109 protein-coding genes, 4 tRNA genes and 1 pseudogene are annotated in these 114,274 nt (G+C 44.5%); 44 read left to right on the top strand and 70 right to left on the bottom strand.

Annotation, left to right across the window (positions count from 1 at the left end):
• Positions 1-236 precede the first annotated feature (236 nt).
• Entirely contained in the window at positions 237-1,148 is a 912-nt protein-coding gene (locus ACQY3H_RS05640) for a hypothetical protein (protein ID WP_428075601.1), read from the bottom strand.
• Between the two features lie 208 nt (positions 1,149-1,356).
• Between ACQY3H_RS05640 and asnS the strand changes: the two genes are divergently transcribed.
• Entirely contained in the window at positions 1,357-2,655 is a 1,299-nt protein-coding gene (gene asnS, locus ACQY3H_RS05635) for an asparagine--tRNA ligase (RefSeq protein ID WP_428075600.1), read from the top strand.
• A 76-nt stretch (positions 2,656-2,731) separates the two neighbouring features.
• Here the strand turns inward: asnS and ACQY3H_RS05630 are convergent, their stop codons facing one another.
• The 9 genes from ACQY3H_RS05630 to ACQY3H_RS05590 form a co-directional block, all read right to left on the bottom strand.
• Positions 2,732-4,117 (bottom strand): hypothetical protein, encoded by a 1,386-nt coding sequence (locus ACQY3H_RS05630; protein ID WP_428075599.1) that lies wholly within the window; start codon positions 4,115-4,117, stop codon positions 2,732-2,734.
• Between the two features lie 111 nt (positions 4,118-4,228).
• Positions 4,229-5,959 carry an ankyrin repeat domain-containing protein gene (locus ACQY3H_RS05625; RefSeq protein ID WP_428075598.1) on the bottom strand — a complete coding sequence of 577 codons (1,731 nt, stop codon included), beginning with the start codon at positions 5,957-5,959 and terminating at the stop codon, positions 4,229-4,231.
• A gap of 1 nt (position 5,960) precedes the next feature.
• Positions 5,961-6,626: a ribonuclease III gene (gene rnc, locus ACQY3H_RS05620; protein WP_428075597.1), complete on the bottom strand. Its 666-nt coding sequence runs from the start codon at positions 6,624-6,626 to the stop codon at positions 5,961-5,963.
• 2 nt (positions 6,627-6,628) lie between these two features.
• Positions 6,629-6,874: an acyl carrier protein gene (acpP, locus tag ACQY3H_RS05615; protein WP_428075596.1), complete on the bottom strand. Its 246-nt coding sequence runs from the start codon at positions 6,872-6,874 to the stop codon at positions 6,629-6,631.
• Positions 6,875-6,917: 43 nt separating this feature from the next.
• The gene (gene fabG, locus ACQY3H_RS05610) at positions 6,918-7,661 is read right to left on the bottom strand and encodes a 3-oxoacyl-[acyl-carrier-protein] reductase (protein ID WP_428075595.1); all 744 of its coding nucleotides are present in this window, start codon (positions 7,659-7,661) and stop codon (positions 6,918-6,920) included.
• Between the two features lie 2 nt (positions 7,662-7,663).
• Positions 7,664-8,707, bottom strand: a complete 1,044-nt coding sequence (gene plsX / locus ACQY3H_RS05605) for a phosphate acyltransferase PlsX (RefSeq protein ID WP_428075594.1) — start codon at positions 8,705-8,707, stop codon at positions 7,664-7,666.
• A gap of 8 nt (positions 8,708-8,715) precedes the next feature.
• On the bottom strand, positions 8,716-8,925 hold the full coding sequence (gene rpmF, locus ACQY3H_RS05600; RefSeq protein ID WP_428075593.1) for a 50S ribosomal protein L32: 210 nt from the start codon (positions 8,923-8,925) through the stop codon (positions 8,716-8,718).
• 42 nt (positions 8,926-8,967) lie between these two features.
• Entirely contained in the window at positions 8,968-9,462 is a 495-nt protein-coding gene (locus ACQY3H_RS05595) for a YceD family protein (protein WP_428075592.1), read from the bottom strand.
• Between the two features lie 36 nt (positions 9,463-9,498).
• Entirely contained in the window at positions 9,499-10,494 is a 996-nt protein-coding gene (locus tag ACQY3H_RS05590; protein WP_428075591.1) for a S8 family peptidase, read from the bottom strand.
• Between the two features lie 116 nt (positions 10,495-10,610).
• Here ACQY3H_RS05590 and ACQY3H_RS05585 point away from each other — a divergent pair, with 116 nt between their 5' ends.
• Positions 10,611-11,177 carry an LA_2272 family surface repeat-containing protein gene (locus tag ACQY3H_RS05585; protein ID WP_428075590.1) on the top strand — a complete coding sequence of 189 codons (567 nt, stop codon included), beginning with the start codon at positions 10,611-10,613 and terminating at the stop codon, positions 11,175-11,177.
• Positions 11,178-11,262: 85 nt separating this feature from the next.
• Here ACQY3H_RS05585 and pbpC read toward each other — a convergent pair whose 3' ends face one another.
• Both pbpC and ACQY3H_RS05575 read right to left on the bottom strand, forming a co-directional pair.
• The gene (gene pbpC, locus ACQY3H_RS05580; protein ID WP_428075589.1) at positions 11,263-13,296 is read right to left on the bottom strand and encodes a penicillin-binding protein 1C; all 2,034 of its coding nucleotides are present in this window, start codon (positions 13,294-13,296) and stop codon (positions 11,263-11,265) included.
• Between the two features lie 68 nt (positions 13,297-13,364).
• A complete protein-coding gene (locus tag ACQY3H_RS05575; RefSeq protein ID WP_428075588.1) occupies positions 13,365-19,001 on the bottom strand; it encodes an MG2 domain-containing protein in 5,637 nt (1,878 codons plus the stop codon).
• A 93-nt stretch (positions 19,002-19,094) separates the two neighbouring features.
• Here ACQY3H_RS05575 and ACQY3H_RS05570 point away from each other — a divergent pair, with 93 nt between their 5' ends.
• Entirely contained in the window at positions 19,095-20,459 is a 1,365-nt protein-coding gene (locus tag ACQY3H_RS05570; RefSeq protein ID WP_428075587.1) for an MATE family efflux transporter, read from the top strand.
• A gap of 54 nt (positions 20,460-20,513) precedes the next feature.
• On the opposite strand, the gene ACQY3H_RS05565 is transcribed toward ACQY3H_RS05570, so the two are convergent.
• The 4 genes from ACQY3H_RS05565 to ACQY3H_RS05550 are packed head-to-tail and all read right to left on the bottom strand — an operon-like array spanning position 20,514 to position 23,500.
• On the bottom strand, positions 20,514-21,575 hold the full coding sequence (locus ACQY3H_RS05565) for a tetratricopeptide repeat protein (RefSeq protein ID WP_428075586.1): 1,062 nt from the start codon (positions 21,573-21,575) through the stop codon (positions 20,514-20,516).
• Positions 21,576-21,584: 9 nt separating this feature from the next.
• On the bottom strand, positions 21,585-21,947 hold the full coding sequence (locus ACQY3H_RS05560; protein ID WP_428075585.1) for a response regulator transcription factor: 363 nt from the start codon (positions 21,945-21,947) through the stop codon (positions 21,585-21,587).
• 1 nt (position 21,948) lies between these two features.
• Positions 21,949-22,464, bottom strand: coding sequence for a gamma carbonic anhydrase family protein (locus tag ACQY3H_RS05555; protein WP_428075584.1), 516 nt, complete (start codon positions 22,462-22,464; stop codon positions 21,949-21,951).
• A complete protein-coding gene (locus ACQY3H_RS05550) occupies positions 22,448-23,500 on the bottom strand; it encodes a lysylphosphatidylglycerol synthase transmembrane domain-containing protein (RefSeq protein WP_428075583.1) in 1,053 nt (350 codons plus the stop codon). The genes ACQY3H_RS05555 and ACQY3H_RS05550 overlap by 17 nt, the downstream gene beginning before the upstream one ends.
• Before the next feature lie 108 nt (positions 23,501-23,608).
• Between ACQY3H_RS05550 and uvrA the strand changes: the two genes are divergently transcribed.
• Entirely contained in the window at positions 23,609-26,512 is a 2,904-nt protein-coding gene (gene uvrA, locus ACQY3H_RS05545) for an excinuclease ABC subunit UvrA (protein ID WP_428075582.1), read from the top strand.
• 7 nt (positions 26,513-26,519) lie between these two features.
• Here the strand turns inward: uvrA and ACQY3H_RS05540 are convergent, their stop codons facing one another.
• The 3 genes from ACQY3H_RS05540 to ACQY3H_RS05530 form a co-directional block, all read right to left on the bottom strand.
• Positions 26,520-27,038 (bottom strand): type IV pilin protein, encoded by a 519-nt coding sequence (locus tag ACQY3H_RS05540; protein ID WP_428075581.1) that lies wholly within the window; start codon positions 27,036-27,038, stop codon positions 26,520-26,522.
• A gap of 16 nt (positions 27,039-27,054) precedes the next feature.
• Complete coding sequence (locus ACQY3H_RS05535) at positions 27,055-28,599, bottom strand: L-aspartate oxidase (protein WP_428075580.1); 1,545 nt, start codon at positions 28,597-28,599, stop codon at positions 27,055-27,057.
• A 61-nt stretch (positions 28,600-28,660) separates the two neighbouring features.
• Positions 28,661-29,197, bottom strand: a complete 537-nt coding sequence (locus tag ACQY3H_RS05530; RefSeq protein WP_428075579.1) for a type IV pilin protein — start codon at positions 29,195-29,197, stop codon at positions 28,661-28,663.
• 123 nt (positions 29,198-29,320) lie between these two features.
• Here ACQY3H_RS05530 and ACQY3H_RS05525 point away from each other — a divergent pair, with 123 nt between their 5' ends.
• Entirely contained in the window at positions 29,321-29,830 is a 510-nt protein-coding gene (locus ACQY3H_RS05525) for a type IV pilin protein (RefSeq protein ID WP_428075578.1), read from the top strand.
• A 46-nt stretch (positions 29,831-29,876) separates the two neighbouring features.
• On the opposite strand, the gene ACQY3H_RS05520 is transcribed toward ACQY3H_RS05525, so the two are convergent.
• Positions 29,877-31,355 (bottom strand): DEAD/DEAH box helicase, encoded by a 1,479-nt coding sequence (locus ACQY3H_RS05520; RefSeq protein ID WP_428075577.1) that lies wholly within the window; start codon positions 31,353-31,355, stop codon positions 29,877-29,879.
• Positions 31,352-33,196 (bottom strand): ATP-binding cassette domain-containing protein, encoded by a 1,845-nt coding sequence (locus ACQY3H_RS05515; RefSeq protein ID WP_428075576.1) that lies wholly within the window; start codon positions 33,194-33,196, stop codon positions 31,352-31,354. Before ACQY3H_RS05515 ends, ACQY3H_RS05520 begins: the two co-directional genes overlap by 4 nt.
• Positions 33,197-33,359: 163 nt before the next feature.
• Between ACQY3H_RS05515 and ACQY3H_RS05510 the strand changes: the two genes are divergently transcribed.
• The gene (locus tag ACQY3H_RS05510; protein ID WP_428075575.1) at positions 33,360-34,511 is read left to right on the top strand and encodes a hypothetical protein; all 1,152 of its coding nucleotides are present in this window, start codon (positions 33,360-33,362) and stop codon (positions 34,509-34,511) included.
• Between the two features lie 6 nt (positions 34,512-34,517).
• Here ACQY3H_RS05510 and ACQY3H_RS05505 read toward each other — a convergent pair whose 3' ends face one another.
• The 7 genes from ACQY3H_RS05505 to ACQY3H_RS05475 form a co-directional block, all read right to left on the bottom strand.
• Positions 34,518-35,063, bottom strand: coding sequence for a type IV pilin protein (locus tag ACQY3H_RS05505; protein WP_428075574.1), 546 nt, complete (start codon positions 35,061-35,063; stop codon positions 34,518-34,520).
• A gap of 135 nt (positions 35,064-35,198) precedes the next feature.
• Positions 35,199-36,896, bottom strand: a complete 1,698-nt coding sequence (locus ACQY3H_RS05500) for an acyl-CoA dehydrogenase family protein (RefSeq protein WP_428075573.1) — start codon at positions 36,894-36,896, stop codon at positions 35,199-35,201.
• Positions 36,896-38,125, bottom strand: a complete 1,230-nt coding sequence (locus tag ACQY3H_RS05495; RefSeq protein ID WP_428075572.1) for a glycosyltransferase family 4 protein — start codon at positions 38,123-38,125, stop codon at positions 36,896-36,898. Before ACQY3H_RS05495 ends, ACQY3H_RS05500 begins: the two co-directional genes overlap by 1 nt.
• Entirely contained in the window at positions 38,126-40,261 is a 2,136-nt protein-coding gene (locus tag ACQY3H_RS05490) for a SpoIID/LytB domain-containing protein (RefSeq protein WP_428075571.1), read from the bottom strand. It lies immediately after the preceding gene.
• 154 nt (positions 40,262-40,415) lie between these two features.
• The gene (gene tig / locus ACQY3H_RS05485; RefSeq protein WP_428075570.1) at positions 40,416-41,702 is read right to left on the bottom strand and encodes a trigger factor; all 1,287 of its coding nucleotides are present in this window, start codon (positions 41,700-41,702) and stop codon (positions 40,416-40,418) included.
• A 39-nt stretch (positions 41,703-41,741) separates the two neighbouring features.
• Positions 41,742-41,823, bottom strand: a tRNA-Leu gene (locus ACQY3H_RS05480).
• 34 nt (positions 41,824-41,857) lie between these two features.
• Positions 41,858-41,930 (bottom strand) — tRNA-Lys (locus tag ACQY3H_RS05475).
• A gap of 202 nt (positions 41,931-42,132) precedes the next feature.
• Here ACQY3H_RS05475 and ACQY3H_RS05470 point away from each other — a divergent pair.
• The 4 genes from ACQY3H_RS05470 (at position 42,133) to ACQY3H_RS05455 (ending at position 47,314) form a co-directional block, all read left to right on the top strand.
• Positions 42,133-44,001, top strand: coding sequence for a DUF885 family protein (locus ACQY3H_RS05470; RefSeq protein ID WP_428075569.1), 1,869 nt, complete (start codon positions 42,133-42,135; stop codon positions 43,999-44,001).
• A gap of 205 nt (positions 44,002-44,206) precedes the next feature.
• Entirely contained in the window at positions 44,207-45,571 is a 1,365-nt protein-coding gene (locus tag ACQY3H_RS05465; RefSeq protein ID WP_428075568.1) for an acetate kinase, read from the top strand.
• Between the two features lie 67 nt (positions 45,572-45,638).
• A complete protein-coding gene (locus ACQY3H_RS05460) occupies positions 45,639-46,256 on the top strand; it encodes a DUF47 domain-containing protein (RefSeq protein ID WP_428075567.1) in 618 nt (205 codons plus the stop codon).
• 11 nt (positions 46,257-46,267) lie between these two features.
• Positions 46,268-47,314 (top strand): anion permease, encoded by a 1,047-nt coding sequence (locus ACQY3H_RS05455; RefSeq protein WP_428075566.1) that lies wholly within the window; start codon positions 46,268-46,270, stop codon positions 47,312-47,314.
• Positions 47,315-47,388: 74 nt separating this feature from the next.
• Here ACQY3H_RS05455 and trxB read toward each other — a convergent pair whose 3' ends face one another.
• The 4 genes from trxB to ACQY3H_RS05435 are packed head-to-tail and all read right to left on the bottom strand — an operon-like array spanning position 47,389 to position 50,362.
• Positions 47,389-48,318, bottom strand: a complete 930-nt coding sequence (gene trxB, locus ACQY3H_RS05450; protein ID WP_428075565.1) for a thioredoxin-disulfide reductase — start codon at positions 48,316-48,318, stop codon at positions 47,389-47,391.
• The gene (locus ACQY3H_RS05445) at positions 48,315-48,869 is read right to left on the bottom strand and encodes a Maf family protein (protein WP_428075564.1); all 555 of its coding nucleotides are present in this window, start codon (positions 48,867-48,869) and stop codon (positions 48,315-48,317) included. Before ACQY3H_RS05445 ends, trxB begins: the two co-directional genes overlap by 4 nt.
• Position 48,870: 1 nt before the next feature.
• Complete coding sequence (locus ACQY3H_RS05440) at positions 48,871-49,089, bottom strand: hypothetical protein (RefSeq protein ID WP_428075563.1); 219 nt, start codon at positions 49,087-49,089, stop codon at positions 48,871-48,873.
• Between the two features lie 16 nt (positions 49,090-49,105).
• A complete protein-coding gene (locus ACQY3H_RS05435; RefSeq protein ID WP_428075562.1) occupies positions 49,106-50,362 on the bottom strand; it encodes an MDR family MFS transporter in 1,257 nt (418 codons plus the stop codon).
• 97 nt (positions 50,363-50,459) lie between these two features.
• Between ACQY3H_RS05435 and ACQY3H_RS05430 the strand changes: the two genes are divergently transcribed.
• Together ACQY3H_RS05430 and ACQY3H_RS05425 are read left to right on the top strand one after the other, a co-directional pair.
• A complete protein-coding gene (locus tag ACQY3H_RS05430) occupies positions 50,460-51,146 on the top strand; it encodes a YggS family pyridoxal phosphate-dependent enzyme (RefSeq protein WP_428075561.1) in 687 nt (228 codons plus the stop codon).
• Positions 51,147-51,162: 16 nt separating this feature from the next.
• Complete coding sequence (locus tag ACQY3H_RS05425) at positions 51,163-51,429, top strand: DUF167 domain-containing protein (RefSeq protein WP_428075560.1); 267 nt, start codon at positions 51,163-51,165, stop codon at positions 51,427-51,429.
• A gap of 80 nt (positions 51,430-51,509) precedes the next feature.
• Here the strand turns inward: ACQY3H_RS05425 and ACQY3H_RS05420 are convergent, their stop codons facing one another.
• A complete protein-coding gene (locus ACQY3H_RS05420) occupies positions 51,510-52,052 on the bottom strand; it encodes a type IV pilin protein (RefSeq protein ID WP_428075559.1) in 543 nt (180 codons plus the stop codon).
• Between the two features lie 250 nt (positions 52,053-52,302).
• Here ACQY3H_RS05420 and rpsB point away from each other — a divergent pair, with 250 nt between their 5' ends.
• Positions 52,303-53,364: a 30S ribosomal protein S2 gene (gene rpsB / locus ACQY3H_RS05415; RefSeq protein ID WP_428075558.1), complete on the top strand. Its 1,062-nt coding sequence runs from the start codon at positions 52,303-52,305 to the stop codon at positions 53,362-53,364.
• A gap of 72 nt (positions 53,365-53,436) precedes the next feature.
• On the top strand, positions 53,437-54,258 hold the full coding sequence (tsf, locus tag ACQY3H_RS05410; protein ID WP_428075557.1) for a translation elongation factor Ts: 822 nt from the start codon (positions 53,437-53,439) through the stop codon (positions 54,256-54,258).
• 53 nt (positions 54,259-54,311) lie between these two features.
• Here the strand turns inward: tsf and ACQY3H_RS05405 are convergent, their stop codons facing one another.
• Positions 54,312-54,854, bottom strand: coding sequence for a type IV pilin protein (locus ACQY3H_RS05405; protein WP_428075556.1), 543 nt, complete (start codon positions 54,852-54,854; stop codon positions 54,312-54,314).
• A gap of 145 nt (positions 54,855-54,999) precedes the next feature.
• Here ACQY3H_RS05405 and pyrH point away from each other — a divergent pair, with 145 nt between their 5' ends.
• A complete protein-coding gene (gene pyrH / locus ACQY3H_RS05400) occupies positions 55,000-55,716 on the top strand; it encodes a UMP kinase (RefSeq protein ID WP_428075555.1) in 717 nt (238 codons plus the stop codon).
• Positions 55,717-55,775: 59 nt separating this feature from the next.
• Here pyrH and ACQY3H_RS05395 read toward each other — a convergent pair whose 3' ends face one another.
• Positions 55,776-56,327, bottom strand: coding sequence for a type IV pilin protein (locus tag ACQY3H_RS05395; protein ID WP_428075554.1), 552 nt, complete (start codon positions 56,325-56,327; stop codon positions 55,776-55,778).
• A 125-nt stretch (positions 56,328-56,452) separates the two neighbouring features.
• On the opposite strand from ACQY3H_RS05395, the gene ACQY3H_RS05390 reads away from it, so the two are divergent.
• From ACQY3H_RS05390 to ACQY3H_RS05350, 9 genes are all read left to right on the top strand, one after another.
• Positions 56,453-57,619 (top strand): hypothetical protein, encoded by a 1,167-nt coding sequence (locus tag ACQY3H_RS05390; RefSeq protein WP_428075553.1) that lies wholly within the window; start codon positions 56,453-56,455, stop codon positions 57,617-57,619.
• Positions 57,620-57,665: 46 nt separating this feature from the next.
• Positions 57,666-58,220 carry a ribosome recycling factor gene (frr, locus tag ACQY3H_RS05385; RefSeq protein ID WP_428075665.1) on the top strand — a complete coding sequence of 185 codons (555 nt, stop codon included), beginning with the start codon at positions 57,666-57,668 and terminating at the stop codon, positions 58,218-58,220.
• Between the two features lie 84 nt (positions 58,221-58,304).
• Positions 58,305-58,991, top strand: coding sequence for an isoprenyl transferase (locus ACQY3H_RS05380; protein ID WP_428075552.1), 687 nt, complete (start codon positions 58,305-58,307; stop codon positions 58,989-58,991).
• 42 nt (positions 58,992-59,033) lie between these two features.
• A complete protein-coding gene (locus ACQY3H_RS05375) occupies positions 59,034-59,849 on the top strand; it encodes a phosphatidate cytidylyltransferase (protein ID WP_428075551.1) in 816 nt (271 codons plus the stop codon).
• Positions 59,846-61,045 (top strand): 1-deoxy-D-xylulose-5-phosphate reductoisomerase, encoded by a 1,200-nt coding sequence (locus ACQY3H_RS05370; protein WP_428075550.1) that lies wholly within the window; start codon positions 59,846-59,848, stop codon positions 61,043-61,045. The genes ACQY3H_RS05375 and ACQY3H_RS05370 overlap by 4 nt, the downstream gene beginning before the upstream one ends.
• An 8-nt stretch (positions 61,046-61,053) precedes the next feature.
• On the top strand, positions 61,054-62,181 hold the full coding sequence (locus tag ACQY3H_RS05365) for a M50 family metallopeptidase (protein ID WP_428075549.1): 1,128 nt from the start codon (positions 61,054-61,056) through the stop codon (positions 62,179-62,181).
• The gene (gene ispG, locus ACQY3H_RS05360) at positions 62,168-63,250 is read left to right on the top strand and encodes a flavodoxin-dependent (E)-4-hydroxy-3-methylbut-2-enyl-diphosphate synthase (protein ID WP_428075548.1); all 1,083 of its coding nucleotides are present in this window, start codon (positions 62,168-62,170) and stop codon (positions 63,248-63,250) included. The genes ACQY3H_RS05365 and ispG overlap by 14 nt, the downstream gene beginning before the upstream one ends.
• A gap of 1 nt (position 63,251) precedes the next feature.
• The gene (locus ACQY3H_RS05355; RefSeq protein ID WP_428075547.1) at positions 63,252-63,692 is read left to right on the top strand and encodes a hypothetical protein; all 441 of its coding nucleotides are present in this window, start codon (positions 63,252-63,254) and stop codon (positions 63,690-63,692) included.
• A 13-nt stretch (positions 63,693-63,705) separates the two neighbouring features.
• Positions 63,706-65,427, top strand: a complete 1,722-nt coding sequence (locus tag ACQY3H_RS05350; RefSeq protein WP_428075546.1) for a proline--tRNA ligase — start codon at positions 63,706-63,708, stop codon at positions 65,425-65,427.
• Positions 65,428-65,461: 34 nt separating this feature from the next.
• Here the strand turns inward: ACQY3H_RS05350 and ACQY3H_RS05345 are convergent, their stop codons facing one another.
• On the bottom strand, positions 65,462-65,995 hold the full coding sequence (locus tag ACQY3H_RS05345; RefSeq protein WP_428075545.1) for a type IV pilin protein: 534 nt from the start codon (positions 65,993-65,995) through the stop codon (positions 65,462-65,464).
• Between the two features lie 138 nt (positions 65,996-66,133).
• Between ACQY3H_RS05345 and ACQY3H_RS05340 the strand changes: the two genes are divergently transcribed.
• The 3 genes from ACQY3H_RS05340 (at position 66,134) to ACQY3H_RS05330 (ending at position 69,631) form a co-directional block, all read left to right on the top strand.
• Positions 66,134-68,362: an O-antigen ligase family protein gene (locus ACQY3H_RS05340; protein ID WP_428075544.1), complete on the top strand. Its 2,229-nt coding sequence runs from the start codon at positions 66,134-66,136 to the stop codon at positions 68,360-68,362.
• A 74-nt stretch (positions 68,363-68,436) separates the two neighbouring features.
• Positions 68,437-68,509: transfer RNA gene (locus ACQY3H_RS05335), tRNA-Thr, on the top strand.
• 573 nt (positions 68,510-69,082) lie between these two features.
• On the top strand, positions 69,083-69,631 hold the full coding sequence (locus tag ACQY3H_RS05330) for a type IV pilin protein (protein ID WP_428075543.1): 549 nt from the start codon (positions 69,083-69,085) through the stop codon (positions 69,629-69,631).
• A 177-nt stretch (positions 69,632-69,808) separates the two neighbouring features.
• Here the strand turns inward: ACQY3H_RS05330 and ACQY3H_RS05325 are convergent, their stop codons facing one another.
• Genes ACQY3H_RS05325 through ACQY3H_RS05290 form a run of 8 tightly spaced genes read right to left on the bottom strand, consistent with a single transcriptional unit; the run spans position 69,809 to position 74,334 of the window.
• Positions 69,809-70,012: a hypothetical protein gene (locus tag ACQY3H_RS05325; protein ID WP_428075542.1), complete on the bottom strand. Its 204-nt coding sequence runs from the start codon at positions 70,010-70,012 to the stop codon at positions 69,809-69,811.
• Positions 70,012-70,191, bottom strand: a complete 180-nt coding sequence (locus ACQY3H_RS05320) for a hypothetical protein (RefSeq protein WP_428075541.1) — start codon at positions 70,189-70,191, stop codon at positions 70,012-70,014. The genes ACQY3H_RS05325 and ACQY3H_RS05320 overlap by 1 nt, the downstream gene beginning before the upstream one ends.
• Before the next feature lie 4 nt (positions 70,192-70,195).
• Entirely contained in the window at positions 70,196-70,582 is a 387-nt protein-coding gene (locus tag ACQY3H_RS05315; protein WP_428075540.1) for a M15 family metallopeptidase, read from the bottom strand.
• Positions 70,546-70,776 (bottom strand): hypothetical protein, encoded by a 231-nt coding sequence (locus tag ACQY3H_RS05310; protein ID WP_428075539.1) that lies wholly within the window; start codon positions 70,774-70,776, stop codon positions 70,546-70,548. Before ACQY3H_RS05310 ends, ACQY3H_RS05315 begins: the two co-directional genes overlap by 37 nt.
• A complete protein-coding gene (locus ACQY3H_RS05305) occupies positions 70,773-71,096 on the bottom strand; it encodes a hypothetical protein (RefSeq protein WP_428075538.1) in 324 nt (107 codons plus the stop codon). The genes ACQY3H_RS05310 and ACQY3H_RS05305 overlap by 4 nt, the downstream gene beginning before the upstream one ends.
• A gap of 1 nt (position 71,097) precedes the next feature.
• The gene (locus tag ACQY3H_RS05300; RefSeq protein WP_428075537.1) at positions 71,098-72,606 is read right to left on the bottom strand and encodes a hypothetical protein; all 1,509 of its coding nucleotides are present in this window, start codon (positions 72,604-72,606) and stop codon (positions 71,098-71,100) included.
• 9 nt (positions 72,607-72,615) lie between these two features.
• Positions 72,616-73,839: a hypothetical protein gene (locus tag ACQY3H_RS05295; protein ID WP_428075536.1), complete on the bottom strand. Its 1,224-nt coding sequence runs from the start codon at positions 73,837-73,839 to the stop codon at positions 72,616-72,618.
• 3 nt (positions 73,840-73,842) lie between these two features.
• Positions 73,843-74,334, bottom strand: a complete 492-nt coding sequence (locus ACQY3H_RS05290) for a hypothetical protein (RefSeq protein ID WP_428075535.1) — start codon at positions 74,332-74,334, stop codon at positions 73,843-73,845.
• 85 nt (positions 74,335-74,419) lie between these two features.
• On the opposite strand from ACQY3H_RS05290, the gene ACQY3H_RS05285 reads away from it, so the two are divergent.
• Positions 74,420-75,145, top strand: a complete 726-nt coding sequence (locus ACQY3H_RS05285) for a phage holin family protein (RefSeq protein WP_428075534.1) — start codon at positions 74,420-74,422, stop codon at positions 75,143-75,145.
• Positions 75,146-75,207: 62 nt separating this feature from the next.
• Here the strand turns inward: ACQY3H_RS05285 and ACQY3H_RS05280 are convergent, their stop codons facing one another.
• The 7 genes from ACQY3H_RS05280 to ACQY3H_RS05250 all read right to left on the bottom strand — a co-directional run bounded on the left by ACQY3H_RS05280 (position 75,208) and on the right by ACQY3H_RS05250 (position 82,994).
• Complete coding sequence (locus ACQY3H_RS05280) at positions 75,208-77,817, bottom strand: hypothetical protein (RefSeq protein WP_428075533.1); 2,610 nt, start codon at positions 77,815-77,817, stop codon at positions 75,208-75,210.
• 2 nt (positions 77,818-77,819) lie between these two features.
• Entirely contained in the window at positions 77,820-78,401 is a 582-nt protein-coding gene (locus ACQY3H_RS05275; protein ID WP_428075532.1) for a hypothetical protein, read from the bottom strand.
• A gap of 521 nt (positions 78,402-78,922) precedes the next feature.
• The gene (locus ACQY3H_RS05270; RefSeq protein WP_428075531.1) at positions 78,923-79,309 is read right to left on the bottom strand and encodes a Bbp16 family capsid cement protein; all 387 of its coding nucleotides are present in this window, start codon (positions 79,307-79,309) and stop codon (positions 78,923-78,925) included.
• Between the two features lie 9 nt (positions 79,310-79,318).
• Positions 79,319-80,296 carry a major capsid protein gene (locus ACQY3H_RS05265; RefSeq protein ID WP_428075530.1) on the bottom strand — a complete coding sequence of 326 codons (978 nt, stop codon included), beginning with the start codon at positions 80,294-80,296 and terminating at the stop codon, positions 79,319-79,321.
• Between the two features lie 12 nt (positions 80,297-80,308).
• The gene (locus ACQY3H_RS05260) at positions 80,309-80,896 is read right to left on the bottom strand and encodes a hypothetical protein (RefSeq protein WP_428075529.1); all 588 of its coding nucleotides are present in this window, start codon (positions 80,894-80,896) and stop codon (positions 80,309-80,311) included.
• Positions 80,889-81,197: a hypothetical protein gene (locus ACQY3H_RS05255; protein ID WP_428075528.1), complete on the bottom strand. Its 309-nt coding sequence runs from the start codon at positions 81,195-81,197 to the stop codon at positions 80,889-80,891. The genes ACQY3H_RS05260 and ACQY3H_RS05255 overlap by 8 nt, the downstream gene beginning before the upstream one ends.
• A 204-nt stretch (positions 81,198-81,401) precedes the next feature.
• On the bottom strand, positions 81,402-82,994 hold the full coding sequence (locus tag ACQY3H_RS05250) for a portal protein (protein ID WP_428075527.1): 1,593 nt from the start codon (positions 82,992-82,994) through the stop codon (positions 81,402-81,404).
• Between the two features lie 64 nt (positions 82,995-83,058).
• Here ACQY3H_RS05250 and ACQY3H_RS05245 point away from each other — a divergent pair, with 64 nt between their 5' ends.
• The gene (locus ACQY3H_RS05245; RefSeq protein ID WP_428075525.1) at positions 83,059-83,241 is read left to right on the top strand and encodes a hypothetical protein; all 183 of its coding nucleotides are present in this window, start codon (positions 83,059-83,061) and stop codon (positions 83,239-83,241) included.
• Positions 83,242-83,423: 182 nt separating this feature from the next.
• Here the strand turns inward: ACQY3H_RS05245 and ACQY3H_RS05240 are convergent, their stop codons facing one another.
• The 4 genes from ACQY3H_RS05240 to ACQY3H_RS05225 form a co-directional block, all read right to left on the bottom strand.
• Positions 83,424-83,984: a type IV pilin protein gene (locus ACQY3H_RS05240; RefSeq protein WP_428075524.1), complete on the bottom strand. Its 561-nt coding sequence runs from the start codon at positions 83,982-83,984 to the stop codon at positions 83,424-83,426.
• A 78-nt stretch (positions 83,985-84,062) separates the two neighbouring features.
• A complete protein-coding gene (locus tag ACQY3H_RS05235; protein WP_428075523.1) occupies positions 84,063-85,373 on the bottom strand; it encodes a terminase large subunit domain-containing protein in 1,311 nt (436 codons plus the stop codon).
• Positions 85,370-85,801 (bottom strand): hypothetical protein, encoded by a 432-nt coding sequence (locus ACQY3H_RS05230; RefSeq protein ID WP_428075522.1) that lies wholly within the window; start codon positions 85,799-85,801, stop codon positions 85,370-85,372. Before ACQY3H_RS05230 ends, ACQY3H_RS05235 begins: the two co-directional genes overlap by 4 nt.
• Positions 85,802-85,925: 124 nt before the next feature.
• Positions 85,926-86,210, bottom strand: coding sequence for a hypothetical protein (locus ACQY3H_RS05225; protein ID WP_428075521.1), 285 nt, complete (start codon positions 86,208-86,210; stop codon positions 85,926-85,928).
• 461 nt (positions 86,211-86,671) lie between these two features.
• On the opposite strand from ACQY3H_RS05225, the gene ACQY3H_RS05220 reads away from it, so the two are divergent.
• Positions 86,672-87,343: a helix-turn-helix transcriptional regulator gene (locus ACQY3H_RS05220; protein WP_428075520.1), complete on the top strand. Its 672-nt coding sequence runs from the start codon at positions 86,672-86,674 to the stop codon at positions 87,341-87,343.
• Positions 87,344-87,872: 529 nt separating this feature from the next.
• Positions 87,873-88,250, top strand: a complete 378-nt coding sequence (locus ACQY3H_RS05215) for a TraR/DksA family transcriptional regulator (RefSeq protein WP_428075519.1) — start codon at positions 87,873-87,875, stop codon at positions 88,248-88,250.
• 80 nt (positions 88,251-88,330) lie between these two features.
• On the opposite strand, the gene ACQY3H_RS05210 is transcribed toward ACQY3H_RS05215, so the two are convergent.
• Positions 88,331-89,176: an RDD family protein gene (locus ACQY3H_RS05210; RefSeq protein ID WP_428075518.1), complete on the bottom strand. Its 846-nt coding sequence runs from the start codon at positions 89,174-89,176 to the stop codon at positions 88,331-88,333.
• Positions 89,177-89,309: 133 nt separating this feature from the next.
• Here ACQY3H_RS05210 and ACQY3H_RS05205 point away from each other — a divergent pair, with 133 nt between their 5' ends.
• Positions 89,310-89,834 (top strand): LemA family protein, encoded by a 525-nt coding sequence (locus tag ACQY3H_RS05205; RefSeq protein ID WP_428075517.1) that lies wholly within the window; start codon positions 89,310-89,312, stop codon positions 89,832-89,834.
• A 68-nt stretch (positions 89,835-89,902) separates the two neighbouring features.
• Positions 89,903-91,285, top strand: coding sequence for a [FeFe] hydrogenase H-cluster radical SAM maturase HydG (hydG, locus tag ACQY3H_RS05200; RefSeq protein ID WP_428075516.1), 1,383 nt, complete (start codon positions 89,903-89,905; stop codon positions 91,283-91,285).
• A gap of 114 nt (positions 91,286-91,399) precedes the next feature.
• Here hydG and ACQY3H_RS05195 read toward each other — a convergent pair whose 3' ends face one another.
• From ACQY3H_RS05195 to ACQY3H_RS05180, 4 genes are all read right to left on the bottom strand, one after another.
• The gene (locus ACQY3H_RS05195; protein WP_428075515.1) at positions 91,400-92,677 is read right to left on the bottom strand and encodes a hypothetical protein; all 1,278 of its coding nucleotides are present in this window, start codon (positions 92,675-92,677) and stop codon (positions 91,400-91,402) included.
• Between the two features lie 341 nt (positions 92,678-93,018).
• Positions 93,019-93,447 (bottom strand): PPC domain-containing DNA-binding protein, encoded by a 429-nt coding sequence (locus ACQY3H_RS05190; protein WP_428075514.1) that lies wholly within the window; start codon positions 93,445-93,447, stop codon positions 93,019-93,021.
• A gap of 17 nt (positions 93,448-93,464) precedes the next feature.
• On the bottom strand, positions 93,465-95,816 hold the full coding sequence (locus tag ACQY3H_RS05185) for a hypothetical protein (protein ID WP_428075513.1): 2,352 nt from the start codon (positions 95,814-95,816) through the stop codon (positions 93,465-93,467).
• Positions 95,817-95,825: 9 nt separating this feature from the next.
• Positions 95,826-96,869 carry a M42 family metallopeptidase gene (locus ACQY3H_RS05180; RefSeq protein ID WP_428075512.1) on the bottom strand — a complete coding sequence of 348 codons (1,044 nt, stop codon included), beginning with the start codon at positions 96,867-96,869 and terminating at the stop codon, positions 95,826-95,828.
• A gap of 166 nt (positions 96,870-97,035) precedes the next feature.
• Here ACQY3H_RS05180 and ACQY3H_RS05175 point away from each other — a divergent pair, with 166 nt between their 5' ends.
• Positions 97,036-98,013 carry a class II fructose-bisphosphate aldolase gene (locus ACQY3H_RS05175; protein ID WP_428075511.1) on the top strand — a complete coding sequence of 326 codons (978 nt, stop codon included), beginning with the start codon at positions 97,036-97,038 and terminating at the stop codon, positions 98,011-98,013.
• A gap of 97 nt (positions 98,014-98,110) precedes the next feature.
• Here the strand turns inward: ACQY3H_RS05175 and ACQY3H_RS05170 are convergent, their stop codons facing one another.
• Both ACQY3H_RS05170 and hydF read right to left on the bottom strand, forming a co-directional pair.
• Positions 98,111-98,635, bottom strand: coding sequence for a type IV pilin protein (locus tag ACQY3H_RS05170; protein ID WP_428075510.1), 525 nt, complete (start codon positions 98,633-98,635; stop codon positions 98,111-98,113).
• A 54-nt stretch (positions 98,636-98,689) separates the two neighbouring features.
• Positions 98,690-99,856, bottom strand: coding sequence for a [FeFe] hydrogenase H-cluster maturation GTPase HydF (gene hydF / locus ACQY3H_RS05165; protein WP_428075509.1), 1,167 nt, complete (start codon positions 99,854-99,856; stop codon positions 98,690-98,692).
• A 144-nt stretch (positions 99,857-100,000) separates the two neighbouring features.
• Here hydF and ACQY3H_RS05160 point away from each other — a divergent pair, with 144 nt between their 5' ends.
• From ACQY3H_RS05160 to ACQY3H_RS05145, 4 genes are all read left to right on the top strand, one after another.
• Positions 100,001-101,011, top strand: a complete 1,011-nt coding sequence (locus ACQY3H_RS05160) for a polyprenyl synthetase family protein (RefSeq protein ID WP_428075508.1) — start codon at positions 100,001-100,003, stop codon at positions 101,009-101,011.
• Positions 101,012-101,020: 9 nt separating this feature from the next.
• Positions 101,021-102,874, top strand: a complete 1,854-nt coding sequence (gene dxs / locus ACQY3H_RS05155; protein WP_428075507.1) for a 1-deoxy-D-xylulose-5-phosphate synthase — start codon at positions 101,021-101,023, stop codon at positions 102,872-102,874.
• An 11-nt stretch (positions 102,875-102,885) separates the two neighbouring features.
• Positions 102,886-103,701 (top strand): TIGR00730 family Rossman fold protein, encoded by an 816-nt coding sequence (locus ACQY3H_RS05150; protein WP_428075506.1) that lies wholly within the window; start codon positions 102,886-102,888, stop codon positions 103,699-103,701.
• Positions 103,702-103,817: 116 nt separating this feature from the next.
• Positions 103,818-104,390 (top strand): type IV pilin protein, encoded by a 573-nt coding sequence (locus tag ACQY3H_RS05145; RefSeq protein WP_428075505.1) that lies wholly within the window; start codon positions 103,818-103,820, stop codon positions 104,388-104,390.
• Positions 104,391-104,455: 65 nt separating this feature from the next.
• On the opposite strand, the gene ACQY3H_RS05140 is transcribed toward ACQY3H_RS05145, so the two are convergent.
• The 3 genes from ACQY3H_RS05140 to ACQY3H_RS05130 form a co-directional block, all read right to left on the bottom strand.
• On the bottom strand, positions 104,456-104,683 hold the full coding sequence (locus tag ACQY3H_RS05140; protein WP_428075504.1) for a hypothetical protein: 228 nt from the start codon (positions 104,681-104,683) through the stop codon (positions 104,456-104,458).
• Between the two features lie 137 nt (positions 104,684-104,820).
• Positions 104,821-105,249: a hypothetical protein gene (locus tag ACQY3H_RS05135; RefSeq protein ID WP_428075503.1), complete on the bottom strand. Its 429-nt coding sequence runs from the start codon at positions 105,247-105,249 to the stop codon at positions 104,821-104,823.
• A complete protein-coding gene (locus ACQY3H_RS05130) occupies positions 105,234-105,860 on the bottom strand; it encodes a CYTH domain-containing protein (RefSeq protein WP_428075502.1) in 627 nt (208 codons plus the stop codon). Before ACQY3H_RS05130 ends, ACQY3H_RS05135 begins: the two co-directional genes overlap by 16 nt.
• Before the next feature lie 45 nt (positions 105,861-105,905).
• Between ACQY3H_RS05130 and ACQY3H_RS05125 the strand changes: the two genes are divergently transcribed.
• Positions 105,906-106,427 carry a PaaI family thioesterase gene (locus ACQY3H_RS05125; RefSeq protein ID WP_428075501.1) on the top strand — a complete coding sequence of 174 codons (522 nt, stop codon included), beginning with the start codon at positions 105,906-105,908 and terminating at the stop codon, positions 106,425-106,427.
• A 65-nt stretch (positions 106,428-106,492) separates the two neighbouring features.
• A tRNA-Val gene (locus tag ACQY3H_RS05120) sits at positions 106,493-106,568 on the top strand.
• Between the two features lie 94 nt (positions 106,569-106,662).
• On the opposite strand, the gene ACQY3H_RS05115 is transcribed toward ACQY3H_RS05120, so the two are convergent.
• Entirely contained in the window at positions 106,663-107,880 is a 1,218-nt protein-coding gene (locus tag ACQY3H_RS05115) for a PD-(D/E)XK nuclease family protein (RefSeq protein WP_428075500.1), read from the bottom strand.
• A gap of 170 nt (positions 107,881-108,050) precedes the next feature.
• On the opposite strand from ACQY3H_RS05115, the gene ACQY3H_RS05110 reads away from it, so the two are divergent.
• The 3 genes from ACQY3H_RS05110 (at position 108,051) to ACQY3H_RS05100 (ending at position 110,121) form a co-directional block, all read left to right on the top strand.
• Positions 108,051-108,971 (top strand): helix-turn-helix transcriptional regulator, encoded by a 921-nt coding sequence (locus ACQY3H_RS05110; RefSeq protein WP_428075499.1) that lies wholly within the window; start codon positions 108,051-108,053, stop codon positions 108,969-108,971.
• Positions 108,968-109,165 (top strand): hypothetical protein, encoded by a 198-nt coding sequence (locus tag ACQY3H_RS05105; protein WP_428075498.1) that lies wholly within the window; start codon positions 108,968-108,970, stop codon positions 109,163-109,165. Before ACQY3H_RS05110 ends, ACQY3H_RS05105 begins: the two co-directional genes overlap by 4 nt.
• 65 nt (positions 109,166-109,230) lie before the next feature.
• Positions 109,231-110,121, top strand: coding sequence for a hypothetical protein (locus ACQY3H_RS05100; RefSeq protein WP_428075497.1), 891 nt, complete (start codon positions 109,231-109,233; stop codon positions 110,119-110,121).
• A gap of 327 nt (positions 110,122-110,448) precedes the next feature.
• On the opposite strand, the gene ACQY3H_RS05095 is transcribed toward ACQY3H_RS05100, so the two are convergent.
• From ACQY3H_RS05095 to ACQY3H_RS05085, 3 genes are read right to left on the bottom strand one after another with little or no spacing between them, the layout of a single operon-like run.
• Positions 110,449-111,501: an HTH domain-containing protein gene (locus ACQY3H_RS05095; protein WP_428075496.1), complete on the bottom strand. Its 1,053-nt coding sequence runs from the start codon at positions 111,499-111,501 to the stop codon at positions 110,449-110,451.
• An 8-nt stretch (positions 111,502-111,509) separates the two neighbouring features.
• Positions 111,510-112,976 (bottom strand): DUF2779 domain-containing protein, encoded by a 1,467-nt coding sequence (locus tag ACQY3H_RS05090; RefSeq protein WP_428075495.1) that lies wholly within the window; start codon positions 112,974-112,976, stop codon positions 111,510-111,512.
• Positions 112,977-113,004: 28 nt separating this feature from the next.
• Positions 113,005-113,313, bottom strand: a complete 309-nt coding sequence (locus tag ACQY3H_RS05085; RefSeq protein WP_428075494.1) for a hypothetical protein — start codon at positions 113,311-113,313, stop codon at positions 113,005-113,007.
• 373 nt (positions 113,314-113,686) lie between these two features.
• On the opposite strand from ACQY3H_RS05085, the pseudogene ACQY3H_RS05080 reads away from it, so the two are divergent.
• Positions 113,687-113,878: pseudogene (locus tag ACQY3H_RS05080) on the top strand (WYL domain-containing protein); the annotation flags it as partial.
• A 76-nt stretch (positions 113,879-113,954) separates the two neighbouring features.
• On the opposite strand, the gene ACQY3H_RS05075 reads toward ACQY3H_RS05080, so the two are convergent.
• Positions 113,955-114,274 (bottom strand): hypothetical protein (locus ACQY3H_RS05075; protein WP_428075493.1); only part of this gene is annotated, 320 nt, incomplete at its 5' end.

Raw genomic sequence — 114,274 nt, 5'->3', positions numbered from 1 at the left:
AAGTAGGGTTTTTTAATTTTATATGTGTACGAATCGAACAGACCGACGAAGTTGCGAACCCGGGGCGCGTTTCGCCCCGAAGTGAGCCGAGGAGGTCGTTTTCGCCGTCCGCAGGACTCCCGATCACGTCCAAAATTTAAGAACCCTACGCAAGTAGGGTTTTTGAATTTTATATGTGTACGAATCGAACAGACCGCCGAAGTGGCGAACTCGTGGCGCGTTTCGCCCCGAAGTATTTATTGATATGGAATGAAACGGAAAGATTCGCCGTCGGTAGCCAAAGAAACTTTACACCAAACCGGATCCCCGAAGGGCCCACGTATCAGCACCGCAATGGCCACAAAATCCTCTGCGGGGATATCTTGTGCAATAACATGGTCTCCCTCGTGGGTTTTCCAACGGGAATTTACCACCACAACCACCGGTATTTTTCCTTCCTTAAATGCATTTATATAAGCAAAATTCAAACCGCGCTCCGTATCGGTTGCCAAATAAATACAATGGTTGGAACAATTCTGTAATAATTCGCTGGTAAAAGGCATGGTACCGGCCGACGTGACACGTGCGTTAAAATCGGTTGAATAATCGTGCTTTACATCACTCACGCGTAATCCTTCGCGCAAGACATTACGTAATTCCTCTTGTGTTAATCCCATTCCCCGAACGAGATAAATCGTACGGTTAGGAAACGGAAATTGCGGTAAAACACCGTGATAGCCATCCAATGTTAACCCGTCCAAGGTAGGAACGACCAATTCTCCTTCTTGTGTTTTCGGCCAAGGGTTTGGAGGCTGCGTGCCAAGTTTTTCTACTGCCCGGCGTAACGCTGAATAATGGGATACTTTTGTCCATTTTTCTATATACCATGCTTGGCGGCCCACTTTGGCGCGGGAAGGCGCCGCAGGTAATGCGTCCGGAACTGATATTGAAGAAGAAATAATCTTGTCTATCTCTCCGGAAAAAGATTGCCAAGCCGCCACAGACGGCACTTTAGGTTGGACAGCACGAGTGATGCACGAAGATACTTCAGCCACTTTACACGCTCCTTTAACAACAGGGCCTTGTGCAAACGACGGCATCGGCACACCCACGTACAGGGCTCCTATAACTAAAACCGCCAACCAAAAATGATACCCAAAATTTTTCATACATTCCCTACTATATATTTTATCGTATCAAGAAAAAACGCAAAAAGACAATAGGCCAAATGTCCCATACAAATTTGGGCCCTGTCTGCTTACGCGTTTATCTTTACGAAAAGTTTATTTTAGATAAGCGGCAAACGGAGTTTATTTTTCCTTCGTAAAAAGATAAAATAGAAATATATACTATTTACTTTAATTAAGAGGTCTTATTATGTTACACAAAATTCGCGTCAGCGAAGTCGGAAAGTACGTCGGACAAGAAATTACATTGCACGGTTGGTTATATAATAAACGCTCCAGCGGCAAACTCCATTTTTTACAATTGCGCGACGGTAGCGGTATTATCCAATGCGTCATGTTTAAGGGCGAAGTTTCCCCCGAACAATTTGATTTAGGCGACAAAGTAACGCAAGAATCTTCTATCATTGTTACCGGAACGGTACGTGAAGATAAACGTTCGCCGTTAGGGTTTGAACTCGGTGTTAAGAATTTGGAAGTCGTACAAATGGCAAAAGATTATCCGATTTCCCCCAAAGAACACGGCCCGGACTTCTTAATGCAAAACCGCCACTTATGGCTACGTTCTGCGCGCCAAACGGCTATTTTGCGCGTGCGTGATGAAATCATTTTTGCCATTCGCGAATACCTGCACAACAATGGATTTATCTTATCAGATTCCCCCATTTTAACCCCCGCCGCGTGCGAAGGCACCAGCACGTTATTTGAAACCGACTACTTCGGTGAAAAAGCGTTTTTATCCCAAAGCGGGCAACTTTACGGCGAGGCTTCTGCTATGGCACTTGGCAAAACCTATTGCTTTGGGCCGACGTTCCGCGCGGAAAAATCCAAAACGCGTCGCCACCTTACCGAATTTTGGATGGTAGAGCCGGAAGTGGCCTACAACGATTTGGATGACAACATGGATTTGGCCGAAGATTTTATTAAATACATTGTCGCACAAGTATTAAAAAACCGTGCGGCTGATTTGAAACTGTTGGAACGTGATACATCCAAATTACAAGCCACCGTGGAAAAGAAATTTCCGCGCATTGATTACACAGACGCCATTGAAATTTTACATAAAAAAGGCAATGATACGCCGTGGGGCGGAGATATCGGTGGCGACGAAGAAACATTACTGGGCGAAGATTACGACACCCCCATTATGATTCACCGCTATCCTACCGCTATTAAAGCGTTTTACATGAAACGCGACCCCAAAAATCCAAAAGTCGTTTTGGCCGTGGACGTGATCGGACCGGAGGGTGCGGGCGAAATTATCGGCGGCAGTGAAAGAGAGGCCGATTACGATGCTTTACTCGCGCGCATTAAAGAACAAGGGTTAGACCCCGAGGGATATTCGTGGTATTTGGATTTACGCAAATACGGAAGTGTCCCGCACGCCGGTTTTGGTATGGGCATTGAACGTATGGTTCGTTGGGTATGCGGATTGCAACACGTGCGCGAAACAATCCCGTTTGCCCGTATGATGGACAAAATCCATCCGTAAAATCGCAAGAGAATTATAAAATAATGCCCTGTGCTTTTTCACACAGGGCATTTTTATTCTATTTAGAATGATTTACTTATCTGTCGGGATAGGCTTTGCCGGTGGCTACAATGTTACTGGCATAATTAAGCACTTGGTGGGCTTCTTCTGTCGTGGTGGCTACGGAAATGCGCCCCGTAACATAGAAGTTGAACAATACTTCCGGGGTAGATCCGGCCGACGAATAAAATATAACCGGAACGGACACTTTGTTATTGCGATGTATCCAAGTAGATAAGTCAGAGGCCTGCCCTTGCAAACCGTGATAATCTAATAACACGATATCATACGCGCGTCCATCCGCAACGGCATGTTCCAACGCGCCTTTCGCACTATCAATGGTCGGCATTACATCTACCGTTACGGAAAGTCCGTTGTGAGAAATTTCACGGGCCGCGTCTTTAAGCGGATCAATTTCTTTCGTAATATCGTTAACTGCTAAAATACGCATAGACGTTACTTGTGGGTGAAAAGGTCCGTCAAAACTATCTTTCAAATAGTTATCTTTAATGGCTTTGAAATCTTCCTGCTCACGAATCCAGGCGATTTGGTCCCCCTCTACATTGGTAGCCGACAATTTCCCTTCCCGAACGACATCTTCGTAGCGAGACGGCCCTGTCCATCCTTTTTTCATCGAGTAATATGTAGAAAGCCACTCTTCCAACCGGGCTAATCTTTCCGTGGGAGGAATGATATCAATTTGTTCTTGCGGCATACCGTTTGCGCGGCACTCGGCTTCTACCGATTGCAACGAACGGCCCGACGAAGATGCTCTGGTCGCCGCGTTTATTTGCCATCTTTCCGGCTCTTCGGTACGCGAATAAGAAGTATAATCGGGTTCTCTAAAAGCAGCAAACGGACTGATATAACGCTCTTCTCTGGCGGGAGCGGGTTCCGGTTCACGGGCAGGAGCCGGAGTAGGCGTCGGTTCAGCCGCCACTACGTCAGGTTCCGCGGAAACCGGTGTATCTAAACCGGCTAAATAGGCTTCTAATTCCGCGTCTGTCATTGAGCCGATTTTTAGGGGCGGTAGACCCGCTTTCAAACAACGTTTACGCAACTCCCAAGAAGCGGCTTGGCTTTGTAAAGCAGCCTGCCGAGCCTGATTGCTTTTCTCTAAAGCATCCAATTGACTAGTAATTCGTTCACTTTGACTAATGGTTTGCGAAACAATTGTCTGTGAGGTTGAAATATCCACTTGCGAATTTTGTATTCCCCGTTCCAAGGATTCGGCTTGGCGCATTCCTTCATTAACACTCTGCATCAATCCCGTTTCTATGGCTTTGGCAACACGTGACCCCTCTTCTACCGCCCGAGTTTCCGCAGCCATGATTTCAGCCCCTGTACGTACCACCGGTACTATTTGAGCCGAACTTAATGAAGCACCTAAAAACATTCCGAGTAAAATAAAATATTTTTTCATACTAGTATTATGATATTCTTATGGTATTTTATCAAGGGTCAAAAGACCTAGTTTTTATATAGGACTTTTCAATGTCAAAAAATAACCCCGTGTTTTGGCACGGGGTAAAAATTATTTTTTCTTATTGTTTTTGGTAGGGGTTAATTGCTTGGCTTGTGTTGGCTTTGTTTTGCATTTAGCCATCATATCCGCCGGAGATAACACCCCGGTTTTGGCTCCGGTCAGTATACCCGGTTTGGCCCCTTGCGAAACTAAATAATCATAACTTTCTTTATTACATAAATCAGCCGCTAAGCCAAGCGGAGTAAGCGGGCCATGGCCGTTCGTGTTCGCTTTATATTCCAACATAAGGGCCAACCGCCCTTCTTGCCGGGCCAGTTGCACTAAATGTTTAAGCATATCTATATTTTGTGCTTGCGTAGCAATATGGAAAACATTTCCCTTGGAAGATGCTTCAAACAAACGGGCGGAATTCATCAAAAGAAAATCTACCATTTCTTCGTGTCCGTTTTGTACGGCTACCAGTAACGGAGAATCTCCCGCCGCGTTTTTATCAATTACCACAGCCTTATTATGAGCAAGCACCCGGCGGGCTAAATCTACATCGCCCGTTTCTGCGGCTTTGAAAATATCGGCATCGGTTACCGCGGCGGCTTCTTTTTGCGCACTGGGCAACTCTCTTCCTTCCGCTTTGGCCTGTGCAATCAGTTCGGCATTATCGGCCTCAATTACATTGTTTTTTACTTCGGTAATATTTTTCTCAAACCAAGGCAAAACTTCGGTACGTTTTTTCTGCTTGGCAATAGCATACGGTACCAGTCCGTCGTTGGCGGCAATAGTAGCATCGGCATCGGCCGCTAGCAGCCGTTTTACGATATCCGTATATCCTTTAGCAGCCGCCCAGTACAAGGCGGTTTGCCCTAAATTATTTTGTGCATTCACATTGATCGGGGCTTGCATGGTTTGCGGTTTTAATAATTCGCGTACTACTTCAGGATGATTATAACGGGCGGCATAAATAAGCGCGGTATTTCCGTCATTATTAACCGCATTCACATCAGCGCGGTAAGCGAGCAAATTGCGTACACTGGGCAAGTCCCCTAACGAAGAAGAAATAATAAGAGGCGTATTCCCCTTTTCATTGCTGACATTAGGATCAATTCCCCCCTTAAGCATGGCAAGTACACCTATAAAATTTTGTTTTGCACTTGCCCGGAACAGATAATTGGAATTTAACCCTTCCGAAACCCCATTGGCTAAAAATAAATCAATGAGTTCCCCCCGTTGTTTTTCAAGGGCTAAAAATAAGGGAGAATGGCCGTAGTTATTGACGGCATTGATATCAGCCCCGAAATTAACAAGCAACCGGGCAATTTCCGGATTTTCGGTATAATATAAGGCACGTAATAAGGCGGTATCTTTGGTAAATGTATTACGTTTATTAACATCAGCCCCGGCCAATAAAATTTGACGTACGGCCTCGGCATTTCCTAACGTAGCGGCCACTAACAACAACGGATCCCCTTTACTGTTAACGATATTAACTTTAGAGCCGAGTTGTTGCTCTAACATATCTAAAAATCCGGACGTATCACGTTTTTGCAAAAGTTCGGTGGCTTGATCGGCTAATTCGGTAGAGGTTTGACGTACCACTAATTTTTGATTGGCTTTTCCCGCACTTAAACCACTCTTAAAGGTAAAAGCAATTAACAACAATAAAGGGATAGCCGCTATAATCAGTACTGACACAAGCGGTTTTTTGGTGGCCATTGCCACGACTTTAGGTTGTTTTTTATCCCCTTGTAATGTAATACGGGAAGAATTTTTTTTCAAAAAAGACATATTACTTTTTTAATTGGTTTAATGCTTGTTGGGCGGCGGCTTGTTCGGCAGACTTTTTATTATGCCCCTTACCGATTCCCAACGTTCGACCGGACAAACTTACACGCACGGTAAAAACCTTATCGTGTTCCGGCCCAACGGTTTGAATAACTTCATATTCCGGGGTTTGCGGCCCTTGTTTTTGTAAATGTTCTTGTAAAATACTTTTGAAATCCCGCACGTCTTGCGTCAGGGCTTGCGTTTTCACCCAAGGCAAAATAACCTGTTCGGCAGCGGGAAATCCGCCATCTAAATAGACGGCGCCCAAAACGGCTTCCACCGCGTTGGAAATAATACTGTCGCGTTCACGTCCGCCGGTAGCAAGTTCACCACGGCTTAAGCGCATAAAATGCCCCAAGTCCATTTGCTTGCCCCAAACATACAGGTTACGTCGGGAAACTAAGTTAGACTTAATTTTAGAAAGCACTCCCTCTTCGTCATGAGGGCATTGGTTGTAAATATAATTTGCAACAATGGCACCTAATATACTATCCCCCAAGAACTCTAACCGTTCGTTATGTTTAACGCCCCGATGTTCGCCCGCGAAGGATTTATGAGTGAGTGCTTCCTGTAAAAAGTCCTTATTTTTAAACTTGTACCCGATGATATTTTCAATATCTGTGTACACGTTTATTTTTTAGCGGCTTGTTCAATATATTCAATAGCTTCGCCGACCGTTTTGATTTTTTCGGCTTTTTCATCCGGAATTTCAATATCAAATTCTTCTTCCAAAGCCATGATAAGTTCAACGGTATCTAAGGAATCAGCCCCTAAATCGTTGACGAATTGGGCTTCCGGTTTAACTTGATCGGCCTCAACGCCTAATTGTTCCACGATGATATTTTTTACTCTTTCTTGTACGTTTTCTACAGACATATTGTCCTCCGTATTTTTTATCAAAAGGTTTTCCCTTTACTGCTTACATATATAGCCCGCCGTTAACGGCAAGCACATGCCCCGTAATGTACGAGGCGTCATCTGAAGCCAAGAATAAAACCGCCTTGGCGATATCTTGCGCGGTAGCAAATCGTTTTAAGGCAATTGCCCCTAGCGCTTTGGCTTTTACTTCTTCGGGCAACGCGTCCGTCATGGACGTTTGCACAAATCCAGGAGCAACCGCATTCACACGCACATTGCGCCCGCCAAATTCTTTGGCTAACGTTTTCGTTAGTCCGATAATCCCTGCTTTGCTGGCTACATAATTAACTTGCCCGGGATTTCCCATTTCTCCAACGACAGAAGAAATGTTTACAATATTGCCGCTGCGTTTTTTAAACATCACTTTCAGGGCGGCTTTAGACATCAAAAAAGTTCCTTTAAGATTAACGGAAATAACATCGTCCCATTCTTGTTCATTCATACGGACAGTTAAATTATCTTTAGTAATACCCGCATTGTTCACCAGAACGTCTAACGAACCTAATTCCTTAATGGTATTTTGTACAAATTCTTCACAACTGTCCGCACAGGTAATATTCAAGGCCTTGGTATAAATTTTTACACCATATCCGGCTAATTTACCGGCGGCTTCTTTTAAGGCTTCTTCGCGTGTGGCACACAAGGCTAAATTCGCACCGGCTTTTGCAAACGCTTCGGCTAGGGCAAACCCGATACCGCGCGAGGCACCGGTGATCATGACATTTTTACCTGTAAAATCTGCCATAGTTAATTTTCCCCGTGCATTTCCTGTTCAATGCTGTCAAACGTCGGTTTAAGTGCCGCCATTTTAGACGCTACATCACCGACAAAGTCTTTTTCCACCAAACGGGCGGCTGTTTTTATCGCATTAAAAATAGCCGTTTGGTTAGATTTCCCGTGGGCAATAATGGCCACCCCATTAACCCCCACCAATGGCGCTCCGCCGTAACAATCGGGGTTCGTATGATTTCTAACGGCCTTAAAAGCTCCCATTGATAAAATCGCACCGATTAAGGCAAGCGGACGTTTTTTAACTTCGCGTTTAATCATTTGAATCATTGTTTTGGCTAACCCTTCGGCCAATTTCAAAACAATGTTTCCTACAAATCCGTCGCAAACGATTACATCGGTATCCCCGGTGTTTACGTCGCGTCCTTCTACCGTCCCGCGGAAATTCACGCCGATTTCACGCATATGCGGCACGGTATGTTTAACAAGCATATTGCCTTTTGTTTCTTCTTCGCCGATAGACAATACCCCTACAGACGGGGCCGGAATATCAAACACCTTTTGCATATAGGTAGAACCCATTACCGCAAATTGCAAGAGGTGAATGGGCTTACAATCGGCATTTGCTCCGCCGTCTAATAATAAACTGACACCTTTATAAGTAGGCATCGGCGTAGCAATAGCCGGACGCTGGACTCCTTTAATACGTCCCATACCAAAAAGTGCCGCTACCATGGCCGCACCGGAATGTCCGGCCGACACAAACGCATCAGCGGTATGTTTATGCACTAAATCAGCGCATACGACAATGCTGGCATCTTTTTTATTACGGCATTCTTTGGCAGGTTCAGCCCCCATATCAATGGTATTGGGAGCATGGACAATAGACAAGCGCGCCGGCAATTTATCATACCCAAGCGCGTGCAATTCTTGACGCAAAACAGTTTCGTTGCCCACTAAAATAACTTCCAATTTGGAATCTTTTTTAATGGCTTTCAACGCACCTAATATATTAGGCTTTGCACCAAAATCGCCGCCCAAAGCGTCCAAGGCTATTTTCATACAAAAGTTTATTTGGTTTCAGCAGGTTCTTCTTTTTTTGCTTTCGGCGCGGCTACCACGCGGTCTTTATAAAACCCGCAAGACGGGCAGACATTGTGCGGCAAGCGCATAGATTTGCAGTTCGGGCATTCCACGAGTTGCGGAAGTTCCACTCCCGAGTTGTGCGATCTTCTCATATCCCGGCGGGAACGAGTGTGTTTTTTCTTTGGATTCGGCATTTCATTTACTCCTATTTCCGTAGAACGATTCTACGAATTGAATTATTTAAATTTTCCTTTCAACGCAGCAAACGGCGACATAATTTCCGGCTTGCAAGAACAAGGGCCTTCGTTTAAGTCGTGCCCACACTGGGGACACAAGCCCTTGCAATCCGGCTTGCAAAGAAAACGTATTTCTTCGCTTAACGCCAAGGTTTGCCGCACCAAATACATTATATCAATTATTTCGGCTTTCGTGCTATAAGTTTCAAAAAATTCTTCATTAAAGGTTTGTTTGGTTAATTTCAAACAACGCGCGCACTCAATTTCGCGCTCGCCTTGTAATTTACCTTGCACCAAAATATCTTTGTTGGCTACCGAGAATGACAATTCTACTTTGGCTTTCGTCAAGCGGTTAGGTTTTTCAAACAATCCTTCTAACGCTTTTTCACCTAATACACAAGCACATTGCAATCCTCCGCCGCGTAAAATATCGGCGGTTTTGAATTGCAAATCTTGCGGAACATCATACTCTTGATAAAACGATTTTTCGTCCATATAGATATTTTAGCAAATTACAAGGCGAAGAATAAATTACTTGAATTGTTCTTCCAATCGTTTCACATCAATAAAGCCGTAACCTTGTTGTTCGCGTGGCATACCCGGAATACTTACGGAAGCGGCAATAAGACTTTGTTTGATTTCTTCTGTGGTAGGATAGCGGCCAAGTTTTTGTTTAAGCCCTTGTACAGCCAAAGCGGCCGCAGCACTGACAAATCCCGCCGCGGCAGAAGTACCGCTCATTAGGGTATAAACACCTTCCGCATCAGTTGTATAAACCCGGTCCCCGGGTGCAATAAAATCTAATCCCTGACCGTAGGACGAATTGGCATACGCATGTTTAGCATCAGCCGCCAACGCACCGACGGCAACAGTAGTAGGTAAATTGGCCGGATAATGTACCCCGGGAAGGCCAAAGTTTCCGGACGGACAAACCACTAACACGCCGGAATCATACGCTCGGTTAATAGCAAGAGTAAGAGGCACATTTCCCCCACCGGACACACCGTAACTTAAATTAAGAACCGCAATTTTGTTATCGGGGTTTTTAGCATTATAATCTAATAAAGTATTAATAGCGGCGGTGGCGGCTTGAGGGCCGATTAAACGGCTACCGTCGTCAATTTTATAAACAATCAATTGGGCTTCCGGCGCAATTCCCGTAAAACGATGTCCTTGCGCGCCGATAATCCCGGCCACGCCCGTACCGTGGTTTTTCAAATCGGCGATAGAGGTAGAAAGGGTAAAATCTTGACCTTGAATATTTTTGCCGTTAAATTCCACATGTGAAGAAATTCCGCTATCGGCCACTGCCACCGTTACTCCACGACCTGTTAATTTTTTATCGGCAGGATATAATCGGTAGGCCCACATGATATCAAACGGTTCCGGTTTAGGCGTATTATCTACCGCCGAGAACTCTCCCGTTTCACTCATGCGCAAATTTGTCGGGCCGAGTAGCAAAACATCGCCTGCCAACAATGGCATGGCGCACAAAATCAGTAACAATAAAACAGATTGTATTTTCATAAAAGTATTGTAGCAATTTTTTTTAGTAAACTTGCAACGCAAAAAGTGCTACAATAATTTCATGCCGCGCGGAATATCCGTTGCGACAAATCATTAAGTAAGGAGAAAGAAACAACATGAAGAAAGTAGCAGTATTGTTAGCCGTATTGTTTGCTGCCGCTCCGGTATTTGCCGGTGATAAGGGCATTTTGAAATTGTCCTTGTGGAACGATATAGCCGTGGCTATTCCCAATAACACCCAAACTGTAAGAGGTATTGATGTGGGTATTGGTTCCAACACGGATTCTGTTTATGGTTTCCAATGGGATTTACTCATTGGTAAAGTTGGTGAACTTCGCGGTATTAACACAGCATTAGGTGTTGCTAAAGTAAATGAAGGTTTTGGTATCAACGATGCGTGGATCTATGCCCGCTCCAACGAATTCTACGGAATTCAAGGTGCTATCGTAGACATCAACGATAATCATTTTGGTGGTGCCCAATTTGGTATTGTCAACTTTGCCCACGGTAAACTAATCGGTGCGCAACTTGGTTTCTACAACCAAGTAGAAGATTTGCACGGTGTGCAACTCGGTTTTGTCAACAATGCCCGCCACATCAGCAAAGGTTTACAAGTCGGTTTAGTAAACATTGCTAAGAACGGTTGGTTCCCGGTGATGGTCATCGTCAACGGTCGCTTCTAATTGTTTGTAAAAATAATTTAGATGCAAAACACCCCGCACATAGCGGGGTGTTTTTTAGTGATAAATAAATATTTCCGCGCGAAAATTATTTTAATACTTCAAAATGTACCGTATCGGTTTTCCCCCCGCAAAAAACTTCGGCATTGTGTTTGCCTTTTTCAAGCGGATACCAAAAGGAACAAGATGTTTGCGGCCATTTTTTACCGTCTAATTTCCATGCGCATTTTGTTTCGGCACACACCGCCACAAAATTTATTTTTTGCAAAGAGTTGGGTAACGCCGTATCGTACTGGTAAATATCTCCATCTAACGGAGAAACAATACGTACGTTCTTATTAGTTTGGTGTTTTCCGTCACAAACGGCGGGCAAATTATCTGCTAAAAAGACTTCTTCTTGCGTATGCTTGCAAGACGGTCCCGCCAAAAGTCCTGTTTGCGTACAAACCTGTACTTGCGTAATACCGTCCGGCATATGAAACGGATCAGACGGATATTTTTGCTGCATATAAACGGCCAAATCATGTAGCAGCGGCCCCGCACCCGTCACGCCGGACACACGACGCATTGGGGACGCATCAAAATTTCCCACCCAAACCCCGATTGTCCAACGCGGCGTATAACCAAGTGCAAAATTATCTTTATAATCTTTAGATGTTCCTGTTTTAGCCGCCATTTCAAACGGCACCACCAAGGCAGAATTTAACCCAAACGCGGCCGCACGCGCCTGATTATCCGCTAAAATATGACTAACCAAATACGACGTTTGTTCGCTCAAAACACGGTGCGGTTTGCCTTCTAATAAAACAAGAGGTTCCCACGCCACCGTAAGCGGTTTGAAATTTCCCCCACGGGCCAAAGTGGCATACGCATTAGTTAAGTGCAATAATTGCACCTCGCCGTTACCGAGTGAAAGCCCCAACCCATAAAAATCAGCCGTGCGGTTTAATTCGCTAAAGCCGACATCGTGTAATAAATTTAATAAGGCAGGTGCTCCTATTTTTTCCGCCACTTTTACCGCCGGCACATTATAAGAACAGGCCAATGCGCTACGCGCCGAAACGAGCCCATGGAATTTTTCATCATAGTTACGCGGACGGAAACCGTCATCAAAAAAAGTATCTTCATCTGCAATCAGTGTACCTGGCGAGAGTTGTTTTTTCTCAAATGCCAACCCATATACAAACGGTTTTAAAGCAGATCCCGGCTGGCGTAACGCACGCACTCCATCTACTTGTCCTTGATTTCTCGCATGATGAAAATCAGCCGACCCTATATATGTAAGCACCGCACCTGTTACATTTTCCACGATAACAATGGCGGCATTTGTAATGTTTTCTTCCGACAATTTTGAAATATATGTTTTGACTAATTTTTCCGCATACAGTTGTAATTCTTTATCCAAGGTAGTGCGTACTTGCGGTACGTTTTCCGGCAGTAACGGACGCACAAATTGCATAAAATGCGGCGCATCAAACAAGCGCGTTTGGGCTTGCAATATAATGGGTTCGGCTAATGCCATTTGATACATTTCTTCCTCAATCATTTCTTCATTTTTTAGACGAGAAAGCACATATTCTTGCCGTTTTTTCGCACGTGCAAAATGCGTCAGCGGATTATAGCGCGTAGGCGATTTAATCAGCCCCACCAAAAAAGCCGCTTGCGCCAGAGACAAATCAGCCGCATCTACGCCAAAATAAAATTGGGAAGCGGCTTGTACACCTTGCGTTAAATTTCCAAACTCAATGCGATTAAAATAATCTTCTAAAATTTCTTCTTTTGTATGAGTTTTTTCCCATTGTCCGGCCTGATAGGCTTCGCTGATTTTGCCGCGCCACGTTTTGGGCCGCGGCTCTATGGCGCGCACAAGTTGTTGGGTAATGGTGGACGCCCCGGATACCGTCTTTCCCGACGACACATTTTGAACGCCTGCGCGCAAAATGGCTTGCACGTCCACACCGGAGTGATAAAAAAAGCGTTTATCTTCCGCAGCTACCACCGAGGCAATTAACCAAGGGGACATTTCACTCAGTAATACCGGATAATAATAGGTTTGATTACTTGATAAAAAACCGCGCATCGGGGCACCGCTTTTATCGGTAACAAGAATTGAAGGCGTCAAAAATTTTTCTTCCCCGCCTAGCAACAGACAGGGAAGAAAAATAAGTAGAAACGCAACGTATTTCTTTATCATTTTTTAATGATGAGCGTAGAAGTAGCCGTCCGACCGAACAAAGCCGGGTCGTACATCAAACTGGCCCACGCGCTGGGATACGCAAATGTACCGTCGGTAACAGCACTTATCATATACGTAAATTCATGTGTTCCGGCCGGCAAATACGAAGCAAACGCAGCGATATGATCGTCGTAATGGGCCAAGCGACCAAAGTTGTTTTCCATATCCTTAGTTGGATCGCCGGAAGTTTCCGTTGCCAAGGATGTATTAACAATTTCCACCCCTGCCGGAATAAAATCTTCCGCCACGACAAAATGACGCGCCGCCGCACTCCGTACGGAAAGCGTCACATAATAACGCTCACCCGCTTTAAGTTGTGTAACCGGGGTGCCGTCTAACGTTGTAATTTGGCGGGAAATTTCTAACCCGGCTTGTAACGGGGCATCATACGCTGCCGGCACATACGTTTGCGAGAGCGTATAGAACAGTGTTCCGGTTCCCGCTTTGGAGAAATTAAACCGGGCTTCATTCCCCCCCGTATAAACGGTAGCAAACGGGAATTTCTTTGTTTGCTCGTTGAGTTGGCGCCCCTTAAAGGACGCATTCATTTTTTCTTCACCGTTTAGTAAAACGCGAGTCGTAAAGTCGGGCGTTTGGTTTTCTACTTTCTGTTCATACGTTTGAAGAGCCGCCAAAACAGCTGCGTTTTCACTTGTGCTGTTCCAATGGCCTTGTGCATTGCGTTGAGATAACAACCACGCTGCAGTTTGCGAGGCTTGTTCAAACGGGATATTGCTGGAAAGTAACGCATCTAAGGCCAACGCCGTTACAGACACATCACTTTGATGCAACCATCCCATCGGCGAATTAACGGTAAAATACGCAAATTGCGGCGTATGTACAATATGATTACGCAAAGTTTGTGCAATATTTTCTTGTACGGAAGCCGGTTGCTTTAACGCATGTGCTGCTTTTAATAAATACGCATTGGCCATAATGGGCAGCGTAGCGCGTTGAGCATATAAGCCGTTAAATAAGGCCGTTGCTTGTTTGCCATATAAGGCTAACACATAGGCACTATATGCACGCGTAGTTTGGATTTCTTGCGACGCATAGGTAAATGCTACCGTTTGATTTTTCGTGAAGGCTTTTTCTAACCATTCTAACGCTTTGTTAACCGATTGTTGCGGTACGGTAAAACCTTTTTGTTTTGCCAAATAGGCCGTCTCTAACGCATACGCTGTAACATAGGGATCCGGCCAACTGTTGGGCCAATACCCAAGTCCGCCGGAAAAATACTGGTACATATCTAATTGCGTTAAGATTTCCTGCGCACGTTTTTTAAGTTGGCTAACATCACCGAGTTTGAAATCTTTAATCAACGTCTCGCTCATAATTACCGGACGTATTTTAGACATCTGTTGCTCTAAACATTCATACGGATACGTCATCAAATACGTCAACGCGTCTTTGATATTGAGTAATGCCGTAGAAGCCAGCGAAACCGTTACTTGGTTTTGCGCGGTATCAGCCGTGTGAGCGGGACGGACGACCAATTCATCTTGAGCGGTAGCCGTATGATTATACAACGCAAGCGTTTGCGGTTTTTCAACGGCGGATACGTTGACTTGTGAACTTACGCCGTCGGTTTCTTTTTTACCTTTTACGCTAAAAACTACCTGAGCGGTACCCAAGGATTTTGCCTGACAAGGCCACGAAACTTCTTGGGCTTGGCCGATAGGCACTATCACTTTTTGCGGGGCCGTTTGCGTAAGTTGCACTCCGCCTTTTGCCGCGGCTTGCACCGTCAGTTCCCCTTTTTTATCGGCATAATTATACACCACCGCATTACACGAAAACACATCGTTTTCCCGCACAAAACGCGGTACATTAGCCGTAATCATCAACGGTTTGGATACATTGATTTGAGTTTGTGAAGCACCAAATTCTTCTTCCCGCACCGCAATAGCCATAATACGGAATTTTGTTAAATTATCCGGCAGTTTGAATTTCACTTCAGCGCGACCTTTTTTATCGGTTAGCACTTGTGCATTATAAAAAGGCACAAACGAGAAATTACTGCGCAAATCTACCCCGCCTAATTTAGCGTATGCAGATCCGCCACCGCCGCGGTTTTCCCCTTTTTCGCCGAAGTTACGCTGCCCGATAACATACGAACGGTTATCGGCCGTAAAGACGGATATCGCACGCGGCCCGTAAAATTGTTCAAACAAATCAGGCGTTTTATAATCGGTCAACGCAAGCACGCCTTCATCTACGGCGAACAACGTTACTTGGGCAGGGATACCTTTATGGTTGGATTTTGTGGTTAATTGAACGGTAACTTCATCCCCGGGGCGATATTCTTGCTTGTTTGTTTTTACTTCTACTTCCAGTTGTTTAGATTGCGGCGCAACCTTGAGATTGACATAGCCCATTTTGCCTTGCGGTTTGCCCAAATCCACGCCTTTTTCATTGACCGGAGCACCCGTGCGCCCCTTGACTAATGTCACGCTGACATACACATTGGGCAAATAATTGGCTTTTATCGGCACTTCTATATAGTCAGCCCCACCTTTAACCGTAGTCGTCCACGATTCCAAAATTCCTTCACGTTCTACCGTAACAAGGGCTTGGGCCGTTTCATACGGAGAGGCTACGTGAATGCGTGCGGTTTCGCCGGGTTGATACGTATTTTTATCTTGCTTAAGCGGTAAGACTTCATCATCTTCTTGCGCCCACGACGGGCCATCTTTACCATATACCATCACTTCAAAACCGCCCGTAACGGTGCGGCCTTGTTCATCACGAGTGGTAAATGTAATATAATGTTGCCCGCTTTCAGACGGCACAAACGAGAATTTTCCGTTTTCTTGCGCAATATCAAAAGTCTGGCTGGGCAGTTCTATTTCTTCTTTACTATTGACCCACTCTAACCGCCCCGACAACCCCACCTTGCGTACGCTATGCCACTCTACCCGGCGAATTTGCGCGGTTACGCGCGGTGCCGGGATACGTTTACCTTCGGGCGTTACCGCAACCACCTCTACCGTTACGGGAGAAAGTGCCTTGGCGTATGTATCGGGTGTTTTGACACCTATATAAAAGGATGCCGGATGCACAAGCACTGAATTACGTGCAAACAAATCTTGCTTAGCCGGAGATTGTACCCCTACCTCGGCAAACACACGTACCGGGAAATTTACTTGCGGTAAGGTAGCCGGGAAAGAAGCAAACCCTTTATCATCGGTCGTTTGCGTTGCACTGGCAAGCAATTTACCGTTCTCTTTATATTCTCCTTCACGTAAGAAATACGGTATAAAATTGTAATTGTCAAAATCTTTCGGTTCAAACCACGCCATTTCACGACGCAAAGTAAAGTGTGCGGGTGCTTTGGCTAACGGCGAGCCGAACTGATAATTTGCCGCCGTTGAAAATTGAATTTTATCACCGGAAAAATAGGTAGATTTATCGGCTTGCAACGTTACCTTAAATTCAGCCGGTTTTACAGATTCTACTTGAAAAGAGTACCACGTGGAAGAAGGGTCTTTTTCTCCTTTAATTTCCGGTTTGAAAGAAACTTCCCAATTACCGTTATTGGCCGTTTTAGGCAACGCAAACGATAACGCAAACGTACCGAATTGATTATCCACAGTAACCGTTTTATTTTCAACTTCGTTCCCTGAAGCATCGGAAATAACAACATTTCCGCTTAAACCGGCCGGCACTTTCCAACCGCTATGCTGCCAATGACGTACAATCCCTTTGAGATAAACCGTTTCGCCCGGCCGGTAAATGCCTCGGTCGGTAAATAAGACACTGTGCCACGCTTCACGCTGCGGATTGTAGGTATAATTCAAATTAAAACGCCACGGTTCTAACCCGTTATTAAGTTCACTGCTGACAAATCCGTCTCCCCCCGCACTAGACACAAACGCATATAATTGCGGGGCACCCCAATCGGGTTTTTGCATATCCAATTGCGTCCAACCCGGCGCCCGTGCGAGCCCGTTCATATCGGTAGAACCCGACCAAAGTACCGTATTGGTTTTATCACGCAATTCTACGGCCAAATTAGCAAGCGGCTCGCCCGTTTCCAACGAGGTAGCCCACAGCAAAATATTTTCCGGAGAGGTTTTGAACGCAATGCCTACATCGGTCAAGTTGGTGGTGGAAGAAACCCAACACGGCTCATTATTGCGGGTCAATTTAACTTGGCTAAAAATCAAACTATCTTGCGCATTTGGCGAAAAATGGGATAAATCAATATAGGTTTTAACGCTTTTTTCTTTGGGTGTATTAAATGCATATTTCCCATTATATGTAGTGGATGCAAGCGGTTTTTCGGCGCAATATTTATCTGTTTTAGAAAATAAAAACGGAATATAATTTTCTTTATTAAAGCGGGCGGCTTGAATTTCCAACAGCGGAGTATTGATAAGTTCAATCGGCAAGCGCGCAGGCAAATAACTTTCCAACACACCATACCCACCCGAAAACTCAACCGCCGGGCAATAACCGTCATTGGTAATTGTAAAGGTATAATCTTTGCCTAAACGGTTGCCATAAATATCGGTTAAATTTTTATCCAACGTAACGGTAATAGGTTGTTTGGCGGCTAAACTTAAAAAGGGTAAACCGGTAGCAAAAAAAGCCGTCCCTTGTTTTTGTTCGTTGGGAGTTAAGGTATATAAATCTGCATAGTATTTTTTGTCGTACTTAGACCATTTGTCAACCGGTGCCAATACAACTTCCCGTCCTAACGCCTCTTGTTCTGTTTCGTTAAGCGGTTTAAGAGCCGACGCGGGTGATACTTTAACAGAAGCCATCAACTCACGCAAACGCACCGGAGACGAAAAACGCACTTGCGGCATGTAAGGTAAACATCCTTTGTTTTCCACCCCCAGCACTTGCAAATTAGGCGCCGTAACAAAAGTAGAAGTATAATCTTTCCCCATAGGAAGCGGCCCGACGGTAGATTTCAAACTCTCCGGAACGATTATCGTATATTTCACGCCTTTTTCTAAGGGACGAGTCGGTGTAAAAGCCAATACAGAGCCGTCATCTTGTAAATAGGAAAAATTCTTTTCTTTTTCTTCCTCAGTGGCTTCGCGCGCGGAAAGTGAAATTCGTTGTGCATTTTCATCCAGCAAGACGATTTGTTTTCCGGCAGTATTAACGGAAACAGGTAAATTAAAACCAATAAATAAGGTAGGAGTTGTCGTTAACCAATGTTCATCTTTTCGCGGATAAATTTGACGTACTTGCGGACGGGAAGTGGCAAATGAAAATGTATAATCGGCGGCTAACTTTTCCCCGGAAACTTGAGAAGTAAATTTAGCCGGAACACGCACAGAAAAAGAGGTGGCTTTCGGCCAATCTTCCGTCGGTTCAAACACAAGCGTTTGCGTACCCGCATAGCGGCATTTACCGGCAACGGCGGGCGTAATTTTTAAGGCACATTCGGCTGAATCAAACTGACTTTGTTCGGCTAACGCCACAACAGGTTGGTTAAATGTAACCGATACCGCTTGCCGCCCGGCATCATACACATCGCCTTTGGGGGCAGCAGAAAGCACACGTAACGGCGTTGCGGACAACGATACGGAAAATGCGGCTAAAGCAAAACAAATTGAAAAAAATTTTCGCATAAAAAATCTCCTTACCTATTTTTTTCTATTTTACCATATTAAGCAGTATATAAAAGGAAACCTTTTATTTGATAAAATATAGAAGTAACTTCTATGATACAAACAGCCAAAAACCCATTTAAGGATAAAAGTTTATCGTCGCTACTGGTACGTTTTTCCGCGCCGGCGGTAGCGGGTATGTTTGCAAACGCACTTTACAACATTATTTCCCGCATTTACGTAGGACAAGATGTAGGCGCGGCCGGATTAGCCGGTATCACATTACTTTTCCCGCTAGGGCTTGTTTATATGGGGTTTAGCGCGCTTATCGGCGTAGGCAGTAATGCTTTATTTTCCATACGATTAGGCGAACACCAAACCGAAGAAGCCCGGCGCATTTTGGGCAACGGATTTATTTTACTGACTTCCGTTTCATGTGTACTGACTATTTTAAGTTATGCTTTTTTAGACCCGATTTTATCGTTGCTGGGGGCCGATAGCGAAGTATTACCGTTGGCCCGTGCTTATGCCGAGGTGGTACTTCCCGGCTATTTACTTTTTGGTATCGGCGCGGGGATGAACCACTTTATCCGCTCGTCGGGCCGTCCGAAAACGGCCATGGCTACCCAGTTAATAGGTGCGGGTATCAACTTAATTTTCGGCCCGCTATTTATTTTTACTTTCCACTGGAGTATCCGCGGGGCGGCTGCCGCCACCGTATTAGGACAACTCATCTCTTTTATGTGGGTGATGTACTTTTTCCTGCGCGGCAATACCATGTACCGGTTGCGGCTTGTGTATTGCAAAGTAAAAAAGCGTATTGTGCTGGGATGTTTGGCGATCGGATTTTCACAATTTGCCTTTCAACTAGCATCCAGCGTGTTAAATTTTATCTTAAACCATGCTTTGCTAAAATACGGCGGGAATTTGGCCGTATCTGCCGTCGGTATTGCAATTAGTGTTAATACATTGGTATTGATGCCGCTTTTGGGAATTTCGCAAGGGGCACAACCGCTTATCGGATACAATTACGGGGCCCGTAAATACAAAACCGCTATTCAAACGCTTAAAATGGCATTACGGTGGGGCATGTGTGTAACGACCGTCGGGTTTATTGTCATTGAGATTTTTGCGGTACCGATTGCCGCTATCTTTAACAGTAGCGATACGGCCCTTGTAACGATGGCGTCACGCACCATACGCATTTTGAACATTTTACTGCCGATTCTCCCCCTGCAAATTATGGCAACCAGTTTTTTCCAAGCCATCAATCAGCCGGTAAAAGCGGCCTTTTTAAGTTTATCGCGACAAGTGTTACTTGTTATTCCGCTTGTGCTGATATTGCCGTTGTTCTTTGCGTTAGACGGTGTTTTCTATGCACCGGTGGTGGCCGATTTGGTTTCCACACTGCTAGCCATATACATGCTCCACCTGTTCTTTGCTAAACACAATTTGAGATTATTTGGAAAAGTCAAATAACATAAAAAAAGCGGCCTATCATTTGGGCCGCTTTTTTATCTGTAAAAGATACAATCAGGTATAACTTTCCAAATAGGTGTGTAACCCTTCTTTTTTCGCCTGTGCAACACCGGCGTTGTATAATTCTTCGGCCTTGTCCGTTTCGCCCAGTGCATATAATACTTGGGCCAGCGAAAGTTTTGTTAAAATTTGTCCGCGAAGTTCGTCGGAATTATCAAATAAAACTTGCGCTTCTTGTAAATCTTTTAGTGCGGCCTGCATTTTGTTTTTGCGCTTTAACACGTCGGCGCGGCCCCATTTAACAAACCCCAAATCAACCGTATCGTTAATGGACGAATAGAGTTTATCGGCCACATTATAATGGCGCAATGCTTCGGCATAATTGCCTTGTTGGCGAAGGCCGTTGGCCATACCGCAATGGGTGTAGGCCTTGCCGAACACATCTTGTGTATGTTTGAAAATCTTATCAGCAAGTTTATAATTTTTAACACACTCGTCAATTTTTCCGCAAATACGGCTGATACCGGCCAGACCGCAATAGCCGTAGGCTTCGTTAATTTTATCGTGAATTTTTTTGGCTAGCGCAATAGATTTTTTGAATTGTAAAATACCTTCTTCAAAATGTCCTTGCAGACGGAAAATACCGCCTTTGGCCCAGTGAATAAAACTCATACCCGCATAATCTTTGGCTTGCGTGTAGGCGGCTAAAACGGTGTCTAACAATTCTAACGCTTCGTCTAATTTCCCCCATGCACGCAACGCCATGCCCATTTCTTGCATAGCGCGTACGGAATAATCATCATACTCCAACTCATTGGCCATTTGGAGCGTTTCATCGGCCAATTCATACGCGGCAGCCGCGTGCCCGAGCGTACGGTAACAAGCCGACATCGCCAGCAAAATATCCATACGCACTTCGGCCACATCTGCGATTTTAAGGCCTTTGGCATACGTCAAAAGGGCTGTTTCAAAATGACCTGATTGCCGTTCGGCTTCGCCTTGTAAAAACCACACTTGCGCGTCTTTCGTGCGTACTTTTTTTAGCAACGCCAAGGCTTTTTGCGGCTCATTTACCTCTAAAAGTTCGTAAATTTCTTCTACGTCAAATTTCGCCATTATTTTCTCCTAGTTAAGATGTTTTTTAATTTCTTTTAAGGTGTCTGCCAAATCGTAGGGTTTGGGAATAAAAAAATCAGCCCCGGCTTCTTTGGCGCGGTCTTGCGATTCCGGGTCGGACAAAGTGGACATCACAATAACCGGAATGCGCCAAGTGTCGTTATCGGTCTTTAACAATTTGCACACGTCAAATCCGCTTAATTTGGGAAGCATCAAATCTAACAAAATCAAATCGGGCTTTTCCTGTTTGGCCAGCGTTACGCCTTCCACGCCGTTGTGCGCCCAAAAGACTTCTATACCTTCTATTTTAAGCGCCCCGGACAGAGCCGTTCCCAACACTTTGGAATCTTCAATCATAACTATTTTTTTCATATTAAATCTCTTTGCAATTTTTGCGGTATAATTCAATAGATTGCGTGTAATCGCGCGCGTTTTTCATAATGGCATTGACTTCGTCTTCATCTAATTGGCGTACAATTTTAGCCGGAACACCCATCACGAGCGAGCCTGCGGGAATATTTTTCCCCGCCGGCACAACGGCTCCCGCACCGATAATACAATTCGGCCCGATTTCGCTTTCCATCACTACGGCGTTCATGCCGATTAAACAATTATCGCCGATTTTACTACCGTGTACCACGGCTCCATGCCCCACACTTACGCCCTTGCCAATCACGGCCGGAGCGTCGTAATTAACGTGTACACAGGCATTTTCTTGAATATTGGAATTATCCCCCACCGTAATAGAGGCAATATCACCGCGCAATACCGCACAAGGCCAAACGGAAACATTTTCTCCCAGCGTCACCTCGCCGATAATTACCGCACTTTTATGAACAAAACAGGACGTTGGCATATGCGGGATTTGTTCGTTAATGCGTTCTTTCATACGAAACTCCTTTGCGTTTCTTTACGGGTGCCGCGGAAAGTTGCAACCCCCAGTAAATAAAGATACTTACCATACCGGGTAAAACATAATATACCACGCGGTAAATCAACGTAGCCATCAAAGCGGCATCCCAATCAATACCCATTTGGGCATATACAGCCGTCATAGCCAATTCCATAGCCCCTAATCCGCCGGGCAAAATCGGGATAAGTGTAGTTACCATACCGATAGCAAACCCGGCAACCAACACTCCCGCGGCAATATGCACCCCAACGGCACGAAAAGCAAAGAACAAGACTAAAATCGTAAATAACCAATCTGCTCCCACATATACAATCGTCCACGTCATTTTTTTCTTTTTCTTATGAATTAGAGCAATTCCTTCGTCCAACTGATCCATAAAATCATCGTAGCGGCCTTTGGGAATAAGTGCTCCAAAGACGTGAAATAATACTTTATTAAGCAAGCGGAAAATTTTGCGGATAGATTTATAACGCCATTCGTTATTAAATAAAAACGCCGTAACGGCTACACACACCGCACACATCACCACAATCAAAACAAAATTTTTAAGCAGTTGTACGGCCGTCGTTGAAGCGTGAAATAACATTAAAACCGATCCTAACAAGATAATCAATGCAAGCACAAAATACAATAAAACCGTAATAACAATACTGGCAGTCACACACGTACCGAACGGCACACGGCGGCGGTTGAGCAAATGGGCACGCAAGGCAAACCCGCTGGCTCCCAGCGAAGAAACCGCATAGTTAACCGTCGTAGAAACAAGCGCAATGCCGATAGCCGCTCCCTTGCCGATACGGCGGCCCATAATACGCAATACTTCATACAAACTCATTCCCATCGCCACGTAAATAAGCACGGAAGAAATAACCGACAGGAATAAATATTTAATCTGTACGTTTTGCCAAATTTTTACAAAACTATCCTTGGCTTGATAAATCATTATTGCCAACACACCTAAGGATAAAAGTATCCCCAACGCATACAAGGAATATCTAAGTGATTTTTTCACAGTATAAAACTCCAAAAAAGTATTTAATAAATTATATAATTTATTTAAGGTAAAAAAGAACTTTCCCCGCAAGTGTTTTGCGGTTATTTTTTTCTAACAGGGTTTAACATGAAATCAATCAAAGTCATCGGCGCCAAAGGCCACAACTTAAAAAACATTACGGTAGAAATACCCAAAGACAAAATGACCGTCGTAACCGGGTTGTCCGGCTCGGGCAAAAGTTCACTCGCCTTTGATACCATTTATGCCGAAGGCCAACGCCGCTACGTAGAAAGCATGTCTGCTTATGCGCGGCAATTTTTGGAACTCATGGAAAAACCCGATGTGGAACATATTGAGGGGCTTTCCCCCGCCATTTCCATTGAGCAACGCAACCCGTCTAAAAATCCGCGATCTACCGTTTCTACCGTTACGGAAATTTACGATTATCTGCGTTTACTGTTTGCGCGCGTAGGGAAACGTTACTGTCCGCATTGTGGGCGGCCGGTGGAAACATGGAGCGTACAAGGTATTGCACAAGATATTCTGAAAAAATTTGCGGATAAAACACTTTACATTTTATCCCCCGTCGTACGCGGGCGTGCCGGAACCTACGAAGAATTATTTGCCAAATTCAAAAAAGAAGGATATGTCAAAGCGCGCGTGAACGGAACGATTATCACATTAGACCAAGTACCGACGTTAGAGCGTTATAAAAAGCATACCATTGAACTGGTGGTAGATGAATTTTATGTGGACGAATTTGACCGTGAGCGGCTTGTAGAAAGTTTAGAAACCGCCTTAAAATATGCGCAAGGGTTGGTGCATATTTTGGAAACGGACGGAAAAAATCCGGTTGATTTTACGTATAGCGAAAGTAACGCCTGCGCGCATTGCGGTATTGGGTTTAGCGAATTAGAGCCGCGGCTGTTTTCGTTTAACTCGCCGTATGGTGCGTGTCCGGAGTGTAATGGGCTTGGCGTTAAAATTGAAGTGGATGAACAACTGGTGGTACCGAATCCGAATTTAACCTTAAACGAAGGGGCGATAGAGGCTTGGGATAACCCCGTTACCACACGTACCCACCGTTGGAAAAGTTCGTGGAGCGGCTACTATTACGATATCTTAAAACAGGTTTGCCGCCAACAACATATTTCCATGACCACCCCGTGGAAAAAACTCCCCAAAGCACAACGTGATTTATTATTATACGGTACCGGTAGTGCCACCTATACCTCTATTATTTCCGGTGGCGAGCAAGAGTTTGAAGGCGTAATTACCAACCTAAAACGCCGCGTAGCCGAGTCGGAAAGTGATTTTGTGAAAGAAGAAGTTACCCAACGTTTCATGCGCGAGATTGAGTGCCCGGTCTGTCAGGGCAAACGCTTAAAACCCGAAGCGTTAGCGGTAAAAGTGGACGGCAAAAACATAGATGAAATTACGTCTATGCAGGTATCGGCCGCCAAAGCGTTTTTTGACAAAATTCACTTATCTGAAAAAGACAAAATTATTGCCAAAGACGTGCTTAAAGAAATTCGTGCGCGGTTAGATTTCTTAAACAGTGTGGGACTTTCCTATTTAACGCTTAACCGCAAAAGCCAAACACTATCGGGCGGCGAAGCGCAACGTATCCACTTGGCTACGCAAATCGGCTCCGGGCTGACGGGTGTTTTATATGTACTGGACGAACCGACTATCGGCCTTCACCCGCGCGATAACGACCGCTTAATTGCTACGCTTAAAGACTTGCGCGACTTGGACAACACGCTCATTATTGTAGAACACGATAAAGACACCATTTTATCATCTGATTATGTAGTAGAACTTGGCCCGGCCGCGGGAGAAAATGGCGGACAAATTGTAGCCGCACAACCTACCAAAGATTTCTTGAAAAATAACACTTCGCTTACCGCCTCTTACTTAAACGGACGCAACTTGATTTTGCCGCGTGAAAAGCAACGCAAAGGCAACGGTAAATTTTTAACGATTCACGGCGCGCGGCAATTTAACTTAAAAGACATTGACGTCAAAATTCCGCTCGGCAAATTCGTCTGCGTAACCGGTGTGTCCGGCTCGGGCAAAAGTACACTTGTGCACCAAATTTTATACAAGGCCCTTGCACGCAAATTCTATGGAGCCAAAGATGTCCCCGGCGATCACGATATTATCAAAGGGTTAGATAACATTGACAAGGTAATCATCGTGGACCAAAGCCCTATTGGCAAAACGCCTCGCAGCAACCCGGCAACATATACAGGTGTATTTTCGCACATCCGCGATTTATTTGCCCAAATGCCCGAAGCCAAACGGCGCGGGTACAAGCCGGGGCGGTTTTCGTTTAACGTCAAAGGCGGACGTTGTGAAAAATGTCAGGGTGACGGTATTTTGAAAATTCAAATGCAATTCTTGCCTGACATTTATGTAAAGTGCGAAGAGTGCAACGGACAGCGTTTTAACGAAGATACCTTGCAAGTAAAATTTAAAGGCAAAAGCATTGCCGATGTGTTAAATTTAAGTGTATCGCAAGCACTGGAATTTTTTGACGCTATCCCCAAAATCAAACGCTATTTGCAAACGCTCAACGATGTGGGACTCGGTTACATTAAACTGGGGCAAGCGGCCACAACTTTATCGGGCGGTGAAGCGCAACGCGTAAAATTAGCCGATGAACTTTCTCGCAAAGGTACGGGCAACACGCTCTATATTCTAGACGAGCCGACAACCGGGCTCCACTTTGCGGATATTGATAAACTTTTACACGTCTTACACGATTTAGCCGACCGCGGAAATACCGTGCTAATTATTGAGCATAATTTGGACGTAATCAAAACGGCCGATTGGCTGATTGACCTCGGACCGGAAGGCGGCGACAAAGGCGGACAAATTGTATGTGAAGGCACGCCGGCCGACGTTGCCAAGTGCGCTAAATCTTATACAGGCAAATACTTAAAACCGGAATTGGACGCGGTAAAAGATTATTTGAAAATTCACCCAAGAAAAGAACTTTCCAAAGGGAAGTCTTCTAAAAAGTAAAACCGTTTTAGAATGTTCCGCCGTTCGAATTAAATTGGTTACAAAGTTTTTTCTGCAAATTGGAAGCCGTTGGATAAGCATTGCAACGAACACGTCCGGGATCGTCTTGACGAACATAAAAATAATACAAATCGCCGTTCGGCTGTTCACTTGTTACCCGCTGGGCTACCGCTAAATTGACATCAGGATTTGACATAGAAGATCCCCATCCGTTCGGGGAATAAATAAAATCTTTGGTACGCCAACGCCCGGTAAGCCACCCTGAAGTAATCAATGTACCGGGTATATCTATGGCCAGTAATTCCATTTGATCGGCATTCAAATACTCTCCGCTGGCCATGTGATACACTTCATGTGCATTAGCAATCGCCCGCGTTAAAGTGACGGCTTCACTCATACGCGCTTTTTCCACAACTTTTTGATATTGTGGCAACGCCACCGCTGCCAATATACCGATAATAAGCACTACCACCAATAATTCAATCAAGGTAAAACCGTTTGAACATGCTTGGATATAATTTTTCATAATAAGCCTCCTGTTTTTAATTACTTAAATAATGGCATCCAATAGAACGTTTATTACGCAGCGCCGCGTATGCAATCAAAAGTCCTGTCTGTGTACCGTTACGCAAATCTAATAACTCTTGGCACAAGGCCGCGCCTTTATAAAAAGCGTTAATTTCGTTGTGTAAGTGGCGCAAGATTTTTTCCGCACGACTTAAATGCGTAGCACTTCGCATCAAGCCCACATAGTTCCACATGGTACTGCGTAAAGTAGATAAATCTTGCTTAATTAAATTAAGGTCGGGCTTTTCGTTGGGCAGGACCCAATCTTTCGGTGTCGGGATACGAAATTCGTGAGCGGCAATTTCTTGAGCGTCCGCATGGGCGCACAAATATCCCATGGCTACCGCCTCTAACAAAGAAGTGCTGGCCAAACGATTCGCGCCATGATAGCCGGTGCACGCCGTTTCGCCAATGGCATTTAAGTGGCAGATGTTTGTCCGTCCGTCGGGCGTAGCATAAACGCCTCCGCAAAAATAGTGCGCGGCCGGAACAACCGGAACGGGTTGTTTGGTTAAATCAAAACCTTCTTCCAAACATTTGTGATAAATGGCCGGGAAACGCTCTTTGGTTTCCTTGGCCGGGCGGTGGGAAATATCCAAATATACACAATCGTGCGACGTATTAAGCCGTTCTTGTTCAATCGCACGCGCTACGATGTCACGCGGGGCTAAATCTTTAAGCGGGTGGTATTTTTCCATAAACGCTTCGCCTTTTACGTTACGTAAAATAGCCCCTTCGCCACGCAACGCTTCGGATAAGAGAAAACTTTTTCCTTTGGCAAATACCGTCGGGTGGAATTGCACATATTCCATATTCATTACACGCGCACCGACGCGATACGCCATGGCAATTCCATGCCCGTACGAGTGTGCGGCATTGGTGGTATGACGGTAAATCTGTCCGACTCCCCCCGTTGCTAAAATCGTTTTTTTGGCGGTAACGGCAAACACTTCACCGGTTTGGTTATCCAACACATACGCGCCGAAAACGGTTAACGGTTCATACCTATCCATAATATCCGTGGAACTATGCGAAAAGGTAAGCAAATCAATAGCGGCGGCATTTTCGCGCACCGTAATAAGCGGATTTTTGCGTACGGCTGTTTGTAAGGCAGATAATAATGCGTGCCCCGTCGTGTCTTTAGAATAAATAATACGGTTTTTGCGGTGTGCGCCTTCGCGTGTAAAACGCAAGGCATGTTTTTCATCGCGGTCAAAATTTACATCCAAATCGTGTAAGAAAATTTCTTCTATGGCTTTACATCCCGCTGTGGACAATTCCCGTACAGCGCGTTCATTGCAAAGGCCTGCCGTAGCCATGCGGACATCTTCTAATAAATCTTCTAATTTTAATTGAGGCTCGTAAACAATGCCGCCTTGGGCCAAATCGCTATTGGCTTGGCTCATTTCACCACAACATAACAAAAGCGTATGCAAGCCGTTTTTGGCGGCTTCGTGCGCATATACACAGCCGGCAAGTCCGGCCCCTATCACTAAACAATCGGTATGAATTATCCGCATAACTTTATTTTACAAAAAAAGGCCCTTTGGTTTTACACCAAAGGGCTGAAGAAAAAAGATCTTACTTGGTACACTTAGCCACGCTCGTTGCACACACCGTGGAGCTGGTTGTTCCCGAGCAATTCGGATATCCGGCAGAAATGCATAAATCTTTGCCGCCGTCATTGTAATAAATACACTCGGCACGTTTATGCCGGTTGCTACCAAACTCGCTGGAATAGGCCCGAACAGCATAATCGCCTACTTGCGTTCCTTTTCTGCGTTGGGCATCGGTAAAACCGCCATTGCAAATAGTTGTTTCAAAAAATTTAGTTTTAATACAGTAATCGCCACAACTGGTTTGGTTTGGAAAATCTATATCAGTTTTATTGATGGTCGGATATTGGGCATCGGTAGTTAACGGATTATCTGCATAATACCGATTGACCGATTCCATGACCGCAGTAGCCGCCATAAGCCCGTCAGAAAACCGGCTGCGTTCTACGGCTTTTTTATAGGATCCCGCCCCAATGGCTGATAAAATCCCTAAAATAATAACTACCGCCATAAGTTCCGTTAAAGTAAACCCGGCCTGAAAAAAAGATTGTTTCTTAGACATAAAATTCTCCGTGTTAAAAGGATATATTTTTATTATACCCTTTTTTGAATAACTTGCAAGCCCCGCATAAAAAATTTGAAAAAATCCGTTAAAACCGATATACTGTAAAAAAGGAGTCTTTTTATGAAAAAAAACAAATTAGGTTTTACCTTAGTTGAATTATTGGCGGTGGTACTGATTATCGGCATTTTAACGTCAATCGGTTTGCCGCAATACCGTCGGTCAGTGTCCCGCGCGGAAGCCATGGAAGCCATGGTGAATTTGCGTACTATTTTTGATTCGGCCCGCCGTTTTCGCGCCACCAATTCCGAATCCCCCAAACGATTAAGAGGATTAGATGTTTCCTTTTTTGATGCCACAGATGAAGATTCGGATGCCTTTGAAATCGGTCGGTTTAAATATGTGTTTCAAAAAGATCAAATTATGGCTTGCCGCATTAACGGAAATTATTGTTTTCACATGTATTATACACGTTCCTTTGAATACAAAACAGAAAAAGGAGAACATATTATCCGCAAAAATTCAAAAGGGGATTTATTTTGCACTATTGAGCCCGGCGGAAAATACGATTGGATATGTGACGCTTTGGGAACGGGAAAACTTGATGACAAAGAATGGATTATTGACCGTTAAGCAACTTGAAATCTTAAAAAAGCCGCCCTATTACCGGGCGGCTTTTTTAATGACGTTTGCGTTTGGAAAAACGACTCGGTTTTTGCGGATGTTTTTTGGGTTTGGCAGTCTGTTGGTTACGCAACGTCTTTTTACTGGCGCCTACTTTGAGTGCGCGAAAAGAAGTAGCAGATTTTTCTTCTAATACCTGCGCGGCACGGGTGGCCTTTTGAAACGTTTGCGGTTTTTTGGAAGGGGCTTGTTGGCGGGCCTGTTTTAGTTCTTCTCCTTGCGGCAAATACACCTCACCCGACGCTAACAGTTCTTTAGCCCTCGCAGTGGCTTTAGACGGGGTTTGTATGATTTTTTTACGGCGGCTTTTGGCATGGGCCGTGCCTTCTTCTTGCGCTATAAATTTAGGGGCAGGTAACGGCTCTATCGTTTTTTGTACCGTACGTACCGGGGAAGCAAATTGCATCGCGCGGCAAATATCTTTCCATTTATCTTCATCTCCCGCGATAAACGAAATAGAATTTCCCACGGTATTTATCCGTCCGGTGCGGCCGATACGATGGATATAATCTTCGGGCGATTGCGGTAAATCGTAGTTAATGACATGGGCGATATGCGGTACATCAATGCCGCGTGCAGCCACATCGGTAGCAACTAAAACGCGTACCGTTCCGTTTTTGAAAAACTCCAGCACTTGCCGACGGCGGTTTTGGCGCAAATCACCGTGTAAAGCGTTACATTTTTGCCCGTATAATTTAAGTTGTTTGGCCAAGCGTTCCGCCCCGTGGCGTGTGCGTACAAATACTAAAATTGACCCGGCCCGCGTATTAAGTTCGTGCAGCAACTGCGGCAATTTTTCGCGGATATCCACCCGAACAATTTCTTGTAACACGAGTTCCGCCGGCTTTACCACAGAACCGATTTGCACACGAACAGGGTTACTTAAAAATTCTTTGGCAAGTTGTTTTACTTCGTTAGGCAAAGTGGCAGAAAATAATAAAGTATGACGCGGAGCCGGAAGCACACTAACAATGCGGCGCATATCATCAATAAAACCCATATCTAACATACGGTCGGTTTCGTCCAACACCAGCGTATGGGTTTGGCGCAAATCAATACTTTTACGTTGCAAATGGTCTATTACGCGCCCCGGCGTAGCGATAATCATACGCGGGTGACGGCGCAAATCGGCAAATTGTTTATGGATATTATCCCCCCCGATAATTAACGCGGCAGGTAATGCAACATCAGCGCACAGTTCTTGCCACCGTTCAAACGTCTGTTGGGCCAACTCACGCGTGGGCGACAAAATCAGCGCATTTTCATTAGAGCGCTCTTGCAAGCGGGCCGCCAGCGGCAATAAAAAGGCAAGAGTTTTACCGGTACCCGTCGGCGCCGTAACAAGTTCATCCCGCCCGCTTAACGCATCTTTTATAGCACCTTCTTGAACAGGCGTGGGCGTAACAATAGACAACCGTTTCAGCGCGGTTTGTAAAAATTCGGGGAGCAATACAAATACAGAAGGATTCGTCATTTTTGGGCCGCCTCACATTCTTCATTTAAGCGCAACCAATCTTCTTCGGCATCTTTTAATTGAGAGGTTAAAAGGGCCAGTTCAATACTGCTATCAGCCGAGTAGGCCGATACTAATTGTTCTTCTAAAAGTTGTTTACGCGCGGTCATTTGGGCAATTTTTTCGTCCAACGCACGAATTTCTTTTTTAAGCGGAGCGAGTTTGGCACGGCGTTCAGCCGCTTGTTTACGGGCCATTTCTTTAGAAGTCATCTTGTCGCTTGCCAAATCGTTACGATTATTATTTTTTAAGAGTTGCGCTTTATAATCTTCCAAATCGCCCATAAAATTCTCACACGTGCCGCGGCGAACAATCCACAACGTATCGCATGTCAGTTCTATCACGTGTAAATCGTGCGTAATCAGCACCACCGCACCGGTATATTCGTTTAAGGCTTCCAACAATGCTTGGCGCGATTGTAAATCTAAATGGTTGGTCGGCTCGTCCAAAATAAGCAAGTGAGGCGCATCTTTGGTAATAAGGGCCAGTAACAAGCGTGATTTTTCACCACCGGATAATTTGCCGATAAGCGTATCCGATTTGTCTTTATTAAGCCCAAACGCGCCCAGTTGCGCACGGATTTGGGTTTCGGTAGCCAACGGCATAACGGCAGAAAGTTGCTCGTACGGGGTTTTTTCCACATCTAATTCTTCCGTTTGATGTTGGGAAAAATAGGCAATCTTCATTTTTTTAGCCATCGTCATTTTCCCGCTCATTAAAAGCAATCGGTGCGATAAAATTTTGGCCAGCGTAGATTTCCCGTTACCGTTAGCCCCCAGTAAAGCGATACGGTCATCGGGCTCAATACGCAAATTAAGATTTTCCAAAACGGGCGTTTCATTATATCCTGCCACGCCGCCTTCTATCGTTACCAGTGCATTTTGCAAACGCTCGGGTGACGGAAATTCAAAATGACTTTGCGGATCTTTGGGAATTTGCGGTGCAGCGCCGAGTTTTTCAATCATTTTGATACGGCTTTGTGCTTGTTTAGCCTTGGTGGCTTTGTAGCGGAAACGGTCCACAAACGATTGTAAATGCGCCACCACGCGTTCGTGTTTGGCCGCGGCCAGTTTGGCGCCTTCAATGGCGGCGGCGCGGGTGCGTTCATACGTATCGTAATTGCCGTTATAGAGTTTTAATTGCGTATCTTCCACGTGAATAATTTTATCGCAAAGGCGGTTTAAAATATGACGGTCATGGCTGATGATAAAAACGGTTTTATCCAAACGGGTTAAATAATTTTCCAACCACAGGGCTGTTTCCAAATCCAAGTGGTTAGTCGGCTCGTCTAGCAAAAGGCAGTTGGACGGTGCATACAAGGCAGCCGCCAAATTGGCACGTACCTGCCACCCGCCGGAAAATTCTTTAAGCGGGCGTGTAAAATCGGTATTTAGAAAACCAAGACCGCTTAAAATAGCACTGGCGCGGGCTTGTGCACTGTGTGCGCCCAAAAACTCAAGCCGGTCAAAAACTTCCGCCATATGTTCACCGGAAATTTGGGGATTTTCCAATTCTTTTTCTAAACGCGTAATTTCTGTATCGGCCGATAACACATACGAAAGCAAGGCTACTGACGGATCTTCAATTTCCTGCGCGACAGATACAATTTGCGTACTGCGTGAAATTTCTATTTTTCCCCCGTCGGGCGAGAATTTTCCTTCTATAAGTTTAAAAAGCGTACTTTTGCCACACCCGTTCGGACCGACAAGCCCTACCTTTTGGCCGTCTTGAATCATCACAGAGGTATCTTCAAACAAGGTACGCAAACCGAAATGAAAGGAAAGATTTTGAATATCTATCATAGATATATTTTACTAAATTTCTCCGTCTGATACCGACGAAGAACAAACGGCTCTGTGCCTTTCCGACGTAAAATACATAAAACCGTTTTTATTTGTTTTACGCGCGCACAATACAAATTTGACTTTTGGCGAAATTTGATAAAATAAAGGCGGAGTTTTCGGTATGGTTCGCGAGTTTTTATCCCTTGATTTTTACGGCGGCGAAATTATCGCCGCTCTTGTTTCCTTAGATGAAGAAACCGACACGTTGCGGTTGCGCCACGTTTTGCGTAAATCGTGCAAATCGTTTGCCGGAGCCCTTGTGCGCGATATGGATGGCGCCCAGCGTGAATTAACTGCCGTATTTAACGATATTGCCCAATACACTGTCAATCCGCTAACCGTACTGGTAGGGCTTCGCGGGCCGTTTTTGTCATTCAAACACTCCAGCGGCTGTGAATCTATCGGTGCACGTCACAACCGTATAGGCACCCACGAAATTGAAGCGGCCTTGCGCGCTTCCATTCCTACGACTTTAAACAATCAAATCGATGTAGTGGATGTATTTGCCCAATCATATATTATTGACGGAAACGAAAATATCATCAACCCCAAAGGAATAACCGGATTCACCCTAGAGGCCATTACCTTTTTAACCATGGCCCTTTCGTCGCATGTAGAAACCCTTTCTAATGTGTTTCGTGCCTGTGATTGCACCGATTTTCAGCTCTGGCCGACCATTGTGGCGCAGGCAGACCGATTAGTAACCGCCGGTGAAAAAACCGCGGGAGCGTTACTGCTGGATATCGGGCAAAAATCGTCTTCTGCCGCACTGTATTACCAAGGTATTTTAATGGACGCGCGCGAAATTGACTTTGGCATGGAACGTTTAGCACAAGCCGTAGCCGATTTACTGCAAAACGATTTGGAAACTGCCAAGGACGTTCTGAAAACTTATGAAATAGGAACGGACGAAGTGGTGGACGAAGTGTTGGAAGATGCCCATTTAAATTTACTACACGCGCTAAAAAAAGAATTGTTACAATCGCCGGAATATGTAAAACACCGCCCAAACACCCTTGTACTCACCGGGACAGCCATTGATAAAAATATGATTAAAATGTGTAAACAAATTTTTGAAATGCGCAAAGTTCGCCCGGCACACATTGATGATTTACTGACCGATTGCGGCCCGGCCGATTTACCCGTTTATTCCGGTGCCATTTCGCTTATCAGCCACGCACTTGCCCGCGAAGAACAAGAACATGGTATTACCCAAGAAAAACCCGCCGGACTGCTCGACGGGCTTTGGTCTAAATTCGGGGAATTGTTTTAGAACAATTTAATTAAAATAATAGACGGCGTAAGAATTTTCCGCTGTTCCCGAACCGGAATTATGGGTCGTTTTGTAAGTTACATTTTTGCATAATTTATTAGCATATGTATCGCCACTTTTTGCATAGCAGGAAATCCCCCCACCCGCCGGAGATTGAGAAAAATTTTCATTACCGTTAGTATAAAATGCATAGAGTAGTATATTGGCAATTTTATTATCAGCAGCTATAAGGCCGTTGGCCGATCCGCCACCAGTATTTCTATGCAAAGCGATTGTCCATCCGTCGGGGGAAGTAATTACATTAGAGTTAACTGTTCCCGGTAACGTAACGGCTAATACATCCCAATCTTGAGTATAGGTATTATTGGCTAAATAATATGCTTCTTGGGCTTCCATCACGCCTTTAACCATGGCTACCAATTTCATCAGCCGCGCTTTATCCACCGCCATACGATATTGCGGCAAGGCCACACTTGCCAAAATGCCGATAATCAAAACTACCACTAATAATTCTATTAACGTAAAACCACTTAAACGGCTCTCTATTTTCATAACAACACTCCTTGGTATGATTTTAGTTGAACAAATATATTTAACAAAAAAAAAACAAATGTCAAATAATATTTTGCATCCCAAAAAAAATCTCCGGTTTCATACCGAAGATTTTTTTGAATATAAGAACGGCTATTATTTCAACTTTTCAAGCAGCGTGGGGATAATTTCGTATAAATCCCCCACCACGGCGTAATTGGCCATTTTCATAATCGGCGCATTAGGGTCTTTGTTAATAGCTACGATAACAGGCGAACCGCTAATACCCGCCGTATGATGTGTTTGCCCCGAAATTCCACAAGCGATATATAACTTCGGCTTGACAGTTTTTCCGGTAACACCGATTTGACGTGAATTATCTATCCACCCATTATTTACTACCGGTTGTGTGCATGCCACTACCCCGCCTAAACCGTCGGCCAATTTTTGCAGTAAATTAAATCCTTCTTTCTTTCCGACGCCGCGTCCCCCCGCCACGATTACTTCGGCTTGCGAGAGATCCGTTTCCCCGGCCTGTTTGCCGACTGACGACACTTGTTTGGTGTGATAATCACGTAACAGGTCATCAAGCGTACCCGTTTGACGGGCCGGCGAAGGCTCTGCCGACGGCGTATTGACACTATATTCTTTGATAAGCGCGGTCAAAATTTCGTTCTTTTGAATATGGACGGTACCTTCGTAGATTTGGGTTACTTTGGCATCCCGCATATATTTTTCAAGCGGAAAATCGCGCATATATGCAATTCCGCCGCACAGGGTAACGCACTCGTCGGCCACTTCCATAGCCACGTTAGAGCAAAACAATTTGGCTTCGGCGCTGTATTTCGTCCAACGCGCCACTTTTAATTTTTTAAGTTCATCGTGGATAGACGTGCCGTTGGCGATAGCGTTTCTGACTGCCGGCAAAAATTCTTTATCCATCCGATGCGTTAAATTATACACAAACGCACGTCCGGCTTCGGTTTTGGCAGCCAATTCGGCTACTTTGTGACCAAGTGCCTGAAAAGTAATAAGCGGCTGCCCGAATTGCTTACGGGTGCGCAAATACGGAATCGTAATATCAAGCGCCCCTTGCGCAATACCCACCGCTTGCGCGGCTACGCCGGGACGGGAATAATCAAGCGTTTCTTGCAAATAAAGAAGCCCGCGGCCTTCACTACCGAGCAAATTTTCTTTCGGCACACGCACGTTATCAAAAATCAGTTCATACGTCGGGTTAGATCGGATACCCATTTTCGTTTCTTTTTTTCCGAACGAAAACCCCGGCGTGCCTTTTTCAATTACGAGTAACGAAATGCCACGCGCACCGCGGCTGGGATTGGTGTTGACGGCTACCGTATAAAAATCGGCTTCTTTTCCGCCGGAAATAAAGTGTTTGGCACCGTTAACAATATAATAATCGCCATCTTTGATAGCGGTAGTTTTTAAGGCGGTAGCGTCCGAGCCGGCTTCGGCTTCGGTTAAGGCAAAAGCCCATAATTTTTTCCCGCTGGCTAAATCAGGGCACCACCGTTCGCGCTGTTCTTTGGTGGCGGCTAAATACATAGGGATTGCGCCCAGAGCGCTTGTTCCCGTCGTTAAAGCAAGCCCCGCACAACCGCGCGAAAGTTCTTCAAACGACATGGCTAAACACGTAATTCCCCCGCCGCGGCCGCCATATTCCGGCGCCAGCCACAAACCGAACATGCCCGCTTTACGGTATTCGTCTAACATCACGCGCGAAAACTGCTCCTTTTCGTCCATTTCGGCACGCAAGGGTTTAATTTTCTTTTCCACCAACTCGCGGCTGGTGTTTAATACTTCTTGCTCTAATTCGTTAAGTGCGTGGTCCATTATTTTTTCTCCGCGGGCTTTCTAAACGATTTTCTGCGGCGGAAGAAACGGCGTTTGCCACCGTTCTTTTTAGTCGGCGGGACTAAACTGCGGTATAATCTTTCCTGTTTTTTCACCATCGTAGAAATGGAAAATTCGGAAAAATCACGGTGATCTATCGCGCTTTCAAAACGGGAACGTAAAGCCCCGTGCCGCAAGAGTACTTTAAGTTTTTCGGCAAACATATTGATATCATTTGTCGGCACCAGAAAACCGGTTTTATTATTCGTAATAATTTCGCTGATACCGTCCACGTTATAGCAAACGGCCGGCACGCGCATAGCCATCGCTTCCAAGAGCGACATCGGCAATCCTTCCCGCAACGAAACACTGGCAAACACATCGCTGATGGCTAAAAGTTCAAGCGGATCGTTACGCCAACCGGGGAATAAAACTTGCTTTTCAATACTTAAATTTTGCGCCAAATTTTCAGCCGTCTTTTTCAAAGGGCCTTCGCCGGTGAAAATAAAATATACATTCTTCATTTGGCTGAGCACTTTATAGGCAGCCAACACAAAATGCACCGGGTTTTTAAGCGGCTTAAAATTGGCCAGCGCCAACACGACTTTAGCATTAGCGGGAATTTTCAAAGAGGCCTTTTTGGCAACCGGATCAAATTTAAGCGGCAAAATCGGGTTAAAGTTAATGCCGGCGCGTATTAGTTCCGTACGTACGTTTTTAACAATACCTAATGCTTTGGCTTCGTCGGCATTTTTGCGCGATACAAAGACCAAAACATCTGTTAATTTAGCACAAAATTTTTCCACCGTTACGAAAAACTTAAATTGTCTTTCACCTTGTTCTTTAGCAAATCCCAACCCGTGGAAAGTGTGAATTACTTTGGCCTTGCGCCAAAAAACACGTGCAGCGATACGGCCTAATACCCCCGCTTTAGGAGCATTGGTATGGACGATATCCGGTTTTACTTTGCGTAAGACACGCCCCATTTGCAACAACGCAATACAGTCATGAAAGAAATATTTGATATGCGTATCGTGGCGTAAAGCGGAGATAAAAAAGACATGATCTTTATCTCCTTTAATTTTACCGTCTAACCGTCCGCCGGGGCCGGTGGCTAAGAAAGGCTCAAACTGTTGCTTATTTAAGTTTTTTACCGTCATCAGCACACTGGCTTGTGCCCCGCCTTGATCCATGCGGGTAATAAAGTACAACACTTTTGTTTTTTCCATTTACTTTACCGCTCCTGTTTGGGTGTTCAAGATGCGCGCCTGCGGGAAATAATACTTAATAATGGCCATAAAGTCCGCACCTTGTTTGGCTAAACCGTCTGCACCGCGTAAGCAAAGGCCGTTTCCTAACCCGGTATCATAACCGCGCACCAAGACGCTTTTGATATTTTTCCCTTTGTATAATGGCACGATATCAAACAGGTTGGAGCGCATAGTCCCCGCACTTAACACAAAAGCGGTTTCTTGCGGAGTTTGGGTTTCGTATGTCCCTTTGCTTCCTTCAAAACGCATAGACAAAATGCGGCCGGTAGGCGATAAACGCACCGGAGTCATCGCACGCAGTTTGCCGATGTTTTGTTGGTAGGCCAAACGGTTTTCAATGTCTTGAGCGTCATACAAATAGATCCACTTGATACCGGCCCATTGGGTAGGATCATGCGGGCGGGAATATAAGTCCGCCGGCGGATTGGATAAAACATATTTGCTGACGTTTGCGGGTGAGAAAACATAACCCGGATCAGACGCGCTGTTTTTTACTGTTTCCGCCCCAAGCACCCCGCAATCGGCATAATATCCGGCGGGAGCCTGTGTCAGTTGAACATGGCTGGAAGTTTTAGACGCGTCTAATAAATCTTTGAAAATCAAATTGATACCTTCAAAATGGAATTCTTCATCATTGTCGGTAATGTGATACGGAGCGGAAGAACGGGCTTTTACGGTAGCCAATAAGGCCGAGCGAAACACTACCGCCAGCGCCGTTAATGCTTCTTTGTGCTTAATTTCTTGGACTTGGGTAGCCAACAAGGCGGGAATCAAATCTTCCGCATAGACGTTGTTAATTAACGTAAACCCGGCCGCAGTAGGTACAACCGTTAGAGAACCTTTCAATTCTTTATCACTGAAATTAGCGGCAAACATACTGCTTGCACGCACGTTACGCACGAGCAACGTGTGTTTGTCTTTGACTAATGAAAATGTAAAAGGACGTTTGGCGGAAAACTCTACATGCCCGCGGTTATCGGTTACGTCTACGCCTCCCGTTACAGGGTTAAACACAATGGTTTTTTCAATATAGCCGGGGATATGCAATACTTCGCCTAATTTATCATCGGTAATTTTAATAGCACCCGACCCGAGTACCGAGACCGCTTGTAAGGTTTGTACTTCACGTGCATTATTAGCATATAATCCCATGCGGACTAACGTAGATGAGGTAGAAGGCATTACATGGACAATCGGTTGTTCTAAACGCAGATAAAATAAATAGTCCATACCTTTATCGCCAAACTCTTGTTCGTATTGGGCTATTTTTTTAGCGAGTTGTTCATTACGGGTATCTAAACTGTATAATGTTGCATAATACTGCCACGCGTGTAAATGGTTTTTTTCCTTCTCGGAAAGTTTGGCAAACAACTTGGCAGCCGCATAATTTTTTTCATCATGAGACAAAGATTGCTGTAAAAATACCGGGGCTAATTTTTTACCGTTTTTAGTTTCCGAAGCAATCCGCCCCAACATATACGATACAAACGAAATGACATAAGGATTAGAAGTATAAAGATATTGCAGTTCAGACGCGGCTTTTTCGCGTTTACCGCTAAAATACAAAGCAAGTGCATTGCCTAATTTAGCCGATGAAACATATTCAAAATCAGCCGTCAAATAGAGTAAATCTTCAAACGCTTTGCGGGCTTTTTTATATTTCCCCGCACTAAGCAAAATCCACCCATGCGTTAATTGAATAAACGGGTCTTCCGGTTGCAACGAAACCGCTTTTGCGATATAGCGTTGGGCTTGTTTAATTTGACCACGTTGCACGGACAGGACGGCCAGTTCCAAATTTGCGGCGGTTGCCAAAGGGACTTCTTCGGCGTTTTCATAGGCTTTTAAGGTAATAAAACATTCTTCTACACTATCAATAATACATTTTTGGGTAACCGCTTTAATTTCGTCAGGCAAAGAATAATCCAACACGCTCTTATAGAGCGCTGATTCATTTAAGTTCCCTACAAACCGGGTAGCGGCCAATGCCGGCTTTGCCCCCGTTTGTGCAGACGGTGCCACGTCAGGAGTTACTTGCGCCCACGCAGCGATACTACCTAAAAAAGAAAGTCCCAAAACGATATAATTTCTCATATAGCAATTATACCATAATACACCGGTAGGGTTTATGTTTTTCCCACCCCGACAAATAACCCCCGGGCAGAATGCCCGGGGGTTGAGGTTAAAACCGTTTATCTAGTTAGCAACTACAAAACGGTTTTTTCCGCGCGCCTGCAACGCGCAGAAATTATTTGTAACTCGCTTGCGCTTTCAAGAAGTCAAACACTTTGCGTTCGGTAAGCGTCGCCAAGATGTGTTCTTTGCGTTCATCAAAAAACGCTTTAATTTTCTTCTCGTCCGATTTGTTTTGGGAAGACGAAAGGCTCTTATCTAATTCGGCTTTCCAATCTTCCTCGGTGGCTTGCAAGTTTTCTTTTTTAGCAATCGCGTGAACAATGTATCCAATACGCAAATCTTTTTCTACCGTCGGGCGGATGCGTTCTTCAAACGCTTTGTGTTGCTCAGCGGTTAATTGTTCCGGTTTAATTTGCGTCATATTGTGCACGAAATTGTGTAACGAAGATTCCGTATATTCTTCTACCAAACTTTGCGGCAACGCAAAATTATTCATTTTAACTAAGTGGTTTTCAATTTGGGCCACTTCGTCGCGTTGGGAGTTTTGTTTGGCTTCGGCATCTAAACTTTCTTTGACTTTCTTTTTAAGTTCGTCTAAAGTTTCAAAACCCATATCTTTGGCGAAACTATCATCCAAATTCGGTACGATTTTATTTTTAATATCGTCCACCGTTACATGGTAAGAAATGGTATCGTTGCCTTCTTTGGTTTGCACGTCTTTTTCATCGCCTTTCTTAAGGCCGATTAACGCTTCTGCTAAACCGGGCATGGTTTGCGGAGCAGACATATCCACCAGTTCGCTATCGGCACTTAATTTATAATCGTCTTGACCGTTGCGTTGGCCTTTGTAATGGATGACCGCATAGCATTTATCGTCAATGGTAGCACCTTCTTGGGCGCTTTCCAACCGGGCATTAGCATCTAAAACGCGGTTTAGATTTTCTTCCACGTCTTTATCGGTAGCAGTATCGGATTTTTTGGTAATTTCAATACCTTTATAATCTTTTACTTCAAATTCCGGCGCCACATCTACCGCCATTTCAAATGAAAATGCGGTATTGTCTTTGAAGTTGGCAAAATCAGCTTTGGTTAAGGTAGGAACGCCAACCGCATCCAATTTAGCATCGGTCACAGCCGAACTGATAGCGGCTTTAACCGTTAAATCTAATGCGCGTTCTTTAATATGTCCGGCAAAATTTTGTTTCACTAAATCAAGCGGTACTTTACCGGCGCGGAAACCTTGCATTTGAGCGCGGGATTGTACTTGTACGGCAGCATTTTGAAAACTTTTGGTTACTAATTCGGCACCGGCTTCTACCGATAACGTTACCCGGCAACCTTCTTTACTGAGTTGCTTGGTTTTGACTTCTCCCGCTTGGGCGGTTTTGAAAATGGACATCTTAATACACTCCTTGTTAACCGGACGGGCCGGAAAATATGGACGGAGAGGGACTCGAACCCTCACGGATTATTCCATACGCTCCTAAGGCGTACGCGTCTACCAATTCCGCCATCCGTCCGAATTGTTTTTTAATTTATGAGAACTTCAAAAAGTGGGCCATGTGAGGCTCGAACTCACGACCTTACGCTTAAGAGGCGTCTGCTCTACCAACTGAGCTAATGGCCCTAAAAGTTGACTTCTTTATTATAGCAAAAAATAAGGAACGGGTAAAACTTTTACATTCCAACTGCAGGTTAGGTACCTTTGAAGCAAAAAAAGTATATCATTTTTATACTTCTGAGGCAAAAAACATTTTCGGTTGACAATTCCCCCCGATAAACGCTACAATAAAAATGCGCTGTATTACTTTATTAAAAGGATATTACACATGACTTATTGCAAATCTATTTCTATTGGAGTCTTGTGCGCTGGCCTATGCTTTGCATCCAATGCCTTCGCTCAAGTCTCTTTTAATTTTGAGAACATTGATACAATGCTCACCGACAATCTGCTGGATGAAGCCGCCAAGCGTTATTCATCGGTTATTTTGTCTTTTCACCCGGAACAAGCGACACGTTTAGGTTTCAGTTCGGCTAACAATAAATTAAACACCCGTTCTCAAAAACAAACCACTCAAATGTTGACGGTATTGTACTCAGTGCGAGAATCTTTAAAAGCCATTGATGTCAAACAACTTTCCGAAGCCAAACAGGCCGATTATCAACTTTTGTTGGATAGTATCAATATGACTATTTGGCAAGAAGAACAAGGCCGTTTTCATAATGATCCTTTATATTACACTCAATCGTTAGACGCTATTTATGATTTAATCACCAAATCTATTACGTCCCCCAAACAACAACGTGCCGATTTGGCCGCCCGATTAACCCAACTTCCTCAAGTAGCCGAACAAGCAAAAAACAATGTGACGAACCCGGCTCCGTTTTTAGCGCAATTAGCCATGGAAAAAGCCTATTACGCTTATTTATCTGCCGACGAATGGGAAACCGCTTTACAACCTGACGTAACCGATCCGGATTCCGTCAATCAGGCCAAGCGGTTAGTTTATAATGCCAAACAAGCGGTCAAAACTATGTTTGACCACTTCAAACAACTTTCCCAACAAACCTCCGGCCAAGATTTCCGGTTAGGGAAAGACGCATATTTCTTCATCTTAAAAAATAAATATCAATGGATAGGCAAAAAACAAAATAAATTCTTACGCGAACTGGATAAAGATATTGTTTCAACCCAAACCGCCCTTACCAAAGCATTAGACACGTTCTTGCAACAGGAAGAAGAAAGCGATGAAGTCACCGTCGTGGACGGATTGGAAGCCAAGACGGAAAAACCGGCCAAAAAAAGAAAAAACAAAGATTTTCAACTGCGTAATGCCCAAGATTTTTATGCGGCTTCCGCGCCTTTCATGACGGCAGAGATAGACGAAGTCCCGTTACAAACATTAGACAAAGATGTCCAAGAAGCATTAACGTTTTTAATACAACAAGGGGCTCTACCCAAAAAAGCCATGTTATTTAACATAGACAAAATGCCGCAATACTATGCCTATGATTATGCCTACTTGTTCCAACCGCCGTTTGGAGACCAATTAGATCCCAAACCGGAATTTTTACTCCGTGTACCGACGGGGAACAAACGCACCCAACAAGAACAATTTAATCAAGATTTCAATGCGCCGACACGCAAACTCATGATTAGTAAAGAACTTGTTCCGGGCCGCTATTTGCAAGCGCAAAACACGTTGTCTAATTCCGCCATTCGCCGCTTATTCCCGTCTGAAAGCACGGCTAACGGCTGGTCAGTTTATGCACAGCAAATTGCTAAAGACAACGGTTATTTAAGTTTAGATGAAGAATTACTGTTTGTAGCGTGGAACAATTATTTACGTTCCTTGGCCGCATGGGCAGATGCCAATTTGCACACGCGCCAATACTCGTACACCGAAGCAATGGACTTTTTAACCCAAACCCACGGCTTACAAGAAAAACAGGCGGAAAACATATTAAAATATATCGTCGCCCATCCCGGTGAAGCCGTTAGTTATCAAATCGGGCTAAATGCGTTTAATGCCGCACACGAAAAATTTAGAAAGAAACAAGGCAAGAAATTTAACGAAGCCGATTTCAATGCTAAATTATTCCAAATCGGTAATGTACCGCCGGATATGTTAGAAGATGAATTAAGCCGGTTATATAAACGCGATGCCGAATTGAAAAAATTAAAAGAATCTTTTTAATCGGGCTCAATAAATTCAAAACACCCCCGCCAATTGCGAGGGTGTTTTTTGCTTCTAAGAATCTCATGAAATAAGCCGACAAACAGGTACGACAAAAAGAGATTATCACGTCATTTCTTATAATCCGTTCACACACAGATAGCGGCTTTTTTTGTACAATAATAAAAGAGAAGTTTTTTTCTCATTTTTCCCTAGGGAGTAAAGCATGATTATATTGTTTTTGAATTGTGGTAGTTCCTCTGTAAAATACAGCGTCTATGATTGGGAGCAAAAAAAGAGTTTATGCGCCGGTGGTGTAGAACGGATTGGTATTGACGGCACCCGCCTTACGCAAGACCGCCCCGGTTTCCCGGAATATGAAATTAACCAAAACTGCAAAGATCATAAAGAAGCCATCAATTTAGTAATTAACACCTTGACCGATAAAGAACACGGCGTCATTGAAGATATTAACGTCATCAGTGCCGTGGGTCACCGCATCGTACATGGCGGAAAATTTGCCAAATCAGTCGTCGTAGATCAAAGCGTTATTGACGAACTTCGCAACATTTCCGATTTAGCCCCCTTACACAATCCGGCGCACATTATGGGTATTGAAGCCGCACGCGCACTACTTCCCAACGTTACGCACGTGTGCGTGATGGATACCGCTTTTCACCAAACGATGGAACCCGAAGCCTACATGTATGCATTGCCGCGTAAATGGTACACCGATTATGCCGTACGCAAATATGGTTTTCACGGTTCGTCTGTGCTATACACCTCTCGCCGTGCGGCCGTGTTAATGGATCGCCCGGTAGAAGAACTTAATACGATTGTCTGCCATTTGGGCGCCGGTGCCAGTTTAACGGCTGTACAAAAAGGCCGTTGTATTGACACGAGCATGGGCTTAACCCCGTTGGAAGGGTTAGTCATGGGTTCCCGCTCCGGAGACATTGATCCGTCTGCTTGTTTCTACATGATGAAAAAACTAAACATGTCGCCCGAAGAAATGTATCCGATTTTGAATAAAAAAAGCGGTATGTATGCCTTAACCGGCGACCGTTTTTCCGACCAACGCGATGTACGCAAAGGTATTGAACAAGGCGACGAACTTTGCGAAATGGCCGCGCAAGTACAAGCGCACCGTATTAAAAAATACGTCGGTGCGTATATGGCGGAACTGGGCAGTTTAGATTGTATCGTCTTTACGGCCGGTATCGGAGAGAGAGACCCCGATGTCCGTGCGCGTTCACTGGCGGGACTGGAAAACTTTGGTATTATCGTAGATCAAGAACGCAACCGCGCTGCCAGCACCAATAAAGCAGAGTGCTTGATTTCCGCGCCTAACTCAAAAGTAAAGATTTTTGTAATTCCCACCGATGAGGAAATCGTCGGCGTACAAGATATCGTGGCTATTTTGGAAGGCAAATACGATGTCTATACGAAATTCCGGTATATTTTCCAAGAGAAAAATTACCGCAACAAACTGCGTGATGCAGCGTTTATAGAAGATGTTAAAAAACATCCCGAATTATTAAAAGCGGCTATAAACTTGCCCGAGCAGTTGAAAAACGAATTGAAAAAGTAATGATGCGCCCGTTTGCGTTTTGGCAAGCGGGCGTTTTTACAGACTAAATAAAATTGGAGAAAACCCCATGTTTTTACCGAAAGAAGATAAGTTCTTTGATTTGTTTGACAAGCAAGCGGAAAACATCGTCCGCGCGGCAGAATTTTACCGCAAAATTGCTGAAGAAGGTAGTTTCACGCCGGAAAATGTGCGTAAAATGCACGAATTTGAACACTATGGCGATGAATTGACACATACCACCATTAACAAATTGAACGAAACATTTATTACCCCGTTTGACCGCGAAGATATTTTAGCATTGGCCAACCGGTTAGATGATATTATGGATAACATCTATTTACTGACGAATCACTTTCATCTTTACAAAATCACCACACCGACGGAGTATAGCAAAAAGTTAGCCGCCACGTTAGAGCAAACCACCAAAGCGTTGCAAAAAGCACTGGCTACGTTGCGCCATAAAAAAAGCATGACCGAAACCTTGCGCCAATGTGTGGAAATCAACCGTTTGGAAAACGAAAGTGATGTATTACACGACGAGGCTATTTCGTATTTATTTGAACACGAAAAAGACCCCATCATGGTCATCAAACATAAAGAATTATACGAAATTGCCGAAAGCACCACCGATTACTGCGAACACGTGGCCAATCTGGTGGAATCTATTTTGGTGAAAAATAATTAAGGCAACGATCTATGGCTTGGATTATTTTTCTAATTCTTTTGGCGCTGTTTTTTGATTATCTAAACGGATTTCACGATGCGGCTAATGCCGTTTCCACCGTCATTTCCACGCGGGTACTTTCTCCGCGTTTGGCGGTATGGTGGGCGGCATTTTTCAACTTCGTAGCGTTTTTGATTTTCGGAACAGCGGTAGCAAAAACTATCGGAGCAGGTATCATTTACACCCAATTTATTGACTCCAATTTAGTGTTTGGTGCGCTCATCGGGGCGTGCGGGTGGAATTTGATTACTTGGTGGTTTGGGTTGCCGTCCAGTTCTTCTCACGCGCTTATCGGCGGGCTGATTGGGGCAGGTTTTCTAAAAGGTGGCCCTTCTGCCTTAGTAGCCAGCGGTATTTTGAAAACGGTAGCGTTTATTTTCATTTCGCCGATATTGGGTTTTATTCTCAGCACGGTTATCGGCATTATCGTATTTAATATTGCCAATAACTTTAAGCCCTCTAAAGTGGACGGATTCTTCCGCCGGGCAGAACTTTTTTCCGCCGCGGCCTATTCGTTGGGATACGGCGGTAATGACGCGCAAAAAACGATGGGTATTATCAGCATGTTACTTGTTGGCGGACTCGCCGGAGCGGAAGTGGCCCCACTGCAAGAGTTTTTCTATTCCCACCAAGAGTTAGCCGCCATACGCGCGGGCGAATTTGTGGTGCCGCTCTCGGTCGTCATTATTTGTCAGGGAGCAATTGCGCTGGGGACACTTTCCGGCGGGTGGCGTATTGTAAAAACGATGGGTCAAAAGATTACGCGCCTTCGCCCGGTGGACGGTTTCTGCGCGGAATCGGCGGCAGGTATTTCCATTTTCTTCGCTTCATTTTTGGGAATTCCGGTCAGCACGACGCATACCATTACGGGTTCTATCGTCGGTATCGGTGCCTTGCGCCGTTTATCGGGCGTGCACTGGGGCGTAGCCAAACGCATTGTATGGGCGTGGTTTATTACCATCCCGGCCGCGGCGTTTATCTCGGCCATTGCCTACGAACTCAAAGTCCTGTTGTTTTAGATAAATAGCATAAAATAACATAAAAGAGCCGCCACGCTACATACGTGACGGCTCTTCTATATGAAATACAAGTTTTACCGATGTTTATTAACAAAGGCGGCAGCTTCAATACCGGCTTTGGCGCCACTTCCCGCCGCAATAATGGCTTGGCGGTAGTATTTATCGGCACAATCTCCGGCGGCAAAAATGCCTTCTATGGTCGTATGTGTGCGTTCGTCAGCCAGCACAAGTCCGCTATCGGAAAGGGCCACCAAAGAATCTTTCAGAAACGCCGTTTGCGGAACGGCCCCGATGGCCACAAACACACCGGAAACGTCCAAATCTTTCGTTTGGCCCGTTTGCACATTTTTGACACGCAACCCCGTTACGATGTCGTCGCCCAAAATTTTCTCCGGCACGACGTTTAATACAAATTCAATTTTCGGGTTATTGCGTGCTTGTTCCACCGTTACTTGATCGGCGCGGAACCCTTCGCGGCGGTGCACTAAATAGACTTTAGGGCAAAATTGCGCCAGGAAAAGAGCATCTTCAAAGGCGGTATTTCCCCCGCCCACCACGCACACATTTTTGCCGCGCATAAAGAATCCGTCACACGTTGCGCAAGCCGACACACCTTTGCCGCGCAAATGTTCTTCTTCCGGCAAGTTAAGCCAGCGCGCCTTAGCGCCGGTAGCAATAACAATGCTGGCCGTCTGATAAACTTTTCCGCTGGTGCAGGTAACGGTAAAAGGAGTTTTTTCGCCTTCAATTTTGGCGACTTCTTCCAACGTAAATTCCACCCCCAACCGTTTGCATTGTTTATGCATGGTATCCATGATTTCAAATCCGCCGACGGGATTAACAAAACCCGCATAATTTTCAATTTCGTTGGTCTGTAATAATTGCCCACCGGGTACACTCCCTCCCGCGATGACGGTTTTCAGTCCGGCGCGCACCGCATAAATAGCAGCACTGCACCCCGCCGGGCCCGCCCCGATAATAAGTAAATCTGTTTGTTCTGTCATTTCAAAAACTCCTTAAATAATTTCTCAAAAAATTCTACGGGAAATCCCACCACATTGGTTTTACTGCCTACAATTTTTTCAATAAACGGGTCTTGTTCGTCTTGTACCGCATAAGCACCGGCTTTATCCATGTGTTTTCCGGCCAAATGCAATAATTCTTCGTCGGAAAGTTTGCGGGCTTTGCATTTAGACACATCATGCCCAAATACGATTTTCTGCTCTTTAAGGCACATCACGCACACACCCGTATAAACACTTTGCCACGCCCCGTTTAATTTACGTAAAATACGTACGGCATCGGCCTTGTCTTTCGGTTTGCCGATAATCTCGCCTTTACAAAAAACAAGCGTATCCGCTCCGATAACAACCGCCGCGGGATATTTTTGCGCTACATCAAAGGCCTTTTGTACGGCTAATTCTTTTACGCGCGCCGCGGGACGTTTTTTGGTGCTTTTTTCCGCACATTGGGACGGAATAACATCAAACTTTACACCTAATTTTTTAAGCAATTCAATGCGCCGCGGCGATTTGGACGCTAAGACGATATACATATTATTTCTTTACAAATTTACAAATAATCAAATAGCCGATAATTAAACCCACTAAACCACACACCGTTAAGTGAATACCGAGCGGGTGGATACCTACGCTATATACGCGGGTTAACGCACCGGCCATTTGGGAAGGTAAAAACGAGGCTAATTTTTCCAGCCCGATACCTAATACGCCGCCTAATACTAAAGTCAGTAGTGTAAAAATAATTCCTCTCATTGTGTGTCTCCTTAAATTAACTTAAAGTTATTGTATCTTTTTTTATGGGAACCGGGGCGGTTTGTTTGCCGTCCTCGCTATCTGTTAACGAATAACGCATCCGCCAAAAGCCCACTCCCGCCAACACCGCTACCGCACCGATAATCAGCCACGGCCCGGCGAGCAAATGCGGTGCCACATAATCACCCAACAACCCCGCCGTAAAAAATCCGAGTGCGGAACCCATATTATAAAAAACCATTAAAAGCCCCAAATACCGTCCGCGGGTTTCGCGCGAAGCGATGTTAGAAACCATTGTCTGCTCGCCGGGGGCCACAATCAATTCGCCTACCCCCGCCAAAAACACGCCTAATGCAATCGGCCAAAATGAACCGAAAAATCCTACCGAGCCAAACCCGACCGCATATAAAATACATCCCCAAAACATAGCAGATGAAAGCCGATGTTTTGCCATCCATTTAGAGGCGGCTTGTTGTAAGAAAATTACCACGAGTCCGTTAATCGTAAAAAACCACCCGATAAAATACTCCGGCATCTGTAAATACTGCTTACAATGGATAGATAGCCCGACGACCAGTTGCGAATTAACCGCCGTAATCATCACGACATACAAACAGATTTTGGCAAGGCGCGTATCGGCTAGCGACGTCAGCATAGTGGCAAAACTCGGTTTGCGTGCCCGGGAACGGGTAGCCCGTTTAGAGGTACGGTCTTTAATCAGACGGCCTAAATATAAGATAGTGGTAGCATACAATAATGCCGTAAAATAAAAAGCCATACTGTACGAATAACGTACTAAAAAGCCCCCCACGGCCGGGCCGAGTGCCCACCCGATATTGAGCCCAATACGAATCATGCCAAAGGCTTCCACCCGTTCTTTTAATGTTGTGTGATCGGTCACCCACGCATTAGCCGCCGGACGGAAAAACGCCCCTAAAAAAGTAGTAAAGAAATAACACGTCAGCATCCACCCGGCCTGTGCGTGGAGTTCAATACATAACGCCAGCGAAAACATCGCAATAATTTGGGAAAACAACCCCCACATCATCACGTTTTTTCGCCCGAACGCATCTGCCAGTTCGCCGGAAATCGCACTGGATACACACCTGGATAAGCCGGCCAATGCCACAATAAGCCCCGCCATAGCGGGCGGCAAGTGCTGCTGGCTAATTAAATAGATAGTAAAAAACGGCAAGGACAGCCCATAACCAAATAATAAAATTCCGTTGGCTACAGCCACGAGCCACATGCCTTTTCGGGTAACGGCTTGCATAGTTATATTTTATGAAATTTAGCACCGCGCCGCCTTATTTTGCTAAAAAAAATGGCGTATTAAAGTAAATTTTTGTATAATATGTCAAGGGGTTTTTATGAACAGGGAAGAAAAATTACTCCAAAATTTTCAAGACGTGCAAAATTCCCTGGCAACGGCATGTAAAAAAGCCGGACGTAACCGGCAAGAAATAACCTTACTGGCCGTTACTAAATATGCCCCTGATACCGATGTACTATTTTTGTTGCAACAAGGTCTATTAAAACACATCGGCGAGTCGCGGGTGCAACAAGCACTCAAACGTTGGACAAGCCCGCAGTTTGCAAGTTTTAACGTAGTAAAACATTTAATCGGGCATTTGCAACAAAACAAAGCGGCCAAAGCCGCACAATTTTTTGATTTTATTGATTCGCTGGATAATTTTGAAACCGCGGAAATTTTAGATAAGCACACGCCAGCCGGAAAAAAATTACGGGTGCTTGTGCAAGTAAAATTAACCCAACGCGAAACCCAATCGGGCTTGTCTTTACAAGAAGCGCGCAAGTTGGTTAAACAAATACGCGGGTTAGAAAACTTACAAGCGTGCGGGTATATGGCAATCGCTCCGCAAGGTGCAACGGAAAACGAATTACGTGCCTTATTTGCACCGCTGAAAAAAGCGTTTGACGAGGATTTCCCAAAAGAGCAAGAAAGGTATTTATCTTTGGGAATGAGTGAAGATTTCATGGTGGCTGTGGAAGAAGGCTCTACGTTACCGAGAATTGGCAGCAAGTTATTTACCTAAATTAAGGAGTCGTTATATGATTATTAAAGTCCGTTTAATTCCCACCGCGGGACGCAACGAAGTGATTAGCCGCATCGGTAGCGTGCTACGTGTGAAAATTAAAAATAAAAAGGTAGATGACGAACCGGCCAACGCTCTTATGAAAACATTTTTGGCAGATTTTTTTAACGTACCCGAAACAAGTATTATTATTGTCAAAGGGAACAAAGGCAAAGAAAAAACAGTGGAAGTGCGTGATAAAAGCGAAGAAGAACTCCGTCAAATTATGGACTCTATCCCGTAGACTTTTCCAAGCCGTTTAACGTACACATAAAACACCCCCGATTTCGCTCATACAGCAACCGGGGGTGTTATTTGTATTATCTAGTAATTCCAACCGTATGCTTGCTCCGACCAAGAATTAGGATAAGGGTCATTGGTATCACTTTTGCAAATTTGATAATTGATATCCGAGGCTGTAGGTTTGCTTCCCGATCCCCATGCCAAACAATAAATTTGTCCGGGATCAAAGGCACTGTTTAGAAAGTCTATATAATACGCCAAATAATCACTCTCATTTTTTCTCAATACACAATAGACAACACTCCTGCTTGCATTGCTAACGCTTATCGTACAAGATCCCCACGAAAAACCAACGATATGGTTTCCTTCGTCCACCCATGATGATGGCAGCGAAACGGCCAGTTGTTCAAAATCGGTTGTATAGGTTCCGTTGGCCATATAATAAACTTCCTCGGCATCTGCAATACTTTTCGCAGCGACTTTGGCCTGCGTAAAACGACTTTTCCATACTGCTTTTTGATATTGCGGCAAAGCCACACTTGCCAAAATCCCAATAATTAATACAACTACTAATAATTCAATCAACGTAAAACCTTTTGGACAATCAAAGACCGTATTTTTCATTTTTTTCTCCTTTTAATACAATCAATCATTGAACAAATTTTAACAAAAAAAAAAACCATGTCAAATAAAAATTTCTCACGGATATAAAATTTGCCACACTTTCCCCTTTTTTATATAATGTAATAGGTGAAATTGAGCGGAAAGGCGAAAAAAGTCAGTAAATCAAATGCCTGTTCCGACATCACCAAGGCAAACGCCACCGAGGTATCCTCTACCTTAATTTAGGCGCAAGCCACAGGAGAAAAAATAAATGAGTAATGTATCAATGAAAGCCATGTTGGAAGCCGGTGTGCATTTTGGTCACCAAACTTCCCGCTGGAATCCGAAAATGGGACGCTTTATCTTCGGTGAAAGAAACGGTGTCCATATCTTAGACTTACAAAAAACCGCTAAAGAACTTAAAAAAGCCTGCGCTTTTGTAAAAGAAGAAAGCAAAAAAGGTGCTAAATTTTTGTTCGTCGGCACGAAAAAACAAGCCCAAGAAGCCATTCAAACCGAAGCCGCTCGCTGCGGTGCTTATTGCATCCACGAGAAATGGCTCGGCGGAACGTTAACCAACTTTCAAACCGTAAAAAAATCGGTTGAACGCTTGAACGAACTTGAAAAATGGGAAGCCTCGGGTGTTTTCAAAGCCATTTCCAAAAAAGAAGCCAGCCGCTTAACCAAAGAAATGGTACGCTTGCAAAAATTATTGGGCGGAATCCGCGATATGAAGGTTCTTCCCGATGTAGTTTTTGTAATTGACCCGGTAGATACCGCCGGTGCCGTACGCGAATCTTACACGTTAGGCATCCCGGTAGTCGCTGTTTGCGATACCAACGCCGACCCCGATATGATCAGCGTTCCCGTACCCGGTAACGACGATGCCGCTCGCTCTATTAAATTGTTCTGCGCCGCGATGGCCGACTCTATTTTAGAAGGTCGCGCCGAAGCCGATCCGTCCAAAGCCGCCAAAGAAGAAGAAAAGGCCGTAGAAAACCCGGTCATGGCACAAGCCTTTGAAAGCGCGATGTTAGCCGCCGAACAAAAAGAACAAGCCGCCGAAGAAGTTAGCGCGGAAGAAAAACCCGCCGAAGAACCGGCTAAAGAAGAAGTAAAGGCAGAAAAACCCGCTACGGAAGATAAACCCAAAGCGAAAAAAACCACCGCTAAAAAAACCACCGCTACCAAAAAAACAGCGACTAAAAAAGCGGAAGAAACGGCTACGGAAGATAAACCCAAAGCCAAAAAAACCACCGCTAAAAAAACCACCGCTACCAAAAAAACGGCGGCTAAAAAAGCGGAAACAACTGCCAAAGAAGAAGCCAAATAATTTTGCTTCTGCGGAGAGTTCCCCCCGCGGGAACTTTCCGTAAAATTAGCCGATATTAGGAGAAAAATAACCATGTCTTTAATGGATGATATTAAAACCTTAAGAGAAAAAACCGGCGCCGGTATGATGGATTGCAAAAAAGCCCTTACGGAATGCAAAGGCGATATGGAACAAGCCATCGTGTACTTGCGCAAAAAAGGCTTGGCCGCTATGGCTAAACGCGCCGACCGCGACACCAAAGAAGGCCGCGTAAGCGTCAAAACCGACGGCAAAAATTTCGCTATGGCGTACTTGGGTTGCGAAACCGACTTTGTGGCCAAAACCGACGATTTTATTAAACTCGCCGACGAACTCGCCCAATATGTGCTCGAGCACCCGGGTTTGGACTACATGAATGATGAACACATCAAAGCCCAAATTACCGAACGCGCCCCGAAATTTGGTGAAAACACCACCTTCAAAGGTGCTTTTAACTGGACGCCCGCCGAAAATTCCGTCATGGCTTATTATGTCCACTCGGACAATAAAAAAGCCTCCATTTTGGAATTGGCCGTCAAAGGTAATTGCGACAAAGCCGCCGCGACCGAAATCGCCCGCGGACTTGCCATGCACACCGTCGGTATGCAAAGCGGTTGGGTAGATGCCAAAGATATTCCGCAAGAAGTCATTGACCGCGAACTCGACATCTATCGCACGCAAGCGCAAAACGAAGGCAAACCCGCCGAAGCCATTGAAAAAATGCTCCCCGGCAAAGTCAAAAAGTTTGCCAAGGATAACTGCCTTTTAGAACAACCTACGATTAAAGATAACAAAAAAACCGTAGCGGACTACTTAAAGGAAGAATCTAAAAAATTAGGTTGCGAACTGAGCGTTGTACGCTTTGTGCGTTTCTAATTGAAAAGTTGTGGTAAGATTAACCCCCGCAAGATTTTTTGCGGGGGTTTTGTTTATTGATAATAAAAGCCCGTTGTATTTGTGCCCCAACTACTGCCAGATTTCGTGCCCGTTTCATTTACACAGACCTGGTAATTCACATCGCTGGCATTAGTGCTGTGAGAAACACACACAGCGCCCCCACCATCCGACGGAAATGCACTGTGGTCAAACCCGAGTACATACCTTAAATAATCCGATCCGTTCTTTTTTAATATACATTGAATATCGTAGCGGACAACATCCGATAAAATATCCAATCCACACCAACCCCAAGGAAACGAGGCCGTGTAAGCACCGTTAGAATAGCTCGTGGCAGGCAAATCTATATCCAAATCGGTTAAAGAACTACTATAATGTCCATTGGCTAAATAATATACTTCTTGTGCATCAGCAATACTTTTGGCTATCGTTTTTACTTGAACGTAGCGGCTTTTCCACACCGCTTTTTGGTACTGCGGTACCGCCACCGCCGCCAAAATGCCAATGATTAACACCACTACCAATAATTCAATCAGCGTAAAACCGTCTAAATGACCCGCTTTTGTGTTCTTCATAAATTTTCTCCTTTAATATTTAACATCACTTTTATAAAGTATAACAAAAAAAAACATTGTCAAGAGTCTTGTTAAGAATCAACAACATATTGCGTTATTATCATATCAAATTTGCTATACTGTAAAAAATCATAAGGAGAATGCTATGACCCCCACCAAGAAAAAAAGAGTTTTATTAAAATTATCCGGCGAAGCACTGACGGCCGAAGGCCACCGCGGAATTAACCCGCAATCCTTAAAAGAAATCGCCGTAGAAATTGCCGACGCTTACCGCCATAGCAATTGCGAACTAGCCATCGTCATCGGTGGCGGAAACATTTGGCGCGGCGTACGCGACGGGGGCGGCGTTATTGACCGCGTCAATTCGGACAGTATGGGCATGCTCGCCACGGTCATCAATGCTATTGCCTTGCAGTCTGCCATTGAAGAAGCCGGCGTTCCCACCCGCGTGCAAACTTCCATCAACATTTACCAACTGGCCGAAGCATTTGTGCGCAGAAAAGCACTTCGCCATTTAGAAAAAGGCCGCGTCGTTATTTTTGCGGGCGGCACCGGCAACCCGTTCTTTACTACCGACAGCGCAGCGGCTTTGCGTGCCTCTGAAATCAATGCCGATATTTTGCTCAAAGCCACGCAAGTGGACGGCGTGTACGATAGCGACCCGCGCAAAAATCCCGATGCCAAACTCATTCGCAAAATTTCATATACCGATGCTATCGCCAAACGCTTGCAATTTATGGATACAGCGGCGCTTGCCTTGTGTATGGAGAAACAATTGCCGATACAAGTATTTAATTTACACGTAAAAGGCAATATTAAAAAAGCCTTGTGCGGCGAAGAAATCGGTACTTTAATTTACTAAAGAAAACAAAAAAATATCCGGAGTCACCAAAGACTCCGGATATTTTTTATGCGATATTTTTATTGAACACCGACGGCGGCACAATGCGTTTTAGCCTGTCCCCAAGAACCATTGACATCTATCATAGAATCTACTCCAAACCGCTCGGCCCACCATTGGCAAACGACTTTTCGGTCCGACAAATTATCCGGAACAGCATACAATACACGCTTACCCGTATCCCAATATAAGTATTGAGAAATATATCCGTTATGTATCCAACTTCCGGCGTACAAATGTACCCACCCGGAACCGCTATCAATTCCAAAACGCCAATTTCCTAACTTATTATAATGGTTGCCCGCGTCATCATAACTGGTAAATTTTGCTTCCGTAGCAAGTTCGTCCGTTACATAAATACCCGAACTGGGAGCCCCGTTTGCTAACACATACAGTTGCATGCCCTTAAAAATAGTATCCATCGTCGTATCCACTTCCACCAGACGCGCTTTCAAAACCGCTTTTTTATACTGCGGCAGTGCCACACCGGCCAAAATACCGATAATTAACACCACTACCAATAATTCTATCAACGTAAAACCATACGAACGACGCGCCATTTTATTTTCCATAATTAGTCTCCTTTTTCATATTTTACTTTAATACAAAAAATTCAGCAAAAAAATGTAATCAAATGGCACAAATCATCCAACCCAAAACTGATATAATAAAATTGACTTTATCCGGAGAAATCTGAATGAAAAAACGTATTATCCCTTTGATTGGAATTTTTATTTTATTTACCGGGCTTGTAGTTTTTTTGGCTTCCCGTAAGCAGACACAATCCCCCAATCAAAAACCGCTTACCGAAGAAGAACTCGACCGATTAGACGCGCAAGATTTATCTACCGTTTTGCCACCGAAAATTGCCGAAACGGTTGCCAAACTCAGTAAACTCGGTAATACCAACATAACATTTACCAAGAAACTGATACCCGTTAACGCCCAAACCGCCGTCAAATTCAAATACGGCGAAAACCCGTCCGAAGCCGATTTAGCCAAAATGGAAGAGGACACCACCAAAGTAGAAAACATTTTATTCAACAATGCCAAACGCCGTGCGGACAATAAAAAATTGCAAGAGCAATTCTTTCAAGCGGAAAATGAACGCTGGCGTAAAAAATTACCCCTACACCGCGACAATTTAACCTTCCGCAGTGCTACCGGCAAACGCCCGGTTTCCCACAAAAAAATAGATTGCCCTACCACGGACATGTGGGGCGGCAAAACAACGGGAATGATGTGTTACGAATATAAATATCCGAAAGAATTAAAAAGTATTTTCTATTTTTCAGATGACGTCCTGCACGAACGCGACGATTTCGACCAAAATATTTTGCAAACGCGTTATATTTTCCATACACCGCCGTTTTACAATTCCCCCCATCAGCATTTAATACGCCCTGTTTTGGCCGGACGGGTGTGGGGTGCTCATTTATATAACGGGAATTTACTTCCTTATAAAGATCTTACCTTTGACGGGGACGGAATTGTAATCAGTAAACTGACACGCGATTTTGCTACTAAAACCATTAAAGATATCGGATACGACAGTGAACATCATTTTCATTCTTTTTCCGTAAGACATCTTACGCAACTGACAGAAAATCCGGCCAATGTTTCCGCGGATTATGAATTATATGTACAAATTATTTGGCCGTCTGTCAGCACGGAAAATACCCCGCGCCGCTACGGATTGGCGGAAACCAAAAACGGTCACACCAACCGGTATTACGGATCATGGAAAGAAAACGAAAACCATGCTACCGTGCTGGATAACGGCATGATTTTCCCCGCCGCTACCGAAGAGACGCGAGCACCCACCTATTGCGATTTATATCCAAAAGGGTGCAAGAAGAAATAAATTGCTATAATAAATTAACTTTATTTGTGAGGTTATTATGGAAGGAATCAGCACTTTACTCGCTAAAACGAAAACCGATATGGCCGAACACGTTGCCCGCTTGGAACGCGATTTGGCTACTATCCGCACCGGACGCGCCAGCGCGGGACTCTTGGAAAACATCCGCGTAGATTACTACGGCACGCCTACCCCGATTAAACAAATGGCCGTCATTAACATTTTAGACGCCAAAACGTTGGAAATTCAACCGTGGGACATCAGTTCGCTTAATGATATTGATAAAGCACTCCAACAAGCCGATTTGGGGGCCAGCCCTGTTAACAACGGCAAAGTAATTCGTATTACGCTCCCGTCCATGACGGAAGAACGCCGCAAACAACTCGCCAAAAACATTTCCAAAATGAGCGAAGATTTCAAAGTAGCGGTACGCAACGTCCGCCGCGACGTCATGGAAAAACTTAAAAAAGCGCAAAAAGCGTCTGAAATTACCGAGGACGATCTCAAGCGCTACGAAGGTGATGTCCAAAAAGCGACCGATGCAAACATCGCGCAGATTGATAAAGTCATCGCCAACAAAGAAGCCGAAATCATGAAGATATAACTTCGCCATACATAATTACTAAAAAATAGAGTTCCTCCAAAGGGCTCTATTTTTTAGTCTCTCTAATAAAGTAAAATATCATATATGATAAGCGCACATCCCAAACATATTGCCATTATTATGGACGGTAACGGACGTTGGGCCAAAGCCCGCCATTTGCCGCGTTTAGCCGGGCACAATGCCGGAGCCAAGGCCGTAGAGCGCACGTTAAAAGCCGCGCGCAAGTACGGAATTGCGTTTATTACGTTATATGCATTTTCATCGGAGAATTGGAGTCGTCCGCAAGAAGAAATAGACGGACTGATGAAACTGTTGTCAAAAACCTTGCAAGACTATACCAAAACTGCCGCTAAAGAAAATATTCGCTTGTGGGTCAGCGGCGAGCGAGAACCGCTCCCCCCCGCTTTGCTTACCCAAATTGATGAGGCTATCGCCGCAACGGCGCAAAATACCGGATTAACCGTCAACCTAGCCCTTAATTATGGAGCGCGACAAGAAATCACACACGCTATAAATGCGGCCATCGCCGCCGGAGAAAAAGACATCTCCCCTGATACTTTACGCCGCTATTTTTATCATCCCGATTTACCCGATCCGGAACTCATTATCCGCACATCGGGAGAAGAGCGACTTTCCAACTTTTTGCTTTGGCAAGCCGCGTATAGTGAATTTTATTTCACCCCCGTTTTGTGGCCGGACTTTGATGAAACCGAATTTGAAAAAGCCCTTGCCGCTTATCAAAACCGCTCGCGCCGATTCGGCGGCATCTAAAACCTTGCGCACGCGCGTACGGAAATTTAGTAAAATAAAAATATGCTATTACCTAGAATTTTAACGGCCGTTATCGGCCTTCCCGTTATTTTAGCCGCTATCCATTTTGGCGGTATTGTGTACATGGTCTTTGTAGGCTGTGTAATTTTACTGTGTCTATACGAATACAGTTTAGTGTTGACCATGGGTAAAAAACCCATTCATACACTTAGTTTATTATTATTCGGTGCCATCATGGCCACCGTGGCTATTTTAGGCCGCACCTCACTTCAAAGCGAACTGCCCGATAACTTATACCCCTTTGCCATTAGTGTGGTGCTGTGCGGCGTATTATTTTTAGAAGTCATTACACCCAAACGCTCCTGGGAACGTGTATGCAATACATTGGCGGGAATATTCCTAATTCCTTGGTCTTTGGCGCATTTAATCAACTTGCGCGATATCCCGCAATACGGCGAATATTTGACGTTGTTTATGATGATTACGATTTGGGTTTCCGATACCGGAGCATATTTCTCGGGCCGGTTTTTTGGACGCCACAAACTTAATACTGAAGTCAGCCCCAAAAAAACATGGGAAGGCGCCATCGGCGGAACGTTACTGGCCATCGGAGCAGCCGTACTCATGCAACATTTATTTTTACCGACCTATATGTCTGTTAAAACGGCCATTTGGTTAGGGCTTTTAGTGGCTATTATCGGGCAAGTATCCGACTTGGCCGAATCGGTACTTAAACGCTCTGCAGGAGTAAAAGATTCTTCTTCCCTGCTGCCCGGTCATGGCGGATTTTTAGACCGTTTTGATTCTTATTTACTGCTTGCACCGTTATTTTATTACGTGGTACTTTATACGTTATGAAACACATTGTCATTTTAGGTTCTACCGGGTCCATCGGCACGTCCTCTTTAGATGTAATTTCCCGTCTGGGGCAAAACTATCAAGTGCTCGGTTTGTCGGCCAACAACAACGCTGATTTGTTCTTAAAACAAGTTCATCAATTTAAGCCCCGTTTTGCGGCCGTTATGAATCCGGCCACTTACGAAAAAATCAAAGATCAAATACCTACTTGCACCCGGCTTTTACCGCCGGAAATTGATAGTCTTTGCTTTATGGCTTCACTTCCCAGTGCCGATTTAATTATTAACGGTGTCGTCGGAGCCATAGGCTTTCAACCGCTTGTATCTGCCATCAAAGCGGGCAAAACAGTAGCCCTTGCCAACAAAGAGCCCATGGTTATGGCCGGCAAGACCTTAATGAAAGAATGTCAGCGTTGGAAAGGAGCCATCTTACCGGTAGATAGCGAACCGTCAGCGATTTTCCAATGTTTAACAGGCATGGCAGACGAACATTCTTATCCTACGATTTCGCAAGATATTTCCCGCATTTTTTTAACGGCATCCGGCGGGCCGTTTGCCAAACGCAAAGGGGCGCTTTCTACGGTCACCCCCGAAGAAGCACTAAATCATCCACGCTGGAAAATGGGTAAAAAAATTACCATTGATTCGGCAACGCTGATGAACAAAGGGTTTGAATCTATTGAGATTATGAATTTGTTTAATTTGCCCGAGCAAAAAGTACAAATTGTTATTCATCCGCAATCTATTGTCCACTCTGCGGTAGAATTTTACGACGGGGCGATTTTAGCCCAAATGGGTGAGCCGGATATGCGTGTGCCGATACAATACGCTATTACATATCCCAAACGCTTGCCCGGCCCGGTTAAAAAATTAAATTTATTTGAAGTTGCCAAATTGGAATTTTCCGCACCTGATTTGAACCGCTTTCCCTGCTTAGAACTGGCTTTAGCCGCGGCGCGGCAAGGCGGTATTTTCCCCGCCGTATTAAGTGCGGCTGATGAAATTGCCGTAGAATCGTTTTTGAACGGCCAAATCAAATTTACCGATATAGCCAAACTGGTGTATTCGGTTCTTAAAGCAGCCCCGCAAACTCCCGGCGATGCCACGCTCAACCAAGCGGTAGAAGCCGACCGGTGGGCGCGCGAAAAAGCCACAGAAATACTGGCAGATAAAAGTTACCGCAAGGCCATTATCTAGGAGAATCTATGTTACTTTCTATTCTTGCTGTTCTGGTTGTACTAAGTCCGATTGTCATCGTGCACGAGTTTGGGCATTTTTTAGCCTGCCGCTTAACAGGCATTCGTGTCAATGAATTTTCATTCGGATTTGGCAAAATACTGTGGCATAAAAAATCAGGCGATACCGACTATCAAATCCGTGCCATTCCGTTCGGCGGTTTTGTAGAGCCGGCCGGGCCGATGTTCCACCCGGAAAACGCCACCGAGCCGCCTAAGCCCTACGAATTTGCCGCTAAAAAATGGTACGCCAAATTTTTTATGGTAGTTAACGGAGCGCTGTTTAACTATCTGCTTGCGGCGGTGTTATTTATGGGGCTGGCCTACTTCAAAGGGGTACCGCAAACGGATCCCACGCGTTTATCGGCTACCGTCGGCGAAACAGTTACAGGGTATCCGGCCGAAAAAATAGATTTACAACCCGGCGACGTGATTGTAAAGTTAAACGACAAAGATATTCACAATTGGCAAGAACTCAATGACGCGCTTGCCGCACGCGAAGGCGATTTAACCATTACGTTTTTGCGCGACGGTCAAACGCAAACAAAAATTATTAAAGACAACGAATTCAACGCCGATAAGCCCAAGGTGCTCGGCATTACCGTGCAACCGGAATATGAAGATGTCGGCGTGTGGAGAGCCGTTGGGTTAGGGTTTTATCAATGTTATTATTGGACGGCTTTATCGCTTACGTCGTTAGCGCACAGTTTCAAGCAGAAAAAAGCCCCGGAACTGGCCGGGCCGATTGGTATTGTAAACGTCATTCATAAAGCGGCGCACCGCAATATCGTAGATTTTATCTTTTTAATTGCCTTATTATCCGTAGCGGTAGGGATGTTTAACTTATTTCCTATCCCGATATTAGACGGCGGTTATGCGCTTGTATATTTATGGGAAGGATTGACACACAAATTACCGACGGAAAAAACTTTAAATATTGCCGTAAATTGCGGACTGTATTTACTGATTTTACTGGTGGTCTATGCGTCTTATTCCGACATTAAACGCATATTTTTCCCCGCCAAACCCGCCGCCGCTGTAACGCAGACGGCTGACGAAAAAACATCTTCACCCGAGGTTAAAAATGTACAAGACTAGAGAAGTAAAAGTAGGGCCTTATACTTTAGGGACAGGGCACCCGGTACGCGTGCAAAGTATGTGTAATACCGACACGCGCAACCCTCAAGAAACCGCCGCGCAAATCTGCGCGTTGGAACAAGCCGGTTGCGAAATCAACCGCGTAGCCGTGCCGGATATGGACGCCGCCAAAGCCATTGGCGAAATTAAAAAGAAAATTCACTCCCCCTTGGTGGCGGACATTCATTTTGACTATAAACTTGCATTGGAAGCCATCAAACAAGGCGTAGATAAAGTGCGCATTAACCCGGGGAATATCGGTGCGGTAGAAAACACCAAAGAAGTGGTGCGTGCCGCCAAAGACCACGGCGTGGCCATTCGTATCGGCGTGAATGCGGGAAGTGTAAAATACTTAAAACAAGTACAGGGCCGCATGGAACTATCCGACGATAAATGGGCCGAAGTTATGGTCAATGAGGCGCTGGAACAAGCCAACATTTTAGAGCAACTGAATTTCAAAGATGTCGTCGTTTCGCTTAAATCAGATAGTTTCAAACGCACCGTTTTAGCCAACGAACTTTTTGCCAAACAAAGCGATATTCCCTTACATATCGGGCTTACCGAAGCGGGCAGTTTTTTAAGCGGTACCGTCAAGAGCGCGGTAGCGTTAGGAACGCTTTTACAACAAGGAATCGGCGCGACGATTCGCGTTTCGTTAACCGAAGATCCGCGCTTGCAAGTACGCACCGCGTATGAGATTTTAAAAGCGCTAAATTTGCGCGAATACGGCCCGAATTTGATTTCCTGCCCGACGTGCGGACGTACACAAGTGGACGTAACGGGCACCGTACACGCGTTAGAAGAAAAAATTTATAACGACAGTGCCTTGCGCCAAAAAGCCACCGGCTTAAAAATTGCCGTGATGGGTTGTATTGTCAACGGCCCGGGCGAAGCGCGCGATGCGGACTTTGGTATTGCCGGCGGCAAAGGTGAAGGTCTTTACTTTGAACACGGACAAACGATGTTCAAACTCCCGCAAGAAAAATGGGTAGATTTTTTAATAGAAAAAATTAACACTTGGGAGAAATAATATGAAAAAAATAATAGTTTTAATTATATTTTCTAGTTTATTGAGTGCGTGTGTCACTTCAACAACGAAGCAAGCATCACAAAAAGACCACGCAAAACCTGCTTATCCAAATTATAATATTCCCCGTAATGTGGACAAAATTATTAAAGGGTTAGAAGGTTGCAAAAAAGAATTTGCTTTTGAAACAATAGGACTTCCTACCGGAGAAAAAACCGTAGATGGAAAAAAATATTTTGAGTGGTCCTTTATGAAAGGCAGATGTGTCGTTCATGCTAATGTAAATGAATCTAACATTATCGATCATATCTACTACAGCGACTATAAAGGGTATTGTGAACATATTTATGTGCGCCTTGTTCGTTATTATCGTACACATCCGGCGCAATCATCGGAAACTTGCCCTAATCGTACTGATTTACAAGGAAATCACTCTATTAAATAAGGACAAATAAATTATGAAATTATCAAATTACTATATTCCAACCTTAAAAGAAGCACCGAAAGATGCTGATACACTCTCGGCAAAACTGATGATTCGCGCGGGACTCATTCGCAAACTCGCCAGCGGCCTATATGAATGGTTACCGCTTGGTTTGCGCGTTCTTAAAAAAGTAGAAAATATCGTGCGCGAAGAAATGGAAAAAGCCGGCGCGTGCGAAGTATGGTTACCCGTGGTGCAACCCAAAGAACTTTGGGAAGAAAGCGGACGTTGGACTTTTTACGGCAAAGAATTACTGCGTTTTGAAGACCGCAAACAGGCCGAGTTTTGTATCGCTCCGACCGCCGAAGAAGTCATCACCGATCTCGTACGCAAAGACGTATCTTCTTACAAACAATTACCCGTTTGTTTGTATCAATTCGGCACCAAATTCCGCGACGAAATCCGCCCCCGTTTTGGCGTCATGCGTGCGCGTGAGTTTTATATGAAAGATGCTTATTCTTTCGCCGCCACCGATGAAGATGCTTCTACCTGGTATAAAAAAATGTATGACGCCTATCAGCGCATTTTCAAACGCTGTGGGTTTGAATTTGCCGCAGTAGAAGCCGACACCGGATCTATCGGCGGGAATTTTTCGCACGAATTTATGGTACTGGCCGACACCGGCGAAGATACTATTGCCAACTGTACGGCCTGCGGATATGCCGCCAATACGGAAAAAGCGGAAATTCTAAAACCGGCCGACGTGCAAATTAACATGGCCGACTTAAAACCTATCGAAAAGCGCAACACGCCTAACGCGCATAGCGTAGAAGACGTAGCCCAACTATTGGGCGTACCGAGTGAAAAACTAATCAAACTACTCGTTTTCACCGCCGACGGGACACCCGTCATCGCACTTGTTCGCGGCGACCACGAGTTAAACGAATTTAAGTTTAGAGCCCTCTTAAAATGTAACGAACTGGAAAAAGCCAGCGAAGAAGTCTATACGCAAGTGACCGGTTCGCCCGTCGGGTTTGCGGGGGCCCAAGGGTTGAAAGCCAAAAACCCGAACGTTAAAATTTACGCTGATAACTACGTAAAAAATATTGTGAGCGGTGTAGCGGGCGGCAATGAAAAAGATGTCCACGCCGTTAACGTTACCCCCCAGCGCGATATTCAAGTGGACGTGTATGCCGACCTTAAAATGGCTTCCGCCGGCGATAAATGCGCGCGGTGCGGAGCACCGTTCACGTTTAAGCGCGGCATTGAAACGGGACACGTGTTCAAACTCGGCACCAAATATTCTGCCGCTATGCACGCCACCTTTTTAGACGAAAACCAAAAAGCCCAACCGATGATTATGGGTTGCTATGGTATCGGTATCAGCCGCGTAGTAGCCGCCGCCATTGAGCAAAGCCACGACGACAACGGTATTATTTGGCCCGAGCCTTTAGCCCCGTTTGATGTGGCACTCGTAGCCATTGATTACGACTCCAACCCCGAAGTCAAAAAATATACCGACGAAATTTGCGCGCAATTGGAAAGTGCGGGAATTTCCGTCTTGCTAGATGACCGCGACGAACGCCCCGGCATCAAATTCAAAGACATGGACTTAATCGGTCTGCCGCACCGTTTGGTCGTTAGCAGTCGCACCGTCAAAGACGGCGAGTGTGAATATAAAAACCGCCGCGAAAAAGAGGCCGTGCGGTGGAAATTAGGCGACGCAGTAAAGCAACTTATTGAAAAAGTTAAATAAACAAAAAACCCCGGGCTTCAACCCCGGGGTATTTTTATAATGCAATCTCGTATGCGTTCATTACACAACCGCCGCCGTATTGTATGGTTCTTACTTGCGTACTACCCATACTTTTACACATACTGACCGCCGTAGGATTTGTAGAACAAGCCAAACATTCCTTACGATCCGGATAATCAGAATTGCTGTACCATTGGGCATAACCATACTGATAATTTGGCGCATACCCTAAATTAGCACGATGGCTGTGTTCACGAATATCAATAGTAAAATTCGGGCATGTTAAATAATCGCCGGATGCCGTACAATTATCAAAATCAATATCCAACGAATCTCTGAAACTTGACCAACCCGTTCCCCCCGGATATTCCCCATTAGCCATATAGTAAAGTTCAAATGCTTTGGCAAAACTGCTTACCGCCCCGCGAATTTCGGAAAAACGCGCTTTCATTACCGCCACTTTATATTGCGGCAAGGCTACACTTGCCAAAATGCCAATAATAAGAACTACCACTAATAATTCTATAAGCGTAAATCCCTCTAAACGCCCCGACAGTTGTTTTTTCATAATAAATCCTCTTTACTAAATTATTCCAACAGTTAAATTATAGTATAAAAAAAAACATCAAGTATTTCCACTTGAAAAAAACCACACTATGGGCAGGCTTCTCAAACCCGACGCGCTATAATTTGTTACTATATAAATATGGTAAAAAAAGCACACAAAAATGCAGCAACTTCCCAAACTGCAGAATCATATATTCACCGCGCGCTGGTACACATTACCGGAGCATTAGGGTGTTTAATCAGCATTTCTTTTTTTACGGCCACGTATGATTCGGCACAAGTGAAATTAACCTTGTTGCATATGGGTGGATTTTTGCTACTTGCGTTATGGAGTGCATTGCAAATTTCCCGCCGAAAAAACCCCTTTTCCAAACAAACTATTTTATCTTTATTACCTCTATTTGTATATCTTGGTTGGAATATCGTGTGCTATATCTTTGCCCCGCTACACTTGGAAGCCGCCGAAGAATTTATCCGGTTTTTATTATATGGTTTCATTACGATTCTTGCCGTTACCGAATTTACATTTCAAGATGTCAAATGCATTACCAAATGGATTATTTGGGCCGTGGTAATTTCGTTTGCGTATGGCGTAGTACAAGTAGCAGACGGATTTTCCCCCGGGTTAGACCCCATGCCTTGGCGCGGTTTTTTTACAAAACGTATTTTTTCCACGCACGCTAATCCCAACTTTTTTGCTGATTTTATTATTTTCTCGTCGTGTATTTTATCGGGCGTTTATTTGGCAACCCGACAAAAAAAATACCTGTTCTTAAATGGGATAGGGCTTATACTGCTCTTTTTTACCGAGAGTAAAGGGGCGTGGATTGCGTATGCCGTTGCGTTAGCAGCCGGGGCCTTGTTATGGGCCAACTTCAACGAACGTATCAAAAAATACCGTTTGCGTATCAATGTAGTGACGTTATGCGCAATAGTGGCCACGGCGGTATTAGTGGGTTTTTATACCGCCAAACGGTTTCAATCGGTCAATTTCCGTACCCACACATGGCGCGGAACGGTAGAAATGATTAAAGATTCGCCCGTTTTAGGGGTGGGAATCGGCAATTTCAAAACCATTTACAGTGCCTACCGCCGCCCGCAAATTTTCTATATTGAAAATTCCCATAATACCGAAACCCAACACGCCGAAAATGAATTATTAGAGCAAGCCGCTGTTTGCGGTATTATCGGGTTAGCGGTGTTTTTATGGTGGATGGGATTTTTGTTTTACTTATCCGTGCGCACGCTACGCCGAGAAGAACTCCCCCCCGAAAAGCAGTATTATTTGCTAGGTTATACGGCGGCCTTACTCGGAATGTTTGTGCACAGTTGGGTAGATATCAGCATACACTTTGCTTCCAGCGGATATTTCTTTGCGTTATTTATGGGTGTCTTACCCGCTTTGTGTTATCCTAAAAAACCGGAAGAAAGTCAACCTTTGCCGGTTCAACATCCAAAATTGCTTATCGCCTTGCGGTGGGGTTTAACGGTCGGGACGGCGGGACTGGCCGGTTGGATTTTGTTATCGTTCAAAGACATTGTGCATGTACTGACTTTTAAGACACTGGGCGATTGGTTACAAATTTTAGCGGCGGGAATATGTTTGGGCGCCTGTGTAATCGGAGCGGGAATTGTTGTTTGGCAAAGTGCTAAAAAATTACGCTCTGCGCTTGCTTTTATTCCGTTATTTTTATTACTTCCGTTGGAAGTTATTGCTTATTGTCCGTTCCAAGCCAATCATTTTTACAGTTTGGCCATTGCGCTTAACAACGTACGCGATTTAGAAAGTTCGGCCATGTATTTTACCAAAGCCGTACGGCTTAACCCTTTACAAAGCGAATATCGCCAATTTCGCGCCAATATCTTTATGGGACTGTGGAATTTGGATAAATCGATACTTCCTAACCGCGGCGATAAAAAAACAGCATCCGACGATTTTTCCCGCGCATTAGCCGATTTTCAAATCGTTGCAAAACGCTCGCCCAACCATGCGCTGTTGTATCACAACATGGGCCAACTGTATTATAAAATGGCACTGACACGCTCTGAAATGTCCGCCCATGCGCGATCATTAGAAGAACATCAACAATTAAGACAAGAAGCCATAGACCATATGGCCCATGCTAAACAATCGTTTGAGCGTTCCTTACAAAGCAACCCGACAAACCCCGAAACCTATGTTTATTTGGCACAAATCGGACTATTGGAAAACAATGTAGAAGAAGCCCAAAACTGGTTAGATAAATTATACAAAGGGCCCGACGGAGTAACCGAGCCGGAATTTTTGCAAAGAAACCGCAATTATATCCCCGCCTTGCAACTGCAAGCCCAACTTAATGCCCGGCGAGCCAAACAAAATGTCCGTTAACCCCCGCCTTCCCGAAAAGAGACGTGCAAAAATTTTACTTTTTTTGTAAAATATAAGGGTATTAAGAATTTGTCGCCAAGATAGCTCAGCTGGTAGAGCAATCGCTTCGTAAGCGATAGGTCCGGGGTTCGATCCCCCGTCTTGGCTGGATATAAAAACCCCGCTTATGCGGGGTTTTTTATGTCCGAATCAAGACAGGATACCAACTGCTTGGTATCCGTGGGGGAGCGAAAGGCGCAGCGATGTTTTTGTTTGAGCGTGTGCAAGCCGCGAAAGGCAAAAACCGCGAGCCCGGCCTGCAGGAAAACTCCGTCAGGAGTTTTACCGGAAGGCGAAGTCCCGTCTTGGCTGGATATAAAAACCCCGCATAAGCGGGGTTTTTTATGTCCGAATCAAGACAGGATACCAACTGCTTGGTATCCGTGGGGGAGCGAAAGGCGCAGCGTTGTTTTTGTTTGAGCGTGTGCAAGCCGCGAAAGGCAAAAACCGCGAGCCCGGCCTGCAGGAAAACTCCGTCAGGAGTTTTACCGGAAGGCGAAGGCCCCGTCTTGGCTGGATATAAAACCCCGTGTAAGCGGGGTTTTTTATTGGATATTATATTCAATTATTCTCATTTCAAATATTATATAGCCTTATAGATTTTTTTATTTATCCTATTGCGTTTAAGCGGTTTTTTGCTATACTATGAGTAGTTGGTTTTAAGTATATAGGGAGAAAATTATGCAACACAAACAAAATCGTCGTGGTTTTACTTTAATTGAACTATTAGTAGTAGTACTGATCATCGGTATTTTGACGGCAGTAGCATTACCGCAATATACTACGGCTGTAGAAAAATCGCGCGCCGCAGAAGCGTTAACCTTAATGAGCGCGATGGCCGGGTCTGTTGAACGTTATCGTTTACAAAAAGATGTATGGCCCTGTGGCGGTAGTGTTTCCTGTGATACCGCATTTACCAAATTAGATGTTGAAATTCCTATGATCGGTAACGTTTATCGTGGTAAATCCTTTATTATGTCCATGACCGCCACAGCAACCGATGCCAACGCCATTACCATCAATGCCACCCGTGATTTGCCCGGTACACAAAAATACAGACTCAAAACCGTTATTACCGAACAAGCCAACGGGACATTTACACATAGACGCACTTGTGTAAAAATGACAAACGATACTACCGAAGCCGATGCGGATGTTAATGATGGTACGGAAGCGTCTAAATTCTGCTTCGCCGTCACTAACGGTCATGCCGGAGACGGTAAATTCTAATTGACTTTTTACAACAAGAGAAAAGCGGGACACCCTGTCCCGCTTTTTTTATGGTCAATTCAATTATTTCATTGACATAAACTATCATCCACGCATATACAATAATGCGCGAGTAATGCCCGCGCATTTTGGTCGTTCACGCCCGTATCTTTGTAATCAAAGCCCACCATGCAAGCGTTACTTCGTTTGTTGTAATTTGTCGCGCACCCGGTCAATATCAGTACGGCGCACATGATCCATAATAGTTTGGGCATTTTCACGCTCTTTGATTTCTCGTTTGAGTGCGGCTAATCGCTCGGCACGTTCGCCGTCTTGTTTGGCAAAATATACAACCAAACCGATTAAACCGCACCCAAACACTAACGCTAATAAATACTGCATTATTTCGTCATGGAGCCGTCGGGGTTGAAAAGACCCAACGCCGACAAGATTTTGATAATCTTGGCTAATACTCCATCGTCTTTTTGCGTGGGCGTAAGTTTAACGATAATAGAGCATACCGTTACCACTCCGCCGATAATGGCTAAAATATCTTTCCAATGTTGCATGATCCAGTCCATATTATTACTCCTTGATTTCAATGTGCGGCCAGTCTTTTAACTTGGCCCATTTACCGCCATAAACAAAATGGCTTGTGATTTCCCCGCTTTGGCGTAACATATTGGCTATCGTATCAAAGCGGACTATCATTTCGTTAAAGCGGCTTAAATTATCCCAGTCAATAGGATAGGGCGCAATATCCACCGCCAAAGACGGCGTTTTGTTATGCGCCGAGTGTGGATATTTCACGTTACTTGTGCCTTGCCTGTAAGCGGCATTTTGCTCTTTTTCCCCCCTACGCCCGCACAGTACCGAGAAATCATATTGCTTGATTAACTCGTTACAAACGGCCTGTAAATCGGGGTGGCAAGTGGCTAATCGTTGTTTGCTTGCGTTACTGAATTTTGGCATTGTTCGTGTTCCTTAACTTCTACCAAAGTTTCAAGCCGGATAATACGGCGGTCAAAGTTGTTATGCTTTTCCACTTTCTTATCAAGTCGTGCGATATCCCGCCGAATGGCTTTGAGTTCAAACCACACAAACCCCGCCATAAAAGTAAGATATAGCACTTCTTTCCACGTTAAACCGATATCTGCCGGGTTCATAACAATTCCCGTAATTGCTCGGCGAGTTCTTCAATTTCTTGCGCTTTCATTTTCACATACTCGCTGGCACCGCTATTTTCGGAAAGCACCATTTCGCGCATGGGCCGAATAAGCCCTGTTTGCGACTCTAATTGCGCCACTTGTTCTTCTATTTCTTGACGGTGCGGTTTTTGCGGCGCATAACCTTTCACATACCAACAGCCGTTATATGATTTTTCCACTTCCATTTCGGTCATACCGATAGACTTATAAAACTTTGTATTAGTTCCTAAACCGACTTCGCAAAGTTTAGTTTCTTCATTTACGATTTTTGCAAACATATTAGTTCACTCCTTTTAACGGATAATAAGTAGCGGTAGTTCCCGCAAACCCTTGACACGAAACATACCAACCTTTCGGCACTAATGCCCAGCCGTTTCCGAAACCACTACCGTTAGAGGCATCTTGAAATATAATCAACGGTATAGCATCAGCCGTACTGCCTGTTTTTGAAATAAACAAATCGTGGTCTTGGTTTGCAGGGTCGTGTACGCAAACGATAGCGTCGCAAGGAATCTGCACCCAATTATAGGTGCCAACAACCGTAGCGGTAATAGCCACCGCCGATTCATAATCGGGCATCATCCACGAAACAATTTCTGCACGGGCAGTTTGGCTTACATTTGCTATATTGCTCAAATCAGTATCCGTTTTCCCCGTCAATGCTTGTTGAAACTGGGCGGCTTGTGCGGTGCTTGCCGGAATAGCAGCATTATAAGCACACACCCACGGATACAAGGTTGTATGCGCCGGAGTTGCCCCGCATTGAGAAGAATTTCCGGCACCTGCACCAGACGGCACAGCGCCACTTTGCGTGATACCATCTGTCGTATTAGCCATTTTCACATAGTTGGTAAGTTTAGGCAGACGGATAGTCTTGTTAGTGGTATCAATGACATATTTCGGACATTCGCCATAAGTCGTAATGGCGGTTTCATAATCAGCGGCAGAGATTTGTAATTCCGTATGTGTCGCTACCCATTGATAAAAGTCCGGATAGAGTTCATCGGCATTAGCAATCGTTTCACCGGTAAATAACGGAAGACCGCCGGGGTTATCTTGAGCAGAAGAAGATTGCGAATAAAACACTTCGCCGACAAATTTTCCTAATGTATGTTCGGCATAATATTGAGCCGTTTGTGCAGCGCCGACAGCCGCTGCCGTAGATTGTTCTACCTGTTGGCAAGCCGTTTGTGTTTGCGCACTAATTGCCCCGGTAGCATTTTGTTTCGCCATCGCAATATCGCTTACGGCTTGCTGGGCAGTGCTGGTGGCTATAGCCGCGCTGGCAGAAGCCGTATTGGCGGCCGCGGCCGCTTCGACGGAAGCCGTTACAGCACTCTGTTTGGCTGTCATTACTTCATTAAAAAAAGTATCGGTATCTAATGCCCCCGGTTGGGTAGAAACGGGATATTTGATACAACGGTCTATTTTTTCCGATAATTCTTGCGCAATCAAGGTTAATTTATCATATCCTTGCTCTAATACTTCGGCATCCAATTCTCCTTGCCTAAGCAAATCGATTTGTTGGGTAGGCGGTGTGTTACGTACGAGCGTAATTGTCCAACCGCTGGCTAACGGTTCTTGTCCGCTTTCTTCGACAGGATACGTTAACATATCATTAGTAACATTTAAGGCATAGCCCGTAGTTACTTGTGTTTGCACACCTTGCGGAGACGTAATAAATACTTGTAAATTATCCGCCGCATATAAGGGAAAATCAACTTCCCATTGACGGGTAATACCATTGCCCGCATAAATACGTTTAGTCAGTTGCATTGAAACTGTCATTTTTTTCTCCTAATACGTTAATAATGTTTTTAATTGTTTCCAAATTTGTAGTTGTTCTTCTTCAGACGAGCCGCCTAACACCTGATAAGAGGCTTGTGTTATATCTTGAGAAGAAAACCCTTGTTTGTTCATCCAAGTTTCTATGGCCCGGCATAACCAATGTTGGGCACGCGCTTCTTTCCCACCGCGCAGTTTTTGTTGGACAGATTTAAGATGAAAATAATCTTGTGGAGAACAAAGTCCTTTCGCATAGGCTTGTTCCATATCCGTCGTGGAATTAAAATAATTTTTAACAAACCACGCTTGTTGTGCAGGGCTTGCCGGCTGTTCCGGTTGCTGGGCGGCTTCACAGGCAATAGCGAAATCGTCCCCTCGTAACAAGGTTTGGCGGGCCAGCAACTGTGTTTTTTGTTCATTATCAACTTGCGAAAGTTGCCCAAACAAATCAGCCTGCGCTAATGCTTGTTGCTGACGTGTTTGATGGGCCAAATCAACAATTTCACGTTGGATATCTTTCTTTAATTCTTCATCGGGTTCTTGGAGTTGTTCGCAAGCAAGCGTTTGTGCCAGTTGCGGCTGATTATCATGTTGAGATAAGGCCGCTTGAAATAATTGCTTGGCTTGTTGTTTGGCAAATGTATGACGGATTTGTTGGGCACATCTGGCTTGGACAGAATCGTCTAAACACGCTCCTTGCACTGTTAAAACCTGTTGGGCCGTTTGCCAATCATCGTCAGATAGCGAACGCAAGATATGCTTTTCTACCGTCTGGGCACGAAAACGATTCGTTTGTCCGGCGGCTTCTTGCGCAGATAACCCGCTTTGTTCTAATCGCATTTGTTGCATAGGCAGTTGCGTCTCTAAATAAGCATGCAACGATGCATTGTCCGGTAATAAAGCCCCTATTTTTACCATCCACTCGCCTTCATGCAATGCTTGCTGTTGCGCTTGTTGGCGAGTGCGTTGATTTTCTTCTTGCCGGGCCGCCTGACGAAGGGCCGCATAGTCTGCCACAACGGGAGCGTCTGCCATCGTCTTATCAAAATGAGAAGCGGCAAACTGATCTAAAAACGAGACCGTTACTCCCCCCGTGGCGGCAATTTCGTGTTTAACAGACTGCTCAAATTGTTTCCGAATCTCTTTATCAGCAGATACAGCGGGTATTTCCGTCGGGCTAGGAACAAATTTTTCTTTATCTATCGTTTGTTGTGGTAAAAAAGGTACCTGCGGCATACACTAAAATCCTCCTAAAAATTTAGATAAAGCCGAACCGATTGACCACGACGTAGCCCCTGAATTAGCGGCTTTGCGGTTTTGATACGCGGCTTGTTTCAGCGCACGTACCTGCGCGACAGCCTGTTCGTTATTTTGGGCAACTTGTGTTTGTAAATCTTCGGCAATGATTTGCTCGTCTAACAAGGCTTGGAAACGACTGTTTTTCAAAATATATTGCACCGTCGCCGATGATGCATCCAATCCCGCGACTGCAAAATTGGCATTTTGAGTACCTTGAGTTTGGAAAAAATCCCGATAATTTTTTCGCGCTTTTTCCGCAGCCGATTGCAACAAATAACCGTTTTGTTGTTGGGCTTGTGCCGCTACCAAAGCGGCTTGATATTCTTCTTGTTGAGCCAAATTACGATAGGCAGACTCGGTTTGTTTTTGTGTTTTTATTTCTTTGAGAAAAGTGTTTACCCCTTTCCCGATTCCTGCTAACATTTCTTGCATGATTCCTCCTAAATAACCTAAAAATAAAATTTATAATATGCTTAAAAAAACATATAATAAAAGAAAATATAACTAAGGAGCATATATGACTGGATTACTTATTTTGTTGTTATTTGTACTGGCCGCCATATACGGTTTATTTTTTCTGTTCTTCAAACTGATATGGTTATTATTCAAAAAACATAAAAATAAATGGCCGCTTATTTTGGCGGGAATCAGTACATTTATTTCCTGTTTACTTGTTGCCGGATTGATTGCTTGGGGCGTAGGTAAATTGCTTTCCCCGTTCCGTCCGTTACAACAACGTATTGAAAGCAATCCGCAACCCCGGTATGAAACCGTGGCCTATACCGATCCCGTATACAACTTTTCGTTACAACTGCCCGAAGGCGTAGATTATTCGGAGTGGATATCTTTTCCCGGTGTGGAAACGAAATTAGGGATAAATACCAATCTTTTCAAAAAAGACGCCGCCGGTAAAAAAATTACCGAACCGGTCACCATTAGTGCCATCGTACGCCAAACCCAAAATGTAGATACCACCAATCCATTTGGCGAATTGGAAGCGGCTTTAACTTCGCAACAAGACCGTCGTTTCAACTTAGAAGAATATGGCCCACAAACGATAAACGGTATGCCGGGATATTATATACACGGTACGATGTATACAAACCGCGGGCCGTTCCCGGTATGGTTAAAAGCGATCTATAAAGACGGGGTTATTACTTATGTTTTTGCCTCTACGCTAAGTGAAAATGAAATTTCATTTCAAGAAGCAAAAAGCCTAGTAGATAGTTTGCAATTACCTTAACAGACAGATTGTTTCAGTCGGGCTTGCGTGTAATAAGCGCAAGCCCGTTTTTATGGGTTGGCTTATGCGATACGGCAAAGTATGGCTAGTAACGTAACGGGCAACGGTTCATCTTGAGTAAAAATTACCGACGGCCCCAACGTATGCATACCGGAAAGCGGCAATACATAATTTTCCGTCCTCAGAGCCAACGGCGTATTGTACGGCTCACCGGTACGTTGAATAATTTCTTCGCCTGTTTCTCCGTCTATAGCAATTTTTCCACCCCGGCTATCGGCCAGTTGTAATGTAACCGAAACCACCCGTTTCTTTTGATCGGCAGAGATACCGTTGGCAAGTGCAAATACCACCGGTAACGTTTGCAATTTGGCTTGATAAGCAAGCCCCACATGCGCACAATTCACAGCACGAGGCAATTGGATTTTACCGTTAGTTACGGTCATTTCTTCCAGCGGATTTCCGTCGGCAAGCACACGAACTTTCATCCCTTCCAAATGGGACAGGCCATCCACTTCATTAAAAGTAACATCTGATTTTTTAGATACGCTTGCATCTAAAAAAATCTGGTCTTGCGGTGCTTTGCTGACCATACGCGGCAATAATTTTTCTATCAAATACTTCCCATTACGCTCTACGGCAAACCATACCTCATCATAACCACGGTTGGGAATTACGCATACACTGCGAAATGCACCCTGGGTTTGATGATGTGTCCACGCACAGACATTTTGTTCGGCTACATAAGTAAGCGCCGCCACCATACCGTCGGATAGCACACACCAGACCACATTATCCGGTTCTTGCTGATGAGCAATTTCCACAATCGTTTTATTGTGAAATAAGTGTTTGGCACACAGCGTTAAATCTTCTCCGGTATAGGCAGCCGAATTATAATCGTAATAGAAATCGCGTACGGCCCCGCCGCGTGCTTGCACATATAAGGCCCGGTTTCCCACCATTACCCCAGCGGCCCGGCTGGAGCCGCGCTCGCTTTGTTGCTCCAGTTGGATATTATACGGAGTCAGCGCACCCGACGAAGAAATCGTCCACTCGCTTCCGGCAGTAAAAACCAACAATCGCCTGGCGGCACACACACTGTGAATCGCATTTAATTTTTTCCCCGACAAATTAATACTGATACCATCGCTATCCACTAAAGCCCCGCGAGCATGCCCAAAATCTTCATGATGGCCTGTTTTAGAAAACCAAAGGGTTTGCGGTTCATGCGAAGTTCCGGCCAAGCCCAAACGGTTTTGATAGAAAAACACACATGACGGATAGCCGTTTTTTTCACTAAATGAGCCTTCTGCCCAATCGGTGGTCCAATCGGCAGAACCGTAAGGACGTTCCAGCGTTACGGCTACTTTACGGGCCGTAGCAAATTCACTAATCACTACTACCCCCTCTTGGCGGAAAGTTACCGACGACATTTCAAACCCCGCTTGTCCGGTAATACCTTGTGCCCGTACGCGTATATAATAAATATGCCCCGTATCTTCTAAAGTACCGAATTTAACTAAATTACCTTCTTCATTAACACGTTGCAAATATTGAACGGCTTGCCAGGTGATTCCCAAATCTTCCGATTTTTCCACCACCAGCGTCCCCGTCCATGTACCGGAAGTCTGTACCCGCCAATCGCCGGCAGATTTGATAATAGCCGAAGTATCTTCATAGCCGAGGGCTCCGGTTTGTTTTTGGGCTTCTATGGTATGTGTCAGGCTGTATTTGCCGCCCACATCCAATGGAGAAAATGCATCAAAATTGCTCTCCAATATATAAGTTGTCTCACCGGTAGAGACGCTTCCGCCGTCGTTAATACCGCCGGAAAGGGCCTGCTCAATCACAATACTGGGCTCGTGGACGAAACTATCGCGATACGTCAAACGTAATACGGCCCCGTTCCAATCTCCGCCGGTGGCTTGGGGAGAAGTAATCTTAATCACACCGCCTAAATTTTGTGCCGTCAGGCCATACGCATTATAACGGGCATTAAAATCGCCCACTAATTGGGCCATATCTAACCCATAACCATGCGCTACCGAAAAGAGTTCATTTTGAAAATATCCATACACAAAATACCTACTATCCACCACCGGAGAAAAAGATAATGAGGCCGACACCCCTTCTACTTCCACCGTTTGCTCCGTAGCCACGATACGCATTTTATGGGTTTCGTCGGTATTAGACGGCTGAAACGGCCCAAATGTAATGGGTTGCTGATTCAAAGAAAAACGTCCGTTATCCACGCGGGTAAGGACATAAGGCGGATAATTGGGATGCGCCAAAAACAATTTTTGTCCGTATTGGGTATATGAAAGAGTTTGTAAATCAAGTGCCGAGAACGGCGAAACGATTTCGTAAGGTTCGGCACGATCGTTAAGAACCTGTCCTGCCGATGTAAAAACGCGAATATACTTCTCCCCGAATTCTAACACATACGATTCGTTTTCCCCAACGACAAAAGGAATCAGACGGCACGGTTTTTGTGTATATTTGGCCGTTCCCATGTAAGCCGTACCGGGCCGGTTAGAGGCCCCGCCTTGCGGATGGACGTAAAAATTACAAGCATTTTTAAGCCAAGTTTGATAAGCCGCACTATCTACACGCGCATGCAAAGACGGGCTGACTTCTCCGCCGGCAAAAGAAGGTTGTATATGACGGGTAAACATAATTAACGCACCTCACTAAAAGCATCTTTTTCGTTTCGGATGGTAAACGATTCGGAGGAATTAGTCCTACGTGCTTCCTGTAAACTGATCGTATATTTTTGCAAGAGTTGCGCTGCCAGTTGCGTATCTGCCGTTAAAGATACCGCCAAATCACAAGCTAGGGCTAATGAAAAACTTTTGATAAACGCCGCATCAAACAGGTTTTCATCCGTAATACGGCGGGTAAACTCCCCATAAGCCTTGTCTGATGGCGTTACCACCACCCGGCTATGTAAATCGGTCCGGAAAAACTCCTCAAAGGGCAAGCGGGTATTGCCTTGATCAAAAACACGGCGCATAAACAAGCACTCTGCCGGATATTTATACACAAACCGCCCCTGATTATCGGCTTCTTGTTCCAGCAACGTTAGGGGCTCTTGTGCCGCAGCAAATGCCCAATTATGGGTGCGTAAGACTTCATCTCGCACCGGAGCATAAAACAAATTTAAGCGGCGGGCTTTTTCATTTTCCTGCTCTAAAGACAAAATCGGGGATTGCCCCAACTGTGCCAAGGCTAAATTACAAATATGTATTTTTGTTATCATTTTTATACTCCATTTTAATTTTATTTATTATTTAATATATTTTTTATTATTTACTATAAAAAAAATTTTAATGCTGAATTTATTTTTACTTATTTTTTAAGCATTTTTATTTTTAATGTTATTTTTGCGATTACAAAATAAGATAAAAAAAGATACAAAACATTTTTAATTTAAACCGACAAAAAGTTTCAAAAACTAATTCTTTTAGGTTATTTTTTTAGATTTCTTTAAAATCCCCTTAAGAAAATCAAAAACCAAGAAAATGTTTCATTATCTCCCCTTTCCGGGGCATTTTACACAGAGAAATCCCTAATTTTGCCCCTATTTTGAGCAAATTGGCCCCTTGGCGGATTTTTTCAGGACTTTCCCCTATCCAAATATCCCTAAAAAGGCTTTTTGGGAGGCGGGCGGAACAGAAAAACCGCCCGTCCCTATCCCTTTTTCGGTTGGCCCCGGGAGTTACCAATCGGGGTCTTTTGATCACCGCCAAGTTATGGAGCATGGCGGCAAGAAGGCACCGTTTAGTGCATATCTACCGCATCGGTCAAGAAGAACGAAATCTTGCCAGCGGTAGCGGCATCACCTGTTACGGTATATTTGGCGCGCAAGTAGCGTTTGACGCCCACCGGAACGGCTACCGCCATCAGTTGTTTGTCGGCCGTTAAGGCAGCCGCCAAGAACGAACCGGATGCTAATTCCACCGCATTAGAGAATTCCGCATTGTCTGCAGTTTCCAACGCAATTTTCAAACTGGTCAACGTAGCGAAATTTACATCCACGCGGCAGACGGCAAACATCCCGCCGGGGACAAAATTCCCGGCACTTTTCAAGTCCACGATATTCGTGGAAGCCGCCGTAGTGGTAACGGCTTGTTTATCGGATAATACGCTATTTTGATCTAACAACATAATCTCCTCCTAGGCCACGATGGCTTCCGTGTCGGTAATCGCATCACAGATGTGTACCGGGATTTCGTTAAACGTCATAAGTGGACGAGCCGTTAATTGGTCCGGCGTGTATTGGACGTTGGTGCGGCTGCTGGCCAGTTTGCGAAGTGCCGCTTTGACGGTACGGTTCATATACCACACCGGTTTGCCCATAGAAAGGCTTTGGATACGTTCTTCCAAATCGCACATTTTATCAATCAAGTCAGACGGAACATTGGTTGTATCAATGTTGCAGATACGTCCGGCGAAACGCCAATCTTGCACGGCAAGACCGAGTTTCCACTCAAAATATTCCTTGTAGGCAGGATATTCGTTTCCGTTAGCATCCACGTGATTGACAAGTCCATGATCTACCCGTTGGATACCGGCTTTAGATCCTTTCGGGAAGAAAGTAAACACCTTATCGGTATCCCAAACGACCAAATAAATAGACGAGTTTTTATCGGCAGTGCTACTCCCCCCGTCAATAACGTTGCGGGAACTTTCCGCACCGGAGAGTTCACAATAACGCGCGGCAAGACCGGTAAAGCGTTCGGGGTTTTTGCCTACGTTACCGTAAATCAAGTTAGCCGCCATGGTGTTAGACATTCCGGCGATAATTGCGCGGGATTGCCCGGTACGTACGGCTTCTACATGACCGCCTTTTTCGGCTACCAATTTATCCACTACGGAATAAGCCGACAACGTGCCATAACTTTCTACAACAACTTTCGTGGTGGCTTTGGCCGGTTCAATACCTTGATACGCACGACGCCAAGTTCCTTCCGGGATACCGGTGCGAACAGCATATTCATGTCCGCTGTCAAGCGAACTTTCACAGACAAGTGCGTCGCCGATAATATCGTTAGATTGGCTAAGCACTTCCGCAATCGCCAACTCTTGGCCCGACGGGTCAAATTGTTTGGCGTAATCAACTAGACTATATTGTTTATCAGCAATAATTGCCATTTTATATCTCCTTTAATTTCGTTTTCCGTACAACGCTTCAGCGAAGGTTTTATCTTGCGGAGCAGACGGCATACCGCCTGCCGAAATATCTTCGCTAATGGTGCGTCCGATCCCGCTGAGCGTACGGATCACAACGGGATGATTTCCCAGCCCCGTTTCTTCCAAAAGCTCGCGCAAGTCCGGGCCGCCGAACGTATTGGCAGCGCGCAAAGCAAACGCAATTTCTTGGTCTAATTTTTCCCCATACATAGCGCGTGTTTGTTGTGCCCAAGCGGTAACTTGTTCGCGTTTTTTATCTTGTGTCTGTTGCGTATAATGTTGCACGCAATTCTTCTCAAATGCGAGCCATTTTTCCACTTGTTCTGACGACAAATTTAATTCGTGCGCCAATTGCTTAAACACTTCGTAATCCGCCGCTTGAAACGGCGTATTTTCACGGGAAGGAACAATAGACGGGTCCGGTGTATCCGGCATCTGCTCGGTAGTCCGGTCGGCACTGGCAGTGCTGTCAGTTTCGCCCGGAGTTTGCGCGTTTTGCGCCGTAGCAGACGAGTTTGTTAAATCGGTATTTTCAAGCGCAGTAGGTGTAGTTTCAGACATTAGTTAACTCCTGTGTTAAGCGGTTAATTTCGTTTTGTTCCGAAGTAACTTCGGAAAGATATTCCCCCCGCATTTGCAGGTATGCAGAAGGAGAAGCGTCCTCAATTTCGCGCAACAAAAAAAGCCCGATACTTTGTTGCCCGCAATGAAACGCTGTGGCCGCATTGTCGCCGGGCACAAAAGAATGTTGGTGCACGCGTGCGGCTTGCAAGATACGCCACAATAAGCGGCGACCCTGTACCGTTTTTAGAACGGTTTGCAAATCAGCAGTATTTCGTTTTTTAAGTTGTTTTTCGTTCATAAGAGAATAGAGGAGCCGACCTGCCCGGACAAGTCCGGCTCCGACGGTACATAAACAGCGTTCGCTAATTTTAGACGCCTGTTTTAGACCGTTTCCGATGTGATAAGCCAACGGAAAAATAAGTTCGCGGGACGTTTATTTTTCCGCACCGCACCGGGCCGTAACGCTTATAAGGACGCGCCCGCGTGCGGATTTTTATTCCCTTTAGTTTTCCGCAAACTGAGAGGACGCGGACGTCATTTTATTTTCATCCGCCGCTTGCGGGGAAACCGGTTGATTTTCCGGCTCCCCCGCCGGGGTTGTGTTTTCTTGGGCGCTTTTTAACAGTGCAGGTGCAACGCCGAGTGCTTTTAACCCTTCTTCCAGCGCACATTCGTAATCTACGCGCTTTAGAATTTCGGGTTGGGCGGCCGCAACGCTCGCGGCGTAATTTAACCCTTGCACTAAGGACGACAACCCCGCTGCCTTCTGTGCTTGTGCAATCATAGATACATATTCCACTTTAATCGGCATACCTTGTATGCTTTGCGGCGGTGTAGGAAGCAATCCTTGCCGCACAAGCAAATTAAATGCACGGTCAATAAGCGGGTCTAACAGTTCGTTTTTAAGCCGCTCCAACACCGGGCCTAACACCAGCATTTTTTCTTGATGACGCTCGGCCACTTCGGTAGCAGTCATACCCGTGTAATTTTGCGCAGAAAGCGCAAGAAAGACATCTGCAAAAAACTGCGAACGGATCGTGGCACGCACCGACTCAATAGCGGCATCCAATGAGTTCAAGTCGGGTTGCACTTGATACGCCGGACGTACCGCCCCATCCCCCGTACCGTTGTAGCGGGTTACTCCGCCCGGAAGCAAATTAACTTCACCTTGCACATTGGCGGAAACCATCACGGGCGGATTGGTACTTTTATCTAAAGCAACCAGTTTTGTTTTCTGCATTTTTTGCAGCATTTTAACATCACCCAAACACTTCCACCCCGGGCCTTTACCATAAACGTCGGAAGCATTTTTCACTTCCCAACGGGCGGCAATTACCGGAAATTCTTTGTATCCGCCCCGACGCAAAATATGACCGTCTTCCAAGAAATAGACGCTGGTAAATGCCATGTGGTGATGATCGCGCAAGAGCGGCGAATGGTGGGTGTTAGGTGTAATTAAATGAAATACTTTGTAGTATTTAGCACTTTGTTGTTCGGCGGGGAGTGCGCAGATTTGTGCCGGTACATTTTCAGCCCCGAACTTTTCAATTAGTTGCTCGGCCGTTAAAAAGAACTCGCGTCCAAAGCGATTCGTGCGACCTTTTTCATCCGTTCCCAAGCAATACTCGCCAATCGTAAACGGACGGCAATAAATGCCTTTATCTTTATCTTCTTCTACCAAAAATGCCGCCGTACCAAAAACCGCAATTTCTTCGTAGAATCCGTGCAAGACACCGTAAACGTTGCTTTTGGCAAACACTTCTTCCAACCGTTTTTTGACGTCAAATATCCACTCGCGTGCGCCGGGCAAATCCATCATTTCTTCGGGAGCAAGGGACAAATCAAACCAACTTCTTGACGGACTTGTTAACCCGGACATCATCCCCGCACACAAGACTTCTACCGAAAGACACGGTGCAGAGTCCAGTAGCATTTTATGGTCAATGCGGCGCCCTTGATTAGGCAATTGCCCGTCAAAGAAACCGCGGGTAGGCGCAAGATACGCCCCCAATTCTTTCCAAACGGGCAACCACGAAGATTGCTCGTTTTTGAGTGCGTCATATTGACGCTTGTAATCGGTATGTAACTTTTTCATAATCAGTAAAAGGAAAGCAGAAGTGAAGAAAATTTACTACTATGTAGAAAACAGGAGGAAAATTATGGCAGGATTAATTGTGATTTTTATTTTTGCGGTACTGATGGCAGTACCGGGGTTCTATATTATCACACGCAAAGTGTTTCCGAAGAACAGCAAACGCTCGGCGGTGTGGACGACGTTAATTTTAACGGCACTATTTATAGCGGGGTTAGCCTTACTGCTACTTGGAAATTGGCCCGAATAGAAAACGAGCCGATAAGTTTGATACACAACCGCCTGAAAATAGGCGGTTTTTTTACGCAAAAAACAGACAACTTATTACAACAAAATCAATTTAGCGGGAAAATAAAGGAAGTACTACTAAGATTTTATAATTATAGCATAAATTATAATCATTTGTCAAGTAGGTCCTTTGTAAAACTGATTTTAGTAGATATAATCATACGCACTGTTGGGCGCGGAACGGTTGGTTTCTTGCTTACAAATTTGATGTACAAGATTAGTTCCGCTCATAGCCTTGCAGACTTGTTTTCCGGCGAATGTATTGTCGGGAGAAACTGATAATTCATGAGCAAAACCGATATTAGGAAAATCCGTACTTTGTCCATTGTATTTACCCGGAACGCCCAACGTACAAACCACCCGATCATCAGTATCTAATCCAATAATAAAATTACACCAGCCCCAATCAAAAAAATAGATTCTATTTTTTCCGGATTGTATGTCTTGTACTTTCAAAGGCGTTTTGGAAAAATCAATATCCAAGTCGTCAATACTTAGCGTATAACTACCGTTGGCCATGTAATATCGTTCTTGGGCATCGGCTAATGAACGGGTCATGTCTTTAAGAGTAGCAAACCGGCTTTTCAGCACGGCTTTTTGATATTGCGGAAGTGCTACGGCAGCCAAAATACCGATAATAAGAACGACGACCAATAATTCAATGAGTGTAAATCCGTCTAAACAATCTGATTTAATATTTTTCATAATGAGTCCCCCTGGTTTGATTCTATCAAATTTAACAAAAAAACATGTCAAACTTTCATCGTACAGAGGATGCTACGTTCAAATAACTTCGTACTCACTTTTGGCGAATTCGTTTGTGCGTTGTGCCGCTCCCGCACACACAGGCGCCGCAAAAGTAAGAGCGAGAGCATCTGCTAAATCGGGGCTTTTTCCGGTACGCGCTTTTAATTTTTCTTTCGGCTCCAAACGAAGTCGCCCCGCCGCATCATAATCGTAGGCGGTTTGACACAAATCGGCTTTCAGTTCCGCTACGTCGGGCAATGCGCCTACCGATTTTATCCACGCCGCCATTTCCCCCCACATTTCCGCACGTTTGTTGGCATATTGTCCGGCTTTAATCGGCACCCCGCCAAACGGCACTTCCGTTACCGAAAAACCCAACTGCCGCAAACGATCAATAACCCCGCCGCCACAACCCGCATCTATAAAAACTCCGTCGGGACGGAAGGACTCTATTTCGCGCGCCACATAAGACGCTAATGTCATATTATCTACCTGCGTCAGCACGATCGGTGCAAAGGCCTGCACTCCCTGACGACGAAAAATAACACTTCTATCGTCACCGAAACGAGCCGGATCAACCCCTAAAATTTTCGGAGAAAACCGCAACTCGCTAGGCGCATAATGCCGCTGCATGGCTGCCAACACCGCATCAATGGGAATTAAAATATTTTCCGCACTTGCCGTAAAATCGCACAGATATTCCTGACGGAAAATGGTAGCAGGCGTTTCTTGCTTAATACGCTCAAGTTCCGCCGGAGAAATAACGCCCGATTCGTCGGCCCTAAATACACCGCTCCACCAAACGGTAGGGTGGGTTTGGGCTAATTTTTGGGCTTGATTAAAAAGTTCGTAAAACGCATTTTGCCCTTTAGGTGTTCCCATAAAAACCACCCATCCGTCACGCGATAATAACATAGGCCGGATAATTTCCGCAAACAACCCGGGCTTAATTTGGGCATATTCATCTAGCACAACACCGTCGGCATACGTACCGCGCAAAGCATCGGGGTTATCCGCACCGCCTACCCATAACCGCGCGCCGTTAGGGAGTTTAATGCACAGTTCGGTTTCATTAATCGTAATATCCGGTAAAGGCGCGCAGTATCGTTTAAGATAATCCCATGCAATCAATTTGGCTTGTTTCAAAAAAGGAGCTATATAAAAATAGCGGGCATGCGCACGTGAATTTTGCAGTGCTTTTTTTAACAAATGATTGACGGCGCAAACCGTTTTGCCCAGTTGCCGGTGAGTAACAAGCACGCAAAAACGGTGGGTCTCCAACGCGGCGTGAATTTTGGCTTGTACCGGGCGGGGTTTATAGGGAATTGTAATGTGATTTTGTTTCATTCGTTTTCCCAACTCACAGTAATAGGTGTATGAATTGCGGCCGTTTCTTTACCGTCTTGCCAACCGAGCAGATTTTTTGCAGTAAATACGGCAAACGAGGCAGAATAATTACCGCGCAAACTATTTTGAATAAGAATATTACTTTGTAAATCACGCGCTTTTTGAGCCGCTTCATGAAAAGCGGGGTGAGCATTTTCCCAATTAGTTAGTACTTCGCACGTCGTGCCCAATTGTTTGGCAAAGGCAGCAAAAGTGGGCAGTTCGGCAGCAGTTTCCACCAGAGCGACGGAGCCGTCTCGCTTTTGCACTTCTGTAACACGAAAAGCCGGAACATCAAAAAAGGCAAGTAATCGCTCACAAAATTCCGGTTTATAACGAAGAAGTGTAGGTTTGTTTGCAACATCAGCAGTTGTTCTTTTACGGGACATAAATTTTCTCCCATACAAAATCACCCGACGAACGGGCCCTGAAAATACCGGAAATAAAAAAGGAAATAAAAAGGAAGATAAAAAAATACAAAGCGAAGTAAGTTGCTTTGTAATGATAAATATATTATAGCATAAATTTTGATATTTTGTCAAATTTATTTAACATCGGCAAAAGCCAACCATTTTTAATGCCACCAAACGGCCAATCGGCGATAGCAGCCAAATCATCCTGTTCTCTTTGATTCTGCGCGACACACGTATTGTATAAGAAAATACTGACATATAAATAAGGTTCCAAACTGGTGCTATACAATTTTCCATACGCACTATTAACTTGTACTTTCAAAAAGGCAGCACGCGCAAAAATAAAATTTTCCAAATACAGTTTTTTTGCATATCTTTCAGACATTCATCCCCCCGCGCGCGATAAAAATACGGTCCGCGCGACAAATGCAACACTAAAAAAAGGGTTAATTTAAGAGTATATTTTTCGGCAACAGATTCAGTTTTTTACGTCTGGGAAGCAAAGTTAACCCGCGCTTCCGAAGCACTTTTTAATATAGGCCGGCCGGCACCGGATGTTAACTTTGCTAACCCAACCAACTTTTTATTTGCTACAATTAAACCACATAGTTCAGGGCAGAATTATGCAGTTGCGCACAACAGAGCACACCCGCCGCTGGGAGCGGCGCAGTCGCATGTGAGTCCGACCTCTCCGTTTGAGATTTCCTACAAGACAGGAACTTTCAAATGCGCTGGCAAGATGAAAAACAAGAAGTTGGCCCGTTTTTCATATTGTTAGTATAGTAAGTATTGTTAGCATTTGTCAAGCAATTTTTTATAAATGCTTCAATATATTTTTTACCGACGATGAATAACTTTGAAAAACAACTGGAAAAATGGAATAATGGCATTTTACGCGGGGCACAAGCTAAGTTAGCAAAGTGCCTACAAGTCACTACGGCTACCGTAGCCCTTTGGACTACCGGCAAACGCCGCCCTTCTAAAGGATATATTGCCAAAATGGCCCAACTATTTAACTCAACTATTGCCGATGTGCAACGATTATTTATGACGCCAAATCATACTTCCGTGTCTTTTACCGCCACGACACAAACCGGGGTATTATGTGATTCACCGGGTCCGGATATATACACAGTAGAGCCTTACACAACCCTTTTAACACCGACAGAAAAAACGGTATCTTTGCCTGTTTTTACCAAAGTACCCACCTCTTATCCGCTTTTTCGGCATACGCAAGTACGGGCGTGGTGGACAATACCGCAATCAGAGGCTAAAAAAGCCCGGTTTTTATTTGTATTGCCAAGCGATACGGATCGGGAACGGTTATTATTTATTCAGCCTTGCAATTCATGGAAAGCAGGTAAGTATATGCTTGGAATGGGTGTAAAAGAATATTTATTATTCCGTGTCAAAAGAACAACAAATGGTTTGATTTTGGAAACAGAAGACGGGGATAAATTTCCGGCACAACATTTTTCGCCTATTGGCGTAGTAACCCGGCAAATTTGCCAATTATAAATTTTCCCTTGATTTTCGCCGAAATATCATTATACTATCTATACCTGAAGATAGTTGCAGAAAAATTCTTTTGGTCGGCCGATGGGCATGGCTTATCGGTCTGAAAAGGAGAAACTGTTATGTAACGTAATCTAGGCAGGCGCGAAGAGCGTAGTTTAGGTTGCGGGCGTAGCAGAAAATAAGAGTTCTTTGTTTAGATGCGATACAGTAGGACGGCGCGGATGCAGCGTTCGGTGCACAAGCCTTAAGCCTGTTATTTGCGAATAATGGGAGCCCTTAAGGATATGGGCCGGAGCACCCCGTCTCAGGCGGTATGCGGCAGAACAAAATTCTTGACTGCACTTTTTTAGGTAAGAGAGCGACTAATGAACATGTCGGTACAATGAGTCCTGCATTGAATAAATGCGGGGCTCTTTTATTTTTAGTCAAAAGGGCTTGCAAAACCTACCGTACTTTGCTAAACTATCAAACAGCGTCCGGCAATTTGTGGCCCGAACGCCTCATTTTTTGATAAGGGGTTTTACCAGTTATGCCGATTAAAAAAACTAATAAAGAAGCCTTAACCGCTACTGAACTCAAAGAGATAAAAAAACATCTTTTACAATTAAAAGAAGAAGCGGCTGCGCGGTTAAAAGATAAAAAAGACATGGATATGCCTGAAGCAGAAGTAGGAGATCCGATTGACGATGCTTCGCGCAGTTTAGATAAAGAAATTCTTTTTGAACTTTCCGGTAATGCCCATAATACTATTGAGCAAATCGAGGCGGCTTTACGCAAAATCGACAAAGGCATTTACGGTACGTGTGAATATTGCCGTCAACCTATTCCTAAAAAACGCATCAAAGCCTTACCGTTTGCGCGCTATTGCGTCAATTGTCAACATACCAACGAACACCGCAATCACTAATTTGTCTATCAAATAAACGCGGTTTTTAATAAAAACACCCCGCTTAAGCAAGCGGGGTGTTTATTTGATGACAAATAATTTTACGGTTCAAATACCACACGTGTATGCTTTTTATCTTTAGCCACCGCGCTGATTTTGTAACTGTTTTCACTCACTCCGATTTTGAATCCTTTCGGTTCCAATATCTTACGGGTATCGCGTTGAAATTGTACCGGATCCCCGGACAAAAGGGCCAAACGCAACAAATCATTTGTGTAATAACCATACATTTTTTTGTGGGCTTCTTCCAACTTCGCAATTTGACTTAGTTGCATACGGGCATGGCGGATATACCATCTATCTACCAAAGCCCCCCCACCGAATGAGTGAAAATAGATTGTCCCGGCAAACAGCAACAACAATATCACGCCCAAACCGCGTAAAACCAAGGTTTCCGCGCCGCTTTTTTCACGAATTTGCACGACCACGCTTCCACCCAAAAAATCATGCAACGCGCGGTGTCTATCATCAAAAAATGCCCACAAAAAACCACAGCCGAACAATCCGAAACTAATGTAATAACCTACCGCCCGTAAAAAAGCCCGTACAAACGACACAGAGCCGCTTAAATCTTGTTTAACAACGGCGATGCCGACCAATGCCTTGCCTAATGTCATACGATCGCCACATGAAAAAATAGTTTCATACAACACAAATAGTCCATTGATAATGGCTACAATAGCCACCCCCTGCCACAATTCCAATTCCGGGTTGGCTAACTTAATCCACAACCAAGTGATAAATTGGCTAGGTAAAAAGACAATGCCGTAATCAATTAGCAGTGCCACGAACCGTTCGGCCACGGTTGCATAAATAATTTTCGGTTGTTCTTGGGTATCAGTAACAACAGGGGTATCTTGCATAATATTAATACGTTGTTGTGTCATAGAGGTTCCTCGTTACAAGTATTATAACAAGTTTTGGCTTAGAAGATACTTCTTTTACAAAAGGCTTGATTTTTCTCGGAGTTAAACATATACTTAAAGAGTAAGCAATTTGCTACAAACAAGGAGAAAACTTATGGTAGTGTGGTTTTTATTTGGCGCCATGTGCGTTTTGGTACTTATCTTTATTTTAGCGTATTTTAAATTTGCTTCATTAAGCAAACAAACCCAAAAAGCGTGGCAACAGTTGGATCACCAACTCAAATTCCGCATGGAATTTATTCCGTCGTTGGCGTTATCGGCGGCGTCTTTATCAGAATTGGACCGGGAATTTGCATATCAGTTAAGTTCGTTCAAAATGCCAAACCCGCAAAAACTTTCGTTAAAAGAACGGGTAGAACACGAAGCAAAACTTACGCATGCGTTCCAAACGGTATTTGAAGCCGCCAGCAAGCACCCCGAACTTACCAACGATGAACATTTTTCCAAACTCAAAGACAGTATTATTCAATCGGAACAGAAAATTCAACGGGCCAAAAAGAAATATAATTCTACGGCACACACATTTAACATTATTACGACGGTAATTCCACTCAACCTGATTGCGAAGATGTTTGAAATGGAACCGTACGATTATTTTGATTTTGATTCCAGTTTATAATCCAAATAATCTAAAAAACCCCGGCTTAAACCGGGGTTTTTTTGCGTCTAAAATGGTATCATATATATATGATCATTGATGATGAAAAACTACAACGAACGTTGGAAGATGCCAAATCGCATACCGATTCCGACGTGACGGCTATTTTAGATAAAGCGAAAGCCCTACACGGAATATCGCTGACGGAGGCGGCCGTATTACTTAACTTAACCGACCGCAAATTGTTAAATAAACTTTACGATACTGCAAAATTTGTCAAAGAAGCCATTTACGGAAATCGTATTGTATTATTTGCTCCGCTTTATATTTCCAACTTATGCTCCAACGAGTGTGTGTACTGCGCGTTTCGCCGTTCTAACACGAAGTTAAAACGTCATGCCAGCACACAAGATGAAATCAAACAAGAAGTTACCGCCCTGTTACAACAAGGCCATAAACGTATTTTAATGGTGGCCGGAGAAGCATACCCCGGCGGCGGCTTACAATATGTGTATGACAGCATTAAAACGATTTACGACACACGCTGGAACGGACAAAATATCCGCCGCGTTAACGTTAATATCGCACCGCTGACAGAACCCGAATTTGAAGAACTCAAAAAGTGCAATATCGGTACCTATCAACTTTTTCAAGAAACGTATCACAAAGAAACGTATGAAAAGTTGCATATTGCGGGAGCCAAAAAAGATTATCAATTCCGTTTAGACGCTATGGACCGCGCCTTGGAAGCAGGGATCAATGATGTGGGCATTGGGCCGCTGCTTGGCTTATACGACCACAAATACGAGATTTTAGCCACGTTGGAACACTCGTGGTATTTGGATCAAAAATACGGCATTGGGCCGCACACTATTTCCATTCCGCGCATTGAACCGGCGGAAGGGAGTGATTTCAGCCAGCACCCCAACGACGTATTATCCGATGACGATTTCAAGAAATGCGTAGCCGTACTACGCTTGGCTGTTCCTTATACAGGTATTATTTTAAGCACGCGCGAAAGCCCTGCCATGCGTAATGCCTGTTTGGAACTCGGCGTATCGCAAATTTCCGCGGCATCCCGTGTGAACCCGGGCGGTTATTCGTATGATAAAGACAATGGCAGCCAATTCACGTTAACCGATGACCGTTCGTTAGCCGAAGTGATTGACGCGGTGGTAGATGCCAAACATATGCCGTCTTTCTGCACCGGGTGTTACCGGTTAGGACGCGTAGGCAAAGATTTTATGGATATGGCAAAACCGGGCTTAATTAAGACGCACTGCTTGCCTAATGCTATGTTCACATTTGCCGAGTATTTGGAAGACTTTGCGCCTGCCCCGCTCAAAGCCAAAGGATATGCGCTGATTGAAAGCACGGCGAAAGAAGCGTTCCCGGCGGATTCTCCGATACAACTGCTGATTAAAGAGAATTTGTCCAAAATCAAATCAGGCAAGCGTGATTTGTATTTCTAAATAGTTATACCGAAACGCCCTGTGCAAGCGCACAGGGCGTTTTAATTGGCCATATTATAGGACATAAAAAAGCCCCGCTCGTTAAGAGCGGGGCTTTACAAATTTCTAATTTACTTAGAATTTGATTAACATACCGAGTTGGCCTTTTACATTGTCCTTGTTATAGTTGTCTCTGTTGTAGTCAGTACCATCCCAAGAAGTGTATTTGGCATAACCGGCACCGGCGAATAATTCCACATATTCATTGTGGGCATATTTAACCGTTACGTCACCTTCCCAGGTGGAAGAGTGATCCATGCGGTGATCTTGGAAGGAATAACCGTCCAAAGATACGGTCCATTTGTCAGCCGGTTTTACATCAAAACCGAGGTTGAACATGGCAACACCGTTGTTGGAGTAATCAAAGATATCTCCGCCTAAGCGATGACCGATAAGCAAGCCGGGAGTGTAGTTACCCAAGGCCCAGAAGCCTTCGTTAGCATACAAGAAAGCACCGCGGGCAGTTACCGCTTTGATATCAGTGGCTAAGTCCACTTTAACCATGTGACCGGTGTCTTTGTTTTCTTTGAAAAGACCATTGCGGAAACCATAGTTGCGGGCATATTCGGCAGCCATGCGGACAGCTTCGCCGTCGAAGCCGAGTTTAGCACCATAGAAACCACCGTTGCCGTCTACCGGGTATACGAGAGCCGGGAAAACGGTATGATCGGTGAATTTCATATCGCTGAAGTTATAAGCATAGGCTTGAAGTTTCAACGCATCGGTCAAGTTCAATTTGAAGTCACCACCGATTAAGGTAGCATCAACTTCGTCTACAACGATCGTAGGATCAACGAGGTCATCATCAACCATTTTGATGCGACCGGCGATTAACGTTAAGGCTTTAACGTCATCACCATAGGTCACTTTAGCAGCATCTAACGAGTTGGTTAAACCGTTAAATTCGGCATTGTAGTGGTTCGGACCAATGTACATTACAGCACTGTCTTCATCACCGTAGAATTGGCGGCCGACGGTCGCTTCTAAGCAGCAGAATAAATTGTGGAGTACCACATTGGCTTCTACTAAACGAACATCGTTCCAATATTGGTTTACGGTTTTACCGGTGGAGACATCATTGCCCCAGACGTTCGCATATTGGAACATTAAATTAGCGGTTACATCTTCCACTAAATCAGCGGATAAACCGGCTAATACACGAACACTGGTGCCTTCGTTATAATTTTTTACATTTTCACCGGTAATCGGATCGACAGCCACAACCATATTGTGGTTAACATCAGAGGTGATAGTTTGAATATCGCCTTTGAGGTTTACATTTTTCAATACGTCAGCGTTAGCAGAGACTGGTAACAAAGCAGCCAAGGCTAACAAGCTTAGTAGTTTTTTCATGCTAAGTACTTCCTCCTGTTTAAGTTTAACTACCCTACCTAATTATTAAAACTCTTTGCGAAAAAAATTGCAACCCCTTTTTCAAAATACACTTGACATTCTAAAACGAAATTGATATCTTTTACACATTTTAGACGATAATTTTGATTTTTTCCCGTCGTTCCGACGAGAAACACAAGAAAGGGATAAAATGCTTCTCGTACAAAAAAGACTCATCCGGCAAAAAATTGCATGATTTTTTGAACTCATTTTAGTTCGTGAAACAAAAAAACGCAAAAACACGGGCCCAACAATTAGTTAGGCCCGTGTTTGCTTTTTAGAGATTATAAATAATCTTTACATTAGTTCCAAAGGGCGAGTTTGGTTACTTTGTCCGTACGCCGCACTTTCGGCTCACCGACAATTTCTTGTACGTACGCTTCGCAAACGTGAATTTTCGTACCTAACATCAAGTGCCCGCCGATGACATTAAATTCCTCATCAGACAATGTCACATGAGCATGCACCATCGGGCGGTTATCTTGAATTGAAATATTGCCCGATAAGTTAAGCAGTTCCAACGGCTGATTCACCGTTTGTTTTTCGTAGCGTTTTTTAGCCGGGTCGTAGTAACCGATAGTGGCATTGGCTACCGAACCGATTACGTGAACCACTCCGCATTTTACTTGATTGTCGTGGCAAAAATCACACAAAGATTCCAACAAATCTTTCCCTTTCGGAAGTTTGAACAAATACGTCCGTCCGGTTAAATAAGGTTTTTCTTCTGCCATGTTTTATTTCCTCCCAATTACAGCCACTGTTTGGCTTTTTTCAAATCGTGAACATACGCCTTAATTGCACGCAACATATCCACACCGGACATGCCGGCTTCTTCATAGACTTTGCCAGCACTGCCGCTGCCTAAAAACTTTCCGTTTTTATGCGGATAAAGCGTATGCTTGCGCCCGGCTTGGCTTAACAGCCACGCATCTAATGTCGGGCGGGTAAAATCGGTAATTCCCATAGCCGTTTGACGAAGCGAAAGCGGTAAAAGTTTTTCTTGTTGTTTTTCCGGTAACGCTTCAAACAGTTCGCGGCTGGTAATATAAACGATATTTACATTTAATTTATGTTTAGCAAGCGCAGGTAAGACTTCTTGTAAAACAATACGTCCTACACCTGCTCCCTGAACAATAACCGTACCGTCGGCTTTGCCTTTAGCACGGTGCATATAATACAGTCCGTTCACGGCCTGTTGCGCAGGATCCATTCCCAATGCCTTGCGGTCAACAAACTGGGCCGAAGGGCGCGCCACAAACGGTGCAAATACTGCCGGATGTAACGATAAAGATTTTGTTACAAGCGGCCAAATTTCATCTACTTCTACCGGGGTTGCCGTAATACATGAACCCGTCGGGAAATTATCTTGCAATAATTGAAGTGATTGCGGGTCGGCGTGAGTGGGGCCGTCTTCTCCCGTGGGCAAACTGGCATGTCCGTTAAACAAAATAAGCGTATTAGGAGTAAGACCCACTTCGCGCGCCGCTTGCACACCGATTGCATGCAACCGTGCGGCTACATGTTCAAACGCCACAAACGCACCGTAAGATGAACAGACAGCCGTGTGCGCACCAAACGACGAAATACCGCTACATACCGCCGCCATACCGTCCTCACAAATTCCCCCCATCGCCACTCGGCGAGAAAGCGGATTGGTAAGCGTATTAAAATTCCCCGCGGGAAAATCTTTTGCTACTCCCACCGCACCCGTTGAGCCGTATAAGTCAGCCGAGCCGACGAACAACGTGCCTTTTGTTTGTTTATTAAGATACCCAAGCACATTACCTAATACGCCACGTGTTGTGTATGATTTCCCGGCTTCAAAAACAAATTCCGCCGGAATTTTTGACGGTAAAAATTTAGTATAAAGATACTGACTATTTCCCAAATTTTTACGCGCCGTACGTTTAGCCTTTGTAAGGGCAGACGCGCGCGCCGTCAGTAATTTAGCCATGTATTTGGCGGTTGTCTTTTCTTTTTCAAGGGCTTGACGCACCGTTTGCAAACTGGCCCAGAAATACTTTTCTATATTAGCCGGAGTTTTATCGCCTTCAAAACGCGGGAACGACACGCCAAACGTCTTTTCAAATTCGGCAAGTGCCTGATAAAATCCTTCAGAGGCAAATTTATGCCCGGCCCCGTGGGATGCCTTGCCTTCAATACCGTATTTCCATCCTTTAACCGTGCGGTAAATAATCGCCGTCGGCTGATTATTTTTCATATCCGCGGCTAAACGCTGGGCGAGATGAATTTGATTAAAATCATGTCCGTCAGGCACGTAAATCACATTAAAATCGTGGATACGGAAAAACTCACACGGATTCCATTGGACATATTCGCCGGGGTTTTCCCCGTCGGAAGTTACGCGGTTTGTTTCAATAGAGGCCTCGTTCCAATCAATGTGAAATACCACGTTTTTCAGTTGCGCCGTAGCCGCCACTGCCGCCGCTTCGCTAACGCGTCCGGCAGTTAAACCGCCTTCCCCTTCTATAATATGTACTACGGGGCATTTCTTTCCGTACACATCAGCCGCGGCCAAGGCAAGGCCGACAGCAGAGCCGTCGCCGACTCCGCTTGCCCCGGTACTGGTGCGGACAAACGGCACGAGCGGCTCGGGATGTCCGCCAAGGGGTTTGGAGCGAAACTTATTAAACAACGGCGTATTTTGTACGCTATTATGACGAAACCCGAGCAGATCTTCCAAACGTAATTGTTGTTCTTTTTTCGTCGGCAACAACGTAGCATTTCCAATACGCGCACACTCGTTACGCAACGCCCACATGGCATATAATCCCAGCGCTTTGTGTCCGGCGGCATACGAAATAATATCGTTTTCATTGATATGGGGGCGTTTCAAATCGTAGGCCATTTCCTTATATAAAAGGTGTTCCACCATCCGTCCGCTGGAAATACTTCCCCCCGGGTGGCCCGAAGTGGGCACATAATTATATAAGAGAGCCACTAACGTACGATAGGCCAAATCTAATTTTGTCAGCGCGGCGATTTCTTGTGCGCTCAAGGCATATCCGGTTTTGTTATTATAATCGGATACATCCACAAAAACGCCGCGTTTATTTCCCAGTACCATTTTTTTATTCATATAAAAACACTATGAGCGAGTTACCCCGTGATGTGCCACATACGAAACAAGTTGGAACATTGCTTCAATATCGGCCTTGGCAGATACTTCTACGCACGAGTGAATATTGCGTGCGGCAAGCGATAAGGCACAAGCGGGAATACCCGTTTTAGACAAGTGAATCACGCCCGCGTCATTACCGCCGCGCGGCGCACAACGCACTTGCCAGTTAATTTTTTCCTGACGGCAAATTTGTTTTAATCCTTCAAAAAGCCAATCGGGCGTAATCGTGCGCCCATCAATGACAGACACGCCAACCCCGCCCCCCACACGTACAATGTAATTAGGCGCACTGCAACCGGGGATATCGGCCGCTCCGGTGGAGTCTAACGCAAAACCCAAGTCGGCATCAATGCCAAAGGCTGCGGTTGTGGCCCCGCGCAGTCCCACTTCTTCTTGTACGGTAAATACAGCATAAATATTATAAAACGGATTTTTAGCATGACGCACCAGTTCGGCCAGCACAAACACACCCGCGCGGTCATCTAATGCTTTAGCGCAAATGCGGCCGTCGCCAAATTCTTCATATTGGCGGTCTAACACGGCACTATCACCGGGTTCTACGATTTCGTGCACTTTTCCGGCGGGCAAACCGGTATCAATATAAAGGTCATTCATAGGAACGGCTTTGGCGCGGTCGGCTTCCGTAGTGATGTGCGCCGGTTTCGTACCGATGACGCCCAAAATCGGGCCTTTTTTAGTTTGTACGCGCACCCGTTGAGCAAGTAACGTACGCGGGTCAATCCCGCCTACCGGAACAAAATACAAAAACCCGTTATCATCTACATAGCGTACCATGAGGCCCACTTCGTCCATATGGGCACACAAAAGCAGGTTTTTGTCCGACGTACCTTTTTTATATACGATTAAATTACCTAAAACATCGGTGCGGATTTCGTCGGCGTACGGCGTTAAAATTTGTGTAAGATATTCACGGACCGGGGTTTCGCGGCCGGAAACGCCCGCCAGATTAGTTAGTTTTTCAAGCACAGCAAAATCTAATTTTTCCGTCATAAATCCTCCGTTTTTTGATAATTTTGGTATTTACATTATACTCTCAAACATTTTTTTTTGCAAGTTAAATTGAATTTGACACCTTCATAAATCCAGAAAAAATGTTACACCCGCCGTAAAAAATTGTAGAATAAGAGTGAAGAAGTTTAATTTTTAGGAGGAATACATGACTGTTTCTTACAAAGAACTTGGCCTCGTAAATACGCGCCAAATGTTCAAAGATGCAATGGCCGGTGGTTATGCCATTCCGGCGTATAACTTCAACAATATGGAACAACTCCAAGCGATCGTTACCGCTTGTGTGCAAACCGGTTCTCCGGTTATCTTGCAAGTATCTAAAGGCGCGCGCCAATATGCCAACGCTACTTTGCTTCGCTGGATGGCCCGCGGTGCCGTAGAAATGATGAAAGAAATCGGCAAACCCGTTCCGCTTTGCTTACACTTAGACCACGGAGATAGTTTTGAATTGTGCAAAGATTGCATTGACAATGGTTTCTCCTCGGTCATGATTGACGGTTCTCACTTGCCGTACGAAGAAAACGTAGCACTCACCAAAAAAGTAGTGGACTATGCACATCAACATGATGTAACCGTAGAAGGCGAACTCGGCGTTTTGGCCGGTATTGAAGATGAAGTTTCCGCCGAACACCACACCTATACGGATCCTGCCCAAGTAGAAGATTTCGTTAAACGCACCGGTGTAGATTCGTTGGCTATTTCCATTGGTACCAGCCACGGCGCATACAAATTCAAAGTAAAACCCGGCGAAAAATTACCGGAACTGCGCTTTGATATCTTGGAAGAAGTTTCCAAACGCTTGCCCGGTTTCCCGATTGTACTGCACGGTTCGTCTTCCGTACCGCAATGGGCTGTTGAACAAATCAACAAATACGGCGGCAAATTGGATAACACCGCCGGTATCCCGGAAGAACAATTACGCAAAGCCGCCAAATCGGCTGTATGCAAAATCAATGTGGATTCGGACGGCCGCTTAGTGATGACCGCCACCATCCGCAAAATCTTCGCCGAAAAGCCCGCCGAATTTGACCCGCGCAAATATCTCGGCCCGGCCCGCGAAGCCTTGATTAAGATGTATGCCGAAAAGAACGAAACCGTATTCGGTTCCGCCGGCAGAGTGAAATAAGTTCTCTTATAGCACAAAAAATACGCGCTCTCTTGTTAACAGAGAGCGCGTATTTTTTACGCGCTCCATAATAAAACCTACTGACTAAAATTTTCTGTTAAGGTAACAGGTAGTAGTTATGTCCGCCCCCCGTGTGAGAAACGGTAGCGGTTTTTTCTATCTGGGCACAGAAATGAGACGTATCGCTTTGGGGTTCTATACAATACATATTCCCATCAGGAAACGCAACGATTCCCCGGCCGCGATATTCCCCTTCTTTCCACATGCCCAAGGTAGACACGGAAGCAGTTGTATTACAATTGAGAATAATTTCAAAATCTTTACCAGCCCGGGTGGTATCGGTTGGACCGCAAGTTACATAACCCGTAAACGGAGTATCTTTAGGCGTAAGCGGTAAATCTACCGATAGCGGCTCAAAACTGGAAGAATATTCCCCATTGGCCAAATGGTATTCTTCTTGGGCTTCCCACACACTTCTGACCAATGCTTTTAACTGCGTATTTTTACTTCTCCACACCGCCTTTTTATATTGCGGCAAAGCAACGCTGGCCAAAATACCGATAATCAGCACAACGACAAGTAATTCTATGAGCGTAAAACCGCCGAAATTATTCTGTTTCACTTTTAACTCCTTTTTTGTAAATGATTGTTAGTACAATTCTAGCAAAAAAAATAACTATTTCCTAAAAATTTCGGTAGCACGGTCAAAGATACCGTTGCAATAGGCAATCGCTAAACCGTAGTTGGAAACAGGCACGCCCTTTTGTGCGAGCATTTCCAAGCGGTGTAAAATCTGCGTGCGCGTAACCATACATCCGCCGCATTGGATGGCCAACTTGTACGTTTCTACATCTGGCGGCAAAGCGTCCAAACTGGCGATTACATTAAATTGTAAATTTTTTCCGGTAAATTTTTGCAACCAATTAGGCAGTTTGGTGCGCCCAATATCATCACATTTATTGACGCTGTGCGAGCAAGATTCCATAATCAACACCTTATCACCGTCTTGCAAGCGGCTAATGGTACGCGTCCCTTTCAAATACATATCAAAATCACCTTTCAGGCGCGAGAATAAAATACTAAAACTCGTTAACGGAATTTCTGTCGGCACCACAGCATTTACATACTCAAACACTTGCGAATCGGTAATCACTAATTTGGGCGTATGCGTTTGCAGATATTCGCGCAGTTCGGTATCTTTTAAGCACACCGCCCACGCGCCGATATCCAGCAAATTACGTATGGTTTGTACTTGCGGTAAAATGAGCCGGCCTTCGGGCGCGGAAGAATCTACGGGAATGACCAGCACCACTTCATCACCCGGACGGACGTGATCATCTAATAACACATCTTGCGCGTAAGCACTTTTGGGAAGAAGTTGTTTGATTTTATCCAACACGGCTGCCACGTTGGGCTCTTTACACGAAAAACGTACCACATCGGCCCCGCGAATATCCACCGACATTGGCTCAATATCTTCCTTATTATGTACAAAGAAAAACGGAATTTTTCGCGCCACACACGATTCCATTAAACTTTGGTCGTACGGGCCGAATTCTCCCGCAAAAACAAGTATCGCTAAATCTACGTGATCTAATGCTTCGTGCGCGCGTTGGATACGAAGCGTACCCAAGTCGGACGTATCATCCACTCCGGCCGTATCAATGAGTACCACCGGGCCAATGCCTAAAATTTCCATCGTTTTTTTAACAGGGTCCGTTGTCGTACCGGGTTGTTCGGATACGACGGCCGTATGTTGCCCGGTAAGGGCGTTAATCAGGGAACTTTTCCCTACGTTCATTTTTCCGAAAATGCCAATATGAGGCCGATTTGTCTTTACCATAGTTTTAGTATAGCAAATCTTACTTCCGTCTTTCCTTTCCGGTTTTACCATAAAGACACAAGAAAGTATATCTATCCCTAATCTCTCCCCCCTTTTTCTTCTATATAAGGTATAATGAGTGTATATACCTTATGGGGAGAAATTATGAACAAATTTGATACTTACTTAAAAGAACGGGCTAAACTGGTAGAGAAAAATCTATCTAAATATATCGCCAAAATTCCTAACGCACCGAAAATCTTAACTGATGCCATGGACTATTCCTTGCAAGCGGGCGGCAAACGCGTGCGCCCAATCCTCGTTATGGCTACCGCCGAAGCCTTTGGCAAAAAAGCTCAAGATGTTATGCCCGCTGCGTGCGCGACGGAAATGCTCCACACCTATTCTTTAATTCACGACGATTTGCCTTGTATGGATAACGACGATCTGCGCCGCGGCAAACCCACCAACCACAAAGTGTTCGGCGAAGATTTGGCTTTGCTCGCGGGCGACGCACTTTTAACCTACGTATTTGAAGTGTTTGCGCAAAACGGGAAAGTAAAATCTATCGGTGCGGAAAATACGTTAAACGCCTTATTAAATTTTGCACACTGCACGGGTGCATCCGGTATGGTCGGCGGGCAAACGGCCGACGTATATGCCGAAGGCGTAAACACGCAAGATACGCATAGTTTTCGGGCCGATAAACTCCGCAAAACCTCTAAACCGTTAGCCAAAAAGACCTTGCACTATTTTATGTTGCCCCCCACTGTTAAAGAAACAACTCCGGAAAACATTTTGAATTATATTCACGCCAACAAAACCGGCGCGCTTATCCGCGGCAGCGTGGAAACGGGCGCCTTACTGGCCGGCGTAAAAGGCAACGACTTAAAACTCATTAAAACCTATGCCAACAGTATCGGGCTGGTGTTCCAAATTGTAGATGACATTTTGGATGTTACCGCCACCGCCAAACAACTCGGCAAATCTAACAGCGACGCCGAAAACGGCAAACTTACATTTGTCAGTTTGTACGGTTTGGAAGGTAGCCGCAAACACGCCCAATTGTTAATTTCCAAAGCACAAAAGGCGTTAGACAGCCTGAAAACCGCCCGTAAGAAAAATTTGTGGCCGCTCTATGAAATGGCTGAATTTTTCAAGACACGGACGTATTAAGGAGGAAAAATGAAAGTTCTTCCCAGTATCAAATCTCCCCGCGATTTACGACTTATTAAAAGGGAATTGCTTCCCACCCTTTGCGAGGAACTGCGCGAGCAAATTATTCAAACCGCCAGCCATAACGGCGGGCATTTAGGCTCCAGTTTAGGCGCGGTGGAAATTATTACGGCCTTGCATTATGTGTTTAATACTCCCGACGATAAAATCGTGTTTGATACCGGGCATCAGGCCTATGCACACAAACTGCTAACAGGCCGCCAAAAAGAATTTACCAAGGTACGCACCAAAGGCGGAATCAGCGGATTTCCCAAACGCTACGAAAGCGAATTTGATACTTTCGGTGTCGGCCATGCTTCAACTGCCATTTCGGCAGCGTTAGGCATGGCGATTGCACGCGACCAACAACATTCGCAAGACCGCGTTATTGCCGTCGTGGGTGACGGTTGTATGACGGGCGGCATGGCCTATGAAGCCATGCAAAATGCCGGCCTATTACGCACCGATTTGTTAGTTATCTTAAACGATAACCAAATGTTTATTTCTCAACGCGTAGGCGCATTAGGCAAGGCTTTAACCAAACTTTTAACTACCAAATACGTCCAACTCGCCGAAGAAAAAGCCACCAACTTCTTACAACGCTTTGACGAACTGGGCAACAATGCCGCGAAACTAGCCAAACGGGCGCGTTCTATTTTATTCCCGGGCACTTTATTTGAAGAAATGGGTTTTCGCTATTTCGGCCCGGTCAACGGCAACGACATAGACGCCATGATTGACGTATTGGAAAACGTCAAAAATGTCAAAGGCCCCGTCATTTTACACGTTGTAACTAAAAAAGGAAAAGGTTACAAACCCGCTGAAGACTCCCCCACCAAATTTCACGGAGTAGGACTTTTTGATGTGGAAACGGGTGATAGTTTAGGCAAGTCCGATCGTATTTCTTTTACACAAGCGTTTTCAAAAGCACTCTTAAAATTGGCGGACAAGGATGAAAAAATCAACGCCATTACCGCCGCCATGCCCGAAGGAACCGGCCTGGATGCCTTCCGCGATAAATATCCGGCTCGTTATTTTGATGTCGGTATTGCCGAAGAACACGCCGCTACGTTCGCGGCCGGTTTGGCAGCTAACGGATTAAAGCCTGTTGTCGCCTTGTACTCTACCTTCGCCCAACGGTGCTTTGACCAAATCTTGCATGATATCGCCTTACAAAATCTGCCCGTTGTGTTTGCATTAGACCGCGCAGGCATTGTAGGCGAAGACGGCCCCACCCACCATGGCGTTTTTGATATTAGTTTCTTACGCGAAATTCCGCAACTACTCATTGCTGCTCCCGCCGATGAAAACGAACTTCAGCATTTACTCAAAACCGCGTTTGATGCCAAGGCACCTTTTGTATTACGTTATCCGCGCGGCGCGGGTTTTAATGTACCCATGGATGATAAACCTAAAGCGTTGCCGGTAGGAAAAGGCATATGGCTTAAAAAAGGCAAAGATGTAACTATTCTTGCTATCGGAAACCGTGTGCACCCCGCCGAAAAAGCCGCCGAATTGTTAGCGGAAAAAGGCATCAAAGCGGGTGTAGTCAATATGCGTTTTGTTAAACCGTTAGATACAAATGCTATTGACGAAGCGCTCAAAAATTCACAATATATTGTAACGGTAGAAGATAACGTACTGGCCGGCGGGTTCGGTTCGTCCGTCGCCGAGTATTTAGTGGATAAACAAGCCAAATTTCATTTACTGCGCTTAGGATATCCCGATGAATTTGTAGAACATGGTAAATCGGCCTTGTTGTACGCACAGTATGATTTGGACGCGCAACATCAGGCTGATAAAATTTCAAATTGGATGAAGTAAAGGAGAAACTTATGGCAATCGACCCGAAATCTTTTCCGCACGATTCTTCATACATTAAAGCGTATGAAGATATGGAATTATTAAAGCACGATGTTATGCGCCCTATCCGCATGGAATTAGAAGTATTAAAGCCGGAATTGTACCTTAAATATTTTGATATTGAACGAACCATCGTTTGCTTTGGCAGCGCCCGCATTTATGAAACCGACAAAGCCAAAGAACGCGTAAAAAAGTTGGAAGCGGAACTTGCTAAAAAACCGCAAGATAAAAAACTTCAAATGCAATTAAAAGCAGCCAAAGGCCTTCTTAAATTATCTAAATACTACGATGAAGCACGTAATTTCGCAAAAATCGTCGCCCAACAAGCCGGTGATAAATATGCCGTAGTTACCGGCGGTGGCCCCGGGATTATGGAAGCCGCCAACCGCGGCGCTTTTGAAAACGGCGGTAAAAGTGTAGGGCTTAACATTACCTTGCCGCACGAACAACGCCCCAACGACTATATCTGCAAAAATATGGCGTTTTTATTTCACTACTTTGCTATCCGCAAAATTCACTTTGTGATGCGCGCAAAAGCATTTGTAGTGTTCCCGGGCGGGTTCGGTACATTTGATGAATTGTTTGAAATCTTAACGCTTATCCAAACGGGCAAAAAGAACAACATCCCGGTGGTACTCGTAGGCAAGGAATTTTGGACAAAAGTCATCAATGTAGAAGCACTTGCCGAGTACGGTGTCATTTCTCAAGAAGATACGCACCTGTGCCCCATTGTGGAAACTGCCGAGGAAGCATGGGAAATTGTTTCCAAATCTTGCAAGATTAAATAAAGTAGTTTTAAGACAACTATAACTCCCCAAGTTTACTCACTTGGGGAGTTTTTTACGCTATAGGCAGTTAAAAAGTTATAATAATTATAGTAGTAAAGATCACCAGGAGATTAGTCATGAGAAACAACCAAGCCTTTACACTTATTGAATTATTAGTCGTTGTACTGATTATCGGCATATTGGCAGGTGTTGCTTTGCCGCAATATCAAAAAGCCGTATGGAAATCACGCAATACGCAACTCAAGCAAATTGTTTCGTCGGTGGCCCAAGCAGCGCAAGCCTATCACATGGCCAACGGGAAATACCCCGCTAATTTTGACGAATTAGACATTGACTTACCCTTAACTCCGGTAGCAACCACCGTAGGCGGAGGAACCGGCGCATGTGGTACATCCACGCAAGGAACAGATGCTTCTCGTGCCGGAAAAGACTTCTACGTAGTTCTTAATGCAACCGCGGCCGATTTGTCTTCCGGCGGAGTGGTGGCCTATTACAGTACGGGGAAATATGCTTGCGCCGGATTTGGTATTTGGTGGCATCCGAGTTATCCGGACATGAGCCAACTGCACTGCCGAGAAATGAGAAATTCAAGCAAGTACACAGCGGGGACCGGTGCGTTCTGCGAGAAGATAGAAAAGGGAACGTCTACTACGCCGTCCGAGAGTTGGCGCGCTTATAAATTACCATAAAGCATTTTCATAAAAAAAGTACCGCCTATCTTTCAACAGGCGGTACTTTTTGTTTCGGTACTAAATTATTTCTTTTTGGCTACTTTTTTGGCCGGTTTTTTAGCAACTTTTTTCGTTACTTTTTTGGCCGGTTTTTTCGTTACTTTTTTGGCCGTCTTTTTTACAGCGGCTTTCTTGACGGTTACTTTTTTAGCACACGCTTTTTTGCAGGTTTTTTTAGCGCATACTTTTTTGGCCGGTTTTTTAGCGGCGACTTTTTTTGTTACTTTTTTCACGGTTTTTTTAACAGCCATATTACTCTCCTAAGACAATTAGTTTTAACCTCATAAAAATAATAGCACAAATTCTAAAAAAATGCAACTATTTTTCCGTCTTAAAAAATTTTTCACAAAAAAATCAAGTCTCTTATTTGCCGTCAGAAAAAACAAAATTATTTTTTTCTCGTCGGAGATTTACGCATTTTTTGCATTAACTCCCACATTCCTTCGCGCCCGCAAAGTGCCGTAAAAATAAATTTATTTTTTGTATTTTTCTGTACTAAAATTATGGCAACTGCCACTAAACATGCACGCAAAAAATACATTTCATGTGCTTGAAGGCCATACCAAAATGCACTGATGCATGCATAAAAAATCAACACAATTTGCAAGCAGTTACATGCATAAAAAAACATCAAAACGCTACGCAATGTTTGCACCTTAAACAAACGCAAACAAAGCGGCAACAGTGCATTTTTACCAAGTGCAAAAAGCGCACCGATAATAATGGCCTGAGTCCAATTTCCCGTCAATGCGTGTCCGGATCCGGGGGCAATCAAACTAAACAAAAGAGCAAGCGCCGCAATCACTTTTCCCCCCATAATTTCAGTAATAAAAATGCTGTTTTTACTTTAGAGATTTCTGCGCGTTTTAATTTGCTTGTTTGTGTAAGTTGCGCGGCCAATTTTTCAAAAATTATCGCTGAGCCTTTTTTATGTTCCAATTCTATTTCTTTAAAATGTACCCGCCGCCCGCACACATTAAGTTCGCAAGTATCAAAGGCGAGTTCGGCCCGCATGTTGCGTAGGATAATATCATATGTTTCCCGACGGTTTTTGAGCGTAAAAATCGGCCGCAATTCGGTCAACTGCAAACCCTTCCATGTTTTCTTATGTTGTAAAAATCGTAATGCTTGCGATATATTTTTCACATCAGGTAATGCAAGCGTTTCTTCGCGCCGGACAGCTTTTCCGTTTTTGATTTCGGTACGTGTTTTAAAAGTGGCTTCCCAACTTTGATTCACATGCCGCACCCGAAAAGCAATTTGTTGTTTTGTTAATGTTTGAGAAGGCGTCTCCAAATAAGTATCTACAATTTTCCATTTCTTCGCTAAAGAAATTTTTTCACACGTTGTACTAAGCGCTTCACGCATGTTAGTAAATGCTCGTGGAGAATTTGCCTCCCACTTAAATTCAATTTCCGTATGTTTCATATAGGTAGTGTAGCAAAAAAGTATAATATAAGTTAGGAGGAATTTATGGAAAAATTACGCCAACCTACTTCGTTAAATTGTTTTGCATGCGGAAAAAACAATCCGTTCGGTTTACATTTGGAATGGTTTAATGACGACGAAAAACAACAAGTAGAAACAACTTTTACCTTAAGTGATAATTATTGTTCGTATCCCGGAACGGTACACGGGGGCATTATCGCAACGATTTTGGACGAAACATCCGGCCGTGCCGTTTTGCTCAACAACAATTTTAATAATTTAATGGTTACGCTTAAGATGGAAGTAACCTATAAACAAAATACTCCTACCAATACACCTTTGCGTGCCGTAGGACGGTTGCTTAAAGGCGGATCTTCACGCGCACAAGTGGAAGGCGAAATAATTTTACCCGATGGTACGGTATCGGCTAAATGCACGAGCATTTTGTTCAAATTGCCACAAGCCGTCAAAGATAAATGGGGGCCGGAAGCCGCAGAATGGGAACGCACCACTCCTAAAGTAGAAGCATGTGCTTGCGGTTGTTGCCATGAGAAATCGGAAAAATAATTGCTCGCGCTAAAGAATAGTTGTATAAGTGGAAGCGAATTTGATATAATAAATTATCGCTTTACGGATCGGTAGCTTAGTTGGTAGAGCGCCTGCTTTACACGCAGGAGGTCAGGGGTTCGAGTCCCTTCCGGTCCACCATTTGAAACCCACCATAAGAGGTGGGTTTTTATTTGGGCTGAAAGCGACTCCAACTGCTTGGGGCTGCGCAAGAACGAGAAAGCAGGAACAAAATTTATTTTTCTTGCGTGACCAGTTCTTCTAATTTATCATAACAGGCCACACATTTTGCCACTATTTCATGTAAGGTTTCTAATGGTTGGGGCAGTTTTTTGAAATCAAAATTTCGGTGCTTAAAATTGGCCGTTGAACCACGCACCTCGGACAAGTAATCACACTTTTCAAAGGCTTCGTTTGCCAATAGGTAATTGGCTTTTTCCACTTGCCCGTCCTTGGGTTTTAAGGCAAATGTAAGCCACTCCGGCTTATAGATAATGTACTCAAAATAAGGATTACCGGGCAATTCTTTATATAAGACTCCTCCGGCTTCCTTCCAAATAGGATCTTTATCTTTTTGTTTATAACCTTTTGCTTGCAATTCTTCCGCAATACGTTTCCCCACCAGTGGTTTAAGCAACTCTTGTTTATTTTGCCAAATAAAAGCAAGCACATTGGCCGTGTCCAGTAAGGTTTTATCTTCAAAAATTTTCTTTAGAATGTCTATATTTTCGTCGTATGTCATACAATTAACTCCTATTTCTCTGAGTAAATCGGCATAATGCCGTACAAACATTTGCATATCGGACAATCTTACATCATCCGGCTCGGAATTTGCTACCCATTGGGTTAATACATCTATCAACGGCTCTATCTCTATTACTTTTGTTAATTTAGGCAATTGCGTTTCAAAGGAGAATTTTTTATAACCGGCACATTGTTTTCTGTCTTTACATATTTCGCACGAATACTTGCCGATATTAGGCACTTTGCCTTTTTCACGCGGCAAATAAAGAATGGCAAGGACTTTCCAGTTATGTTCAACAGCATACTGGTAATAGCGACACAGTTGCGTATCCATATCCGTAAATCCGTTTAATTTATTTTCTATGATAATGGCTTGCTGTTTATCGTTATGTATCAAAATATCTATACGGCCTTTTTCGCGACGGACAAATACATTAGCATGAGTATCAAATGTCTCTTTTAATAGAACACCCCCACTTTTATCCATACATCCTAACTTATCTGCCTGTTCCAAAAACAAATTCAAGAAACTTGGCTCGTTATCCAATAAATAGGCTAAAATATCACTATGTAAATTTTCTTTTCTATATTTATCGGACACAACTTTGAATAAATTAAACCGGTTGGGGTTGGCTCCGAAATTTCCCAATTTACGTTGCCGCATTTGCACCAGTGTTTCAAACTCTTTTAACAAAGAAATCACATCCATACACTATTCTCCATGTACTTATACGAATTATATTTATTATAACTGTTTTTCCGTTAGGTTTTATCACAATTCATTTTTATAGATTTCCCACACATAATATTTCTTTGTTTTAGCTCCATACGACACCCCCTTGTCGCGCAGATGTGCTATACTTTGAATAAGAGGTAACTATGCAAAAAGAAATGCAAAATAAATTAACCCGGCTTTTATATGAACTTAACTCCCTTGATAAAGGGCCCATCAATTTGGCTAAAATGGCGGCTGAAGTGGGTGTAAATGTACGCACCATTCAACGCGATATGAACGAAATACAAAGTGCGGATTTCCCCTTATGGAATCCAAAACCCGGCGATTATGCATTTATAGCGGGTTGCTCGTTACAACGAATGAAACTATCCGGAGCCGAAGCCTCGCTTTTAGTAGTAATGAACGAGATGGCTTCGTCGCTAGGTGGAAATTTCGGTCGTACGTTTTCTATACTCAAAAACCGTCTGTTAGCCATGCCGCAAGACAATCCTTTTTTTATCAAACTAAATAATGGCGAAATCTATATAGATACGCCTATCACAAAAACGCTGGAAGAATGCATACGAGAGCGAAAGTGGGTAAATGTATGTTATAGGGGCGGCAAATTAGCCTGTTATGAAGTACGACCGCTAAAACTCATGTGGATGGAAGGCTTTTGGTATTTACTATCACTGACTAATACCGATAAATTATTAAAATTCCGTTTGGAAAAAATATCTTCGGCCAAAGCCACAAATAAACCATTCAAATACGATAAAAATATAGACGATATTTTGCGAAACAGCACAAACATTTGGTTTGAGCAAGACCGCCCGCTTCATGTAAAAATGGAAGTATCGGCCGAGTGCGCGCATTTCTTTAAGCAAAAGAACTATTTTCCGCTGCAAAAGTTGGAAAAAGAACTCAAAGACGGGCGCATAGTTCTCTCATGCAAAGCCGCCAAAGAGGAAGAAATTTTGCCAACCATTTTGCATTGGTTACCGCATATTAAGGTGCTTTCTCCCACGTCTTTACGTAAGCGTGTAAAAGATGTGTTAAACAATTATTTAAGGAGTGTAAAATGAAGAAAATTTACTTAATTTTGGCTCTATTATTAGCCACCGGGGTTGGATACGGCGCAGCTCAAATCCAAATCAAAATGGAACAAGTAAAAACGATTACCCAATACGCCGGCGCGAACATCACCCGCTACGATTTAGGCGACACGGAATGCTTTGTAGAAGGTACTAGCCACAGTATGTTTTGTATGAGGAAATGACGGCTTGACGCACCCAATTACAACAAATATAATTAAAATAGATTGGAAATTAAAGGAGAAAGAATATGAGTAACAACACAAACAATAAATTGACACCCATGACACAGTTGAATTTAACTGAAGAAAAAACAATTACAGAAGCCAATATACGCGATTTTCTCTACGACCATCCTGAAATATTAGGAGATGCGATTGGAGTCAAAAACCTGCAACCCTTACAAAGGGAAAAAAGACAATTTAGTGGCGGAAGAATTGACTTATTATTTGGTGATGACGAAAATAATAGATATGAAGTTGAGTTACAATTGGGAGCAACCGATGAAACACATATTATTCGGTCCATAGAATACTGGGACATAGAAAGAAAACGTTATCCCAAATATGATCATATTGCCGTGCTGATAGCCGAAAATATTACTGGACGCTTCTTTAATGTAATTTCACTGTTTCACGGGGCGATTCCCTTGATAGCCCTACAATTAACTGCTATTCCTCTACCTGACAACAAAGTTGGGTTAAACCTTACCAACATACTAGACTTGACCGTCAGTTCTGCAGATGATGATACAGAACAAGAATTAGTTACAAACAGAGCGTGGTGGGAACAACGATCCAATTCTACCATGATGACTTTAATGGATAATATATTCAAGGAAATTAACCCATTATGTCAAGAATTTGAATTAAACTATAACAAATTTTATATTGGACTAAAAAAAGATGGTATTGCAAAGAATTTCATTTCTTTTGTGCCGCAAAAAGGAAATGTTCAATTACGTATTCACTGCGACGAAAATAATGAAATTGAAGAGCTTCTATCTAGCAAACATATTGATATAGAACGCAAATATAGACAGTACTATCAAATTGCTTTTTCTACTATCAAATCTTTTAATGAAAGCAAAGAGGAAATCCTAAAACTTATCACAAGTGCAAAGAACAAAAGAGGCGTGTGAAATATGTCTTAATCCCGGGCGGCAATTTTCTTGCCGCCCGGTATTTTACCCCTAAAAATCAATTTGGGCTAGAGCTATAAAAAAAATAAACATCAAAACCCCTAATACGATAAAACCCAGTATACTCATATTTTCCCCCTATGTTCGGTATAGCAATCATGCGCTAATTTTTGCGCTCGGTGGCTCCGTCTAACGCAAAGCCGATAATATCTACAATAATCATTAAAAGTATCTCCATATTTTCCCCTAAATACTTCTTGTATCTAGGATAACAAAAGCGGGTGACGACATAGTGTCACCCGTTTTGTATGTCCGTCATAGCGGTTTCTACTGTTTCTTAGTCTTAAGGTCTAATACTTGCCCTTTGATATATTCGTAGGCTTTGGGATTCTCGGGGTCGGCTTTTTGGGCCTTGCTCACCACATCTAACGCCTTATCAAATTGCCCCGCACTTGCGTACATCAGCGCGGCAAAATGTGTTTGCATCCCCTTGTGGTTAATACCCGCGTTAAACAGCCGGGCGGCACTTTCGTACTGCTTATTTAGTATTGCGAAATAAAGACAGTACGTAAAAAGCGTATCATCATGTTTGTCTTGCTTAAACCCGTCCAGCACGTATTGTAGCGCGCCTTTATAATCTTTTTGGGTATAGCAAATCAGAGCGGCTTGTTTATAAGGCCATACATCCTTCGGGTCATCCTTAATAAGTTTGGCACACTCTTTTAAGGCCTCGCGGTGTTGTTGCCCCAACCAATGGAAACGAATCATAATTTTTTGAAGTTCACGCTCTTGCCACTTGCGATAGGCACTATTCCTAAAACCTTTATCATCAGCAACCTTATTAAATTCTGCAAGTGCCAGTAAAATTTGCAAAGGGGCACGATTTAAACTCCCGTCATCTAAAAAGATAGATAAGACGTTTTCCTTGGTAGCGTTCATCGGCTCCCACTTTCCCGCGGCTTCTTTACGTTTTTTCTGCTCCTTGCGCCCGGCTTTTTCCACTTCTTTTTGAATAGGGAGCACCCATTTACTGGGTTTGCCTAGTCCTCCGGTAAGCGCATCTAGTGCATCCACAAAATCCAGCGCATTTTCTTTAGTGATATTAAATTTAGCCCACTCAAAATCATCCCGCACGCGGTAATTTACATTTTGCGGATTGGGCTTATATAGCGTTAGCCCGGCCTGCTCTAGGGTTTCTATATCGCGCTGAATCGTGCGGCGGCTTACCCCACATTCCTTAGCGGCGTGGTCCAAATTTAGCACGCCCTGATTTAAGTCAATCATCAGCTTAATTAAGCGGGAGAGCCCCTTTTTCATATCCTCATTTTTGCGTTTGGTTGCTTTTTTAGGCAATTTAGTAAAGTCTTGATTTGTTTTCATAAATTCTCCTATTGTATGCTATCCCTTAACACATCCACGATTTTGACCATGGCCCAGGTATCTTGCTCGCAATATTTGAGTAAATCCTTACGCAACTGCTCCAACTCGGCGGGCGGCAATTTCCCGGCATATAACACGTCAAAAGCATCCATGGCATCCCCACCGTTGGCAACCGCCATGCCTTCGTAACTCATTTCCGGCACAAGAGCGGGCAGTACTTTCTTAATAGACCAACTGGCGTGCATTTTGGGATGCAAATAATCCTGCTTAAACACATCCCCCGTATCGGCAAACCGCTCGGTCATCTCTTGCAAGCGTTTGGCATCTTTTTCGGGCAGGGGCAAGTCGTGGGCCATCTCTTTAATGCGGCTCTTTTCAAACGCGGCATTATGGGCAATAATCGTGCCCGCCTTGCCGATATATTCCAAAAGTGCCTTTACACACCCATAGCGCGGGTCCTCTTTACCGGTGGAAAGGTACTCGTAATGTTCAAATTTGCCGTTCGGCTCGCGTTGGACATGCAAGGAAAACTGAAACGGGATTTGCTGATACGGCCGCGAGTATTTCCAAAGCGGCACAACGGGTTGCGTCGTCTCAAAATCCAGATAATAAAGCGGATAGTTTAGCTTATTTAGCCACGCGGCCACCGCCGATTTATCAATGTACGGTTGTTGCGTGCGGCACACTTCTATCCAACGGTTGTATTTATCGTTATCAAAACTATTCGGCGGCAAATCGGCTATGCGCAATATACCTTGCGCCATATACTCCCGCGCCCGGTTGCTACGCAAAAGGTCAAATACGGAGTCCTCGGGCATATCTTTCCAGCAATAGTCGTGGCACTCACAACCATCACAACCGGATTTATCCAGTTCTACTTTTGGTTCCGGCTCGGCAAGCAATTTTTCAATGGCGGCTAAATTTTCCTCAATATCCTCATCTGAAAAGAGTTCGCTATCCATGGGCGTTAAGAGGAAAAATTGGCTCAAATCCGGCTCGTCGGTCGTCATAAAATAGTCGGAATTGATGTGCATGAGGTAACAGTGCTCCGGCGTAATCCCGCAATGACTCAGCACATAGCGCTGAATGGAAATATCGTCCACGTAAATAGCATCAATTTTGCGCCCGCTGCTTTTGACTTCCACCAAATTCCATCCGGTGGGCGTTTTTTCCAAAATATCCACAAACACCAAAATACCGTTATAAGAGAAGGCGGCCTCGTAGATAGCCGGCACTCCTTGCGCCATCAGTTCCTGCGTGCGTTTAATGGCTTCTTGCGGTTTTTTGTAGCCGTCTTTGATTAGCACTCCACCCGGGAAACGCTTCCAAGCAAGCTCTCCGATAAAATGCCCTCTGTCAAAGATTTTTTGCTGGGCAGCATCCGGAGGAGTCAGCACCTCTTTTTTATTACGGTACAGCCACAAATGCTTGGGGCAACCGCGGTATTTGGTGTATTGTGATTTGGATAAATTCATACGCACCTCTTAAAGTTATAATAGCACATCAAAGACCCAAAAACATAATGTTAAGGAGTTTGCCGTCTTTGTCGTACAAATCGCACGAGTACGCCAAATCCCGTTTGGCACGCTCTAGTAGTTTTTCGCCATTTTTGGCAAACAAGTGCAATTCGCCCTTTTCATCCGTTTTGGAGTAAATTTCAAAATAAATATCTTTTCCGTTATCACTAAATGTTCTACCCCACACCACCTGTTCCCAAGGGATACCTTTATCAATCATCCCCTGTGTACCGCCACAAGCGTTGATAAGATCGTTAAAACGCTTCATATTGCCTTTAATTGATTCAAATTTCATATTATCTCCTAGCCCCGGCCACCGTGATGACCGGGGCATTTTCCACACTTAGTATTTGCGGCTTAAAAAACCGCCACAAACCGGACATTTGGTATTCAAAGTCGGGTTTGCGAAGGTAAATACTTGGTGACATTTATTGCATTCGTATTTTGTTTCTGGCATATTTTTCTCCTAGTTGGTTTTAACTACCTTTATAGGATAATAAACCCGCGCGACAACATAGCGTCGCAGCATATTATATTCCGTTCCAAACTCTTTCTTGCTCCTCAAAATCCTCTTGGCTTTCCGCCAAATTCATTCACGCAACGTTAAACTAACAGGATTTTTATGATGAAAAACTACTTAGTGCGCGCATTTCTTTAAGCAAAAGAACTATTTCCCGCTTCAAAAGTTGGAAAAAGAACTCAAAGACGGGCGCATTGTTATCTCGTGCCAAGCGGCAAAAGAGGAAGAAATTTTGCCCACTATTTTGCATTGGCTACCGCATATTAAGGTGCTTTCCCCCACGTCTATGCAAACACGAATCAAAGGTGTATTACAAAACTATCTAAAGGCTGTAAAATAAATTTTTTACCTTTAGATTTACTCATAAAAAAGCCCCCTTGTTTACAGGGGGCTTTTTAGGTTATATTCTAAAACAATTATTTATCTAATTCTACGCCTTGCAAAATACGCCACGCCGTAACGGTTTGAATATCTCGGGCGTGTTGGCGCACTGCTTGGCGTTCTTGTTCGGTAAGGGCAGAAGCGGCGCCGGGGAGAAGTTCTGTCTTATCCTCATTAACGCGCCCCATTTCCGACGGAGTTATCCAATAATACGCCGATATCCCCACCGGGATTTGTCCTTTTTGCGGGGCAAACACATTTTGTCCGAAAGCATAATACGATGTGCCTTTAGGAAGGGCTAACTCTAAGGTAGTGGCGGCTACGTCCATATGGGCGGCTGCCGCATGGGCAGGCA

The sequence above is a fragment of the Candidatus Avelusimicrobium luingense genome (genome assembly GCF_902757105.1).
Taxonomy (GTDB): Bacteria; Elusimicrobiota; Elusimicrobia; order Elusimicrobiales; family Elusimicrobiaceae; genus Avelusimicrobium; species Avelusimicrobium luingense.
This window is presented reverse-complemented; position numbering and strand designations above follow the sequence as displayed.

What these genes read in the sequence shown, in the direction of transcription:
- ACQY3H_RS05640 (WP_428075601.1), bottom strand. Translation starts at nt 1,148, where the DNA reads ATGAAAAATTTTGGGTATCATTTTTGGTTGGCGGTTTTAGTTATAGGA.
- asnS (WP_428075600.1), top strand. Translation starts at nt 1,357, where the DNA reads ATGTTACACAAAATTCGCGTCAGCGAAGTCGGAAAGTACGTCGGACAA.
- ACQY3H_RS05630 (WP_428075599.1), bottom strand. Translation starts at nt 4,117, where the DNA reads ATGAAAAAATATTTTATTTTACTCGGAATGTTTTTAGGTGCTTCATTA.
- ACQY3H_RS05625 (WP_428075598.1), bottom strand. Translation starts at nt 5,959, where the DNA reads ATGTCTTTTTTGAAAAAAAATTCTTCCCGTATTACATTACAAGGGGAT.
- acpP (WP_428075596.1), bottom strand. Translation starts at nt 6,874, where the DNA reads ATGTCTGTAGAAAACGTACAAGAAAGAGTAAAAAATATCATCGTGGAA.
- fabG (WP_428075595.1), bottom strand. Translation starts at nt 7,661, where the DNA reads ATGGCAGATTTTACAGGTAAAAATGTCATGATCACCGGTGCCTCGCGC.
- plsX (WP_428075594.1), bottom strand. Translation starts at nt 8,707, where the DNA reads ATGAAAATAGCCTTGGACGCTTTGGGCGGCGATTTTGGTGCAAAGCCT.
- rpmF (WP_428075593.1), bottom strand. Translation starts at nt 8,925, where the DNA reads ATGCCGAATCCAAAGAAAAAACACACTCGTTCCCGCCGGGATATGAGA.
- ACQY3H_RS05595 (WP_428075592.1), bottom strand. Translation starts at nt 9,462, where the DNA reads ATGGACGAAAAATCGTTTTATCAAGAGTATGATGTTCCGCAAGATTTG.
- ACQY3H_RS05590 (WP_428075591.1), bottom strand. Translation starts at nt 10,494, where the DNA reads ATGAAAATACAATCTGTTTTATTGTTACTGATTTTGTGCGCCATGCCA.
- ACQY3H_RS05585 (WP_428075590.1), top strand. Translation starts at nt 10,611, where the DNA reads ATGAAGAAAGTAGCAGTATTGTTAGCCGTATTGTTTGCTGCCGCTCCG.
- ACQY3H_RS05575 (WP_428075588.1), bottom strand. Translation starts at nt 19,001, where the DNA reads ATGCGAAAATTTTTTTCAATTTGTTTTGCTTTAGCCGCATTTTCCGTA.
- ACQY3H_RS05570 (WP_428075587.1), top strand. Translation starts at nt 19,095, where the DNA reads ATGATACAAACAGCCAAAAACCCATTTAAGGATAAAAGTTTATCGTCG.
- ACQY3H_RS05565 (WP_428075586.1), bottom strand. Translation starts at nt 21,575, where the DNA reads ATGGCGAAATTTGACGTAGAAGAAATTTACGAACTTTTAGAGGTAAAT.
- ACQY3H_RS05560 (WP_428075585.1), bottom strand. Translation starts at nt 21,947, where the DNA reads ATGAAAAAAATAGTTATGATTGAAGATTCCAAAGTGTTGGGAACGGCT.
- ACQY3H_RS05555 (WP_428075584.1), bottom strand. Translation starts at nt 22,464, where the DNA reads ATGAAAGAACGCATTAACGAACAAATCCCGCATATGCCAACGTCCTGT.
- uvrA (WP_428075582.1), top strand. Translation starts at nt 23,609, where the DNA reads ATGAAATCAATCAAAGTCATCGGCGCCAAAGGCCACAACTTAAAAAAC.
- ACQY3H_RS05540 (WP_428075581.1), bottom strand. Translation starts at nt 27,038, where the DNA reads ATGAAAAATTATATCCAAGCATGTTCAAACGGTTTTACCTTGATTGAA.
- ACQY3H_RS05535 (WP_428075580.1), bottom strand. Translation starts at nt 28,599, where the DNA reads ATGCGGATAATTCATACCGATTGTTTAGTGATAGGGGCCGGACTTGCC.
- ACQY3H_RS05530 (WP_428075579.1), bottom strand. Translation starts at nt 29,197, where the DNA reads ATGTCTAAGAAACAATCTTTTTTTCAGGCCGGGTTTACTTTAACGGAA.
- ACQY3H_RS05525 (WP_428075578.1), top strand. Translation starts at nt 29,321, where the DNA reads ATGAAAAAAAACAAATTAGGTTTTACCTTAGTTGAATTATTGGCGGTG.
- ACQY3H_RS05520 (WP_428075577.1), bottom strand. Translation starts at nt 31,355, where the DNA reads ATGACGAATCCTTCTGTATTTGTATTGCTCCCCGAATTTTTACAAACC.
- ACQY3H_RS05515 (WP_428075576.1), bottom strand. Translation starts at nt 33,196, where the DNA reads ATGATAGATATTCAAAATCTTTCCTTTCATTTCGGTTTGCGTACCTTG.
- ACQY3H_RS05510 (WP_428075575.1), top strand. Translation starts at nt 33,360, where the DNA reads ATGGTTCGCGAGTTTTTATCCCTTGATTTTTACGGCGGCGAAATTATC.
- ACQY3H_RS05505 (WP_428075574.1), bottom strand. Translation starts at nt 35,063, where the DNA reads ATGAAAATAGAGAGCCGTTTAAGTGGTTTTACGTTAATAGAATTATTA.
- ACQY3H_RS05500 (WP_428075573.1), bottom strand. Translation starts at nt 36,896, where the DNA reads ATGGACCACGCACTTAACGAATTAGAGCAAGAAGTATTAAACACCAGC.
- ACQY3H_RS05495 (WP_428075572.1), bottom strand. Translation starts at nt 38,125, where the DNA reads ATGGAAAAAACAAAAGTGTTGTACTTTATTACCCGCATGGATCAAGGC.
- ACQY3H_RS05490 (WP_428075571.1), bottom strand. Translation starts at nt 40,261, where the DNA reads ATGAGAAATTATATCGTTTTGGGACTTTCTTTTTTAGGTAGTATCGCT.
- tig (WP_428075570.1), bottom strand. Translation starts at nt 41,702, where the DNA reads ATGTCCATTTTCAAAACCGCCCAAGCGGGAGAAGTCAAAACCAAGCAA.
- ACQY3H_RS05470 (WP_428075569.1), top strand. Translation starts at nt 42,133, where the DNA reads ATGACTTATTGCAAATCTATTTCTATTGGAGTCTTGTGCGCTGGCCTA.
- ACQY3H_RS05465 (WP_428075568.1), top strand. Translation starts at nt 44,207, where the DNA reads ATGATTATATTGTTTTTGAATTGTGGTAGTTCCTCTGTAAAATACAGC.
- ACQY3H_RS05460 (WP_428075567.1), top strand. Translation starts at nt 45,639, where the DNA reads ATGTTTTTACCGAAAGAAGATAAGTTCTTTGATTTGTTTGACAAGCAA.
- ACQY3H_RS05455 (WP_428075566.1), top strand. Translation starts at nt 46,268, where the DNA reads ATGGCTTGGATTATTTTTCTAATTCTTTTGGCGCTGTTTTTTGATTAT.
- trxB (WP_428075565.1), bottom strand. Translation starts at nt 48,318, where the DNA reads ATGACAGAACAAACAGATTTACTTATTATCGGGGCGGGCCCGGCGGGG.
- ACQY3H_RS05445 (WP_428075564.1), bottom strand. Translation starts at nt 48,869, where the DNA reads ATGTATATCGTCTTAGCGTCCAAATCGCCGCGGCGCATTGAATTGCTT.
- ACQY3H_RS05440 (WP_428075563.1), bottom strand. Translation starts at nt 49,089, where the DNA reads ATGAGAGGAATTATTTTTACACTACTGACTTTAGTATTAGGCGGCGTA.
- ACQY3H_RS05435 (WP_428075562.1), bottom strand. Translation starts at nt 50,362, where the DNA reads ATGCAAGCCGTTACCCGAAAAGGCATGTGGCTCGTGGCTGTAGCCAAC.
- ACQY3H_RS05430 (WP_428075561.1), top strand. Translation starts at nt 50,460, where the DNA reads ATGAACAGGGAAGAAAAATTACTCCAAAATTTTCAAGACGTGCAAAAT.
- ACQY3H_RS05425 (WP_428075560.1), top strand. Translation starts at nt 51,163, where the DNA reads ATGATTATTAAAGTCCGTTTAATTCCCACCGCGGGACGCAACGAAGTG.
- ACQY3H_RS05420 (WP_428075559.1), bottom strand. Translation starts at nt 52,052, where the DNA reads ATGAAAAATACGGTCTTTGATTGTCCAAAAGGTTTTACGTTGATTGAA.
- rpsB (WP_428075558.1), top strand. Translation starts at nt 52,303, where the DNA reads ATGAGTAATGTATCAATGAAAGCCATGTTGGAAGCCGGTGTGCATTTT.
- tsf (WP_428075557.1), top strand. Translation starts at nt 53,437, where the DNA reads ATGTCTTTAATGGATGATATTAAAACCTTAAGAGAAAAAACCGGCGCC.
- ACQY3H_RS05405 (WP_428075556.1), bottom strand. Translation starts at nt 54,854, where the DNA reads ATGAAGAACACAAAAGCGGGTCATTTAGACGGTTTTACGCTGATTGAA.
- pyrH (WP_428075555.1), top strand. Translation starts at nt 55,000, where the DNA reads ATGACCCCCACCAAGAAAAAAAGAGTTTTATTAAAATTATCCGGCGAA.
- ACQY3H_RS05395 (WP_428075554.1), bottom strand. Translation starts at nt 56,327, where the DNA reads ATGGAAAATAAAATGGCGCGTCGTTCGTATGGTTTTACGTTGATAGAA.
- ACQY3H_RS05390 (WP_428075553.1), top strand. Translation starts at nt 56,453, where the DNA reads ATGAAAAAACGTATTATCCCTTTGATTGGAATTTTTATTTTATTTACC.
- ACQY3H_RS05380 (WP_428075552.1), top strand. Translation starts at nt 58,305, where the DNA reads ATGATAAGCGCACATCCCAAACATATTGCCATTATTATGGACGGTAAC.
- ACQY3H_RS05375 (WP_428075551.1), top strand. Translation starts at nt 59,034, where the DNA reads ATGCTATTACCTAGAATTTTAACGGCCGTTATCGGCCTTCCCGTTATT.
- ACQY3H_RS05370 (WP_428075550.1), top strand. Translation starts at nt 59,846, where the DNA reads ATGAAACACATTGTCATTTTAGGTTCTACCGGGTCCATCGGCACGTCC.
- ACQY3H_RS05365 (WP_428075549.1), top strand. Translation starts at nt 61,054, where the DNA reads ATGTTACTTTCTATTCTTGCTGTTCTGGTTGTACTAAGTCCGATTGTC.
- ispG (WP_428075548.1), top strand. Translation starts at nt 62,168, where the DNA reads ATGTACAAGACTAGAGAAGTAAAAGTAGGGCCTTATACTTTAGGGACA.
- ACQY3H_RS05355 (WP_428075547.1), top strand. Translation starts at nt 63,252, where the DNA reads ATGAAAAAAATAATAGTTTTAATTATATTTTCTAGTTTATTGAGTGCG.
- ACQY3H_RS05350 (WP_428075546.1), top strand. Translation starts at nt 63,706, where the DNA reads ATGAAATTATCAAATTACTATATTCCAACCTTAAAAGAAGCACCGAAA.
- ACQY3H_RS05345 (WP_428075545.1), bottom strand. Translation starts at nt 65,995, where the DNA reads ATGAAAAAACAACTGTCGGGGCGTTTAGAGGGATTTACGCTTATAGAA.
- ACQY3H_RS05340 (WP_428075544.1), top strand. Translation starts at nt 66,134, where the DNA reads ATGGTAAAAAAAGCACACAAAAATGCAGCAACTTCCCAAACTGCAGAA.
- ACQY3H_RS05330 (WP_428075543.1), top strand. Translation starts at nt 69,083, where the DNA reads ATGCAACACAAACAAAATCGTCGTGGTTTTACTTTAATTGAACTATTA.
- ACQY3H_RS05325 (WP_428075542.1), bottom strand. Translation starts at nt 70,012, where the DNA reads ATGCAGTATTTATTAGCGTTAGTGTTTGGGTGCGGTTTAATCGGTTTG.
- ACQY3H_RS05320 (WP_428075541.1), bottom strand. Translation starts at nt 70,191, where the DNA reads ATGGACTGGATCATGCAACATTGGAAAGATATTTTAGCCATTATCGGC.
- ACQY3H_RS05315 (WP_428075540.1), bottom strand. Translation starts at nt 70,582, where the DNA reads ATGCCAAAATTCAGTAACGCAAGCAAACAACGATTAGCCACTTGCCAC.
- ACQY3H_RS05310 (WP_428075539.1), bottom strand. Translation starts at nt 70,776, where the DNA reads ATGAACCCGGCAGATATCGGTTTAACGTGGAAAGAAGTGCTATATCTT.
- ACQY3H_RS05305 (WP_428075538.1), bottom strand. Translation starts at nt 71,096, where the DNA reads ATGTTTGCAAAAATCGTAAATGAAGAAACTAAACTTTGCGAAGTCGGT.
- ACQY3H_RS05300 (WP_428075537.1), bottom strand. Translation starts at nt 72,606, where the DNA reads ATGACAGTTTCAATGCAACTGACTAAACGTATTTATGCGGGCAATGGT.
- ACQY3H_RS05295 (WP_428075536.1), bottom strand. Translation starts at nt 73,839, where the DNA reads ATGCCGCAGGTACCTTTTTTACCACAACAAACGATAGATAAAGAAAAA.
- ACQY3H_RS05290 (WP_428075535.1), bottom strand. Translation starts at nt 74,334, where the DNA reads ATGCAAGAAATGTTAGCAGGAATCGGGAAAGGGGTAAACACTTTTCTC.
- ACQY3H_RS05285 (WP_428075534.1), top strand. Translation starts at nt 74,420, where the DNA reads ATGACTGGATTACTTATTTTGTTGTTATTTGTACTGGCCGCCATATAC.
- ACQY3H_RS05280 (WP_428075533.1), bottom strand. Translation starts at nt 77,817, where the DNA reads ATGTTTACCCGTCATATACAACCTTCTTTTGCCGGCGGAGAAGTCAGC.
- ACQY3H_RS05275 (WP_428075532.1), bottom strand. Translation starts at nt 78,401, where the DNA reads ATGATAACAAAAATACATATTTGTAATTTAGCCTTGGCACAGTTGGGG.
- ACQY3H_RS05270 (WP_428075531.1), bottom strand. Translation starts at nt 79,309, where the DNA reads ATGTTGTTAGATCAAAATAGCGTATTATCCGATAAACAAGCCGTTACC.
- ACQY3H_RS05265 (WP_428075530.1), bottom strand. Translation starts at nt 80,296, where the DNA reads ATGGCAATTATTGCTGATAAACAATATAGTCTAGTTGATTACGCCAAA.
- ACQY3H_RS05260 (WP_428075529.1), bottom strand. Translation starts at nt 80,896, where the DNA reads ATGTCTGAAACTACACCTACTGCGCTTGAAAATACCGATTTAACAAAC.
- ACQY3H_RS05255 (WP_428075528.1), bottom strand. Translation starts at nt 81,197, where the DNA reads ATGAACGAAAAACAACTTAAAAAACGAAATACTGCTGATTTGCAAACC.
- ACQY3H_RS05250 (WP_428075527.1), bottom strand. Translation starts at nt 82,994, where the DNA reads ATGAAAAAGTTACATACCGATTACAAGCGTCAATATGACGCACTCAAA.
- ACQY3H_RS05245 (WP_428075525.1), top strand. Translation starts at nt 83,059, where the DNA reads ATGGCAGGATTAATTGTGATTTTTATTTTTGCGGTACTGATGGCAGTA.
- ACQY3H_RS05240 (WP_428075524.1), bottom strand. Translation starts at nt 83,984, where the DNA reads ATGAAAAATATTAAATCAGATTGTTTAGACGGATTTACACTCATTGAA.
- ACQY3H_RS05235 (WP_428075523.1), bottom strand. Translation starts at nt 85,373, where the DNA reads ATGAAACAAAATCACATTACAATTCCCTATAAACCCCGCCCGGTACAA.
- ACQY3H_RS05230 (WP_428075522.1), bottom strand. Translation starts at nt 85,801, where the DNA reads ATGTCCCGTAAAAGAACAACTGCTGATGTTGCAAACAAACCTACACTT.
- ACQY3H_RS05225 (WP_428075521.1), bottom strand. Translation starts at nt 86,210, where the DNA reads ATGTCTGAAAGATATGCAAAAAAACTGTATTTGGAAAATTTTATTTTT.
- ACQY3H_RS05220 (WP_428075520.1), top strand. Translation starts at nt 86,672, where the DNA reads ATGAATAACTTTGAAAAACAACTGGAAAAATGGAATAATGGCATTTTA.
- ACQY3H_RS05215 (WP_428075519.1), top strand. Translation starts at nt 87,873, where the DNA reads ATGCCGATTAAAAAAACTAATAAAGAAGCCTTAACCGCTACTGAACTC.
- ACQY3H_RS05210 (WP_428075518.1), bottom strand. Translation starts at nt 89,176, where the DNA reads ATGACACAACAACGTATTAATATTATGCAAGATACCCCTGTTGTTACT.
- ACQY3H_RS05205 (WP_428075517.1), top strand. Translation starts at nt 89,310, where the DNA reads ATGGTAGTGTGGTTTTTATTTGGCGCCATGTGCGTTTTGGTACTTATC.
- hydG (WP_428075516.1), top strand. Translation starts at nt 89,903, where the DNA reads ATGATCATTGATGATGAAAAACTACAACGAACGTTGGAAGATGCCAAA.
- ACQY3H_RS05195 (WP_428075515.1), bottom strand. Translation starts at nt 92,677, where the DNA reads ATGAAAAAACTACTAAGCTTGTTAGCCTTGGCTGCTTTGTTACCAGTC.
- ACQY3H_RS05190 (WP_428075514.1), bottom strand. Translation starts at nt 93,447, where the DNA reads ATGGCAGAAGAAAAACCTTATTTAACCGGACGGACGTATTTGTTCAAA.
- ACQY3H_RS05185 (WP_428075513.1), bottom strand. Translation starts at nt 95,816, where the DNA reads ATGAATAAAAAAATGGTACTGGGAAATAAACGCGGCGTTTTTGTGGAT.
- ACQY3H_RS05180 (WP_428075512.1), bottom strand. Translation starts at nt 96,869, where the DNA reads ATGACGGAAAAATTAGATTTTGCTGTGCTTGAAAAACTAACTAATCTG.
- ACQY3H_RS05175 (WP_428075511.1), top strand. Translation starts at nt 97,036, where the DNA reads ATGACTGTTTCTTACAAAGAACTTGGCCTCGTAAATACGCGCCAAATG.
- hydF (WP_428075509.1), bottom strand. Translation starts at nt 99,856, where the DNA reads ATGGTAAAGACAAATCGGCCTCATATTGGCATTTTCGGAAAAATGAAC.
- ACQY3H_RS05160 (WP_428075508.1), top strand. Translation starts at nt 100,001, where the DNA reads ATGAACAAATTTGATACTTACTTAAAAGAACGGGCTAAACTGGTAGAG.
- dxs (WP_428075507.1), top strand. Translation starts at nt 101,021, where the DNA reads ATGAAAGTTCTTCCCAGTATCAAATCTCCCCGCGATTTACGACTTATT.
- ACQY3H_RS05150 (WP_428075506.1), top strand. Translation starts at nt 102,886, where the DNA reads ATGGCAATCGACCCGAAATCTTTTCCGCACGATTCTTCATACATTAAA.
- ACQY3H_RS05145 (WP_428075505.1), top strand. Translation starts at nt 103,818, where the DNA reads ATGAGAAACAACCAAGCCTTTACACTTATTGAATTATTAGTCGTTGTA.
- ACQY3H_RS05140 (WP_428075504.1), bottom strand. Translation starts at nt 104,683, where the DNA reads ATGGCTGTTAAAAAAACCGTGAAAAAAGTAACAAAAAAAGTCGCCGCT.
- ACQY3H_RS05135 (WP_428075503.1), bottom strand. Translation starts at nt 105,249, where the DNA reads ATGGGGGGAAAAGTGATTGCGGCGCTTGCTCTTTTGTTTAGTTTGATT.
- ACQY3H_RS05130 (WP_428075502.1), bottom strand. Translation starts at nt 105,860, where the DNA reads ATGAAACATACGGAAATTGAATTTAAGTGGGAGGCAAATTCTCCACGA.
- ACQY3H_RS05125 (WP_428075501.1), top strand. Translation starts at nt 105,906, where the DNA reads ATGGAAAAATTACGCCAACCTACTTCGTTAAATTGTTTTGCATGCGGA.
- ACQY3H_RS05115 (WP_428075500.1), bottom strand. Translation starts at nt 107,880, where the DNA reads ATGGATGTGATTTCTTTGTTAAAAGAGTTTGAAACACTGGTGCAAATG.
- ACQY3H_RS05110 (WP_428075499.1), top strand. Translation starts at nt 108,051, where the DNA reads ATGCAAAAAGAAATGCAAAATAAATTAACCCGGCTTTTATATGAACTT.
- ACQY3H_RS05105 (WP_428075498.1), top strand. Translation starts at nt 108,968, where the DNA reads ATGAAGAAAATTTACTTAATTTTGGCTCTATTATTAGCCACCGGGGTT.
- ACQY3H_RS05100 (WP_428075497.1), top strand. Translation starts at nt 109,231, where the DNA reads ATGAGTAACAACACAAACAATAAATTGACACCCATGACACAGTTGAAT.
- ACQY3H_RS05095 (WP_428075496.1), bottom strand. Translation starts at nt 111,501, where the DNA reads ATGAAAACAAATCAAGACTTTACTAAATTGCCTAAAAAAGCAACCAAA.
- ACQY3H_RS05090 (WP_428075495.1), bottom strand. Translation starts at nt 112,976, where the DNA reads ATGAATTTATCCAAATCACAATACACCAAATACCGCGGTTGCCCCAAG.
- ACQY3H_RS05085 (WP_428075494.1), bottom strand. Translation starts at nt 113,313, where the DNA reads ATGAAATTTGAATCAATTAAAGGCAATATGAAGCGTTTTAACGATCTT.